Raw genomic sequence first — 84,130 nt, 5'->3', positions numbered from 1 at the left:
GCCCCCACCGCGCGGGGCGCTGAACCCGCCGCTGCGCCCGGCACCGCCACCCGGCCGGGCACTGCCGCCGCCGGAACGGAACCCGCCGGACATTCCGCCAAAGCCGCCGCCGGGACGCGGACCGGAACTGCCAGGTCTAGCACCGGGGCCAGGCCCGCCAAAGCCGCCGCCGGGACGTGGGCCGGGATTACCAAATCCACCGCCCGGAGGGGGCGGCGGGGGAGGACGCCGGGGACGGCGCGGCCGGTAAACCGGTCCGCCGAAAAAGAATACGTTCGGCCCGCGGTAGCCGCCTGTGTAGGTGGGACCCTGCGGCCCGCGGGGTCCGCGCGGCGTTTTCAGGATCGCAATCACGATCACTGCAATAATAATCGTCAGCAAAATCAAGGTAAGCACCGCCCCTCCATTGCTGCGGCTCTGGGTGTTTTCCACAATCCTGCCGGAAGAATCTGCCAGGCCGGAGCCGATCGCGTCCATATCCAGGCTGACGCCATATACATCGCAGATGCGCTCGGCCATGGCCAGCACGGTTTTGCGTGCGCCGGTATCGTAATCCTGCTTTGCCCAGGAAGCTTCCAGGTTATCATACAGCAGATCGCTCAGCACATTGCCGGAAAACGCGCTTTCCAGCCCTTCGCCGGGGGTGGCCCAATAGTTGTCGTCCCCGGTGGCCATCAGCAACACCATGCCGTTGTCCTGGTCAGCGCTGCCAAGGCCCCATGCCTGGAACACCTCGTAGGCATAGCCTTCCATGGTGTTGTTGCCGACGTAATCGGTGGTGTAAACGCCGATCTGTGCACCGCTGCAGTTTTCCTGCAGGGCAACAGAAATGTTGGTGATATATGTTTCGGTATCGCGGCTTAGAATATTGGCATTATCGGCAATGCAGCTGGTACTGCTGATGCCCTGAACGGAAGCAGCTGCCGCTGCCGGTACCGCCCAGACTGCCGCCGCGGTCACAGCCGCCAGAACGGCGGCTGCGGTGCGGGTCAAAATTTTCATCCGGCCCCCTCCTTTCCGGGGTCACTGCGCTGCATACAGCTCCACCTGCCCCGCGCCCCACAATGTACCGATCACATTGGCGGGGAAACCGGAAGCCATGGTGTTGTAGCTTTGGGCAGCGGTGGTATAATTCTGCGCAATTTCGCGCTGCAAAATGCTTTGGGTGCTCACATAGCTGGCATCCAGGCTGTTGATCTGATCCAGCGCATCGTCGGTGGCTTTTGCCTTGGCGGCGGTGTACATGGCGTCCACAGCGTTATCCAGCTGGTGGATGACCGCATATTGCGCGGCTGGGGCAATGGCGGTATCCTGCCACTGGGCCAGCAGGTCTGCTACGGTGGTGCAGTTGCTGTCAGCTTCGCCCAGTACCTTCTGGCAGGCACGCATCAGGTTGGCAGCGGTATCCGTCAGGGTGGTAAAATCCCCCTGGATGCTGTTGCCGTGCTCGTCAACCTCGCTGGTGTAAATTTCAGCCACATTGCGGTAACGGCTTTTCAGCTGCACGCCGCCAATGCCAAACACCGAAACCAGCACCATCACGGCCAGGAACCCGGCCGCAAAAGGCCGCTTTTTGGCGGGGGCGGGCAGTTTGCTTTCCACCTGGCCAAACACTTCCAGCTGCGGGCTTTTGATCTCAAATGTTTCCTGCTGCTCCAACTGCATGGGTCGTCCTCACTTAACGGGGATGCAATAATGCACCCTAAAAATAATTACTTGTTAATTTCCAACAGCTTCTGCTTCAGCTCGCCCTCAATGCGGCCCAGCTCCTGCTCGGCGGCGGCGCGCTTGGCCTTGCCGTCTGCGCGGATCTTGTTCAATTCATCCAGTGTGCTGATCAAATCGCGGTTGGTCTGCTGCAGGGTCTCAATATCCACCACACCGCGCTCAGACTCTTTGGCGATGTCGATGGTGCCCTGCTTGAGGGTTGCGGCGTTCTTGCGCAACAGCTCGTTGGTGGCATCGGTCACGGCGCGCTCGGCCTGCATGGCCTGCTGGCTGTGTGCCATGCCCAAGGCCAGAACCATCTGGTTCTTCCACAGGGGGATGGTGTTCACAATGGTGGTCTGGATCTTTTCGGCCATCATCGTATCGTTGGACTGGATCAGGCGGATCTGTGGGCCCATCTGGATGGAGATATTGCGGGTCAGCTCCAGGTCATACAGCTTCTTTTCAAAGCGGTCGCACTGGTCGGCCAGGTCGCGGGCGGCCTGGGCATCTTCCGGCAGGCCGGATGCTTTTGCTTTGGCTTCAGCGGCGGCCAGGTCGTTCTCCCGCACCTGCTGCAGCTTTTTGCGGCCGGCCAAGATATACATGCTCAGCTCCTTGAAATAGACAAGGTTCAGCTGGTACATCTTGTCCAGCATGGCAATGTCTTTCATCAGGGTTACCTGGTGGTCCTCCAGTTGGGCCTTGATGCGTTCCACGTTCACATCAGCTTTGTCGTATTTCACTTTCAGGGCTTCCAGCTCGTTGGACTTTTTCTTGAAAAAGCCCAGGAAGCCTTTCTGATTTTCTGCGGTGGCGTCAAAGCCTTTCAGCTCGCCGATCAGCTGGGTGATGAGTTCGCCGGTCTCACCCATATCCTTGGTGCGCACGCGGGAAAGCGCACTGTCAGAAAAATCGCTCAGCTTTTTCTGGCTGGCGGCGCCGTACTGCAAAATCATCTGGGAGTTGGTCAAGTCGATCTTTTCAGCAAAATCCTGCACCATCTTCTGCTCTTCGGGGCTCAGCGGGGTATCCTCCACGGTAACGGGGGTAGCCTTTTTGGCTTCCTCCACCACCTTGGCATCCACTTCGGGGTCCAGGGTCAGGGTGGGGGCGGCAGGGGCCGCATCCAAGGTCAGGGAAGGTGCTGCGGGAGCGTTCAGGTCAAAATCCAGATCAGACATAGTGGCAAGTCCTTTCTCTTCTTCTTTTTATATTTTGGGTTGGGAGCATCAGGTCAAATTCTGACCGCGCATGATGTTTTCAAGCACTTCGATGTCGGTCGAAATATCCATTGCCTCTGCGGAATACAGGGCGTCCAGCTGGTTTTCAAATGCGGTGGCCATGGTGCCAGCGTTGCGGCGTACTTCGCTCAAGATCTGGGCGGCGTTTTCGCCGGTAATGCCGCCTTTTTCCATCTGGGCGTATGCGCTCATGATCTTGACCACTTCCGGCAGGTAATACCGTGCAAAGCGATCCACGGTGCGGGCTTTATCCGGCTTTTGCTCCACCGCCTGCACAATGCCGCGCCCGGCCTTTTCCATACGGTCCAGCTGGCGGGAAAGTTCGGCATCCGGGATGGCGTCATTCAGCTTGTGCAGCGCGTCCAGGTTGGCGGCAATGCCGTTCAGCATGGCATCGGTGTTCTCGCTGCCGGTGGCGTAGGGCTGTTCCACCCGCTGCACCCGCGTGGGGCAGAAGCGGGAAGAAACCAGATACACCACAGTGCTGAGTGCCGCAATGATAACCAGGTTTACCAGCCGGTAGGGCGGCAGAATCAGGGAAGCAACCGGCCAGGTCAGTGCAGCCAGGTACAGCGGCAGAACCGGGCGGGTGCGCTTTTCGATCCACTTGCTCATGGGTTCAAAGCTCCTTGTAGTAAGGTGCGCCCCGGCAAAGGCAAGCGCCGGAGCAAAGGGAATACCCTTTCATTATAGTGCAACGGTGGGGACAATGCAAACAATTTTGCCCTTTTCGGGCGGCAAAACGGCGCTTTTTTGCGCTTTTTACGGTTTGTTCACATATCCTTCCAGCGCAGTGCCCCAGGCATCCAGCAACCGCGGCATGGTAAACGCCGCATTGGCCGGGCTGGTGGAGGGCAACACCACAGCTTCCAACCCGGTCAGGGGCTGGGCGTATTTGCGGTACAGCCTGCCGCTGGTGGCACCGTTGCAAAAAATGGCCTGTACGCCCAGGCGGTTCACCAGGGCTGCCAGATCATTCGGTTCCACATCTTTGATGGAAGCATCCGATGCCCCGCGGATGGAGCAGGCGTGGATGACATCCCACACCGCCAGCCCGCTGCCAATGATGATGGCGCGTTTGGCATCCAGATCCTCCCATGCGGGGGTGGGGCTGTGGGTCAGGGTAGCCATCAGCGGCCAGAATCGATTCTGCGGGTGGCCGTAATAAAACCCCTGTGCCCGGCTCTTTGGGCTGGGAAAGCTGCCTAAGATCAGCGCTTTGGCCTGTGCGCCGTACAGTGGGGGCAGCCCCGGCCCCACATGGGTGTACGGTTGTTTGGTGTTCAACGGAATATCTCCGGCCACAGACTGCGGCACAGCTGGGCAATGCCATCGGGTGCAGCGGCAGGGGCCAGCGCCTTGGCAGCAGCTTTGGCGGTTTTCATGCCGTCCGCCATGCAGTAGGAACGCCCGGCCAGCGCCAGCATTCCGGCATCGTTGGGACCGTCGCCCACGGCAACGCAGTCCGCAGCGGCCAGGCCCAGATGGTCCAGCAGTGCCTGCAGGCCGGTTGCCTTGTCCTGTCCGGCGCGCAGGATATCGCACCCCGTCACGTGGTAGGGCAGGAACTTCAGCCCCAGGTAGCCGTATTTGGCCTGGAACTTGGCGATATCTTCCGCCGCCAGCATGCCGAACGCGGAAAACGGCATATCCAGCAGGTGGCGGTCCTGGTCCTCGCCGTCTTTCAGGCAACCTTCCAGTGCAGCGGCTTTCTCCTGCACATGGAAGGCCTCATAATCCAGGTAAACATACCCGCCGTCCGAAAAGCTGAATCCCAGCGGGTGCTCATAGTCCTCGCAAAAATCCACCAGAGCGTACATTTCCTCGGCGGTCATGTGGCTGGTGTACAGGGCGGTCCCGGCGGCATCCTCCACCTGGGCACCGGCGGCGCAGATCCAGTAATCCGGCCGGATGCCGCGCAGCATTTTGGCGGGGATCTCTGCCCGGCAGCGCCCCGTGGCAATCACGAGCTTGACCCCGGCTTTCTGCACGGTGCGCAGGGCATCGACGTTTTCTTTGGGCACGCGCGGCTCCCCATGGGGGCGCAGGGTGCCGTCAATATCTAAAACAAGCAAAGTGGCAGGCATGGCAGGTACTCCTTAACATTTGGTTTGGTTTCTTCTATTATATCAAATCCGCCCCCAAAGTCTAGCAGGGGGCGGGCAAACATATAGTTGTGGAGAAAAACAATGAGCGAAAGGCGGGCGGCGCACCATGCGGCATACCAGACGAAAAGAACGGGACGGGCTGGACCTTGCGCGCCCGGCACCGCGCAGACGGCACAAAACGCTCCGGCAGCTCTGTGCGCTGCTGCTGGGGCTGGCGGGCCTTGCCCTGCTTGGCATGGCCGTGTGGGGGGCGGCTTTGCCCCGGCGGCTGGATGATGCCTTAGCCCAACACTATGCCGCCCAAATGAGCGTGATGCAGCGGGAGCTGTTTGCCCTGCGCCGCCGGCTGGCAGAATACGAACCGGATGCCGAAGAAAACGCCGCCCTGCGCAATTTTTTGCAAAGCAGGCAGACGGACGGCGAACGCTGGGACCCCGTGTGGACCGCCGCCCGCTGGCCCGGCGGATTTTTGCTGGCGCAGCCGGTGCAGGCGGGGGCCGCCGTGCTGGACCGCAGCGGCCGTTTTGCGGGCATTGCAGGGGAGCATGGCACGGTGTCCCCGGCGGGCAGCGGAGCGGGGGCAGTCCCGGCTCTGGTGGGGCAGGCCCTTGGCACGCTGACCCGCCAGAACGGAGTCCTGTGGGTGACCGGCCTGCCCTGCAGCTGTAAGGCGGCAGCGGGGGAGTTGGCCGTTACCGCGCAGGGACAGTATTGGGCCGGGCAGCTGGCAGCAGCGCCCCAGCCCGACCCCGGCGGCCTGACCCTGCGCGCCCCGCTGGAAGATACTGCCGATGAAACCGACTGCCTGTATTTCATCGGGGGCTGACAGCTGCGGCAAAACCTTGTATAATACCCATATGGCAAAAGGACAGACCAAAGAACGATCAGACCAGAGCAGGCAGTGGCCTGCCGGGAGGTGCGCATGAAAAAAGACGGCAAAAAGAGGGTGTGGTTCCTGCTGATTTTCTGCACTGCCGTGTTTGCGGCATTTTTGGTGCGGCTGTACTGGATGCAGTTTACCATGGCGGATCACTATGCTAAAAAGCTGGAACAGGCATCTCAGACCAGCTATACCGTGCGCATCCCGGCGGCGCGGGGAAGCATTGTGGACCGCAGCGGCACGGCGCTGGTGCAGGATGACACCGTGTATGACCTGGCGCTCTGCGTTCCGGCCCCACCGGGCACCGAGATGGCGCAGACCCTGCAAACGTTAAAAGAACTGGATCTAGGCGGCAAGGATGTGGAAACACAGCTTGCCGCCTTTTGTTCTGCCGTTTCGGCGGGGGAACTGCCGCTGGCTGAAAATCTGACCCAGGCACAGTGCCAGAGCCTGCTGGCTGCTGGTCTGCCCCAGAGCGGGGCGGTGCGGCTGACTGCCCGCGGTACCCGCACGGCGGTGGATGGTACCCTCGCTCCGCAGCTGCTGGGCGGCGTGGGGGCCATGAGTGCCGAGCAGTGGGCACAGAAAAAGGCCCAAGGCCTTGCCATGGATGAATCCATCGGCCAATGGGGGCTGGAAGCCGCCTGGGAGGATGCTTTGCGCGGCAGAGCGGGAAGCCTGAAAGTGACAGTTGACCGCAGCAGCGGCGGCCGCACCGAAACCATACAAAGTACGCCACAGGCCGGGGATACCCTGCACCTTTACCTGGATGCTGACCTGCAGCGCACCCTGCGCAGCGCATTGCAGCAGCAAATTGAAACTTTACAGGCCACAAAGCCGGAAGGCAAGGGCAAAGAAGCCTGCGCAGGGGCGGCTGTGGTGGTGGATGTGCAGACCGGCGGCGTTCTGGCGGCGGTCAGCCTGCCGGATTATGACCTTGCCAGCTGGCGGCAGAATTATGCCGCACTGGCTACAGCCCAGGGAGCACCGCTGGTCAACCGGGTGCTGAACGGCCAGTATGCGCCGGGGTCGGCGTTCAAACCGGCAGTAGCGGCATCGGCTCTGGCGGCGGGGATCATTACCCCGCAAAGCACCGTAAACTGCGGCGGACGGTACACCTACTATGCGGGCTACCAGCCGCGCTGTTTGCAGCTGGGGCACCGCGGGGCCGTCAGCATGGTTACGGCGCTGCGCCACAGCTGCAACATTTATTTTTATGATGTCGGCCGCCTCCTTGGGGTGGATACGTTTTCCGCTACCGCGCAGCAGCTGGGCCTTGGAGCACCCTGCGGTACTGAGCTGCCGGAAACTACAGGCCGCCTGACCTGGAGCACCGATGAGAACTATCAGGCGGGCCTTGCACTGATGGCGGCCATTGGGCAGGGCAACACGTCGGTCAGCCCCTTGCAGCTGGCGGCCTATGCCGGGGCCCTTGCGCGGGATGGCCAGCGCCCGGCGCTGCATTTTGCCCAAAGCACAACCGATGCCGCCGGGAATATAACCTGGCAGGCGCAGCCGGACGTTTTAGCCCAGGCACCCGGCGGGGCGGCAGTGTTTGCCCCCATCCGGGAGGGTATGGCCCAGATGGCCCAAACGCTGCGCACTTTGCGGGAATCGCCTATCCCCCTTGCCTGCAAGACCGGCAGCCCCCAGCTGGCGGGCACGCTGCCGGATGGCACCCACTACACAAACTCGGTGCTCATCGGGTATGGGCCGGTGCAGCAGCCGCGGTTTGCGGTGGCGGTGGTGATCGAATACGGCGGCGGGGGCAGCAATGCCGCGCCCGTTCTGCGGGCTGTGGCGGACTGGTTTGCAGCAGCCGGAATGGCCTGAACAGGATGGAATTTTGTGGGGAATTTTTGCATTCAACATGCAGGATGAACTTTTCGCTTTTTGTCCACAGACGGGGTGGGGAAAACCTGTGGAAAGTGAAAAAACGGGCAAAACCCCCGTAATAATTGTAAGTTTTACCCGCAAAAACGGGGGTAAAACTGGTAGTTTGCCCAGTAAGCGGGGGTGTTTATCCGTACTGTTATGTTGAAAGGTTTTCCACAATATGTTGAAAACACCCCCTGAAACGGTGGAAAACTGGCCATACAAGCGGGTTTTCCACGCTTTCAACAGGGTTTTCAACATCCTCAAAGGAAAACCTTTCCAGTACGGTTTGTATAAACCGCGAAAACACGCACAAAAGCACCGCGCAAAAGGGTGAAAAATCTGTACTTTTGACGCCAAGGAAAAAGGTGACAAAAGCATAGGAAATGTGCTATACTATATCTGTATAATTATCGAATCATGCCAGAAAGCTGTGCGGGCTGCCATACGCGGCAAAATGGCTGCCAAACGCCGCCGCACAGGGCTTTACCCAATCGTTTTAAGGAGTAACCACATTGCAGATGGAAAATAAAAAACGCATGCCCCAGCAGGCCCCCCAGGCCAAGGCAGACAAGGCCCCTGCGGAGCAGGATACCGCCCTGGTATGGGGCAAAAACCCCGTGACCGAACTGCTGAAAAGCGAAGCCGGGGTGGACACCCTGCTGTTGGCCGACAGCATGGAGCCGCGCATGGCCGGGTATTATACCGCGCTGGGCAAAGCGGCCGGGGCGGTCATCAAGCGTGTACCCGCCGGCAAGCTGCAAAAGCTGTGCGGTACCCAGGACCACCAGGGGGTGGCGGCCTGGGCTGCCCGCATCCAGTATGTTGGCGTGGAGGAACTTTTGCAGATCGCAAAAGACCGCGGCGAACCGCCGTTCCTCGTGCTGTGTGACGGTATTGAGGACCCCCACAACCTGGGCGCAATCCTGCGCAGCGCGCTGCTGTGCGGTGCCCACGGCGTGATCATCCCGCGGCGCGGCGGCGTTGGCGTGACCGGCACGGTCATGAAATCCAGCGCCGGGGCAGCTGCCCGCATCCCGGTGGCGCGGGTCGCCAACCTGCCGCAGGCCATCCGTGACCTGAAAAAGCAGAACATTTTTGTTTACTGTGCCGACCTGGGCGGTGCTCCGCTGGAAAAGACCGATCTTTCCGGCCCGGTGGCGCTGGTGCTGGGCAGCGAGGGCGCAGGCCCCGGCGCGCTGGTGCGCAAACTGTGCGATGCCGCCGTTACGCTGGATATGGCCGGTGGCAAAACCGGTGTGGACAGTTATAACGTCAGCGTGGCCGCCGGTATTTTGATGTACAACATCATGCAGCGCCGCAAGTAACGGCTGCGCAAAAAAAGGAATCCCATACCAAAGGGGAGAACAACATGCCAAGCAAACGTACAAATGATTCCGTGGACCGCATTCTGGAAGAGCTCAGCCATGAGCAGGCCGAACGCGGCATCCGGGATAGTGTAACAGACCGCCAGGTGGATGCCATCCTGCAAAGCCTGGGCCACGGCAGCATGGAGGAATCCTCCGGCGGCGGTTCGGCATTGGGGCCCATCCAGAAAGAGGACCTGCCGGATATCACGCTGGGCAAAGGCAATAATTTTAACACCGAGGACCGGTTTTCCACCGCTGTGCTGGACGACCTGCTGGGCGATCTGCCCAGTATGCGGGCTGCCAAAAAGAATAAACCCGGCCCCGCTGCCCCGGCCCGCCGGCCTGCTTCTGTGCCGGAGCCGCGCCGCATGCCGGAAGTTGAGCCTAAAGTAGAAAAACAAAATAATATACAAACTGTACAACCGACTCAGCCGGTGCGCTCGGAACCTGTTCCGCAGCCTGCCCGCCCTGCCCCGGCACAAACTGCGCCCCAGCAGCCGGCCCCGCAGGTACAGCCAGAGACAAAACCGGCCCCGCAGCCGGAACCAAGACCGGCGGATGCAACATCAGGGGATACCACCCGCACCAGCATCATTAAAGCCTTTTTGGGCCGCATGGTGCCGGAAGCGGACAGCAAGTCCTTGGATGCAGGCAAAAAAGATTTTACCAACTTTTTTGGCACCAGCGTGGCCGTTGTTCCGGATGATATGAAGTCCGAGCAGGAGCGCCAGCAGACCCCCAAGAAAAAGGGCTTATTTGGCTTTGGATATGCTACCGATACCGGGGAGTTTGAGCCGATCAATGTTTCGGTCAGCGGCAGGGTGGAAAACCAGAGCACCCAGCAGCTGGAAGAACAACTGCCCCGGTCGCAGGATGTTTTGCCACAGGATGAACCGGACGAGATGGAGCTGCGCGAGCAAGAGCCGCCCCGCCACTACGCTGCAAAGAAAAAAGGCTTTTTTGCCAGCCTGTTCGGCGGCAAAAAGCACGATGTCTATGACGAGCTGGAATCCTATGACCCGTATGAGGGCGAGCCGGATACAGCCCCGGTAGAAAACTGGGAGGTTCCGGAACAGCCCCGGGAGGAGCCGGAAACAGAGGAAACGGGCGAGATGCCCCGCCTGACCGCTACAAACGCAGGGCTTTCCATCTCCGGGCGGCAGACTTCCCAGTTTGCCGCCACAGGCAAACCGCTGCTTCCGAAGGATGAGCCGGCCCCGCAGCCGGAACCTCAGCCCAATGTTTACCGCAAAAATAAAAAGCGGGATACCGTGGAGTTCACCCCCCGCAAGGAGCGGGAACGCACCATGCCGTTCACTCGGCCTGCCCCCCGCCGCGAAGCGGAACCCGTGGGCGAGCCGGTCATGACCCCAAACGATACGGTGCAGCCGCAGCCCGCGCCTGCCCCGCAGGCGACCACCGGTTTTACCATGCAGCTGGGGGACGAGCCCGCACCGGAAAGCACCCAGTCGTTCCTGCATGAACTGAACGCAGCCCTGCCGCCGCGCCGCAAAAAGCCTGCGCCCAAAGCTGCCCCCGTGCAGGAAGAACCCGCCAGCGGCGATACCTTTGAGGAACTGCCGCAGGAGCTGGCCCAGACCCTGACCGGGCAAATCCGCCTGAGCGAGATTGCCGAAGGGGTGGAAGAACAGCCGGAAGAACCGAAAAAGCCCGCCCCGAAAAAAGAGGAAGAAAGCTTTGAGGAGCTGATCGGCCCCCTGGTGGATGAAAAGCCCAATACCGCGGAATTTGTGCGCGGCATTGAACAGTCCATCAACCTGGAAAAGATCAAATCGGATTCAAAGGCAAAAACAGAAAAGACCGATACCGATTACCAGGCGGCTGCTCAGTACCTGAGCGACCCCAACGCCGGGGCGGAGCCGGAAGCACCGGAACAAAAAAAGCCCGGCAAAGGCTTTAACATCCTCCGGTTTGCAGGCAAGCCGAAGGATGAAACCACCCCCGATGGCGAAGCGCCTTTTGCCGCACAGGCCGCCGTCCTGCACCGCCACGAATACGAAAGCACCGATGATGCCCCCGTGGTGCGCCATGACTTGGAACTGCGGGTGATGATCACCACCGGCACAGCAATCGCTGTGGGCGCTGCAGCCCTGATTATGATCGTTCTGGGCACTATGGCGGCCACCGGAGCCAATCTTGGCCCGCTGGATACCACAGCCAGCACCAAACCGCTGCTGGTGACCATGCTGATCCTGCTTGCTGCCAGCGCGACCCTGTGCTGGCAGACGATGCTGGGCGGCCTGGCCGGGCTGATCAGCATGCGCCGGGGCAATACCGCAGATACCATGCCCGCCATGGCCGCGGTGGCCTCCATCCTGCAATGTATCATGTTTTTGGCAAAGCCGGAATGGTATAACCCCGCAACCCTCTGCCTGATGACCGGCCCCGCAGCGCTGCTGCTGTGCGGCAACGCTGCAGGCAAGGCAATCGACGCCCACACCATCCGGGATAACTTTACCCTTGTCAGCGCCGGGATGGACCACGCTGTGGCATATCGGCTGAAAGATGCCGGGGTACTGCGCACCGTGACCGCCGGGCTGGCGGAACCGCGCCCCAATGTGCTGGTCAGCCGTCCCACCCGCCTGATGAAAGGCTTTTTGGCGGGCAGCGAATCCCGCCGCACATCGGATAAAAACCAGCAGCAGTTTGCCCGCATCCTGCTGGGCTGCGGCGTGGCTGCATTCCTGTTCACCCTGCTTTACCGCAAGGATGCCGGAACGGCGTTCACTGCGCTGGCCGGTGTACTCTGCCTGGGCGCGCCGCTGGCCGGTACGCTGATCTCCGCCATGCCCATGCGTTTGATGCAGCGCAGTGCCGCGCAGATCGGCGCGGTCATCCCCGGTTGGAAGGATATCCGACTGCTGGGCCGTGTGAACGTGCTGCAGGTCACGGCGCAGGATCTTTTCCCCAAAGGGTGCATTACGCTGCGCGGCATCAAGCCGGTGCGCAAAGAGGATATTGAGCTGGCCATCATCTACTCCGCTTCCATGCTGGCCGATGTGAATACCCCGCTGAAAGATATCTTCCTTGGCATGACGGGCGATAACCGCAAGCTGCTGTGCAAGGTGGAAAACCTGGAAACGCTGGACGGCCTGGGCTATGTGGGCTGGATCAACGGCGAGCGGGTCATGATCGGCTCCCGCCGGCTGATGGATACCTATGATATCCAGCTGCCCAGCATGGAATATGAACGCCGCCATACCGTGAACCAGCGCCGGGTCATCTACCTGGCGGTTTCCGGCAAGCTGTTCAGCATGTTCCAGGTGGCTTATCAGAGCGATCCCGATACCGCCGCCGTGTTGGATTCCCTGCGCCGCGCCGGACTTTCGCTCATTGTGGACTGCGATGACTTTAACTGCGATGAAGCGCTGCTGCAGACTGCTTATAACCTGCCGGTTGGTACCGTCAAGGTGCTGAGCGGCAAGGAACACAAGGCGCTGGAGCCTGCTGTGGCCTGGCTGCCGGAAAGCGAAGGCAACATGCTGCACCTGGGCAGCTTTGCCAGCTTTGTCGGCGGCCTGGAAGCCGCTGCGGGTGCGGCAGAGGGGGAACACCGTTCTTCGATGGTGCTGTCGGCCTCGGTGCTCATCAGCTGCATTCTTGCCATGATCATGGCGCTGGCCGGCGGCCTGGCCGGGCTGCCGCTTCCGGCACTGGCCTTGTATCAGGTCGCTTGGGCGGTTCTGGCCATGATATTCCCCCTGATCCAGAGATATTAAGGGCAATACCGCATAATTCTAAGTGCCGATACGGCGAGCGAGGTGCGGCAGCTGCTAAGCCAAAAGCGCAGATAATACTGGATGCTGCAAAGGTGAGCGCCGCCAGTGGCGGAAACAGCAACCCGACATTATCGAGCATTTTGGCAACGCAGATGCCGTGCCGCAGCCGCCGAAGCGGTGCTTAAGCCGCTAGGCGGGAATTGTGCGGTGTTGCCTAAGGGATATCTGAAAACAAAGAACTGGATTGAGTTTTCGGCTTTTCAGATATATCCAAGCGTTTTTGCGGGAAAAATAAAAACGGGAACGACATAAAAAGGAATGGTGCAACCATGTACCGCACAATTCAACATCAGATGAGCATTGATGACTACCTGCCGCCCTATGAAGGCGAGCTGGTACAGGAGAACCGCTGGGTGCGCCTGGCCCAGGCCATTGACTGGGATGCCATTGAACAGGAGTACAGCGGCCATTTTGCTGCTGGCGGCAAGGTGGCAATTCCGGCCCGCATGGCGTTCGGTGTGCTGGTGATTCGTGCAGCGTGCCGCACAACGGACAGCGAAACGGTGGAGATCGTGCGCGAAAGCCCCTACCTGCAATACTTTTTGGGCTTTGATTCCTTTACCTATGATGTGCCGTTTTCTTCCCGCAGCATGGAGCGGTTCCGTACCCGCATTTCCCCCGCCCGTGTGCGGGAGGCCGTAGCGCTGCTGCGCGGCTTTGAAACCAACAAAGGCAATAAAAAATGAAAAAGGGCCGCATGACTCCGGGCAGCTGCTCCGAACCGTGCGGCCATGTTATGCCCTGCAACCCCAACCTTGCAACAGATAGGAGAATTATGGAAATTATTGTTGATGCTTTTTTGGATGCACTGATCGACGGCGTAAAAATGCTGCCGTTTTTGTATCTGGCATATCTGCTGATCGAATGGCTGGAACGCAACCATGGCGAGCGAATTGAAAAAGCGTTGGCTGGCGGCGGCCACTGGGGCTTTGTGCCCGGCGCACTGCTGGGCTGCGTACCACAGTGCGGGTTTTCGGCGGTAGCGGCCAACTTTTATGCCAGCCGGGTCATTACCCCCGGCACGCTGCTGGCCGTGTTCCTGGCAACATCGGATGAAGCCATCCCCCTGCTGGCGGCGGAGCCTACCCTGTGGAACAAGCTGGGCCTGCTGCTGGTGCTCAAAATCGTGTTTGGCATTGCAGCCGGTTTGGTGTTGGATGTTCCGCTGCGCCGCATCCTGCCCAAAGGGCTGTATGGCGGCTATGAGGGCCATGCCGATGAGGTGGACTGCCACGAAGAACACGAGGAACACAGCAGCATTTTCCTGGCGGCACTGCGTCACACGCTGGAAATTTTTGTGTTCATCTTGGTGTTCAGCTTTATCATTGGGCTGATCTTTGGCTTTGTCGGGGCAGATTCCGCCGCGGCATTCCTGGGCAGTCTGGGCATTTTCCAGCCCATGATGGCCGCGCTGATCGGTCTTGTACCCAACTGCGGTGCCAGCGTACTGCTGGCTCAGCTGTATATGGGCGGGGCTATTACCTTTGGCAGCTTTTTTGCGGGGCTGTGCTCCGGCGCAGGTATCGGCCTGGCTGTGCTGTGGCGTGTCAACCCCAGCTGGAAACAGAACCTGTTCATGACAGGGCTGCTCTGGTTCTGCGGCACCTGCTGCGGTATTTTGCTGCAATGGGTGGTGTAAGAGCTGCCGGCGGCCATAACCCGTAAAATAATAAGTAGGGGACGATGCGGAAGCATCGTCCCCTTTGATATGCTTTGTGGGATGTTGTAGCCAAGGCTTGCGATAAAATTCTATTGTGGCATCTACCGCATGGTTCCGGAACGGTCAAGACCGTTCCCTACGGAGCATTTTATAGTGGGTGATAGAACATAAAACATTCGGTAGGGCGGGGTCACCCGACCCCGCCGAAACCTGGCCCTATTGCATGTTGAAAAATTGTGATGAACCAACAAATTGCTTGTAGGGGGCGGCGCCCCCGACGGACGTATAAATAACAGTGAGCTTGTTTGTGCGCAGTAGAGCGGGGTGCCCTCACCCCGCCGCGGAGAAACCTTGGGCAATACCGCATAATTCTAAGTGCCGATACGGCGAGCGAGGTGCGGCAGATGCTAAGCCAAAAGCGCAGATAATACTGGATGTCTTATCGAGCATTTTGGCAACGCAGATGCCGTGCCGCAGCTGCCGGAGCGGTGCTTAAGCCGCAAGGCGGGAATTGTGCGGTGTTGCCCTTGCCCTATTGCCGCGAACATTGCAAATGATTTGTAGGGGACGATGCTCGCATCGTCCCGCCCGCCGGGCCTTGCCACGCTGCTACCCCCAAAACGTGGGAAGAACCCTGCCGTGCACGCAAAGGCTCTCCCTCCAAATACAAATTTACCCCCAAAACAAAAAACAAACGCCGCAGGGAGCATCACGCACTCCCTGCGGCGTTGTCATTTATATCGTCTCGCCTTCAGCCTCTGCAGCCGGTTTCTTCTTCCCAGTCGCCGAAATCTTCGGCTTTGGCGATGGTGGTAGGGTCCACCTTGCCGTCCTCCGTCAGCTTAACGGGTTCGGTCTTGTCCTGGACCGGATTCACATTCGGCACATCGTTACCACTCTGGATGGGAATGGTAACGCCGTCATCTTCCTGCGCGGGTTCTTCCACCGGGGCAGCAGGCTCCGCTACAGGGGCCTGCTCAGCGGGGGCAGGTTCCTCAATCGGTGCGGGCTGTTCCTCGTCCGGGGCAGGCTCTGCCGCCGGTTCTTCTGCGGGGGGTTCCTCGTCGGCATTTTCTTCGGTTTCGTCCGCATCTTCGGTGCTTTCGGAAGCTTCGCTGTCGTCAAATGCGGAGTCATCCACAATCTGTTCGCTCTCTTCGTCCTGAGCCAGATACTTGCTGACAACATAAACGCCAACACCGATGGCTGCGCCCAGCACAATGGGAATCAGATGAAATTTTGCCATAGTAATTTCTCCTTTCGTGCGCGGGCAACTGGCCCGGCAGCTGTTTGGGGCGGTTGTGCCTGGAACGATTGGCACAACCTTAAGGCAATACCGCATAATTCTAAGTGCCGATACGGCGAGCGAGGTGCGGCAGATGCTAAGCCAAAAGCGCAGATAATACTGGATGTCTTATCGAGCATTTTGGCAACGCAGATGCCGTGCCGCAGCCGCCGGAGCGGTGCTTAAGCCGTCAGGCGGGAATTGTGCGGTGTTGCCTTAAATTAGTGTCAGTATAACACCCTGCGGGGCAGAAATACAAGTCAAATTTGTTAAAAGTTACACAAAATCCAAAAACGCGAACTCGCTGCCTTACATCTTGTGGTCAGCAAACAGCGGGTCATCCTGCCACAGTACGGTGTGCCCGGCGGCGCGGGTGGCGTTCAAGTCAATGATGCGCTGGTTGCCGGAGCCGCGGAACCGCAGCGAAATATCGTGCTGCGCGGGGATAAATTCGCCGTCCACCAGCACATCGATCAGGCTCAGCATCTCGTCCGTCACTTCGCAGCGGGCGTGGCTGGGCTGCAAAAGTTCGGTTTCGTATACATTGCCGGTGTAGCACCAGATGGTTTTGTGGGGGTACAACACCCGTACTTCGTGCAGGAACGGCACCAGCGCACGCTGGTTTTCCGGCTCAAAGGGTTCGCCGCCCAAAAGGGAAAGCCCATCAATATAATCCGGGGCAAGGCTGCCCAAAATTTCATTGCGCACGGCTTTATCAAAGGGCAGGCCATAACCAAAATCCCAGGCAACGGCGTTAAAACATTCCGGGCAGTGGCGGCGGCAGCCGGAAACAAACAGACTGGTACGCACGCCCGTGCCGTTGGCAATATCACAGTATTTTATGGTTGCGTAGTTCACGCGGGGAGCCTCCTTATAACATGCAACACTATATCTTGTATAGTGCTGCGGCAAATCATCACAATAGGCAGGTGCCTTGCACCAGTATACCAGCCGTGCCGGGCAAAAGCAAGTGTCCAGGGAACAATAAAATCACATATCATCGCAGCTTTGAAAAAAGTGCCTATTTTACCCAAAAAGCCAGCGCTTTTTTCGGCGTTTTGTTTTGCAATCTTTTTGAACGTCCCATCGCGCTATATGGCATATATGGGTACTATTAGCAAATTATATACAATATATTGTGGTGTATTGGCTTGACTTTGCCGGGCCGATGCGGTAAGATAAATACGCTCGCCAAAATCATGGAGCGGTTTTGGTGTGGGGTATCAACCCGGCAGCTTTTATTGAGGTAAGGAGATAACAGTTCATGAAGATCATCAAGCGCAACGGCAGCGAGGCCGTTTTCGATATATCCAAAATTATTGCAGCGGTGACCAAAGCCAACAACGTTGTTGCCTCCAACCAGCGCTTGACCAAGGAACAGATCACGGCCATTGCCGACGATGTGGCGCAGGAATGCCAGAGCCGCAACCATGCCATGAACGTGGAGGAGATCCAGGATCTGGTGGAAGACGCCATCATGCAGACCAAAGCGTATGAGGTGGCCCGCAAATATATCACCTACCGCTATGTGCAGAGCCTGCGCCGTACCCATAACACCACCGACGACCGCATTCTGTCCCTCATCGAGTGCAACAATGAGGAAGTCAAGCAGGAAAACGCCAATAAAAACCCGACCGTCAACAGCGTTCAGCGCGATTATATGGCCGGCGAGGTCAGCAAGGACCTGACCATGCGTATGCTGCTGCCTGCCGAGATTGTAAAGGCACATGAGGATGGCATCATTCATTTCCATGATGCTGACTATTACGCCCAACATATGCACAATTGCGACCTGGTCAACCTGGACGACATGCTGCAGAACGGCACGGTTATTTCTGGTACCCTCATCGAAAAACCGCATTCTTTCTCCACGGCCTGCAACATTGCCACCCAGATCATTGCGCAGGTGGCATCCAACCAGTACGGCGGCCAGAGCATCAGCCTGACCCACCTGGCACCGTTTGTGGATATCAGCCGCAAAAAGATCCGCCGCGATACCGAAGCGGAGATGAAGGAACTGGGCATTGATCCCGGTGAAGAAAAGCTCTCCCAGATCGTTGAAGCCCGTCTGCGCGAGGAAATCAAGCGCGGTGTGCAGACCATCCAGTACCAGGTCGTTACCCTGATGACCACCAACGGCCAGGCACCGTTCATCACGGTATTCATGTACCTGAACGAAGCGGGCGAAAACCAGCGCCTGAAATCTGACCTTGCCATTATCGTGGAAGAAATGCTCCGCCAGCGCTACCAGGGTGTTAAGAATGAAAAGGGTGTCTGGATCACTCCCGCATTCCCCAAGCTGATCTATGTGCTGGAGGACGATAATATCCGCGAAGGCACCCCCTATTTCTACCTGACCAAGCTGGCCGCCAAATGCACCGCAAAGCGCATGGTGCCGGACTATATCAGCGAAAAAAAGATGAAGGAATACAAGCTGTCTAAGGGTGAGACCGAGGGCAACGGCGATGTATTTACCTGCATGGGCTGCCGCAGCTTTTTGACCCCCGACCGTTCCGGCACTGGCTGGAACAACGTGGCCAACGCCAAGAACTATGTGCCGGGCAAGCCGAAGTACTATGGCCGCTTCAATCAGGGTGTTGTTACCATCAACCTGCCGGATGTGGCCCTGTCCTCCGGCGGTGAGCCGGATAAATTCTGGAAAATTTTTGATGAGCGCCTGGAACTGTGCCACCGCGCCTTGCAGTACCGCCATAACCGCCTTAAGGGTACCCTGTCCGATGCGGCACCCATTCTGTGGCAGTACGGCGCTCTGGCCCGCCTGAAAAAGGGCGAGCCCATTGATAAGCTGCTGTACGGCGGCTACTCCACCATCAGCCTGGGCTATGCGGGCCTGTATGAATGCTGCAAATATATGACCGGCAAGAGCCATACCGATCCCGCCGCAAAGCCCTTTGCCCTGAGTGTGATGCAGCACATGAACGATAAGTGCAACGAGTGGAAGAACGCTGAAAATATTGATTACTCGCTGTACGGCACCCCGCTGGAATCCACCACCTACAAGTTTGCCAAGTGCCTGCAAAAGCGGTTTGGCATTGTGCCGGGCATTACGGACCGCAACTATATCACCAACAGCTACCATGTGCATGTGACCGAGCAGATCGATGCGTTCACCAAGCTGAAGTTTGAAAGTGAGTTCCAGCGCCTGTCTCCGGGCGGTGCCATCAGCTATGTGGAAGTGCCCAATATGCAGGATAACCTGGAAGCTGTCATCAAAGTGATGCAGTTCATCTATGATAACATCATGTACGCAGAGCTGAACACCAAGAGCGACTACTGCCAGGTGTGCGGCTATGACGGCGAGATCAAGATCGTGGAGGACGACGGCAAGCTGGTGTGGGAGTGCCCGCACTGCCATAACCGCGACCAGAGCAAGCTGAACGTTGCCCGCCGCACCTGCGGCTACATCGGTACCCAGTTCTGGAACCAGGGACGCACCGCCGAAATCAAGGACCGCGTGCTGCATCTGTAAAACGTATAAAGATAATAGAATAAACAAAATGAGGCGTATCCACGATATATGGATACGCCTCATTTTGTTGCTAAGATAAATGAAACGGTTGAATTATAGAGGGGGGTATTCTGATGTATTTGAGGGGAACTTATTTTGGTTGTAATTTATTTATTGTTTTTGGAAATAACTTTGTAATAATATGAATAAACGGAATAGCTCTAAGCGATTGAAAAAACTCAATTCTTGCGATATAATAAATTACACTTACAGTGAAATATATTTCAAACAGATGAGGTGGAAGTATGCTGAAAAATAATATAGAGGTCGATGTAAAGGTAAAATGTATAGAAGCTGCGACCACGCAGGCAAAGCTGGCTGAAGAAGTTGGAACCACGCCGTCCTATGTAAATCGCCTGATAAAGAAGAAAGACGGAATTGTAAATAACACATTTTTGCAGATGTTAGAAAAGCTTGGTTATGATGTAGAACTGACCTATGTGAAAAGGGAAATATAAGGCGAGGAGGATACAGTGATGCGAGGCAAAAGTATAAATCTGTTTCTGATGGATGGTGAGGCCGGTGGCAGAATAAAATGTACACTGGCGAATTGGACAGGTATTGCATATAAAATTCCTCGGACAGAGCTTGACCGCTGCAAGGAACGAGAGGATTTAAAACAGAGTGGTGTTTATTTCCTCTTTGGTACTTCAGACACCACTGGAAAAGGTGTTGTTTATATTGGACAGGCTGGAGCAAGGAAAAACGGTGAAGGTATTCTGAATCGCCTGCAGGAACATAAGAGAAATCCAGAAAAAGATTACTGGACAGAAGCCATCGTATTTACCACATCCAATAATTCATTTGGACCCACTGAGATAAGCTATCTTGAAAACCGTTTCTGTAATTTGGCACTGCAAGCGAATCGCTATGAGGTCAAAAATGGAAATGATCCTACGCCGGGTAATATTACAGAAGAAAAAGAATGCGAACTGGAGGAGTTCATTGATTATGCAAAAGTAATCATGGGAACCTTGGGACATAAGCTGTTTGAACCTATTACCAAGCCAGTTGAAGTAAAAACGGAAGTTGAAGAAAAACAGGCGGATGATATCGGGAAGTTGTATCTGAAAAGAACCATTAAAACAATCGGTACGGTCGAAGCCGTTGGAATGCAGACTGCAGAAGGCTTTGTGGTTTTGGCGGGAAGCCACATCTCTCCATCGGACGATGATACGATTTCGGAAGTTATCAAAGAAAAAAGAAAGAAGACTACTCTTGATGCTGACGGGAAACTGATAGAGAATTTGCTGTTTACCAGTCCTTCCTATGCTGCAATGTTTGTGATTGGCAAGAGTGCGAATGGACTGACAAGCTGGAAGGATGCTGATGGACATACACTTAAGAGCTTGGAATCTAAAATTGATGAATAAATGTTGCGGATGAAGCAACGTTGAAGTTTATAATCCTAAGACTTGTATAAAGCGAATATAGAAAAGAAAAATCTATACCGTAAAGCAACCGCCCGGTACAAATCCTGTACCGGGCGGCTGCTTTATGATGAAATAGCAGAGAATGGCAGAAAGTTACAGCTGGTCGATGGTGGGGTAGCTGTCAATGGCACCGTAGCGCTGCACACTGTAACCGCAGAACCGGTTGGAAAAATCCAGCCACTGGTTCAGCTGGTCCGCCTGCAGAGCAGGCAGGGCGGCGCGGTCCACCCCGTTTTTGTGCAGCTGCCACAAGAACGAGCCGATGAACCCGTCCCCGGCGCCGGTGGTATCCACGGCCTTTACCGGCTTGCTGGCGGAAAAGCCGTGGGCGGTGCGGGTGTAAGCGTGGGCACCGGCGCTGCCGCAGGTGTAGAGCACCAGCTGTACATGGCCCACAAACAGGCTGGGCAGGGCGGCTTCAATATCACTGGTGCCGGTCAGAAATTCCAGCTCTTCGTCCGAGATTTTGACCACATCGGCCAGCGGCAGGAACTCCAGCACCGTGCGGCGCAAAGCATCACGGTCCGGCCACAGCGGAAAGCGCAGATTGGGGTCAAAGTCAATGATAGTCCCGGCGCTGCGGGCTGCGGCAATGGCAGTTTTGTGGGCTTCCCGCATGGGGCTTTCCACCAGGGCAACGCTGCAAAAATGCAGGGCATAGGCGTTGGCAAACAGGCTGATATCCACCTGCTCCGGGGCGTACAGCAAATCGGCTGAGGGCTTGCGGTAAAAACTGAACGTCCGGTTGCCGTCTGCTTCCAGTGAAACAAAGGCCAGGGCGGTGTTGGCTTTGTCCGTCAAACAGATGTGGCTGGTATCAATGCCGCAGGCAGCCAGTTCATCAATGATCTTGTGGCCGAACGGGTCATCTCCCAGCTGGGTCAGCAGGGCAGAATCCCCACCCAGGCGGGCATAAGCACCGCACACGTTGGCGGGCGCGCCGCCCACACGGGGGCTGAAAGAGGGAACCTCGGCAAAGGAACAGCCGGTTTTGGACGGAATCATATCGATCAGCGCTTCGCCGATCGCATACAAGGTATCATGTGCCATGGAATGTCCTCCGTTAAATCGAAAGGGAATACAGGGTGCTGCCTGCGCCGCAAAGCTGCACGGCAACCTTGCCCGCTGCCGGGTAATACCGGGTGGAAAGCACCGCGGCACCGTCGTTCAGGAATATTTCCAGCGAGGAAGCATCCCCCACAACACGCAGGCTGCGGCAGGGGGCATCCAGCACAGCCTTGCGCTCGGTGCGCCCGGCGGCAATCGCTGCATCGGTAAAGCGCAAGGTACAGGTGCGGTCCGCTTCGGTGTAAGTCAGGGTCAGGCCGTTGGCAATGGTCAGGACAAAATCCCCGGCGGGGGAGGCGGTCAGGTCAAAGCAGGGGTCCGTTTCAACCGTTTCGCCGTCTGCCGGCTGGCGGACTTCGCCGCGCAGGGCGTTCAGCTCGGCGGCGGGGGCTTGCAACAGGCGGCCAGTGCCGTCCTGGGTCAACACGCGGGGCAGGGTCAGGCAGTGTTGCCAGCCATACTCCACGGTGGGGTTGGTATAATCGGCATCCGGCATGCCCATCCAGCCAAACTGGATGCGGCGGCCATCCGCGGCGGCAAAGCTTTGGGGCGCGTAATAGTCAAAGCCATCGTCCAGGGCGTGGAATTCGCTCAATGTGCAATCGGTGCGCCAGTCACCCTGCAGGGCAAAGTAACCGCAGCCGTACACGTTCTGGCAGGCAATGCCCTGGGGCGACACCGCCAAAAACCACTGGCCGTCCAGCTCAAACAGGTCGGGGCATTCCCACATGTAGCCAAAGGCTTTGGGGGTAGTGATGGTGTTGATGTGGTTCCAGTGCAGCTTGTCGGCGCTTTCAAACACCAGCACTTCGCCATGGTCGTCCAGTGTTCGGGCACCCAGCACCATATAGTAGCACCCATCCAGTGCAAACACTTTGGGATCGCGCACATGGCAGGTCAGCCCGGCGGGATAATCCTGGTTGTACATCAGGCAGCGCTTGTTGTCCAGATGGATGGCATCGCGGCTAGTGGCAAGGCAGACATTGTGCCCGCGCCCCTGCTTGATGTAGTCATATTCGCCGGGGTGCTTGACATTGCCGGTATAGTACAGGTACAGCATGCCGTCCTCCACCAGAGCGGAGCCTGAATAAACGCCGTGGCAGTCAAACGGTTCGTCCGGGTACAGCATTACGGGCAGGCGTTCCCAGTGGAACAAATCGCGGCTGCGCACGTGCCCCCAGTGCTTGACCCCTCCCGTGGGGTCAAACGGGCCGTACTGATAAAATACATGGTATTCATCGCCAATCTGGCACAGCCCGTTGGGGTCGTTCAGCCAGCCAACCGGGGGCTGAACATGCAGCTTTTGCCGGTGGGGATCCGCCGCCGCGCGGGCGGCCCCAGCGGCTTCCACCATGGGGACAAGACGCTTCAAATCACGCTGCAAGGCATTCATAACAGGTAGCTCCTTATTGATTGAGAGGGGAAAACATCAGGCTTTGGCTTCCTCGGCTTCGGGGGTCCAGATCACCCAGGTCACAGCGAAGGAAACGCCGAAGGAAATTGCCATCATGATGAGGTACTGCAGCGGCATGTGCAGATGCAGCAGGATGCCGAAGATGCCGGTCACGCCAGTGCCGGTGGCACCCAGGCCGGTCACGCTGGCATACAAAGCACCACAGGCACCGCCGACCAGACCGCCGATAAAGGGCTTAAAGTAGCGCAGGTTGACGCCGAAGATGGCGGGCTCGGTAATGCCCATGCAGGCAGAAAGGGCGGAGGGCAGGGCCATAGACTTAACTTTGGCGTTCTTGCTCTTGAGGGCAACGGCAAAAGCGGCACCGCCCTGGGCAACGTTGGCGGCACTGGCCAGGGGCAGCCAGTAGGTGAAGCCAAACTTGGCCAGCTGGCCAAGGTCGATCAGGGTGTACATATGGTGGATACCGGCCACAACGGTGACGGCGTACAAACCGCCCATGATGAAGGAACCGATGCCGAACGGCAGCTGGATCAGGGTCTGAACGCCGTTGATGATGCCGTCCTCCAGCGTGGTGAAGATTGGGCCGATGACAGCGAGGGTGAGATAACCGGTAACGAAAACGGAGACCAGCGGGGTAACAAACAGGTCGATCATGGCAGGCACAACTTTGTGCAGCCGCTTTTCAATCTGGCACATCAGCCACACGGCAATAATAACGGGGATAACGTGGCCCTGGTAGCCGACCAGCGGAATTTTGTACAGCCCGCCAAACACCGATTGGTAGGTCTGCACGCCCTCAGAAGCAACGGTCCAGGCGTTCTGCAGGTTGGGGTGAATCATGATCATGCCGATGACAGCACCCAGGAACTGGTTGCCACCAAACACCTTTGCGGCGGAGAAGGCGATCAGGATAGGCAGGAAGGTGTACGCCGTGTTGGAGAACAGCTGGGCAAACACATAGATGGAACCGCTGGTATCAATGTTCAGGAAGCCGTTGTTGACCATAAAGTTCAGCGCTTCCATAATGCCCATCAAAAAGCCGGAAGCCACGATGGCCGGAATGATGGGAACAAAGATATCGCCCAGCGTCTTGATGGCCCGCTGGTACCACGGCGCTTTGGAAGCGGCAGCCTGTTTGACTTCCTCCTTGCTGGCACCGGTGATTCCGGCCAGGGCGGTGAACTCGTCATACACCTTGTTCACAATGCCGGTGCCGAAGATGATCTGCAGCTGGCCCTGGGCTTCAAATACGCCCTTGGCGCCCTCAGCATTTTCAAGCTCTTTTTTGTTCACCTTGGAATTATCCGCAATCACCAGGCGCAGGCGGGTTGCGCAGTGTGCGGCCGATACAATGTTGGAAGCACCGCCGATGTTGTCCAGTACCTGCTGGGCTGCTTTCTTGTAATCCATGTTGCACGCTCCTTCTTTTATCTGTTGGCCCGGTAGGAGGTTCCGGGGCCTGTTTCATTTGACAGCTTTATTATATACGAAGGTGAGTGCTTTTTCTATTGACCAAACGACCCAACTTGCAAAGAATCTGTTATCGATTTCACACAGTTTCACACCGTTCTTTGGTAAAATGCACAAAAAACAGGGGGCTGCATGGAAAGGGTGCACAAAACAAAAACTTCCCCGCAGTGATGCAGGGAAGTGTGGCGCAAAGGATGCCTGTTATAGCGACCAGACATTTTCATCTGAGTTGTCATCCCCGGTGGAGGCCCGGCATTTTAACTCATAATCCAGCTTAATCATCTGCGGCTCGGCATGGGGGTCCGCCAGCATGTCCAGCAGCAGGCGGGCGGCTTTGTCCCCGGCGGTGCGGTAATGCAGATGGGCGCTGGTCAGCGGCACATAGGCAACGCGGCCAATGCGGTTGTCGCCCACAGCGGCAATCATGATGTCCTCCGGCACCCGCAGACTGTGGCTGCGGCAGTATTGCAGCGCACCCAGGGCGATGGAGTCGGTCGCGCAGAACAGGCAGTCCAGCCCCGGCGCACGGCCAAACAGCTGGTCCGCCTGGTGGTAGCCGGATTCCATGTTGAACTTGGCAATGCTCATCCGCTGCGGCTGGGGCACGAGACCTGCATCCCGCAGCGCACTGTCAAAGCCTTCGCGCCGGGCAAGGCCGACGGCTTTGTCCAGCAGGGTCACGCCCAGGTAGCCCGGCTTGCGCCGTCTCTTTTGCAGCATGTGGGCGGTGGCGGCCTGCGCCGCGCCGAAATCATCGTGGAACACACAGCTGAACCCGGGATACTGCTGCCCCACGATTACCACCGGCACATGCAGGCTTTGCAGCACCGCGTGGTGTTCCGGGGTAAACATGGTGGCAATCAGGATAATGCCGTCCACCGTATCATGCCGCAGGGTATCCAGCGCGCGCACTTCGCGGGTGTTGTCGTTGGCGGTGTTGATCAGCAGTAGCTGGTAGTTCTGATCGTCCAGTACCCGGCTGATGCCCTCCACCATGCGGGCGCAGCTTTCGCTGCTCAGCCGCGGCATGATCACCCCAATCTGCCGCGTGCGGCGGGTGCGCAGCATCTGGGCCTGCATACTGGGGCGGTAGCCGGTGGCTTCCACCGCAGCGGCAATCTGGGCGCGCTTTTCGGCGCTTAAGTACCCACCATTAAAGTAGCGGCTGACCGCTGCCTTGGATACCCCGGCATATTGGGCAAACGCGGTAATGTTCATAGGCCGCACTCCTGTCCGGCTGCCGGCGGGGGAAACCTGCCGGTGCACTTTTTTATCAGTATAATGCAGAAACTGGCAGGGTGCAACGGGAAAGAGCGGAGAAAAGAAAAATAAGAATGAATGGCATGAGGCAAAGAGTAAAATAGACAAAAAACGGGGATTGAATTTGTGCTTTTGACGGAGAAAAAAGAATGAAAGCTGAATACAAAAAAGCACACAGCTAAAAAGATTTACCAGAATGAATTTGGTGTAAAAGTTATCTTCCGCGCTGGCACAGAATGAAAAGGTATGCTATAATATAATATTAGTTACACGATGAAAAAGTAAGATGCCCCTGATGCCAGTGCGGATGTGCGCGGGGCAATGATATGTGTTTAGTGAGGAAAAAGAATGGGACTGCTGCAAAAAATTCAGGCAAAAACCGAGGAAGCCCGCGCGAAGGAAAAGATCCGCCCGCTGCTGGAAAGCCGCATGATGCGGGACATCCTGCTGGAGATCGGCCAGCGCGGCAACGAAGCGCTGGACCCGCAGTCCGTTCCATTGGCTATGCGCCGCCGCGCCACCCAACTTGCCAGCGAAAGCGGCCTGAGCGGCCTGAAGCAGTGCGCTGTGGATGAACTGCATCTGGACGAAGCGGGAATCACGCTGGTCTGCAAGGGGGAGCACACGGCATTTTTGTACGCAGACTATAACTATGAAAACATTGAGGATACCGACTGCCTGCCCGCTGTGGCCGAATACCTGGTGCAGCACATGCGCGGCTATTATAACATTACCCGCAGCTTTTACAGTGTGCCCAAAGCCAACGGCCATGTGGAGGAAAAGACCCGCGAGGTGACCGTGGTGCGCCACCACGAGGATACCCCCTTTGCCCCCGGCCCAGTGCAGAAACAGCATTTGTTCTGATGCACATGAGATATCCCCCAGCATACAGGAATTATGCCGCCCCGCATCTTGACGCGGGACGGCATTTTTGCTATACTAATTTAGTATCCGGCAGGAACCCAGAACATGGAGCATTCCCCAAGAGGTCGTAAGAGGGAGCACTCGAAATCACACCCTGCGGGAAGTTCCGCGCAACAAAATTAAATATGCAGATGTACTCAAGAGGTCGTAAGAGGGAGCACTCGAAAGTTTGCATCCAACAGGTCACCTTGTCCGCAGGAAATCCCATAACGGCGGGCTTTATCGGGTGTCGCGTACCCAACTTTTCATCGTTATCTTGCATCGAAATCTCGCATTTTTCCAAACGCTGTGCGGGGCGGTGCGATAAAAACTAAATAAGCAGACGTATCGAAGCGGTCGTAACGAGATTGACTCGAAAGTTTGCATCCAACAGGTCACCTTGTCCGCAGGAAATCCCATAACGGCGGGCTTTATCGGGTGTCGCGTACCCAACTTTTCATCGTTATCTTGCATCGAAATCTCGCATTTTTCCAAACGCTGTGCGGGGCGGTGCGATAAAAACTAAATAAGCAGACGTATCGAAGCGGTCGTAACGAGATTGACTCGAAATCAATTTGGCAGCAATGCCACGTGGGTTCGAATCCCACCGTCTGCGCCAAGAGCAGCACCCTGCGGGGTGTTGCTTTTTATTTTTGCGGCAAACTATGCAAGGGTTGCAAGGTGGGATTCGAACAGCCCGTGCCCGGCGCTTTGCGTCCCGCCGGGCTGCAACAGTCCTGCGGACTGTTGCAAGGGCGCGGAAGAATCCCACCGTCTGCGCCAAGTATCACTACTCAATTCTACATTGGGTAGTGATTTTTTGTTGTCGCTTTGTAAAAATCCCGTACTTTTCTTATAAACATCTCCCCTTTATTTTCAAGTAGTGATTTTCGGGTTCGGTACAAATCATACCAGCAAACTGCCCTAAAAGCTATTCACGGAATTGCACAAGAATTAGCGGTTTGGTTTGGAATAAATTCTACAAGAGCCATTGTAATCTACCCATGAAAAAAGCACCCCGGCATCCGTCCTCGCTCGGTGGATGTTTATTTTATCAAGTGGGAAATACACGTTTCACTTTATGGATCCTTCATGTCTCCTTTCAGCTCTGCTTATGCACCATATATGCCTGCTTCTACAACTATAAATACATCCAGCTATAACTACGACTGACCCCGCTTTAGGTTTGTCAGTCCTGTTGAAATTTACACTACATTTTTGCGCATATCTACTAATTTTGAGAAAGTTCATTCGGTAGCGGCCTAAGAGAAAGCGCGGTTTTATATATCTTGGTGAAACCTACGTCTAAATTCTGTAGGAGATATCCCGATGATCTGTGAAAAAATGCGAGAAAAGTAATTTGGATCATTGAATCCAACAGCGGCCGCAATATCTGCCATACTCTCATGCGAAAGAAGCAGATGATTTTTGGCGGCTTCAATGCGCATCTTATTTATGTAGAGGTTAATGTTAACACCTGTTCTTTTTTTGAAAATGCGACTTATATACGATTCACTACAATGACAGAAATCGGCTAGTTCTGTAATTGTAATGGAATTTGTTATATTGCTGCGTATGTATTCCAAGGCATGGGATAAAATCGTATCTTCACTTGAATTATGATATCGTCCAGATAGGGGAGCGTTGTGAGTCTGTTGGAACAGTTTATAAGTTTGTCCCAAGTACTCAGCCAGCATTTCCAAACCCGGCAGGAGAAGACGAATATCAATAGTAGGAGACGCTATATTATCATGGTACAAACAAATTGCTCTTTCAACAGATAATGGCGGCTTTGTGGCACAGGTTCTGGCAATTCGTTTGACGGTTCTATTTTCATCGTTCTGGAAAAAGCCAACGTTTAGTGCTCCAAGTAATATCTCGTCCGAAAAAATAGGAATAATATATTCGCCTAATCCCGCGTGGCACATTCCAAAATAGACTTGCTGGGTCTTATCACATTTTAATCGCATAGGACGAATCATGCTAAGGCAAACGCGATAATGAAACTGATCTGTTTTCATGTACATACAAAATGGATTCGTATGGGCAAGAAAAGGCTGCAAGGCACGATCGAGTTCTTTATTAATTGGGATAAACCCGCAAAAATCTTTGATGCAGATTTGGACATTGTACTCATCTCTCAAGTAATTTAAGTACGAAGCAACTTTTGAAAACGCCTCTCCCATGTAGAATTTCACCTCCTGGGATGATTTTGAAAACCGTGGCACATCAATTGTTGATGGTATGGTTACCGACTGGCGGATCCGTAGGCAAAAATATAAATCGCAGTAAACCTATAATATAGCTGTCTTTACAAAATGTCAATTAGTTGTGCAGATATATCCAGATAGTGTGCAGATAAATTATGGAAATGTGCTGTTCTTGTTGGTATTATATAGACAAATCAAACAAAAGCGGCTGCGTTATTGAAAATAAACAGGTGATAATGCCGCCTATATAATAGTGATGCACAAGAAGATTGTCTATACTCCGTAAATATCCGAACGGGACGGTGCAGATTTGTGAAGAATGCTAAGCATATAGTTTGCTGCAATGTTGATGTCGCAGTAATTGGCGGTGGACCTGCTGGTGTGTGTGCTGCTCTGGCAGTAGCACAGAATGGGTGCAAAGTAGTCCTTGTTACAGATCGTCCGGTTTTGGGAGGAAACTCCAGCAGCGAAATTCGTGTTTGGACCAGAGGCGCTGTGGGCAGTGGTAACCTGATGGCAGAAGAAATGGGCATCTGGGGTAGATTAAAGTTAGAAAACTTGTATCGCAACTTCGATGCCAATCCAGTATTTTGGGATGATGTTCTTCTGGATGCAGTGCTTCAGCAACCAAATTTGCAGCTTGAGCTGAATACGGAAATTGATGAAGTCAAACTTTCTGGTCAATGCATTGAAAAAGTGGCAGGAACCCAGCAAGGAAGCGAAAAGCGCTTCGAAATAACGGCGAAATATTTTATCGATGCAACTGGAGATGCTGTCATTGGACAGCTGGCGGGAGTTTCACAGGTCGATGATTCGGTAAGCAATTCAACCATGGGCAATTCAATCCTATTCAATACATGTAAAGAGGATCATCCGATAAAATATGTAGCACCTCACTACGCATACAATCTCCAGCAAATCGAGTCCATTCTTGGCCACGGAGGTCGTGTAATTAGTGAAAATATGGGCGGAAGCGATTGCTGGTGGTTCGAGTATGGCGGACTTCAAGACACAATAGGAGATTCCCAAGATATTGCTTTGGAACTCAGAAGAATGGCTTTGGGTGTCTGGAATTACATCAAAAACAGCGGCCATTATAATGCGGATAATTATACTCTTGAGTGGATCGGAAGCATCCCGGGAAAACGCGAAAGCCGCCGGATGAAAACCGAATATGTTTTGACAGAGCAGGATATCATTCAGAATAAACGTTTTCCTGATGGAGCATTTTATGGTGGATGGTATATCGACTCGCATCCCAGTGGAGGGTTTGCAGATACAGAAGAAGATAACTGCAAGCAACGGCCCGTGCAAGTTTATCAAATTCCGCTCCGCTGTCTATATCAACGAACTGTTCCCAATCTCCTTTTTGCAGGCCGCAATATAGGAATTGAACGCGGAGCATTTTTCTCTAGTCGAGTTATGAACACTTGCGCACTAGCGGGGCAGGCGGCTGGAACTTTAGCAGCTACATGTGCTAGACAAAATAAGGTACCTTGTGACTTAATGCAAACGGAAGTTACAGATGTAATTCATCAGCTTCAGCAGGATGACATGTTTATTCCTGATGTACCTTTTTATGTGCCCGGTGATTCAGCGAGAAATGCTAATATCACAGCGAGCAGTTGCTTGAGTACGAACAAAAATAAACAAAATGGAAAATTGATGCCGCTTGATCATGGTGGCTATGTAGTATTCCCTGGTGTCTGTGGCAAAGTGGAAGTCAAGGTCTTTTCCGAAAGCACACAGCAATTGTATGGAACAATGTCATCGGCTATGCTTCCAAACCATTATGACGAAGACACGATGGGAACCCCAATAGTCTGGCAGCTGGAAGCAGGAGAACAAACAATTAGTGTTGATGTCCCCAAACAGTCTGTTGGCAAGTTCGTTATGCTACAAATTCAGCCGGCTCAGGGCGTGAAAATTTTCCTTGCTAATGTAGAGCATACAGGGATTATTTGCGGGGAGCAGGGAAGTCCTGAAATAAACGAACCTATAATTTGCTATAAAAATTCTAGTGAGCGCATTTATGATACTTCTAACCTGTCAAATGGTTGGAATAGACCTTGGGGACAGCCCAACCAATGGTGCGCTGATCCGGATGATGAAAATCCCTGGCTTCTGTTTACTTGGGAAAAAGCTATAGAGATCAATCATATAAAATTTTTTCTTGATCCGGATCTTTCTATGGAATTGCCAAGCAGCAGGGCAAGTCATTGGCAGGCAAGCCACTTGTATTATCCTCGGACATCGATGCCGCCTCATCTTATTAAAGAGTTTATAATCGAGGCTGAGAAAGCTGACAGTAATTGGAAAGTGATTGCACACATAAGCGAAAATTATCAACGATTGGTCGATATTATGGCCGATGAAAAAATCACAACACAAAAACTGCGTATCAGATTTATAAAAACATGGGGCGGTTCGCCAGCAATATACTCAATTCACATTGTGTAAGGCAAGAACGTATTTGATAGTACATAAAGGTGTGTGCACCACCTTTACAATAAAGAAACAAAAGCAATATTAAGAAAGAAGGAAACACTATGAAAGCGAAAAAAATGTTTTCGGCGATGATGGCTGGCGCTATGGCTTTGTCTTTAGTGGCTTGTGGTGGATCTTCTGCATCCAGCAGTACGGCAGCATCCTCTGCTACACAAGACACCGCAGCAACTTCTACCGCGGATTCTGCCCCTGTTAACATTGTGTGGGCAGGGTGGTCCGGTGAGGAAGAAGCAAGCAAAGATATTTTCCAGCGCATGATGAAAACGTACGAGGATCAAACCGGCAATACCGTAAGCTGGGTCGGCTGGACTTGGGCTGATACTGCTCAGCAGTTGCTGATTCGCACCCAGGGAAATGAACAGCTAGATCTGGCGCAGACGGACATCGGCATCTTCAACACTGTTGCACAGGCTGATGTTCTGGCTGATTGGAATGATATCCTCGGAAAGGATTATTTGGAAGCAAATTTCGAACAATCCGCACTGGACGTTGGTAATATTGATGGCAAACAGCTCGGACTTCCTTGGAGTATGGCATCAATCACAATGGTCTACAATCCGGAAATTCTGAAAGCCGCTGGCTGGGATGCTCCTCCTACCACAATTGAAGAATTCGAAAAGTGCCTTGGCGATATCAAGGCAGCTAACCCTGATGTTGTCCCCTATGCCGTTTCTACCAAAGACGCAACTTGTGCTGGCGACTTTATGCCTTGGCTGTGGACGTTTGGCGGAGCAATTTTCAATGATGATGGTAGTGTTGCAATCAATAGCGATGCTGCAGTTGAATGCGTGAAGTGGTATCAGAGCCTGCTCGATAAGGGCTATATCGCAATGGATACCGGCCGCAGTGAAGCTCGTCAGATGTTCGCACAGGGTAAAGTGGCGTTTTATGATGATGCAGTTCTCGCAAAAGGACAGGCCGTCAGCAATGGTGTTGCACCTGAAGACGTTGTAAATGTTTGCTCTGCAATGGAACGTCCGGTTCTGAAAGCCGGAGACCAGCCGCAGTCTACCATGTGGGGTCATATGCTTGTGGCCTTTAAGAATTCGCAGTACCAGCAACAGGCAGCTGAACTTGCAAAAACGTTGGTAAGCGATGATGTTGCCCTCGACTATTTTGAAAACAATGGTATGCCTCCTGTAACCAAGAGTGCAGCGAACACAGACGAAGTTAAGAATAATGCTTATCTGCAGGGCTTCATGAAGGCTACTTCTACAGCTCGCATGGAAGAAACAGCCCGCATGACCAATGCTAGTGAAATCAAATCCGTTATCACTGAGGAACTTCAGTTTGCACTTCTTGGTCAAAAAACCGCAGAACAGGCTGTTGCAGATATGGCTTCCCGTCTTGAAGCGCTGTAAAAACAATTACTTCTGATTCTCTTCAAATAAGTTTCAGACTGGTAATCTTATAGTAGTCGATTATTAACTCCCGACATTGTGTTATATGTGAATCCGATGTCGGGAAGTTTATTTACCATTAAAAGAGGAAATGAGAATGAGCAAAATAAAAAATGGCGGGCGATTAACCGATGCACAGGTCGGGTTTCTGCTAATAGTTCCAGGGCTTGCATTCTTCATTGCGATTATTCTATATCCTTTTTTGGATGCAATTATGACGAGCTTTACGGATAAATCCCTGCTTTTTCCGACCTATAAGATAATTGGCCTGGAAAATTACGAGAAAGTCCTATCGAATCCGTATTTTGGAAAAACTGTGCTGACTACGGTTATTTTTGTGCTGGGAAGTACGATTTTTCCTTATGTACTTGGTATGATTTGGGCCATTGTTCTAAATCAGGGATTTAAGGGAGCGGAATTCCTTCGCGGCGTAACACTTGTCAACTGGATCGTTCCGGGTATTGCAATTGGATTCCTTTGGACATGGATATTCAATGGGCAGTATGGCATACTCAACAGTTTTTTGGAAGCAATCGGATTGATTGATGATGGCATCCCATGGCTCGGCCAAACAAGTACAGCTCTGATTTGCGTCATTATTGCTCGAACCTGGCAGATGCTTCCCTGGTACATGGCATTTTTGCTTGGCGGACTTCAAAGCGTTCCGCTGGATCAAATTGAGGCTGCACGCATTGACGGAGCGAACAACTGGGTTTGCTTTTGGCGTATCATCCTTCCCAGTATGAAGCAAACTGCCATTCTGGTATTTATGCTTGGCCTGATTGGCAACTTACAGCATTTTGATCTTCCTTGGACTATGGTGCAAGGCGGCCCGGCACGTGCCACGACTACTTTGTCTATCGAAGTGTATACTACAGCATTCAAAGACTGGAATATGGGCAAAGCCGCTACTGTTGGCACTATCTGGGCAATTATTCTTGCATGCTTTAGCATCATTTATATTCGTCAGGCTAATGAAAAGGATTAAGGGGGAAAAATCAGAATGTTTGAAAAGACTAAGCCGTTTAGGGTATTCTTCTGGTTATCCTTGCTGTTGATAGGCTTCTTTGTATTTTTCCCCTTGCTGTGGATGATCAATACGGCCCTTAAGCCTACATCTGAAACATTTAGCAACTACTTTTTTGTGGGCCCTCTCACGCTTGATAACGTTATCCATATCTTGACTGATTCAACGATTATGACCTACCTGAGAAACAGCTTGTTGGTATCGTTTGGATCTAGTATTCTGGCTACGATTGTTTGCTCCTTTGCTGGCTATAGTTTTGCCAAGTTCCGCTATCGCGGGCGTGGGTTTGTGATGGGACTCTTTATGATGAGTCAGGCATTCCCCCAAGCGATTCTTCTTCTTTCAATTTACGAACTAATGCGCAAGACGGGTCTGCTCGGCAGTTATTGGGCACTGCTCATTAGCTATGTTGTATTCACCTTGCCTGTTGGCACATGGACGTTGAAAAGCTATTTCGATCAGATCCCGGATTCTCTTATTGAGTCCGCAAAGATTGATGGCGCCGGTCATTTCCGAATTATGCGAAGCATTGTGTTCCCAATGGCTGTCCCTGGCATGATTTCTATCGCCATTTATGGCTTTGTTTGGAGCTGGAATGACCTGCTGTATTCAATGACGTTGGTCACAGATCCGGCTAGACGTACCTTGGTTCCCGGTCTTGTTATGACTTTCTTGGGTGAAGCATCTACTAACTGGGGATACATGATGGCGGCTTCTATTGTGGCTGCAATTCCTGTTACAATTATTTTTGTATTCCTGCAGAGATATTTTATTCAGGGACTTACAGCGGGCGCAGTAAAAGGGTAAACAATCTATAAGCGCAGTTTAAGAAAAGCGATTTGATGTGGATTTTTTCTCTATTGTCAAGTTGCTTTTCTTTTTTGGGATTCCTTATAGTAGATGCGTCAAAGTATTGGATTTTTCTGCCGAAAGGGATTGTAATTTCTATAGATAAATCGGGAGTCCCCACCATTTGTGTGGGAACTCCCGATTGTCGTTCTATATTCACTTAGTGGTTTTCCGCTTTTTATTCTTCTTCGTGCCCGGCTTTGTACCGCTCTTTTTGAGTGGGGTGCTTGCCTGCTTGATGGCTCTGACTATGCCGTAGTGTTTTCCACATTTTCGGCCGATCTCGTTGAAAAATCCGTGGCTACAAAGTCCAGAATCCACACCTTGGGAATCATGTACTTCGGGGTCTGCATAATGGTTTTCAGCCTGCCCTCGCAACACCACTTGGAGATCGTGTGGCGGCTGTAACCTAACACTTCGCCGACCTGCTCGGCGGTCAGTACATCGGGGCTGCGGTCCAGAAGTTTTTCATACCACTGGCGAACCAGCAGGCGGTCCACGATTTCATAATTGAGCTGGCGATCCAATGAGGTCGCTGGCTTTTTGTGTTTTGGGCAGTTGTAATACCATCCGCTGGGAGGAGTATAGTGCATCGGATCGGACTCTCGGCGGTAGAGATACTCGGCAACGTCTTTCTTGGCAATTTTGTAGCACCGGGTTCGTCTGCCGTTATTCTTGCAGTGAACGAGACCTGTCTGCAATAGATAGATGGTGGTTCGCGTTCCGATGTGGCAGGCTTTGCGGAATTCGTTGCGGCACATCGGGTCAGAGTAGGGGGTTAGGATCTCCTCAATTTTCTCGGCTAAGGGGTCTTGCTGGACGGCTTTTTTCTTCATTTTCGATTCTCCTTTTGTGTTGATTTGAACCCAGAGAATCGACTATCTGGTTACCAGCTATCTGCTTTACTTGGCTGATTTGGGGTTATTTTCTTGCATTTTTGCATCAAAAAAGTTTCGCCTGTACCCGCAAATCCGCGCTGTGACAGGGCGTGTTGCCCTTGGGGTTATCTTGCATCCTATCTTGCATTTTTTCCAAAAAGGTGTCATTTTGGGGCAAAAACGGCGATTTTTTTACTTTCTGTCGTACTTACATGGTTTATTCCATGCTTGTGCCGCTTTTGCTTACAAACATCGCTCAAAATCTGCGAACGAACCAGCCAGTATTGGCCCGAAATGCCATCTTGCATTCAATGCGGCAAATTACTCGCAATCAATTTGGCAGCAATGCCACGTGGGTTCGAATCCCACCGCCTACGCCAAGTATCACTACTCAATTCTACATTGGGTAGTGATTTTTTGTTGCCGCTTTGTAAAATTCCCGTACTTTTCTTATAAGCATCTCCCCTTTATTTTCAAGTAGTGATTTTCGGGTTCGGTACAAATCATACCAGCAATCGCGGCAAATAGCTATTCACAGAACTACACAAGATTCTTCCCGCAGCTTGGGTACAAATTGACAGCAAAAAGGCGGCACCTGATTTCTCAGATGCCGCTGCTGTTCAAATTACCACTTCTTTATGGGCTGCGCCTCTGGCAATGTCAGCGTGTTTGCCATCGTCCGGGCGCTCAGGTTCTTGGATTGCGAATCCAGATGCGCGTAAATGTTGGCCGTGGTGGAAATATCGCTGTGTCCCAGCCACTCTTGAATCTGCTTCATCGGCACGCCCTCTTTCAGCAACAGGCTGGCACAGGAGTGGCGCAAATCGTGAAAGCGAATCCTGCGCAGACCGTTCTCTTTCAGCAACTGTGGAAAGCCTGTCGTCACGGAATCCGGCTGGATCAGATTTCCCATCGCATCCACAAATACATATCCAAGGTACTCTTGATTATAGCAGTTGCCGCAGATTTTCTGGTTGTACTCCTGCTGCTCTTTGACGGCTTTTAAGCGCTCCGCAATCGGGTCTACCAGCGGCAAGGTGCGCAGACTGGATTTTGTTTTGGCGCGGTCAGCTTCTACCAAAATCTTCTTGCCATCAATACGGGTGCTGGTCACGATGTGGCGAATGGTCAGCGTCTTAGCTTCAAAGTCGATGGCCTCCCACCGCAGCCCCATCACCTCGGCACGGCGCAAGCCGTAAAAAGCTGCAAGCTGGATGATAAGTTCCAGCTTATGGCCTTGGGCTGCTTCAAAGAGCTTTTCCATCTCCTCGGCGCTGTAATAGCTTGCCATGAATGCCTGCGGCTTGGGGCGGTCCACCTTGTCCACCGGATTGCTGGCTATCAGGTCGATGCGCACGGCGTATTTCAGCGCTTTGTGCAGATTGGCATGGAATCGCAGGATAGAGGTGTTTTTCAGCGTTTCCGCTTCGTGCAGATAAAAGCTCTGAATCTGGCGCAGCTGTAACCCTGCCAGCGTTACGCCCAGCGGTTCAAAGTAGGGAATAATATGTTTCTCTACATTGAAGCAATAGGACGAGTAGGTCGTTTCTGTTACAGCGGTGCGCATCATTTTCAGCCAGTACCGCATATAGTCGCTGAATGCCATATCGGGGCTGAGTTCGGACACCTGCCCCTTGGGAATCGTGAAGTCCTTTCGCGTTTCTGCCAGCATTTTTTCGGCGCGTTTCTTGTTGCCCTTGACGGGCAGCCCCGTGCCGATCCACGGCTGACGGCGTTTGCCCGCCGAGTCCGTGTAACTCAGCACGATGTAATAAAATCCGTTTTTCTCCTGTAAGCGTCCTGCTACCATAGGCCTCTCTCCTTTTTTTCAAGTTGCTGCATTTTGGGTTCGGTACAACGATACCAGCAATCCCACCGGAAAGCTATTCACAGAATTGCACAAGAACCGTCCTGCACATTGGGTGCAAACTGACATCATTCGCGCTCCCGTTCACGTCTGCGGCGGCGTGGTCTGGGATGCAGCGGCATCCTGTTTTCCCGGTCAATATGGTTGGATTCGCGTGTGCGTTGAATACGCTTGATTGCTCCTTCCGCAATTTTATCCTCTTTGCGCAGTTTGGCGATTTGGCAAGTCAGTATCATGCGTTGGTCAGCCAACTCCGGCGGTGCATCCTTTCGGCGTATCTGTTTGACGATTTCCGCCCGCTGCGCGGCAAGGGTTTCCATTTGCCGGGACAAGCCCTTGCGGTAATCCACGATTGCTTGCAAAGAGGGAAACTTGTGGTCGCGGACAAAGGCGTGTTCTGCAAGGATTTTCTCGGTGTCTTTCCAGATGCGCTCCAGTTCCGGGCGGTTGATGTTCGGTTGCTGTTTCTTGGGCAGGATGCCCAGCTGATAACAGTAGTACAGATATAAGCGGTGCATCTGGGATTCCCCGAAGAATACCTCGAAGAAAATTTGGAGGATGCTTCTATTCTCCGTGGGGCGATACCGTTTCGGCGTATATTGCCGGGGCTGGTGCTTCAACTCATACAGCCTTGGTCCATACAACAAGTAGTTTCCCCGCAGTCTGTCATCTATGGCTGCAAGATCGTATTCTTCTCCCAGCCGATAAAGCCGCACTGCACGTCCGCCATCCCGCGCCCGGATCGTTGCATACTTGCGGTTGGGATCAGCACCGAAGATGTACCCTTGACGATACAGCGCCCTGTGAAAATCTTCTGGAGTACTGGCATCCTCACAGGCTTGGTCGATGGCTTCCCGCATCCGGGCGTACCGCGCCGGTTCCTTGGCCTTGGGCTGCTCCACTACCGACAAGCCGTACTCCCGGCACAGCTTGTCTGAAGTTTCTCTAAATTCCGCATATTGGCTGCGGCGTTGCTCGTATTTCTTGCCGTCCACATACGATACAGAATTGATAACGAAGTGGTTGTGCAGATTGTCCGTGTTCATGTGTGTGGCGACCAGCACCTGAAATCGCTTGCCCCAGACCTTGCGTGCCAGCGCCACGCCGATCTCATGGCATTGCTCTGGGGTGACTTCCCCCTCGCGGAAGCTTTGGTAGGCGTGGAGCGCCACCACGCCGTCTGTTTTACCAAAGCGTTCCTGTACGGCTCGCATATCCTCCCACGCATGGTCTGCCCTGCAATGGATGCCGGTGACAAGCTGGGCGCTCTCGTTCAGCTTGGTCTTGGCATCGTTCTCTGCGTAGTGCAGTGTCTGGGCAAGGGCATCGTATTCGGTTTTGTCCGGGTTGGCTGCGTAATCAAGGACACGCTGTAGGCTGTCCTTGATCGTCCAAATCTTAGTTACCGCCAATGAGCAGGTCCCTCATACGGTCGGTCTGGGCATTGATGGCTGCCCCTTCCCGTGCAGAACAGTTCTCTGCAATTTCATCCAATTTGTCCAACACATCAAATACCTCCTTGGGCGGGTGTCCACCCGGTTCATATCCCAGCGCCCGTTGGCGTAAGTATTCCGAGAGAGACAGCCCGCACCGTTTAGCCATCAGCGTCATTTTTCGTTTCTCTGTGACGCTGACGCGGACATTGATCCCGACACTGCGCTTTCTCATGCGCCAGCAGCCTCACAGGGGTTCGGGGCTGTCCCCGTAGGCTTTTCGGCGGGTTGCCCTGTGGCAACACTTCGCCCATGCTTGCTCTCCTTACGCGACCTTTGTGACGCTAATGACGCTGATGACGCTGTTTGTGAGATATCCCATTTGAAAAGCTGGGTTATGTCAATATCAGCGTCATTAGCGTCATCTGCGTCATTTCCGTCATGGGAGAACTTCATCTGCCGCGCCTGCGAGGTGCGGTGGGTTTCATAGCGGATACCTCTTGGCGTAAACACCGTATCGAAGTGTTCCACGATTTTCCGGGTCAGCTGGTGGGGCAAAACGCCCTCAATATCGGCTGCGGAGAGCAATTCGGTAGCCGTACCTTGCCATGTTCCGAGACTATCGATGTAGTCAGCCACCTTCCAAATATATCCGGGAACTGCTTTTGCGACAATCTGTTCGGTGCTTTCTTCCTCGTCCAGCATCCAAACGCAATTTTCTTCGTGCAGGCGCAGTGTTTTGTTGTCCATATCGCGCCCGGTCACCAAAATGCTGGCGGTCTGGCTCATACGCTTGCGCTGCATGACCCAGCTGGTATCGGACGCACCCATCAGACCATTGGAACCTGCAATCTGCTGGAACGGATCGTCTGCGGCTTGTTTGCGCAGATGGTGGATCAGCAAAATGCAGATGTTATACTTGTCCGCCAATGCCTTCAACGCACTGATCTCCTTGTAATCGCTGGCATACATACTGTTGTTCTGGTCGCTGGAACGCACCTTTTGCAAGGTATCGATGACGATCAGCCCGGTGTCCGGGTGCTGATAGAGGAAACTTGTGAGCTGTTCTTCCAGCCCCTGCCCGATGCTGCTGCATTCCGTCTGCATGACCAGCCGTTCGGGGGCTTCTTCGCTGCCCACCAGCTGGAGAAGGCGCTTTTGCAGGCGGTTGAAGGTGTCCTCCAGCGATAGGTAAAGCACGGTGTGCGGCTCTATTTCGCGTCCCCACATAGGTTTGCCCTGCGCGACCTGCAAGCACAGCCACAAGGTCAGCCAGCTTTTGCCCGCCTTGCTGGGACCGGCAAACAGTGCCAGCCCTGCCGGGAGCAAATCGGGAATGATCCACTTGACCGGCGGCAGCGGCGTGGAGAGGAGTTCTTCGGCGGAGATCGTTTTTGGAAGTTTTTCATAATTCATTCGCATCGTCCTTTCTGTTTTGGTATATATCTATTATCTCATACTATCGTCGTTTTGTGTGTAGTAAGTTTTATTCTCCAGTGTTAAGTTGTACGGCTCGCGCCGCCCCACAGCCCCACAAGCGCGCCAAACGGCGGGTTTAGGGTGTTCCTCGCGTCCGTGTGCGACGCGGGGCATCCGCCCCACACCGGGCGGATTTGGGCGGTTACTGCGAGTGAATCAGAACTGATTCACTTTTATGCCCTTGTCCTCTGAATAGTGAATCAAATCTGATTCACTCCCAATAAATTTTCCGAAAGTATACGGTTCTGATTCACTACTTTTACTGGGCTGGAAAAAGTGAATCCGTTCGGTACACTTTCGGGATAACATTTCGATTCACAGCTGCATTTGCCCACCTTGCCCCAGCTGTGGGGACGATTCGCAAGGCTGCCGTTCGGCTGCAACGGCATTATGGGTATTTTTACCCCAGCCAGGTTCTCTGCCTGCCGCCCTCATTGTGTGAACTGTGACTGGACGGAAGTATCTTTACGACCACATCTGTCATTGCGCTCCACTCCGCCACGGGGTGTTTACCAGAGACTGAATCGCTCGTGCCCGGTGGCAGTCATGGCGCATACTCTGTCTGCGCTGCCGTACTCGTAAGTTGACGGCAATGCGGTGAATGTACCTTGCTTGTCGGATATGCAGTTTTCAAGGTGCCGAATCTATTTAAGACGGGGAGGTGCTCTTGCCAAAATCAAGGCAGCTCCTACGCGCTCACGCGGGTCTGACCGCACGGACGCTTCAGAACATAATTGATCACATTGATTTTGGGGATTTTGTAGGCGTTTCCCAGCCGGATGCAGCTGATCTCGCCCTCTCCCAGCAGGTCATAGGCAGCGTGACGGCTGATGCCCAGCATGGCTTGCAGATCCTTGACCGTTACTATGTCCGGGTATTCTGCAAACATGAGCTTGTACATTTCTCTGATTTCTTTACAATCCATTCGATCACCATCCTTGAATTTAAACTTTCGCATATTTGCGATGTAAATATAGGATACTGCGCTTTTATGCGAATGTCAATAGTTTTCGCAAAATTGTTACTTTTTTCTTGCGCTTTTATGTTATGGTGTGGTACAATAAGGAAAATCCTTCAAAGTGAGTGAACGAAATGAACATCGGAGAGAAAATCAAGCGCATCCGCCAGCACCGCCGCATGACTCAGAAAGAGTTGGGCGAGTTGGTCGACCTCAGCGCAAACCGCATTGCGCAATACGAAATGGGTTACCGCGTACCAAAAAAGCCCCTGCTAAATCAAATAGCAGAGGCTTTGCGTGTTTCTCCGTTGGCACTTTCCGATGGCGGAAACGGCCCGGCGAATGATATTCTGGAGCAGCTTTTCTGGCTGGACGAGGAGCAGCCTGGCGTTATCAAGCTGGTTCCCACCGAGCGCGGCACAGCACGGTATAATGCCAACCCAGACCTTGCGCTGCACTATGATGACAACGATAACTGGCCGCCGCGCTCCCCCGTGGCGATGTGGTTTGATGATACGATTCTGGATGATTTTCTAAAGGATTGGGCTGCGGTTCAGAAGAAGTTGTATGCTGGGGAGATTACACAGGCTGAGTATTTTGAGTGGAAGGTTATGTGGCCTGATTGTGATAATCTACACATATGAAAACAGTTTTTCTATCTACACCATTTTTCCTATGTCACAAAGAACATAGTTACTCATAGGATTGCGCATACAAAAAGGAGTCTTTTAAATGAGTTTGGGTTTATATGTTTCCAGCTTCTACTTTTTCCAATCAGGCAAGAATAGCTGTTATTTAGGGCTGAACTCCCCTGTTCAATACAATGATACGCAATACTCCCAGGCAATAGATTTTTTTGAAGCCTTTTTTGCTGTTCGCCGCACAATGGAAACGCTTGAATCCGAAAAGAAGTTGTATTACATTGAAACAAATCCCAATTGGCGCGGAGAAACCGAAAAATTTTCTTACATTGCTGCTTGCATACATTCGGGGAATTATGGGATAGAAAGTGACATATACGATGCAACATCTCACGAACAAGTTGGTTCAATTGAAAAGAATCAAGCAGGAATGGTTCCTTTCTTTGTATTTGTTGCTATTCCCAAAAAAGAGACGTCAACGGAACCCATTAACAAGGGCTTAATCCTTTTCCAATCTATGGGGATATACGGTGCCAAATCTATTACCTGTAAAATGATAAATGAGTTTGCGAAAGATAAAATGAACGCAACTTTTCACACGTGCAATGTATCTCCCAGTGAATTTCTAAGGGCTTTTTTTGATTTAGGTACACTCAAACGGTTGAAATTGACCCGTAATCGCACCTCAGAAGACAACAGTGACCAACTGAGTGGGATTTCTTATGCCAAAGAAGAACGGGTTTTGTCATCCTTCCTTGGAAGAACGGCCAGTACTTTTATTGAGCGTTTAATCCATTTCGGTTTAGACAAGTCTGCAATTTTTGAATTAGAAAACGGCATATCTTACGACAATGTTACTGCAACAATAGACATCGGAGATGGTAAAGAAAGAACTGTTAATCTGCATAAATACGATAATCTGAGCATTCTTGAATACATACCCAGCCAATACGAAAAAGAGAACGGTCATGCTGACGAGAATACCATCATTTCGTACTTATGTGCACGCGCGACAGAATACATTGAAAAAATGGATATGACTATTCATGTGATATCAAGACGCTAACGGAGGAGCTATCATGAGCGAAACACATTTTTGTGGTGCCTTGATTCTTGCAATCACATTCTTACTGATTATACGCTATTCTTTGCGAAAGAAAAATTCTTTTCTAAACATCCGTGAAATTGTCTGTGATTACTGGAAAATGCTTTCTTCTCTACGCCATCGCGTAATTTTTATGGCAACACCAATTAGCTTTGGAATTGGTCTGACGTTAATTTCCCCAATTAGCACGAGTGTTCTGGAAACGGTATGTACGGCAATTTCAATTTTGCTGGGGTTATTATTTGCCACATTAGGTGCAATCGCCAGTGGAAATGAGAAAAAGAAAAAGGGTTATCCTGCTTACGGTACAGTATTCAATGAGACAATCAACACCATACTATATTTATCTTGCTTGTCCATTACGGATTTAGTAGTTCTTTTTATGGGACTAGCACTTGTGCCTTTATATGGAGCTTTGCAGCAAAACTGTATTGCTATACTACATTTTATCGGCAGCGTTACAGTATACTCTTTAACATTTTCGATTTTTTTGAATTGCTTGATTGTAATCAAGCGAATAGCGCGATTACTTACAATATAGTGTAACCTATAACTCGTTCGAAATTAGAGAATATTACCGTGTACCCAAAAGCCTCTGCCAAATCAAATAGCAGAGGCTTTGCGCGTTTCCACAGTTCCACTTTCCGATAGCTATAATGGTCTGAAACGATATTGGGGAACCGCTTCTTTGATTGGACGGGTAGCGGTCCCCGCTACCAAGCTGATACCCGCCGAATATGACACAGCACAGTATGAAACCAATCAAAATCGTACTATATAAACAAAAGACCAGCTAGGTCTCTTAGTTTACATAGTGGTAAGAGGCTTATCACATCATATTGAATTCATTATGTTCAGTAGGCTCTGGTAGCTGTCAACATCATGGTATACGACATGGCTGGTAGACATCTCGTTGAACAGTTTCTTGGCGCAGGAAATTTTTGCCTGCTCGATGGGTCGCAGTTCCAGTGTTTCCATCGTGCCTTTGGTTTCTGCCACAAAGAAAATGTGCTTGACGGTGCCTTCGTAGAATGCGATTGCCCAGTCCGGCGAATAGTTGCCTACCGGCGTGGGAATCTGGAAGGTTCGGGGCAGCTTGGCGTAGACACAAACTTCCTCCGCAGCATCCAAATCTTCGGCAAACTTACGCTCAATGCTCTTGTCGGCAGAGCCATCGGTAAACACATAGTCCTGAATTGCCTTCTTGGCAAGAAACGCCTTATCAAAGCTTTGGGTGGCCTTTTCTGCCGTAAAGATAGAGCTGTCGTATTCTCCCTCAATGGTATTGTAGGAGATATGCTCCACAATCATAGTGGCCTTCTGCTCATTGATCAGCCGGATCACTTTGGAAATAAACTCCTCCGGGTTGTTCTTGAACATATAGAGCTTGTCGGCACGGATACCTTGCAGGATGGCAGATGCCGATTTGCGTGTGAGCTTTGCGCCATCGGCAATTTTGCCAATCAGGTCATATTTGATCTGGCTTGTTTCTGCGTGCTTGAGGGTTTGTGTCCGGGTCTTTTCGCCCGTAAAAGAATCGCCGCGGTCAATTTCATACTCATTCATGTTCGCCTTTTGGCGTCCAATGGTAGTCGTGTACTGTAGTTCCGAAACAAACAGCTTTTCATCAATGTGGGCAATGGCCTTGCGAATCAGCTCGGCGCTGTCGAACTCCACCGTATAGGCATACTTGTGGTTAATTTCACGCCACAAAGCCTGAAACTCTTTCTTGGCAAAATTCTCATTCAGCGGATTTTCCTTCACCTTCGATTCGTGACCATCGGTGAACATCTCCTTAAGAACGCTGTCATCATAAACCGCCTGAACAAGTGTATGAATCCCTTCGGACATAGGTTTCAGCTCATCGGGAAGCTCCGCAACCTGATTCATTGCGACATCCCGGCGATACTTGTCCGTGACTCTGCGCTTCATATCCACATAGCCGTTCTGAATCAGATAGAACTCGATAGTATCGGCCTTCTCACGGTCAATCAGGGTGGGCACATCGTTTACCTTGACATACTTGCCCTTGAAGTACTCACTCGTAGCAACCGTGGGTCGGTCATAAAGCACCGTTTTAATATCCAATTGCAGGTCTTCAACGAAGGTCTTGTAGCTCTCGCTGGCAATAACGGTCAGGGTGTTGATTTCATGCACACTGTCCCCGCAGCTCTGCACATCCATACGGTTGCCGTTTTGGTTGACGCAAAGGCGCAAACCACGACCGACTTCCTGCCGTTTTGCGGTATTACTGTCAGAATGTTTCAACGTGCAGATTTGGAACACATTCGGGTTATCCCAGCCCTCACGCAGGGCAGAGTGGGAGAAAATGAACCGCGTGGGCTCCTCAAAAGACAGCAGCCGTTCCTTGTTTTTCAAAATCAGGTCATACGCCGAAATATCATCGGAGAACTCGCTGCCACGCTTGAGCTGGCTGTCAATGCTGCGCCCAGTTTTCTTATCAATGCTGAAATATCCCTTGTGTACACGGCTGACATCACTGCAGGTAGACTTCAAATATTTCTGATACGGCGTATCGAGCAGGGTTGTATACTCGTTCAGAACATTGATGTACTCCTGCTCAAACATCTGGCCATACTCGCCCAAGACCTCATTGCCGTCAGCGTCATACTGGCGATACTTGGCGACCTCGTCAATAAAGAACAGGGACAGGCACTTGATGCCCATGTTGTACAGCTTTTCTTCTTTTTCAAAATGCGACAAAATCGTTTCACGAATCTGAATGCGGCGCTTATCCTTTTCGGAAACATCGCCCACCACATCGCCGGCCTTGATAACCTCACCGTTGGTAAAGGTCACGGTGCTGCGCAGCGGGTCAATTTCAGAAATCGTATAGCCCTTGTACTGCTCCATTTCCTGTGAAACATAGTAGAGATCATCGCCGACACCAAGAATACGGGTTTCACGGTTGATGGACTTATTGTAGGCAATTTCCAGCTCGATTTTTGCCATCGGCGGTTTTTTGCTGGAAAGTACGATTTGCTCCAAATATAAATAGCTGTCCGTGCCGCGGAAGTTCTTGACATCAATGCCCTTGACCTCAATTTTCTTGACCAGCCGTTTGTTGAAGGCATCCAACGCATCCAGCACATACACCAGATTGTGATGCTTTGCGTGGGTGGCGGAATAGTTGAGCGAGAACAACGGGTTAAAGTTCTTCAGCGCCTTTTGCGTTACATCGCCGCCCATTTTCTGCGGCTCGTCCAAGATGATGATAGGGCGGTTTGCCTTAATAACATCAATCGGGCGGCGGGAGCCGAACTCATCACGTTCGGAATAGATAATACGGGCTTCCTTGCTCTTGCCATCCTCTTTCAGAGAGGATGCAAACGCCTGTGTGTTGATGATCATCACATTGATGCCGGAGTTGGAAGAAAAGTTGTCGAGTTGGTTCAGGTTGGAGCTGTTATAAACGAAGAAACGTGCTTTCTTTCCGTAATACTCCATAAAATGGTCGGTGGTGATCTCAAAGGATTTTTTCACGCCCTCACGGATTGCAATCGAGGGAACGACCACAATAAACTTACTCCAGCCGTACTTCTTGTTCAGCTCGAACATGGTTTTGATATAGACATAGGTTTTACCGGTTCCGGTTTCCATCTCAATGTCCAAGCTGCAGCGCCCCATGTCGTTTACCAACTCCGGGGAGAGCTTGATGTTGTTCTGGCTTTGCAGCGTGTGGATGTTTTGCAAAAGCTGATCATCGGAAAGCGCCACAGCCTCGTTTTTATAACCGGAATCGCGCAGCAAATCCTCTAATTCCATTTGTTCAGGATTATCGGCGAATGGTAAAAAGCTCAGCTGCTGCGGTTTTTGGTTCAAGGTGCCAGTGTCGCGGATATAAGACACGCCGCTGCTGTACGGCTGCCCCGCAAAGACGTTGACCACGGCGTCCACTGCATCGGTCTGATATTGTTGTATTTTGAAATTGAACTTCATGGTTTCACCTTATCAATATATTAGATTTTAAGACAATATCGGGCGAAATACCGTTGGCTTTAAGCAATTCTTGAACACCCATATGTGTAAGTTCAGATTTAACAAAAGGACTTATGATAACCTCTTCCAGAATTTCAGAAATAGGAAAATTTTTAAATTCAATTTGAGGTTTAATTAGTGTTTCACTAATTATAAATTCCCTCGAGCATGAATCGTCGAGATATTCAGATTCAAATGGCAATGCAATTCTATATTCCTGTTCATATGCAAACGCTTTATCTTTCTGAAGAAGGCAGTATTGTAATATATTGTAATATATCATCAATTTATTAAAGTCACTAGACATGAAATTAACCATATGCGGCATCTGTTGGTCATCTCCGTAATGCACCTGACCTCTGATAATATTCGTGAGTCCTTGTGGAAGATGTTCATCTCGAAATGAATAAAAAAATTCAAACAATTTTTGACTGTTGAATTTCATGCAGCAACCTTCAGGCGCATACATTTTCCACATTGCAATGTTATCTCGAGCATTAGATAATGATAGAACATAATAATTTGTGTCAGATAATAAAGGAGATACTAAAATCTTGTCGCCTGAATAACCCACAGACTTAAATTTACTGATTTTCCCACTTTCAATATTTTGAACAGCAGTTAATAATTCTTCTCTTTCATTAATAGTCGGATTTCCTTGAATGTATTTTTTCAATTTTTCTGTTGCAAAAAATAACTCCTGCATATCATTTAAAAAACGATAATCCGTTAATCGAATTGTTTTATTTTGCAGAATTGCATGTAAAGTATTTAACGATGTATAGTGATAAAGCTGCTCAACTTCGTATTTAATGCTTGTCGTCATCACAGCACCTTCCTTACGGTGTCGGGGCTATAGGTGGCGAAAATCTGGTCGAAATTGGTGGCTACGCTGTCGCTTGCCATAGAGCTGTCGCGCATGACGAAGTAGTACGGCTTCTGTTTGGCGATGGCTTTGATGGTTTCCTCCGAAACATCGCTGTCGAAACAGGCAATCAGGTAGTTGTCCTCCACATTGAACACCTTCTTGCCGGCAATGGTGGTTTCCTCAATTTTGCTGGAGAGCAGCACACCCAAATCGAGCATTACTTGGAACAGCAGATCCTCCGGCGTTCTGTCCTCTTTGATGTTATCCTCAAGGCGGGAGAACATATTGACCTCATACTCCGCAGGGTTATAGTAGACATCTTTCATATTGGAGGTGTCGCATTTCAACACGCGGAAACCGGTGTCAAGATTCTGCGCAGCCAGCCCTGCTTCTTCCTTGATTTTTGCACCCGCACGGCGAATACGCTCCTTGCCGATTTCGCAGATGTTTTTATAACCGGCTTTATAGGCTTCACTCTTTTCGTCGCATTTTTCAGGAAGCTGCACCATGATAAACTTGCGGTGTCCGCCGTCCTCGGCGTTCAGTTGCATAACAGCGTGGGCGGTTGAAGCTGAACCCGAAAAAAAGTCAAGCACAATTGAATTATCTAACAAATTAGCAACTTTTAAGATTCGATGCATTAGACGTTGTGGTTTCGGGCTGTCGAAATAGCCTTTGTCATCAAAAAGTTTCTTTAACTCTTGCCTTCCCTCCTGATTATGCCCAACATCATCACATTTCCAGATTGTCGTGGGTGTCATGCCTTGTTGCACATCTGCCAAATACCGTTTCAATCGCGGAGTATTTCCTCCATCAGCTCCAAAATAGACTCTCCCATCTTCGATGAGCTTTTGCATTCTTTCCTTGCTCGTGAACCAGCATCTTCCGTTGGTTGGATTAACTACTGTTCCATTTGGCGTAGTAATTGGATAATCATATGCAGCACTATATGTTTTGACCGTCATATTGTCTGCTGCCCATGGTCCCCTTGGATCGTTGTCCGGATTTTTATAACGGGCATTAGCTTCTTGCGTTCTTGGTAGTTTTCCAATTTCAAAATCCTCAATATTCTTTGCGTACACTAGGACAAAATCGTGACTTGTCGAAAAGTACTTTGCATCATTCTTGGGTGCAAAAGCTCGCTCCCATATAACTGTTCCAACGTAGTTCTGACTTCCCAATACTTCATCACTTATTTTCTTAAGATTGTCAATTTCTCCATCATCAAGACTGATGAAAATCACTCCATCCTCACTCAGCAAATCCTTTGCCAGTTTCAGTCGTGGATACATCATATTCAACCAGTCGGTATGGAAACGGCCGTTGCTTTCGGTGTTCTGCACCATGCGGTTGCCCTCTTCATCGAACTGACCGCTGTTGGCAAGATACTCATCCGTACTCTGAGCAAAGTCATCCTCATACACAAAGTCGTTGCCGGTGTTGTACGGAGGATCAATGTAGATCATCTTGATTTTTCCGAGATAGGTTTCCTGCAACAGCTTCAACACTTCGAGGTTGTCGCCCTCAATATAGAGGTTCTCTGTGGTGTCAAAGTCCACGCTTTCCTCCCGGCAGGGACGCAGCGTCTTATTGATCGGTGCGTTGGCAAGCAGAACAGACTTTTTCTTATCAGGCCAAGTAAACTGATAGCGCTCCTCATTACCGTCCACTACCTTGCAGGAAATCTCCTGCATCAGCACATCCTTATCAATCGCCCGCACAACCTCGCCGTTTTCGTTAATCGTTTCCGTCACCGCATTAGGAAACATCGCCGCCAATTTCTTGAAATTCTCATCAGCCTTGTTCGCTGTCTGCATTCTCAGTTTGTCCATAATTTTCCTTCCTCATTCATATTTAGCATATCCAGATAAGCAAGACGCTGCTCGAAGCAACATATTCTTTGTATATGCTGTAAACTGATATTCGCCGATGTGAATTGCGTTATTCTGGTAATTATAGTGATTTCCAAAAATTGCCTCATAAACATCCATTATTTTTTGCTTGAAAGCTACACATTTCGTTCTCGAACCCGACAGCTGATTTGTGTCGTAATATTCATCTCGTGAAAGGAATTCACTATAAGACCAGTCATCACGCATTTGGATATTTTCTAACAAGTTTACCAATGGGGTTGCGTTTTTTCCTTCGACAAATTGATTGTAACTTTCATTGTTGGTCATTTTTAATACAACCAGCAGGGGTACCACATACATCAGCCCGAATAATTTGGCTTTCCCATCCGGAAAGGAAAAATCGTATTTATGACTTTCATGCGTTGGCTCATGCACCGCAAGATTAACAAACTGTATGAATCGAGAACTTTCTCTCAGGGAAAGAGCATACTGTTCAATCAATTCATAGCAAACTCTGTCAACAACATATTGCTTGTCAAAGTTGATACTGCGAAGATAACTATCCATATCTACCGGAGGAAGGGCTATTCTTAGGTCAAAAAAACGATCAAAATATCTTACGGCATCAAACCCTTCTCCATAAAATCTAGCGATGGTATGTTGCAGTTCTTTTATATTTGTTGAAAATACAAAGGATATCCTGTCATCGGCAAAATAGTGCTTTACCCGTTCCAAAAGCCGCACTGCATATTCCGGTTTGCAGCGGTCTAATTCGTCGACAATAATAACAAGGCGGTTAGCACGTTCCGTTAGCAATTCGTCAAAGAAATTCTTTACTTCCGTCTGAATTTGCTTTTTCTTTCTCAAATCCGACAACGTATCCTTACTTTTTAACGAGTCCACGACAGCCGTTATGCTGCGTCCAGACAAACACTCTGCAATTGCAGCACCTTTATCAAATATTCCGGATTCCGTTTCAAAGGGAGATTCGGCATCTACATCTTGCAAAATCGAATACACAAGGGAAAGTACGGGGTCCTCATCGTTATCGTTCTCCCATGCATCATAATAAACGCATAATTGTGACTGAAATTCCGGTTCTTTGCCATTATGCATAGTAGTCCATTTGCGCCGCACACTCTGCTTATCCGCATTTTCGCTATCGCGGCAACAGGCATCCAAAACCATTTTCACCTGCTGGACAAAGAATGTTTTTCCGCTTCCCCACACTCCATCAAGGGCAATCGCACAGGAATTTTCCAAAGTATTCAGAATGTCAACAAATGCATTGACATCGCTATTTCTTCCTATCGTATCATTTAGATATGTATTTCGTATATTTTCCTCTGTTGGTCGTAATTCGTTTATTCTCATAGCTTTGTCTGCACTTCCTTTTCAAGTTGTCTTATCTGTTGCACCAACTCAAACTTCTTCTTCGGCTGTTTCTCGGCCCGTGCCTGTTTTTCCAGCTTGGCAATTTCTTTTTCCATCTTCTGTCGGCGCTCATCGGCGGCAATCTGCTCATCCAGAGTGTTGCCGTCTGCAATGCTCACCTCACCGATGTCCACTACGATGTTTTCCCAAACTTTATCAAGGGTCAACCCCCGCAGCTCTAGGGTGCAGCTTTCGGTAGGCTTCCAGTCCGTCTGCATCAGCTTGGTGTGATAGATTGCCAGCTTACTTTGCCCTTCAAATTCCAGCACAAATAGAATATTCTGCGGAATCAGCTTCGATAAAGCGGCAATCGTTTTCTCATCAAAGTTCTTTTTCTTGAGCGCAACAAGCAGGACAAAGAAGCTGCCGACTTCCTCTCCGGCAGGAATTTTGATTCGGCTTGGAGAAATTTCGTCGACTATGGTAATTCTCGATATATCGGCATCGATTTTGTCTTTGACCGCTGTATTCATCTGAAATTTGGCATAGATTGCCTTTTTAGGCAGTTGCTTGCTCATTTCAGTTGACTTTGGAAGTCCGAGCATTTTGATTTTCACTCCGTTCAAATCAGTTAGGAATTAGGAGTTAGCAGTTAGGAGTTAGGAGTTTTCTTTTAGGCTTTTGGTGATACTTGATAAGAGTTTTTGAAGTTCGCCGCAATCGGCGTTTATGGAATCGTATTGCGTCTGAGTCAGATACTGCGCTTTGTATAAAAGCTCTAACCAGTATGCCGTTTCGGCGGATTCCTTAAAAGCAATGTGCATTTTAGCAAGAAAATCCTTTCGGCTGCAAGCACAATTTGCCTCCGCTATGTTTGCCCCTATACTCGTTCCGCTGCGCAATAGTTGTTTGGATAAAATGAATTCTCTCTTTTCGTCACAGAAGTATTTGTATAGGGCGATTATTCGCAAGGCAAAATTTTTGCTTTTTTCAAAAACAACACGTTCCATTCCTAACTCCTCATTCCTCATTCCTAACTACCAAAAAGCAAATCAGTTCAAAGTCGTCAAGTCCTTTGATTTCATTTGTCAGGAAGCTGATCTGCCCGCCGTTCAAGAAGCTGTCAATATCGCTCTCGTCCTTTACCTCGATGATCGAGGCGATGGCGTCGCCAAGCAGTTTGGAAAGGCGGGACATATTTTTGCCGTCGCGGGTTTCTTTGTTAAACGGCTTATAGGCTGCGGGGATTGGCTCTGTCTGCCCTTTGCAGAGAAAACGCATTCTATCCAGCATCTGCTTCGGGGAAAGATGGTTACAGACAACCTCGCCGTCATCCCCGATATAAACCATATAGAAGGGATGCAGCCGGTTCTGGTTGTCGATGTTTACGCTGTTGGAGCGATTCTTCAAAACGAAAATCACACCGGCAGGCGCGTCCTCGCTTGCAGGAACAACCGAGTGCAGACCGAAGGGTGTTTTTTCGATGTCCGGGTGGTTCTTGACATATTCCAGCAAGTCCAGACGGAACTCGTTGAGCCCCAAATCCATAATGGAAATGCCGGTGGTCATATCCTCAATGTCTACGACCTCATCCTGCAAGCGCTTGAGCTGCGCCTTTCGGTACTCAAGGTCTGTCTTTTCCTCGTCACTGAGCAGATTATCATCGCCCGTGGCGGTCATATCCACGATTTTCATACGGGTTTCAACTCTGGCTTTCAGGTTGATATAATCGTCAAGGGTCACATCAGGCCAGAAATTCACAAGCTGAATGACCTTGTTGCGGCTTCCGATACGGTCAATACGCCCGAAACGCTGAATGATACGAACTGGATTCCAGTGAATGTCATAGTTGACGAGATAGTCGCAGTCCTGCAAGTTCTGACCTTCAGAAATGCAGTCGGTGGCAATCAGAATGTCGATTTTCGTATTGTCGCCGGGCATCAGCAGCTCTTTGTCCTTGGATATCGGAGAGAAGCAGGTCAGAACCGTGTTTAAGTCCGACCGCAATCTCGGGCAGGTGGTGCGCCCCTCCACATTGCCGGTGATCATGGCGGTATTCAAACCGAACTTTTCTTTTACAAAGGGACCGACATTGTTGTACAGATATTCCGCCGTGTCAGAAAACGCCGTGAAAATGATAATTTTCTCGTTTCCGGGATTGATAGGCGCAGTGATTTTATTGTTGATCACACGGAAAAGCTCGCGCAGCTTCAAGTCATGCTCCGGCGTGATGTCGCGCACCATGTAGGTAAGGAGATCCAGAACTTCGGCGTCTTTTTGCAGTTCCTTGCGCCACGACTCATAGTCCATATCCGTAAGGTCGATCTTGACCTTTTTGCCAAACGCGAACAAATCATCGGTATCCTGATCGTCGTCGTCAAACTCGTTCACATTGGAAATGTCCGTCAAATTCAATGTGGTGCCCGTGTGGTGGTTAAAACGGTTGATGGTGTCGATTGTGCTGTCGATAAGCTCTTTGATTCGTTCCAGCGTTAAATTGAACGAATAGACAGAGCTTTCCATACGTTTCATCAGGTTGATGGCCATCAATCGCCGGATGCCCTGCTCGCGGCTGGCCTGCGTAAAGCCCACATTGACAGTGTTGTCGCCATAAAGCTCCGCGTATTTTTCCATTCTGCTCGCCAGAATAAAGTGAGAGGGCGTGTAAATCGTCAGATTCAGAAGCATCAGCTGCTCGAAAATCTCGTTGTAGTTGATTGCCCCCTTCAAATCCGTCAGATGCGGACGCAGCGAGATAGGCTTTAGGCGCGTGGGGAATGTGCCGATGGCGCTTGTGTCATAGTATTTCTGAATGTGCTTGCGGGAACGGGCAATCGTGACACTGTCCAGCAGCTCAAAAAAGTCGAAGTCCAACATTTTGAGCAGGTTTTCGGTTGTGCGGTCGCAAGGCTCCCACTTGCTCCATGTATTAAATGCCCGCTGCGCATTTCTGAAAATTTCGTCAATCGAACGGCTGGTATTGAGTTTTTCGTCAATATAATCGGTGTGTCCTTCGTAAGCCAATGCAAGCTGATTTTTCAGGTCATTGAAACGGTTGTTGACCGGCGTGGCGGAAAGCATCAGCACCTTTGTTTTCACGCCTGCTCGGATGACCTTTTTCATCAGGGTTACATAGCGATTGTCCTTGGTTTCTTCATCCGGGTTTTCAATCAGCTTGCCGCCGTTGCGGAAGTTGTGGGATTCATCAATCACGACAAGATCGTAGTTGCCCCAATTCAATCTGCTAAGATCCAGACCGTTTGAGTTGCCGTGGGTGCGGTTCAAGTCAGTGTGGTAAAGCACATCGTAGCGGAGTCTATCGGCAGCAATCGGGTTGTTGACATAGTTGTCCTTATAGGTGTTCCAGTTATTCGTCAGCTTCTTGGGGCAAAGCACCAGGACGGATTTGTTGCGGTTTTCGTAATATTTTATAACGGCAAGCGCTGTAAAGGTTTTACCGAGACCAACGCTGTCTGCAAGAATACAGCCGTTGTATTTTTCGAGTTTGTTTATGATGGCGAGAGCGGCATCCTTTTGGAAGTTGTAGAGCATCCCCCAAATCTTGCTTTCCTTGAAGCCGGTTGCCTCGTTTGGCAAAACATCCTCGGACACATCTTCCAAAAACTCGCTGAAAATATTGTAGAGAGTCACAAAGTAGATAAAGTCGGGCGAGTTCTCATTATAGGCAACCGTGATGCTGTCGATCACCTCATCTGTGACGACCTGAAGCACCTTGCTGTCGTTCCAGATTTCATTGAAGTCAGCAAGCAAAGTGCGGGCAAGGGACTCGTCCTTTACAATTGTGGTGCTGATTACATTGCCTTTTTCGCAACCGAGTTCAACCGTAGTAAAGTTGTTGATGGGGGTATAGCCTACGCCGTCAACTACAATTTGTCCCTGAATAGATTTGTCACTGACATTTGATTTGAAAGTGACTTTCTGCCTGATCCACTCTGCACATTCTCGTGCAATAGCCTTTTGGGTCAATTCATTGCGGAGCTTAATTTCAAACTCAGTACCGTAAAGATTTCGTTCACGGGTTAAGCGCGGAATGTAAAATTCACGGCGTTCTTTTTTTGCCTTTTCTGTCACGAAAGTCGGAGATGTAAAAATAAAGCGGAGTTCCTCAATCTGTGATAGCTGCTCCTTCAACTCTTGAAAGGCATAGATAGAGAAACAAGCCGCTGCAATGGATAGCTTGCTGCCTTGCTTGATTTCTACGGACAAATCGTCTTTTAGAGTCTTTGTAGTATTGTTTATAAGCTCCATTTTTCTACACCCATCCTAATTATGGCAAAGTTTGTGTCACATAAAGCATACTCTACTCAGCTTATGCGTCATAAAACTCCATGATTTCATCGGGCGTACAGTTAAGTGCCTTGCAAATGTTACCGATAATTTCGGTAGTTATATTTTCATCTCTTGCAAGTTTCATCATCTGATAATGCGTAATGTGTGCCGCTTCTTGCAAGTCTTTTTTCCTCATCTTCTTGTCGATTAAGATTTTCCAAAGTTTATTGTATCTGACAGCCATAGCGATTCTCCTTCGGCAATATACTATCATTCAAAGATAAAGGACAACCAATTTAACATATTATAGCATACTTTCCCTGAAAAATCATAAAAAAAGACGGAAATTCAAACTTATTTGCGGAAAATCAAACCGCAGCGTTGAGCATTTATAGTTAAAAAACAATTGAAACACATAAAAAAGATCAAGATGTATTTTTATTGGTTGTTATGGGGCAAGATATGAATAATTCAAAAGTCAGACGGTTTGATATCATTGCAAGGAAGATGAAAAGCCCACAGGCTAGATCTTATATCCAGCCTGTGGGCCTTGTGTATGATTTGTCCTTTATCTTGTCCTGCGGCTTGCCCCCAAGCTTATGCCCAAGTCTATTTAACAAGATACCCATAATGGCGCATCTGGCGGCGGATAAGGGCTTCACAGCGGTCGCAAATTTCTTGGCTATAGGCGGTTCGATAGCTATCGATGAGCGCCTTTACATCGTTTGTGCTAAAGTTGAAGTGAAGCTGTATGCCGTATAATTCCTCAGCAGCATCTAACTGTTCGTCAAAATATCTCGAAAAAGGCTTGGCTTCAACGGTTTTTAGACAATCCTCTAAGCTTCTTTCCAAGGGAAAATCCATATTGGTATCTGCCAAAAGAGACAAGCCGTTATCAAATAGGGGGCATAGCGCATAGGTATTGTCCGCAGCGTTGTATTGAACGGCAATATTATTGGTATGGCGATCTTCGTTTAGGAAGAATGCATCAATCTCCAGCATCGAGGTCAGATATTGTCCAAAGTTTTGCAGTCTGGTTGTCTGTTCAACGAAGTTTACCAGAAATTTTATCTGATTCTTGATTTCCCCTTGATGCGCTGTATCTACTGCAAGGCTCCCACCGGTAAATTTTCGATACAGCTTTTCCAATGGAATAAGGTCATAGCCGCCCGCGAGAAAATCAGCGCTTTTACAGCCACTGTAAACTCGGTCTTTGTACTTGATTTGCGAATACTCATAAACGACAAAGGGGTACTTAATGGTTGACTTTGCCAGCATGGCAGAAACAATCGTTTCCGCCAGCCCCTCATAACCCATATGGTCAGCCTTGTACCAGTATCCATCGCATTTCCATTTCAGCTGATTTCCCTTGGAAGTATGGTTCAGCGTTTCTTGTGGCTCAAGCCTGCTTAAATCAATCATTTCCATAGAGCCCTCCTTACGCAGCGATGTTACGGATCATCTGCACCCACTGGTTGTCCCCAGCCATGCGCCCATTGGTCTTTTCAATAATCAGCAGCGGATCAAAGAAAGGAACCTCCATCTCTCGGAGGATGCCTTTCAAACCGGCTCGGCTGGCGGGCAGACATCTTTCTTTCAAAAACTCCTCGAAATCCGCCCAGGACGGATTTTCTACAACACCAAACGCCCGCAAAGGGATTCGGTCAGTGTAGTTCTTCATGCGGACAACTTCGTGCTTGAAATCAACGTCAATGACCGTACATAACTGCTGACCATTCATGAAGTTCATCCGCATGGTGAAATCCGGGTTCTTGCTGAAATGCTCGGCGTTATAGATATACTTATATATGGTCTGGCGCGACACGCCGAACTGCTTCGCAATCTCGGTGTTGCCGATGCCTTTTCTATGCAGTTCCAAAACCTCTACGATCTGGTCGGGGGTAAGCTGCGCCTTGCGACCCGCATTGCGCGGATTTGGATTATTGATTTTCAGCATCTTTGCAAGTTCTCGCAATTCATCCAAATCAGATGTGCCAAAAATTTCTTTTATTTGCTTTTGGTAATCGCTCGGCATCCAGTATCCCTCCCAAGTCGTTTTCTACTATTACTATATCGTGATTTTGGGAAAATGTCAACAAATTAAAATATTGACAGCTTCAAGAATATCAGTCTTGTACGAATTACATTCTATTTCAATTATTTCTGTCCCTTATTCTTTGCGTCCAACTTTGGGCCTTTCTCTTTTGAATGTGGATACCCCTGTTTGACAGCTTTGACCATAATATGCTGATTTATAAAATATAAGCCTGTTGTATTTGGCTAGCTAATTTACCAGACAGTGTCTGGCAAATTGAGTTCTGCGTAAAAGCTGAATATGCCTTGGGAGATTTGTCTAACTAGATTTTAGGGCTTGCATATCTCAGATATCCAATTTTCCAGTCAGTGACTGGAAAATTGAAATGGGAACCATATCAGACCGATGGAAGCAGTCTTAAAGTGTTGGCGTTCACATGAGGTCGAATAGTCATCTTATCGGGCTTTGCGTGAACCACCGATTTCCTTGATGGCGGCATAGTGTTTTCCACATTTTCGGCTGATCTCGTTGAAAAAATCGGATGTCACAAATTCCAGTAGCCATACTTTGGGAATCATGTACTTGGGTGTCTGCAAGATGGTTTTCAGCAAGCCCTTGCTGCACCATTTCAAGATTGTGTGGCGTTGGTAGCCTGTCACCTCGCAGACTTGCGCAACGGTCAGTACATCCGGGTAATTTGCTAACTGTTGCTCGTACCATTCCTTGGCCAGCAGCCGTTCCTCGCCTTTGTAGTTCAGCTTGCGCTCCAACGATGCGGCAGGTTTCTTGTGTTTGGGGTAGTTGTAATACCACCCGCTGGGCGGAGTGTAGTGCATCGGGTCGGACTCGCGGCGGTAGAGATACTCGGCAACATCTTTCTTGGCGATTTTATAGCAACGTGTTTTCTTTCCGTTGTTTTTGCAGGGAACAAGTCCGCTTTGCAGAAGATAAAGCGAGGTTCGTGTTCCGATATGGCATACGATGCGGAAATCGTTGCGGCTCATCGGGTCCGGATAGGGCGTTAGGATTTCTTCAATTTTTTCTGCCAGCGGGTCTTTGCTTACAAGTTTTTTCTTCATTTCGGGTTCTCCTTGTTTGTAAAGTGGAACCCTAAAAATCACTTACTCATTTCTTTTGTAGCTTGCATTTTTCTCATTCGTGTCCGCAAACCTGCACCATTATCCGGCTTTTGTGGCAGGGCTTATCTTGCATCTTATCTTGCATTTTTCCCAAAAAGTCGCCATTTTTGCCTCAAAACAGGCGTTTTTACTTATTTTCGTACCTACATTGTTTTTCACTGGCTTATCAGTGTTTTCACCACAAACATCGCCCAAAATCAGCGGACAAACCAGCCTGCACTGACCCCTATTGCAGCTATAACGCCTTTTCAAAGATTAACTCGAAATGCTTTAGGACAGGAGACTGTCGCGTGGGTTCGACTCCCACCATCTGCGCCAAAAGCAGCACCTTGCGGGGTGCTGCTTTTTATTTTTGCGGCAAACTATGCAAGGGATGCAAGGTGGGATTCGAACAGCCCGTGCCCGGCGCTTTGTGTCCCGCCGGGCTGCAACAGTCCTGCGGACTGTTGCAAGGGCGCGGGAGAATCCCACCGTCTGCGCCAAGTATCACTACTCGATTTTACATTGGGTAGTGATTTTTTATTGCCACTTTGCAAAATTTCGATGCTTTTCTTATAGGCATCTCCCCTTTATTTTCAAGTAGTGATTTTCGGGTTCGGTACAAATCATACCAGCAATCGCGGCAAATAGCTATTCACAGAACTACACAAGATTCTTCCCGCAGCTTGGGTACAAATTGACAGCAAAAAAGGCGGCACTCGATTTCTCAGGTGCCGCCGCTGTTCAAATTACCACTTCTTTATGGGCTGCGCTTCGAGCAATGTCAGCGTGTTATCCATCGTCCGGGCGCTCAGGTTCTTGGATTGCGAATCCAGATGCGCGTAGATATTCGCCGTGGTGGAAATATCCCTGTGACCTAACCACTCTTGAATCTGCTTCATCGGTACGCCCTCTTTCAGCAACAGGCTGGCGCAGGAGTGCCCTTACGGTATAATTACGACAAACCGGAAAAGCCCCGTATATCAAGGGTTTTCGGTTATCTGACAAGGTTTTTCATCCTTTTCCAAAACGAAAAATCGAGCCGCGAAGTAGTTATATCGTAGGGGGTGTTATAGTAACGGCAAAAATAAAATACCGTTTGGGCAGGCTATCAGCCCGTCCAAGAAATCAGGACATTTCCTCTGAAAAGAAGAAATGTCCTTTTTTGCACCCAAAATCAGATGCCGACAGGAGGAACACAATGCCTGAAAAAGCAGCGCAGAAAGAACCGGGCAAAAAGCCCGCGCCATCCAAAAAGCCGAAGCCGCAGCAGGAAGTAGTCATTCAGATTCCGCTCTCCGAGCTGCATCCGTTCCCGGATCATCCCTTTCAGGTGCGGGAGGATGCGTCCATGCAGGAAACCGCCGAAAGCGTCAAGGAATGCGGCGTCCTCGTCCCCGCGCTGGCACGGCCACGGGAGGACGGCGGTTATGAGCTGATCGCAGGCCACCGCCGCAAACACGCCTGCGAGCTGGCAGGACTGACCACCATGCCCGTCATTGTCCGCGACATTGACCGGGACGCTGCCACCATCATCATGGTGGACAGCAACCCCCAGCGGGAGAACATTCTCCCCTCCGAATATCTATTATCTCATACTATCGTCTTTTTGTGTGTAGTAAGTTTTATTCTCTAGTGTTAAGTTGTACGGCTCACGCTGCCCCACAGCCCCACAAACGCGCCAAACGGCGGGTGTTCTGGCTGTTTCGTATCCGTATGCTGCGTGTGGCATCTGCCCCACACAGGGCAGATTTGGGCGGTTGCTGCGAGTGAATCAGAACTGATTCACTTTTATGCCCTGTTCTCTGAAAAGTGAATCAAATCTGATTCACTTTCCGGGCGGGCCTCTTGCCAAAAGCAAGGTTTTCACCTACGCGCTCACGCGGGTCTGACCGCACGGACGCTTCAGAACATAGTCAATGACATTGATTTTGGGGATTTTGTAGGCGTTTGCCAGCCGGATGCAGCTGATTTCGCCCTCCCCCAGCAGGTCATAGGCCGCGTGGCGGCTGATGCCCAGCATGGCTTGCAGATCCTTGACCGTTACAATGTCCGGGTACTCCGCAAACATGAGCTTGTACATTTCTCTGATTTCTTTACAATCCATGCGATCACCATCCTTGAATTTTGGCTTTCGCATATTTGCGATGTAAATATAGGATACTGCGCTTTTATGTTATGGTGTGGTACAATAAGGAAAATCCTTCAAAGTGAGTGAACGAAATGAACATCGGAGAGAAAATCAAGCGCATCCGCCAGCACCGCCGCATGACTCAGAAAGAGTTGGGCGAGTTGGTCGACCTCAGCGCAAACCGCATTGCGCAGTACGAAATGGGTTATCGCGTACCAAAAAAGCCCCTGCTAAATCAGATAGCAGAGGCTTTGCGTGTTTCCCCATTGGCACTTTCCGATGGCGGAAACGGCCCGGCAAACGATATTCTGGAGCAGCTTTTCTGGCTGGACGAGGCGCAGCCCGGCGTTATCAAGCTGGTCCCCACCGAGCGCGGCACAGCGCGGTACAATGCCAACCCAAGCTTTGCGCTACACTATGATGACAACGATAACTGGCCGCCGCGTTCCCCGGTGGCCATGTGGTTCGATGATACGATTTTGGATGATTTCCTAAAGGATTGGGCTGCGGTTCAGAAGAAGTTGTATGCAGGGGAGATTACGCAGGCAGAGTATTTTGAGTGGAAGATTATGTGGCCGGAGATATAAGGCGATGCCTAGATGTAGGACAAGCTTTGACTTAAGGCAACACCGCACAATTCCCGCCTTACGGCTTAAGCACCGCTCCGGCAGCTGCGGCACGGCATCTGCGTTGCCAAAATGCTCGATAATGTCGGGTTGCGGTACCCGCATCGTGCTTCGGGGGCAAAAGCCCCTCGCACTCTGCGACCGCTGCCCCTGCTTCGGTTCGCTGTTTCCGCCACTGGCGGCGCTCACCTTTGCAGCATCCAGTATTATCTGCGCTTTTGGCTTAGCATCTGCCGCACCTCGCTCGCCGTATCGGCACTTAGAATTATGCGGTATTGCCTTAAGTAATGGGAAGGTTACTTAATCATTGTTTAGTAAACGCGGACCAACTCGGTAGGCATTTTGCTCAGCAGTTCATAGCCGGTTTCCGTTACGATAAAGTTCTGCTCCAAGCACATGGTGCCAGCGGTGGGAGTAGTCAGGGACGGCTCCATGGACATAACCATGCCAGCCTGCAACGGCGTATCCTCACCGGCCTCCAGGCAAGGATACTCGTGGACATTCAGGCCAATGCTGTGGCCAATCCACCCCTTAGTCTGGTTAATGTCAGATACACCAGCCTTTTCATAGTATGCATCTACGGCAGCAACAACATCGCTGATCAGAACACCAGCGCGAAGCTTGCTCATACCAATGGAGTGGCCTTCCAAGGCAATCTTGTACAGACGCTCCTGCTCAGCAGTGGGCTTGCCGATGATGCCAACACGGATAATATCAGAGAAATAACCCTTGTAGCTGGGGCCGCCATCGATCATGATGGAAGTGCCGTCTTCGGTACCAAAGGGCAAATCGCTCGGCGGGCAGTTAGGCAGACCATAACGAGTTTTGTGGCCGCGAACGTCCATTTCCAGCATGCTGTCGCATCCCAGCTCATAGGCTTCAGCTACCATGCTGTTGTACAGGCCTCGTTCAGTAGTGACTCCGGGGACAATGCGAGCATAGGCATGCTCGTACAGCTTGGTGTTGATGTTGTTGACCTTGCGTAGCAGATCCTGCTCATAGGGACTCTTTACACCACGGACCGCCCAGATGGTGTTGCTGGCATCCACAAAGTTGGCATGCGGCATGTGGGCAATGATGTTCTCATAATCAGCATGGATCATACGCACACGGCAGCCGCGGCCCCACTCCATACCGATCTTGCCGTTTTCCAGCCCCAGTTCCTTGAAAGCCTGTAGAATGGCTTCGGGGTAGCTACTGGGCTGACCAGGCTGGCGCGTACCGCCGTTAAAATAAGCAATATAGCAGTCCTCGTCAACACATGCAGTCATACGGGCAGTGGGATTGTTACTCTGGGAGCCAGCTAGGCGCATGTTGCCGTCAGCGGAAAGCACCAACGTACCAGGCATGGAAACATTGGAATCCCACACAATACTGCGATGACCGCAGAAGTAACGCATATTATCGGGGGCAGAAAGCAAAATGCCGTCCATGCCGACTTTCTTCATCTCTGCGGTCAGACGGGCAATACGCTGCTCGTACTCAGACAGAGGACCTTCCAGAAGCATACTTTGTCTCATAACAAAATTCCCCTTTCTTATTTGGCACGCGCAGCCTTATCTACGCGTGCAGCAAGATAACCAAAGCTGCACCACTGATTGGCATCAGCAAATTCCAGGCATTTGTCTACAAGTTCGTTGGATTTATCCATATCACCCATGACATAGTAGTAGTTAGATAGGGCATACAGGCTTGTAATAGCATCCAGGTGTCCATCCACCAAGCGATCCTTCATCAGATCCTCCGGGCTGATCTTACCCTGATACATAGCGCAATTCAAGGTATAGCCGCAGACATCCGCAGCTTTCTCGTAACCATCGGGCAGATTCTTCAACAGAGCTGTAGCATCCTCTTTGCGCCCAAGACGCATGTAGGTGCGCCAGCGCCAGTCAGTAACAGCACAGAAATCATCTGCTTTAGCAGGATTGGAAAGTGCATAGCAGCGTTTATAAGCAACAGCTGCATCCTCGTAGCGGCCCAGCAGAAAATAAGAAAGACCCAGGTGATACCATACATCCCAGTTGTCAGGGATCAGTCGGCTTGCCATAACAAAGTCGGCAACGGCCTCTTCAAATTCCCAACAGCTGATATGACGATGGCCGCGGTGGCGGTACAGAATCCCCTTGAAAGGATCAAGCTCGATGGCACGGGAATAGGCTTCCACGGCTTCACGCATATAAAAACCGCCAGCCAAGGCCAAGCCACGCTGCATCCACAAATCAGCGTTCTTGGGGTCTGCCTTCAGCTTTTCATCAATTTCGGCCACGGCATCAGGGTAGGGACCAGGGGTACGAATGGGATCTGCAACCTGATGCTCTTTGGGCGCTAATTTTAATTCAGTTGCCATAACAATACCCTCTTTTCAAAATTATTAGGGCAATACCGCATAATTCTAAGTGCCGATACGGCGAGCGAGGTGCGGCAGATGCCAAGCCAAAAGCGCAGATAATACTGGATGTCTTATCGAGCATTTTGGCAACGCAGATGCCGTGCCGCAGCTGCCGGAGCGGTGCTTAAGCCGCAAGGCGGGAATTGTGCGGTGTTGCCTTAGGCTTTCGCACGGTTGGTCTTGTCTACTTTTGCGGCCAAATAGCCAAAAGCAACATAGCAATCACTGCTGTCGCCAACTTCCAGAATACGGTCAATCAGCGCGTTTGACTTTTCTTTTTCTCCATTGTACCAGTAGTAGTTGGAAAGACCAAAGCCCAGGGTGACGACATCCAACGGCTTCATACCGGCAATATCCTTGGGCAGAACATCCTCCGGCTTGACCACGCCCTTGTACATCAGCAAGCGGCGGAAGTAGTCGGCATTATCACCTGGATCAAAATCCTCGTGGATGTTGTCCAGAAGCTTTTTTGCCGCCCCCTTATCGCCCAAACGCAGCTCAGTCATGTAATACCAGTCACAAACGGCGATCAGTTCATCCTCTTTGGTAGAAAGCTCCAGGCAACGCTGGTAGGCAGCAGCGGCCTTTTTGTAGTCACCCAGCAGGAAGTTGGACAAGCCCAAATGGTACCATACATCCCAGTTTTCGGGAATCAGGCGGCTGGCGATCACAAAGTCGGCACGGGCATCCTCAAAACGCCACTGGGAAAGAAAACGGTGGGCGCGGTGCCGGTACAAGATGCCATCAAAGGGTGCCAGAGAAATGGCATGGGCGTAGCACTCTTCCGCCTCGCGGTACAATGAATTCTTGGCAAGAACCAACCCTTTGTCCATCCAAAGACGTGCGTTTTCAGGATCTGCTGCCAGTTTTGTCTCTACTTCTTTTAATTCGTCGTCAGGCTCATAGGCAATATGCTGCCAGGGCGTGACTTCCAGAGCTTGTTCCAGTTTACGCTCAATCATGATGTAGTTCCTCCTATAGTGTTTTACTTGTTTTGGGTATCAAACTTGTGGCAGGCCACCGTGTGGCCGGGTTCGATTTCATGCAGCTTTGGCACTTCGGTGCGGCAACGCTCATCTGCATAGGGGCAGCGAGTATGGAAACAGCAACCCTTGGGCGGATCTAGCGGGCTGGGCACATCGCCGCTCAACGTACCAACCATGCTGGGAACATCCGGGTCTGGCACAGGAATAGCCGCCAACAGGGCTTTGGTGTAAGGATGGGCAGGGTTATCAAACAACGATTTTTTGTCCGCCAGCTCCACAATGTGCCCCAAATACATAACAGCAATGCGGTCACATAAGTGTTTGACCACGCTGAGGTTATGAGAAATAAAAATGTAGGTCAGATTGTACTTTTTTTTGAAGATCCCGCATCAGGTTCAGGATTTGTGCCTGAATCGATACGTCCAGAGCCGATACAGGTTCATCGCAGATGACCAGATCCGGCTGCAGGGCAATAGCGCGGGCAACACCGATACGTTGCCGTTGACCACCGGAAAATTCGTGAGGAAACCGGGAAGCCTGATCTTCACGTAGGCCGACTTCCTGCATCAGTTCCAACACTTTGGACCAGCGCTCCGATTTGATGCCTACTTTGTGCACGTCCAGCGGCTCTTCAATACAACGGCCAACCGTCATGCGGGGGTCAAGGGAAGAATAGGGATCCTGGAAAATAATTTGAATATGGCGCGCCATTTCGCGGCGGGAGCAGCCTTTGATATCTTTTCCCTCGAACAGAATGGTACCTGCAGTAGGCTCCAAAAGCCCTACGATGCCACGGCCGGTGGTGGATTTGCCGCAGCCGGACTCACCAACGATACCAAAGGTTTCACCCTTATACACATCAAAGGAAACATCGTCCACAGCGTGCAGATAAGAAACGGAACCACCCAAAGCATTTTTTGCTCTTACGGGGTAATAAATTTTTAGGTCTTTCACCTGAAGCAGCGGTTCACTCAAAGTTCTTGCCCTCCTGTTCGTCATATTTCCAGCAGCGCACCTTGCGGCCATCAGGCAGCACCGTCAGGGGCGGCTGCTTGTCTTGGCAAAGTTTGGCGGCGTAAGGGCAGCGCGGGCAGAAACGGCAGCCCTTGGGGTATTCTTTGGGACTGGGAACCATGCCCTTGATGTTGTACAAAGTTTCTACATCCTCGTTCAACTTGGGAATGCTCTTCAGCAGGCCCCTTGTATAGGGATGCAGCGGATCCTTGTAGATGCTGCGGGCAGGCGCATATTCAACTACCTGACCGGCATACATAACCATAGCAGTCTGTGCGATTTGTGCTACAACACCCAAATCATGTGTGATAATGATGATTGATGTGCCGGTTTTTTCTTTCAAATCTTTCAGTAACTGCATGATCTGCGCTTGAATTGTAACATCCAAAGCCGTGGTCGGCTCGTCGGCAATGAGGATGCGCGGTTTGCAAGCCAAAGCCATGGCAATCATAATACGTTGGCGCATACCGCCGGAAAGTTCATGCGGGTATTTGTCCACAACTTTTTCCGGGTCGGGGATACCTACCATTCGGATCATTTCAATGGCTTTGGTACGGGCTTCTTTTTTATTCAGTTTTTGATGAATGATAAAAGACTCCATGATTTGGCGCCCTACGGTGAAAACAGGGTTCAAGCTGGTCATGGGCTCCTGGAAAATCATTGAAATCTCATTGCCGCGGATGGATCGCATCTCTTTTTTGCTGATCTTCAGCAAATCCTTGCCATGATACAAAATTTCGCCGGCTTCAATTTTGCCGGGAGGGCACTGCACCAGTCCCATAATGGACAGGCTGGTCACAGATTTACCACAGCCGGATTCACCCACAATGGCCAGGGTCTCGCCCTCGTGCAGATCAAAATCTACGCCATCAACGGAAGGCATAACGCCATCCTCTGTATAAAAGTAGGTTTTCAGGTTATGTACCTGCAGTAATGGTTGTTCACTCATACAGGTTGCCTCCTTACACATTCTTCAAGCGCGGGTCAAGTGCATCACGTAAACCGTCGCCAATCAGGCTGAAACTCATAACCACCAGTGTAATGGCAGCACCGGGAATCAACGCCTGCATGGGGTAGGAGCGCAGCACCTCACGGGCCTGGCTTAACATCGAACCCCATTCCGGGTCCGGCGGGGTGACGCCCAATCCCAGGAAGGACAGGGAAGAAGCAATCAGAATTGCGGTACCCAGCTGCAGAGTGACATTGACGATGATCTGCGAAACCGCGTTGGGAATGATGTGGGTAAAGATAATGCGGGCAGAACTTTCACCCATGACTTTGCAGGCCGAAATATATTCATTGCCGCGCAGAGAAAGCACCTCGCCGCGTACCATACGGGCTACTGTAGGAATCGAGAAGATCGAAATTGCGATAACAGTGTTCTGCATGCCGTTGCCCAATACAGCAACAACGGCGATTGCCAGCAGCAGACCAGGGAAAGCAAGCAGAATATCCAAAAAGCGGGAGATAAGGGTGTCAACCAAACCACCAAAATAACCGGCGCAGACACCCAGCATAACGCCAATAAAGGTGCCCAGAATAACGCCCTCAAAGCTGATAGAAAGCGAGTTGCGCCCGCCGTACAGCATACGAATAAAAATGTCACGTCCCATATTGTCGGTGCCAAACCAATGAGCCGAACTGGGAGCCTGATAGGCATTCAGAATATCCTGCTCCAGGGGATCGGTGGTGATAAACATCGGGCCGAATATGCAGGCCAGAATGATAGTAAGCAAGATAATGGCTGCTACAACCGAAACTTTGCGCCGCAGGAAACGGCGGAAAACTTTATTCTTCATTTTGACGCCCTCCTGTTAATCAAATTTGATACGCGGGTCTGCTACGGTGTATAGTACGTCTACAAGCGTGTTTACAACCACAAAGGTAAAGGCAAGAACCAGGATGCACCCCTGAATCAGCGGATAATCACGCTGGGAAACCGCGTCGACTGTCAGACGACCGATACCGGCAATAGAAAATACTGTTTCCGTCAGGGTAGCACCAGCCAGCAGAGAGCCAAAACGCAAGCCAACAGAGGTCAAAACCGGAATGATGGCATTGCGGAAAGCGTGCACGCAGACGACCACGCGCTCCGACACGCCACGGGCACGGGAAGTACGGATGTAATCTTCCCCCAGAACGTCCAGCATGGACGAACGTGTAATGCGGGTGATATAGCCGACTTCCTGTGTACCCAGGGTCAGAATCGGCAAGAGCATCTTCTGCCAGGTGTCAAAACCACTGACCGGCAACAAATGCAGCCAGATGCAAAAAATCAGCATCAGGATCATGGCCAGAAAGAATGACGGGGTAGAAATAGAAATTAGAGAGACGACCATAAGGAGGTTGTCCGTAAATTTGCTGTGTTTTACTGCGGCCAGGATACCAAAGGAAACGCCCAAAACAGTAGATACGATCGTGGCGCCGATTGCCAGCTTAATTGTGTTAGGATAGCGGCGGCCGATTTCATACAGAACTGCTTTATGGGTCGAGATGGAAGTACCAAAATCACCGTGGAACAAGTTTTTTACCCAGATAAAATATTGCTGCCACAGCGGCTTGTCCAAACCAAGGCGGGCTGTCTCAGCGGCAATGGCTTCTTTGCCAGCGCCCATGCCCAAGCTCATGGTAACGGGGTCGCCGGGGATCAGACGAACCATGCAAAAAACAACGATGGAAAGAATGATCATGGGAATCATTTGCAGAATTCGTTTAACGATATATTTCAGCATACGGATCTACCCCTATATATGTGGAGAATGGGTCTACACCTTCTGCATCGGTGCAGACCCATATCTCCATGGTTTACTTTTCAGTGTGCTTTAGGCACGAACCTTGATCTTCTCAAATTCGACACGCTGGGTGGCGTTCATAGAGAAGCCTTCAACCTTATCGGTCATAACAAAGATGCTGCTGCGCAGGTTGAAGTAGACGGCAACGGGGTCGTCGAGGTACAGGATTTGCTGAGCCTCTTTGTACATTTCCTTACGCTTTTCCTGGTCCATCTCAACGATAGCGCCATTCAGCAACTCATCCACGCGGGCGTTGGAATACCAACCATAATTGTTGGTGTTCAGGCCATCAGAACTGGTGACGAACACACGGCGCAGACAACCATCGCAGTCCAGGCCGCCCAGACCACCGTAGCCCATGATGAACATATCCCAGGACATTTGATCGGGGGTGATACCGTTCAGAGAAGCATTGAAGGTTGCACCATCCACGCTGTCAATAATAACATTGATGCCGACCTTGCCAAGGTTATCTTTAATGGCCTCGGCGAGTTCAACGCCCTTATTATAGCCATTGTAAGTCATAACAGACAGATCAAAACCGTTCGGGTAACCGGCCTCGGCCAGCAGTTCCTTGGCTTTTTCAGGATCATAGGGCTGAACACCCAGGTCAACATAGCCAAAGTACTGAGGCGCCACAGGACCATGGGTAGCAGTCTCACCAATACTGCCGTACAGAGCCTGGCAGATGGTCTCTTTATCGATGGCGTACATGATAGCCTGGCGAACTTTGGTATCGCTGGTCACATGGCCCTCGGAGCAGTTATACTGGAAGCCATGTATACCGTAGCCGGGCTTCTTGAAAACAACCAGGCCATCAGTGTTTTCCAGACGGCTTACATCGTCAACACCCGGACGGTCGATGATATCGACCTCACCGGTCTCGATTGCCATGGCACGAGAGGAAGCTTCAGGAATGATCTTGACAATCAGGTTCTTGGTGCCGGCTTCACCGCGCCACCAGTTCTCGCTGGCTTCCATAACGACCTGTTCGTCAACATCCCAGCTGACCAGCTTGTAAGGGCCGGTGCCATCGATGGTGGCGGGGTCAAAGCCCATGTCATCACCATACTGATCGATGTAGTCTTTGTTCAGGATAAAAGTGCATGCCTGGGTCAAAGTATCTTCAACAGCACCAAAAGCATGAGCCAAAGTCATGACGACGGTGTAATCATCGGGAGCGGTAACCGTATCGATGAACTCCACATTCTGGTAGTAACGACCGGGATGCTCTTTGTCCAGCAGGCGGTCAAAGGTGGCAACAACATCGGCGGAGGTCATCTCTTTGCCAGAGGATGCAAATTTGACACCCTTGCGCAGGTGGAAGGTCCAGGTCATATAGTCATCGCTGTGCTCCCAGCTCTCAGCCAGGCAGCCCTTGAACTCGCCGGTATCGGGATCGATCTCCAGCAGGCCCTCGTATAACTCACGCTCAATCTTATCATGGGAAACGTTCTTCTGCGGATCCAAAGAATCCGAGTCGCCGTATTCGCCAACGACCAAGGTATCCTTATACTCCACGTTGTCTGCCGCAGTAGTTGCTGTTTCTGCGCTGGCATTACTGCTGCTGGTAGATGCTGCACTGCCGCCGCAACCGGTCAGCATGCTGGCAACCATTACCATACTTACAGCACCCTGCAAGAAACGGCTGAAAGTCTTCTTTCTCATACATTCCACTCCTTTTATAAAATGAACTTTCCTCCAACCCGGACTCCCGTACGTTCGGCTGAGTTGATATTTGCCATTATACGGTTTTTTAGAACAATGTCAAACGAAAAAATATAAGCCTTTTTGTGCAAAACATCTAAGGATTCAACGCTTTACACCAATAAAGTGTCTTTAAAACTGTCTCTGATAGAAAAACAGATGCACTTTGAGCTTGGACGGATTTTGCACCAAGAAAAACTTGAAAAAAAGAAAACCGCAAGGCGGCAATTCGCGCATGAAAACAATTCACTGTTTACGCGAAGGATTTTTTTGTATATTTTTGCAATTTTCCATTTATAACTGGTCTTTAAGGGCTTTTTTCATTAGCGCCGCAGGACAGAGTGGAATTAAAGATAAATAAAGTAGACAAATCTTGCGCAAACGCCAGAAAGTGTGATAAAATACTAAACAACGCCAAATGCGGACAATTTGTGAAATGTGACAAATCTATTAACATACAACTATTTTTTTACAGAGAGGAGCCGTGCAAGGGCATGCCGTTGGATGACTATACCATTAAGTCTTATGCCGAGAAATTTGGATCTGAAATTTGCTGCAGTATCGTGAAAAACTTGACCTATCTGGAGCATGTGCATCGCTCTTACGAGATTTTGTACTTGCTAAAGGGGCAGATTGAAACTGAAGTACAAGGCCATCGCTTTACTTTAAATAAAGGAGACCTTTTATTTATTGCTAATGGTGCTGTGCACAGCTATGCTTCGCCTTTCGAGTCGCTTTCACTGTTGGCGGCTTTTTCTCCGCAGGATGCCCAGCAATTTACTACGATATTGCAGCAAAGTGGAAGGCAGTTTTGCTACTTACCAGCGGCTGAGATAAACGGCAGCCTGGATATGGCAGTGCAGGGCGTAGCGGACGGCATCCGCAACAATGCCAGCCGGGTCTCACTGGTAGCCTACATTAACTTGATCCTGGCACAGGTGGTAGCCGGATTGGATAAACAACCTGTTAGCCAATCAAGAAAAAATACGGCACTGGATGATGCCTTGATGTACATTAGTGACATGCTGCCAAATTCTATTGCAGCCGATGATGTGGCAAGCCATACCGGCGTATCGCGTTTTCAGATTTCGCGGCTCTTTAGTCAGTATATTGGCACCAATCTGAGCACTTACTGCGCGTTGATGCATATCAATGCAGCCCGCCGCATGTTGGTTCAGACAAATTTGCCAATCAGTGAGATCTATCAGCGCTGCGGTTATGCAAATTCTCGCAGTTTTGACCGCGATTTTGTGCGTTTTTCCGGACAGACTCCGCGTGAATATCGTGTTCAGGAAACGCCTGACGGCTTTACAAATTATGGTACACCTTTTGTGCGCGACCTGCTGCTGCGCAAATGGGGGCTGCTGGAATCCGAATAAAGAAATGTTATTGCTGCAACGCAGGAAAAACAATATGGACTAGGGTGAAATAAGAAGCAAATTGCGGAGTACATCAAGCATCAGCTTGACGAAGATCAGATAGCGGATCAAATGAGCCTGAAAGAGTTTATTGACCCGTTTACGGGTAGCAAGAATACCAAGGCATAAGTAAAACGCCCCTTAAGGGGCCTGCCACGAGTCGGCAATGTAGCTGGCCGAACCGTTCGAGGCCCCTTGAGGGGCGTTGTCTGTAATATGCCCTTCTAGGGCTTCCTCAAGCCCCCGGCTTAGCCGGGGGTTCTGACTATAGGCACAACGGCAGCAGCGTCCGGGGAGCGCAGGGAGAAAAGCACAGCTTTCAAGGGCGCTGACAAAAGAATGGCAAACGGGCTTTTCGCGCTCGAACCAGCAAATATGCGTCTTTTGTATACACCCTGGACAGTTTGCTCCGCACAAGCCTGCGTCCAAAGCTTTTTTGTTTTTCATAGATAAGACATCGCGTTATAAAAATTATAGCTGCCCTGTTGAGGACAGCTAAGAGGAGAGATAACAGGTTAAGCGCAGAATTTCAAAATGCCGAAAGCAGCGCCGATCAGCCCCAGCGGGACCAGCAGCAATAGGCCGCCCGCCACAAACAGGCAGACCAGCAGCACCGGCAGCGCTACCGCAAACAGCAGTGCGGCAATCACTTTGGCTGCGCACCAGGTCAGGTGCAGTGCCAGCCCGATGGAATGGAAAAACAGCCAGCCAAACAAAAACAATACAAACATGGTAAACAGCACGGTGCTACCTCCTTTTTATCACACACATCGGCAGGCGTTTTGCCTGTTCATTGAATATAACGAGCGGAAAATGCAGATTTGAGCAGACAAATAAAATGTTTTTGAAAAATTTAAGAGGCGGAACGATGAATTTTGATACCCCGCCCCAAGCCTTGACTATTTGCGGCGCGTGGAATAAAATTTTTGAAGATACCCGGCACAAGCGGCAGGCCGCGCTGGACTGCCTGTTTGCCCGCGCGTACCCTGCGCGGCCTGGGGGAGCAGCCCGCCGTGCAGGAAATGTACCCGCAGAAGGTTAAGGCAATACCGCACAATTCCCGCCTAACGGCTCAAGCACCGCTCCGGCGGCTGCGGCACGGCATCTGCGTTGCCAAAATGCTCGATCATGTCGGGTTGCGGTACCCGCATCGTGCTTCGGGGGCAAAAGCCCCTCGCACTCTGCGACCGCAGCCCCTGCTTCGGTTCGCTGTTTCCGCCACTGGCGGCGCTCACCTTTGCAGCATCCAGTATTATCTGCGCTTTTGGCTTAGCAGCTGCCGCACCTCGCTCGCCGTATCGGCACTTAGAATTATGCGGTATTGCCTTAAAAGAAATTATGCAGACGGAAAGGATAAAGAAGTAAAGCCGGAGATTGTGGGCACGGTAGAATCATGAAGCATGAAAGGGTTTTCAAATGGATTATATCCAAATTACAAAGGATAATATTGAGAAAGAACATATCTGCTGTGCAATGTCCGGCAAGCAGAGCGTGATGAAAAAGGAATGGCTTAAGCAGCGCTTTGCAGAAGGTTTGGTTTTCTACCGGAGCACGGAGCGCGGCAAATGCTTTATTGAGTATATCCCGGCAGAAAACGCATGGGTCCCGATTCAGGCAGACGGATATGTTTATATCGATTGTTTGTGGGTATCCGGTTCCCTAAAAGGACACGGATACGCCAATGAACTGTTGCAGCAGTGTGTGCAGGATGCAAAAGGGCAGGGGCGAAAAGGGCTGTGCATTCTATCCGCAGAAGGACGAAAACGCGAATTTCTCTCCGACCCTAAATTTATGGCATATAAAGGGTTTGCTGTTGCAGACACATCAGAATGTGGAATCAACCTGATGTATCTGCCGTTTGAACAAGATGCCGAGCCGCCAAAATTCAAGGCGTGCGCCAAGCACCCTGCGGTAGAGCAGAACGGGTTCGTTCTTTATTATACCGATCAGTGCCCGTTTACTTACTACTGGGTGCCGCGGGTGGAAGAAGCCGCAAGAGAGCACGGGATACCGTTGAAAGCTGTTCATATCACCAGTAAGGTGCAGGCACAAAATGTGCCCGCGCCGGTTACAACCTATGCACTGTTCAAAGATGGCAAATTCCTGACCCAGAGCATTCAGTCTGACAAAAAGTTTCTGCATCTCGCAGGGGTACAGAGTTAACCAATGTTTACGTGTGAAACAAGCGGCCGAATGTTTTTGCGTTAGGGCAATACCGCATAATTCTAAGTGCCGATACGGCGAGCGAGGTGCGGCAGCTGCTAGGCCAAAAGCGCAGATAATACTGGATGTCTTATCGAGCATTTTGGCAACGCAGATGCCGTGCCGCAGCCGTCGGAGCGGTGCTTAAGCCGTAAGGCGGGAATTGTGCGGTGTTGCCTTAGCAAAATGGCGGAGCCTAAAACGGTTGAAAAATACTCCGCAGGGACCGCACCATGTACGCCCGTATTCTAAAGCATATAGAGGGAAAACACAAAATGAAGTACAAAAAAGGAATAACCGCCCTGGCACTGGCGGCCCTGCTGCTGGCCGGGTGTGCCGCACCGCAGGCCGTGCAGGCACCCGCCCCGCAGCAGACGGCCAAAGCAGCCGAAACCCAGTCCGGCGTTACCTTTACCGATGCCATGGGCTACCCCGTTACCGTGCAGAGCTGGAACCGTGTGGTCAGCCTGTACGGCAGCTTTGCCGAAGCATGGACCCTGGCAGGCGGCACGCTGACTGCCACAACGGAGGATGCCATCAAGGAGCGTGGGCTGGACCTGGGAACAGACATTGCCGTGATCGGCACCAATCAGGACCCCAACACCGAGGAAATTCTGGCCCAGAACCCGGACTTTGTGATTTTGAATGCCGAGGTCAGTGAGCAGACGGCCCTGCATGAATTTTTGCAGGAGGCAGGGGTGCCGCACGCCTATTTCAAAACCAATACATTTGATGAATACCTTGCTATGCTGCGCACTTTTTGTGATATGACAGGCCGCGAGGATTTGTATGAGCAGAACGGCCTTGCCGTGCAGCAGCAGATCAGCGATGTGCTGGAACTGGTGCAGAACGCCAAGCTGCCCGCCCCCAATGTGCTGTTGCTGCGGGCGTATTCCTCCGGCTGCAAGGCAAAAGGCAGCGATAACATGACCGGCGCAATGCTGAAGGACTTGGGTGCGATAAACATTGCCGATGCGGACGACAGCCTGCTGGAAAACCTGAGCATGGAAAACATCATTGCGGATGACCCGGAAGACATTTTTGTGGTTACCATGGGGGCCAGCCAGCAGAAAGCGCTGGACTGGCTGGCCGAAAACCTGCAGGCCAATCCTGCGTGGTCCGGCCTGAGCGCCGTGCAGAGCGGCCATTATTATCTGCTGGATAAAGCGCTGTTCCACTATAAACCCAACGCCCGCTGGGGCGAAAGCTACCGCACCCTTGCGGCGCTGCTATATCCCCAGCTGGCTGATCAGCTGGAGGCCCTGGCATGAAACAGCCCGCAACACTGCCCACCCTGCGCAGGCAGGGAGCCGCGCTGACCGTTTTAGCGCTGGCCGTGGTGCTGGCAGCTTTGGCCGGGCTTTGCTTTGGCAGCCAAGGCTATACCCCTTTGCAGCTGTGGCAGGCATGGTGCAGCGGCGATCCCCAAAACGCCGTCTACCGCGTTTTGCTGCATGTGCGCTGGCCCCGCACCCTGGCCGGACTGCTGGCAGGCAGCGCGCTGGCGGCAGCGGGCGTTTTGCTGCAGGCCGTGCTGAACAACGCCATGGCAAGCCCTAACGTGATCGGCGTGAACGCCGGCGCCGGGCTGGCGGCACTGTGTGCTGCGGCTTTGTGGCCTACCCACCCCAACGCGGTACAGCCTGCGGCGTTTGCCGGGGCGCTGGCCGCCGCCCTGCTGGTGTATGGGCTGGCGCTGGGGGCCGGGGTAAGCCGCACCACGCTGGTGCTGGCGGGCCTTGCCGTCAGCGGAATGCTGACCGCGGGCATGAATACGATCAAGCTATTGTACCCGGATGCGATTGCCGGGGCATCAGACTTTTTGGTGGGCGGCTTGTCCGGCGTAACACTGTCCGGGCTGAAAGGCGCTGTGCTCTACCTGATCACCGGGACGCTGCTGGCTCTGCTGCTGGCGGCAGACCTGAACGTGCTATGCCTGGGGGAACAAAGTGCAGCTTCCTTGGGGCTGCACATCGGAGCAGTTCGCTTTTTGGGCATTCTGGCGGCGGCGCTGCTGGCGGGGGCAGCTGTCAGCTTTGCAGGGCTGCTCAGCTTTGTGGGGCTGCTGGCCCCGCACATTGCCCGGCGGCTGGTGGGCAATAACCATCGCATTCTGCTGCCCGCGGCCATGCTGCTGGGGGCGGCTTTTGTTGTGCTGTGTGATGTGCTGGCACGCTGCCTGTTTGCTCCGTTTGAACTGCCGGTGGGCATTCTGCTGTCCCTCATCGGCGGGCCGTTCTTCCTTGGCTTGCTGCTGCACGGCAGGGGGAGGCGAATGTATGATTGAATTACAGCATGTCAGTGCGGGCTATGGCGCACAGGATGTGGTGCGGGATGTGAGCTTTGCCGCCCCAAACGGCCAGCTGACCGCGCTGATTGGCCCCAATGGCAGCGGCAAAACCACCCTGCTGCGCGCCATGACGCGCACGCTGCCCTGCCGCAGCGGCAATATTCTGCTGGATGACCGCTCCATCGCCAGCTATGGCCGCAAAGAGTTTGCCCGCACAGCAGCGTTTATGCCGCAGTCCCGCCCGGTGCCGGGAATCACGGTGCGGGCGCTGGTGGCACATGGGCGGTTCCCGTATCTGGGCTTTTCCCGCCGGATGACAGCGCAGGATACCGCTGCGGTGGAGCAGGCCATGCGCCGGACCGGCACGCTGGATTGGGCAAATCGGGATGTGCGGGTGCTTTCCGGCGGCGAACGCCAGCGGGTGTACCTTGCCATGGCGCTGGCCCAGGGCGGAACAACCATTTTATTGGATGAGCCCGGTGCCTTTCTGGATGTACGCGCCCAGTTTGAACTGCTGGACCTGCTGCGCAGCGTGGCAGCGGGCGGCAAAGCCGTGGTGCTGGTTATGCACGAGCTGCCCCAGGCCATGCAGTATGCGGATCGCATTGCCCTGTTGGGTGGCGGCCGCCTGCTTGGCTGCGATACCTCCGCTGCCCTTGCTGCTACCGGTGCGGTGGATCGGGTGTTTGGCGTCCGTTTGTGCCGTGCGCCGGATGGGGTGTGGTATGTGAAGGCGGAGGGGTAAGCAAATTCTGGGGCAATACCGCATAATTCTAAGTGCCGATACGGCGAGCGAGGTGCGGCAGATGCCAAGCCAAAAGCGCAGATAATACTGGATGCTGCAAAGGTGAGCGCCGCCAGTGGCGGAAACAGCGAACCGAAGCAGGGGCAGCGGTCGCAGAGTGCGAGGGGCTTTTGCCCCCGAAGCACGATGCGGGTACCGCAACCCGACATTATCGAGCATTTTGGCAACGCAGATGCCGTGCCGCAGCTGCCGGAGCGGTGCTTAAGCCGCAAGGCGGGAATTGTGCGGTGTTGCCCTGGTTCGGCAGAGTGCTGAAAAACGTGAATCACCCGTAGGGGGGGCACATCGTGCGCCCGCCGCCGCATCGCTCCAATCATAACACCCACAACCCAATACAAACAAAATCGACCGCAAAGGCGATAACTCATTCGCCCCTGCGGTCGGTTTGTTTATGCGGCTTTAACGGTTATTGTTTGGTGAGGGCGAACGCGGCGATCATGTTAACCACGCCGCTGAATGCCAGCATGATACCGGCAATGCGCATCATCAGCGCGGTGGAAGCGCCCGGCGCAAACAGGGCGTATACACCCAGCAGCACACAGGCAATGCCGATGATCAGCGGCACCCACCACAGGGTATCGCCCCAGCGCTTGCGGTTGACTGCGGTCTGGATACTGGTCATGCCCTGAATCATCAAAAATACGCAGATGATAAGCCCCACGATCTCCACCAGCGTGTAAGGCCGTGTAATGAAGAACAGCCCCACCATAATGCCCGCCACGCTGACCGGCAGCAAAGGCGAAGTCATAAAGGTGGCGCGCTGGAAGGTGACGGAATTGACCGCACCGGCAGCACCGGCCAGCAAAATCAGCCAGCCAATCAGCGAACAAAGCGCAACCGTGGCGGCACCCGGCTGCATGATCAGGTAAATGCCCAGCACAATGCTGACCAGCGGCATCAAAATCAGTTCCCAACGGATCTCTTTCATAAAAGCAGTCCCTCCTTGTGGATAGCCTGGGCCGATGTACGCTGCGCCATGCAGGGCGCACCTGCCTTCTATCTTTATTATATCACATGGGCATATTATATCACATGGGCATGCCTGCGTCATCCTTGCGGCGCAGGCGAGGAGCGTTATCCTGCCGGTCAATTTCACTGTTTTGTGTGGAAATTCTGCTTCCGCCCTCTGCCAGCCCCAAAAGATCGGCGGCTTCGGTGGGTTCCAGCTGCTGCACGCTTTCCAGCTTGCGGGTAATAGCGCGGCTGCGGGTGCCGATCAGCTCTTCCAGATCGTTGCCGGTCTGGTTCAGGTGGCGCTGCATGGATTGCAGTCCACTGCCGAACTTCTCGAACTCCGTCTTTACCGCGCCCAAAATCTGCCATACCTCGCCGGAGCGCTTCTGGATGGCCAGCGTGCGGAAGCCCATCTGCAGCGCATTCAGCAGGGCCGCCATAGTGGAAGGCCCCGCAATGTTGATCTTGTAATCCCGCTGCAAAATTTCCGGCAGACCACAGTTCACCACCTCGGCATACAGCCCTTCAAACGGCAGGAAGAGAATGCCGAATGCGGTGGTGTACGGGACTTCAATGTATTTATCGTGGATGTCCTTGGCTTCCTGCCGCACCACGGTTTCCAGTTGGCGACGGGCGGCGGCTACCGCGGCGGGGTCGCCGCTGGCCTGGGCATCCTGCAGGTGTGCATAGGTATCGCCGGGGAACTTGGCGTCAATGGGCAGCCACACGGTTCCGCTCTGGCCCGGTAGCTTGACGGCATATTCCACCCGGTTGCTGCTGCCGGGCACAGTAGCCACATTTTCGGCGTATTGGCCGGGGGCCAAAATTTCTTTCAGGATCGCCCCCAGCTGTACTTCGCCCAGAATACCGCGGGTCTTTACGCCGGAAAGCACCTGCTTCAGGCTGCCCACATCGGCGGCAAGGTTCTGCATCTCGCCCAGGCCCTTGTACACCTGTTCCAGCTGGGTGCTGACCGCCCGGAACGATTCGCTGACCCGGCGCTGCAGCGTGGCTTCCAGCTTTTCGTCCACCGTGCCGCGGATTTCATCCAGCTTTTTGTTATTGTCGGCCCGGATGTTTGCCATGCCCTGCAGCAGGGTTGCCCGCACGCCGTCCAGCCGGTTGGCGTTGGTGTCTTCCAGATTTTTCAGGCGGGTTTCCAGCACCTGCAGCTGAGCCAGCAGGGCATCGTTGGCAGCGCGCTGGCGGGCGGCACCGGCGCGGTCGATGGCGTCCAGCCGGGCGGTGGCGGCTTCCTGGCTCTGGCGCTGGCTTTCGGCCAGCAGGGTTCCCATGTCCCGCGCGCTGGCGGAGGTTGTGCGGGTCACTTCGCCCTGCATCACGCGCAGCTGGTCGGCCAGCACTTCGGTTTCGGCCTCTACTTCATCCCGCACAATGCGGGCAATTTCATCAGTCTGGTCCTCGGCGGTGTTCTGCTGGCCGCTGCGCAGCAAAAGCAGAATCAATAATACGTTGGTCAGTACCGACAGCAACAGAAGAATAATCAATAAAGGCTGCATCCCACAAGGTTCCTTTCTTACTTGGCTGTTTTGGTTCAGCTTTAGTATAGCATAGGAAACTGCAAGATACAACCTTTTGTTGTGCAGCGCTTGCGATTTAAAGAAGGAAAATGGGGCGGTTAAAAGCAGGAGTTTATGGAGTAGGGCGCCCCGTAGGGGCGCATATTGTGCGCCCGTCGCCTTGCGGAGAACGACGTGACGGAATATATGGCAAGGTGCGCTATGCGGGATGATGCCCCCCTACTGCGTGCTTTCAAGGCTTCCGGTAGTGTTTATCAATTCTTATATCACAATCGTAAGCAATAGCATTTGATATAACACCAAAAAAGGGAACGCACCTGATTCACAGGGCACGTTCCCTTTTTATTTCTTAACTTATCCCTTTATGCGTTTCACAGCGGTGCCAAGTCAAACCGGTACAGAGTGGTTGCGCTGTAGGGGCGGTCGGGCAGGACGGTGGTATCCGGGAAATCGGGATGGTTAGGGGCATCAGGGAAATCCTGGGTTTCCAGGCAGACGGCGGCATACTGGCCGTAAGATGCGCCATCCTTGCAGGCGGTGGCGGACTTGAGGAAGTTGGAAGTATACAGCTGCACGCCGGGCTGGGTGGTCAGGGTCTCCATGCGGATGCCCGTTTCGGGGCCGGTCAGCCATGCGGTGTGGCGCAGACCGCTGTCCGCAATAACATAGCAGTGGTCATAGCCGCTGCACTGCTTCAGGGCCGGGTAATCGGCGTTGATATCGCGGCCAATGGTCTTTTCCTCGGTAAAGTCCATCGGGGTGCCTGCCACAGCGATCTTGCGCCCGGTGGGGATGGAACCGGCATCCGTTTCCAGATAGGCCGGTGCAGCCAGAGACAGACGGTGCCCCAGCACGCTGCCGGAAGCATGGCCGTTCAGGTTAAAGTAGCTGTGGTTGGTAATGTTTGCCACAGTGGGGGCATCGGTGGTCAGGGTGTACTGAATCATCAGGCCGGCGCCTGCCAGGCTGTAGCGCACTTCCAGCTCGGCGTTGCCGGGGAAGCCGTCGGTGCCGTCGGGGCTGGCTGCGGTCAGAACCAGGGTATCGTCCCCCTCAAAGCCCATGTCAAACACGGTCTTATCAAAGCCGTGCAGGCCGCTGTGCAGGCAGTTTTTGCCCTCGTTCGGGGTAACATGGTATTCTTCCTCATACAGGGTGAATTTGGAGCCGCCAATGCGGTTGGCGTAGCGGCCCACCACAGCGCCCAGAAAACAGGTGTTCAGCTCATAATCCTGCACGGTGGGGTAGCCCAGCACAACATCCACCTTGTTGCCCTTGCGGTCCGGCACAAGCAGCTGCTGGATGGTAGCGCCATAGCTTAAAATATGAACTTCGATGGTATCGTTCGCCAGAATACCGACCTTGACCGACTGGCCTGCGGTGGTTTTGCTGAAATCTTTGATTTGAATGCTCATTCTGTGGTTCCTCCTTCAGAATTTTCGCCGTCCTGCTGTGCAGCAAGGTCATGGCGGACGCTTTTGCCCACGGCGCCGGTGCCATAGTTCAGCATCCGGTTCACCCGGCTGACCGTTGCGCTGGAAGCGCCCGTCAGCTGGCGGATTTCGCTGTACACCTTGCCTTGCAGCAGGCACCCTGCTACATCATAGCGCTGTTCCATGGTGCGGAGCTCCGTTACAGCGCAGAGATCCTCAAAAAATCGAATACAATCGTCCAGATTATCCAGCCGCAGGATGGCTTCATACAAAGCAGTGCTGCGGGGCTGCCCGTTGGGGGTGGTTCCAGCGCGCATAGGCGCCTCCTTATATATTGCATCATCGTGCATATTTGCCCTGCCAAAACAACCAAAATGTGGCAAGCTATCACTTATCAATTTTAGCAACTGCACCAACACAAGTCAAGACTTTAATGCGCTGAATTCCATATTTAATTTTTATGAGGTCTGTCAGTTCCGCCCCGCCGGGCCAAAAGTTTTTCTTGCGCTCCGGCAGGCCCCGCGGTATGATAAAGACATTGAGCACCGGCGCGTGTCCGCCGCCCAATGGTTTTAGGAATCTTTTTTAATCACCACGGCCCGCCGCCCCAGCTGGCGGTAAATTTTCATGAACTGGACACGCGGTACCACACGGTTAAAATCCAGCGGGTCTGCCACCACAAAGTTCTGGTCATCCATGCCGCACAGCACCATACAGTGCAGGGTGTGCAGCACCTCGTGCCGCCGCCCACCGGGCAGGTCGTATTCACCGCAGGGGTCGTGCTGGATATCGCCAAAATGCAGCGTTGCCCAAAAGATGACCGGGTTCCCGGCCTGCAGCTGGGATGCCAGTTCGGCTTCCTCGGCACCGGTCAGATCATAAGCGCGGCAGCTGCTGCCCTGCACAGCCAGGTAGGCGTTCGCCGCCTGCACAATCGGCCCCGCAAAGCAGTAATAGCCGGTTTCGGGGCTGCCATCGTCCAGGTGAGGATTGCCCATATAAACCTCGTCGGGGTCTGCGCCGTACCACTGGGCGCTGCGCGGCAGATAGTGGTCGACCAGTTCGCACTTATCCGGGGCAAAGCCCAGGTAGTGCAGCACTTCGCAGCAGCTGGTAATTTCGCAGCCGTTGGGCAGCTCCGGGTTTTGCAGGATCTGGGGAACTGGCAGCAGGATGGATGCCATAAAAGCGCCTCGCAATCATACGATTATTTCCGTTTTGATTGTACCAGATTTCACTGGGAAAGGAAAGCCGCAGTATCCGCTCAGTCTGTTATAATTTATAGGGCAATACCGCATAATTCTAAGTGCCGATACGGCGAGCGAGGTGCGGCAGATGCTAAGCCAAAAGCGCAGATAATACTGGATGTCTTATCGAGCATTTTGGCAACGCAGATGCCGTGCCGCAGCCGCCGAAGCGGTGCTTAAGCCGCTAGGCGGGAATTGTGCGGTGTTGCCATAGATAAATACAAAATGTATACCATGGAGGGGATTTTATGAAAGTATGGGATATGCACTGTGATACCCTGGCCGAGCTGCGCTATGCCCAGCAGGCAGGCAAGCCCAAGAGCTTTTTGCACAATGATTTAATGATGGATCTGGAACGCATGAAACAGGGCGACTATCTGCTGCAGTGTATGGCTTGCTTTGTTCACCTGGAACCGGAACGGGAAAAAAGCCCCCTGCTGGCCTGCCTGGAAGAAATCGACATTTTCTACCGCCTGCTGGAACAGTATCCCGATGACCTGATGCAGGTGCGCACTGCGGCGGACATCCAGACGCTACTCACCTCCGGCAAGCGCGGCATGATGCTGACCGTTGAAGAAGGTGGTGCCTGCCTGGACAGCCTGGGTGCGTTGCGGGATCTGTACCGCCTTGGCGTGCGGATGATGACCCTGACCTGGAACTTCAAGAACGGCTTGGCCGAACCCAACATTGTACCTGGCACCGATGACATGTGGCCCCGCCCGGCCAACACCACCGGAGGCCTGACCGAAAAAGGCTTAGAATTTGTGGAGGAGATGCAGCGCCTGCATATGCTGGTGGATGTTTCTCACCTATCGGACGCCGGTATCTGGGATATTCTGCGGGTGGCAAAGCGGCCTTTTGTTGCCAGCCATTCCAACGCGCGCGCCTGCTGCCCTCATGTGCGCAACCTGACGGACGAGATGCTGACCGCCATGGGCGAAAAGGGCTGCCTGATTGGCCTGAACTACTGCGCTTCCTTCCTGGATACAAATCCCGACCGCAGCCAGGTCAGGAGCCGCATCACCGATATGGCCCGCCACGCCCGCTATATTATGGATAAGGCCGGTGAGGACTGCCTGGCCTTGGGCAGCGATTTTGACGGCATTGACGGCGACCTGGAAATTGCCGGTGCGCAGGACATGCCCAAGCTGGCCGAGGGGCTGAAAAAAGAGGGTATCCCCGAGCGTGTGGTGGAAAAGATTTTTTACGGCAACGCCGTGCGCTTTTTCAGCGAGAACCTGTAACGCTACCAAAATAAAAGGAGAACCATTATGCCGCATCCTGAATTGACTTTGGAACGCCGCATTGATGCAGAGCTGTGCGGGCTGGACGCCAAAATGTGCGTATACGCAGATGACCTGCATGGCCATGTGGTGGAGCGTGGGGCTGATGATGAGTTTGAATCGGCATCCACGATCAAGATTTATATTCTGGGCTGTCTGTACGCCCAGGCGGAAGCCGGCAAAGCCAGCCTGGATGCCGAACTGACCTATGAAGCCCGGCATTTTGTGGACGGCTCCGGCCTGATCCGGTCCTTAGGCGAAGGTGCCAGGCTGCGCGCCCGCGATGTTGCCACCCTGATGATCGTTGTCAGCGACAACATTGCCACCAACATGCTGATCGACTATCTGGGGTTGGATACCATCAATGCGTTTATCCGCAGCATTGGCTGCACCCACACCAAGCTCCACCGC

The 84,130-nt window shown here is 52.0% G+C and carries 71 protein-coding genes, 1 tRNA gene and 4 pseudogenes (1 of these 76 only partly in view); 30 read left to right on the top strand and 46 right to left on the bottom strand.

Annotated features, from left to right (window positions below):
• From PG062_RS03920 to PG062_RS03895, 6 genes are all read right to left on the bottom strand, one after another.
• The coding region (locus PG062_RS03920) for a TPM domain-containing protein (RefSeq protein WP_270751257.1) at positions 1–1,002 on the bottom strand (1,002 nt) is incomplete at its 3' end.
• A 21-nt stretch (positions 1,003–1,023) separates the two neighbouring features.
• Positions 1,024–1,665, bottom strand: a complete 642-nt coding sequence (locus PG062_RS03915; RefSeq protein WP_270751255.1) for a hypothetical protein — start codon at positions 1,663–1,665, stop codon at positions 1,024–1,026.
• 47 nt (positions 1,666–1,712) lie between these two features.
• Positions 1,713–2,891, bottom strand: coding sequence for a toxic anion resistance protein (locus PG062_RS03910; RefSeq protein WP_270751253.1), 1,179 nt, complete (start codon positions 2,889–2,891; stop codon positions 1,713–1,715).
• Between the two features lie 48 nt (positions 2,892–2,939).
• Complete coding sequence (locus PG062_RS03905; protein ID WP_113999767.1) at positions 2,940–3,566, bottom strand: 5-bromo-4-chloroindolyl phosphate hydrolysis family protein; 627 nt, start codon at positions 3,564–3,566, stop codon at positions 2,940–2,942.
• Positions 3,567–3,713: 147 nt separating this feature from the next.
• A complete protein-coding gene (locus PG062_RS03900) occupies positions 3,714–4,238 on the bottom strand; it encodes a DNA-deoxyinosine glycosylase (RefSeq protein ID WP_270751252.1) in 525 nt (174 codons plus the stop codon).
• On the bottom strand, positions 4,235–5,038 hold the full coding sequence (locus PG062_RS03895; RefSeq protein WP_270751251.1) for an HAD hydrolase family protein: 804 nt from the start codon (positions 5,036–5,038) through the stop codon (positions 4,235–4,237). Before PG062_RS03895 ends, PG062_RS03900 begins: the two co-directional genes overlap by 4 nt.
• Before the next feature lie 127 nt (positions 5,039–5,165).
• Here PG062_RS03895 and PG062_RS03890 point away from each other — a divergent pair, with 127 nt between their 5' ends.
• The 6 genes from PG062_RS03890 (at position 5,166) to PG062_RS03865 (ending at position 14,623) form a co-directional block, all read left to right on the top strand.
• On the top strand, positions 5,166–5,885 hold the full coding sequence (locus tag PG062_RS03890; protein WP_270751250.1) for a hypothetical protein: 720 nt from the start codon (positions 5,166–5,168) through the stop codon (positions 5,883–5,885).
• Between the two features lie 96 nt (positions 5,886–5,981).
• Entirely contained in the window at positions 5,982–7,772 is a 1,791-nt protein-coding gene (locus tag PG062_RS03885) for a peptidoglycan D,D-transpeptidase FtsI family protein (RefSeq protein WP_270751248.1), read from the top strand.
• Positions 7,773–8,335: 563 nt separating this feature from the next.
• Positions 8,336–9,142, top strand: a complete 807-nt coding sequence (gene rlmB / locus PG062_RS03880) for a 23S rRNA (guanosine(2251)-2'-O)-methyltransferase RlmB (RefSeq protein ID WP_270751246.1) — start codon at positions 8,336–8,338, stop codon at positions 9,140–9,142.
• Positions 9,143–9,186: 44 nt separating this feature from the next.
• On the top strand, positions 9,187–12,924 hold the full coding sequence (locus PG062_RS03875; protein ID WP_270751244.1) for a hypothetical protein: 3,738 nt from the start codon (positions 9,187–9,189) through the stop codon (positions 12,922–12,924).
• Between the two features lie 329 nt (positions 12,925–13,253).
• Positions 13,254–13,670: a transposase gene (locus PG062_RS03870; RefSeq protein ID WP_270751243.1), complete on the top strand. Its 417-nt coding sequence runs from the start codon at positions 13,254–13,256 to the stop codon at positions 13,668–13,670.
• Between the two features lie 89 nt (positions 13,671–13,759).
• On the top strand, positions 13,760–14,623 hold the full coding sequence (locus PG062_RS03865) for a putative manganese transporter (protein ID WP_114001275.1): 864 nt from the start codon (positions 13,760–13,762) through the stop codon (positions 14,621–14,623).
• Positions 14,624–15,395: 772 nt separating this feature from the next.
• Here the strand turns inward: PG062_RS03865 and PG062_RS03860 are convergent.
• Both PG062_RS03860 and nrdG read right to left on the bottom strand, forming a co-directional pair.
• On the bottom strand, positions 15,396–15,890 hold the full coding sequence (locus PG062_RS03860) for a hypothetical protein (RefSeq protein ID WP_270751240.1): 495 nt from the start codon (positions 15,888–15,890) through the stop codon (positions 15,396–15,398).
• 348 nt (positions 15,891–16,238) lie between these two features.
• Positions 16,239–16,787, bottom strand: coding sequence for an anaerobic ribonucleoside-triphosphate reductase activating protein (nrdG, locus tag PG062_RS03855; protein WP_270751238.1), 549 nt, complete (start codon positions 16,785–16,787; stop codon positions 16,239–16,241).
• A 406-nt stretch (positions 16,788–17,193) separates the two neighbouring features.
• Between nrdG and nrdD the strand changes: the two genes are divergently transcribed.
• The 3 genes from nrdD (at position 17,194) to PG062_RS03840 (ending at position 20,831) form a co-directional block, all read left to right on the top strand.
• Positions 17,194–19,419: an anaerobic ribonucleoside-triphosphate reductase gene (gene nrdD, locus PG062_RS03850; RefSeq protein ID WP_270751237.1), complete on the top strand. Its 2,226-nt coding sequence runs from the start codon at positions 17,194–17,196 to the stop codon at positions 19,417–19,419.
• A gap of 284 nt (positions 19,420–19,703) precedes the next feature.
• The gene (locus tag PG062_RS03845; protein ID WP_114000404.1) at positions 19,704–19,916 is read left to right on the top strand and encodes a helix-turn-helix domain-containing protein; all 213 of its coding nucleotides are present in this window, start codon (positions 19,704–19,706) and stop codon (positions 19,914–19,916) included.
• Positions 19,917–19,934: 18 nt separating this feature from the next.
• Positions 19,935–20,831, top strand: coding sequence for a GIY-YIG nuclease family protein (locus PG062_RS03840; RefSeq protein ID WP_270751235.1), 897 nt, complete (start codon positions 19,935–19,937; stop codon positions 20,829–20,831).
• Positions 20,832–20,984: 153 nt separating this feature from the next.
• Here PG062_RS03840 and PG062_RS03835 read toward each other — a convergent pair whose 3' ends face one another.
• The 4 genes from PG062_RS03835 to PG062_RS03820 all read right to left on the bottom strand — a co-directional run bounded on the left by PG062_RS03835 (position 20,985) and on the right by PG062_RS03820 (position 26,064).
• Positions 20,985–21,941 carry a carbohydrate kinase family protein gene (locus tag PG062_RS03835; protein WP_270751233.1) on the bottom strand — a complete coding sequence of 319 codons (957 nt, stop codon included), beginning with the start codon at positions 21,939–21,941 and terminating at the stop codon, positions 20,985–20,987.
• Between the two features lie 13 nt (positions 21,942–21,954).
• On the bottom strand, positions 21,955–23,352 hold the full coding sequence (locus tag PG062_RS03830) for a glycoside hydrolase family 32 protein (protein ID WP_270751231.1): 1,398 nt from the start codon (positions 23,350–23,352) through the stop codon (positions 21,955–21,957).
• A 36-nt stretch (positions 23,353–23,388) separates the two neighbouring features.
• Positions 23,389–24,786: a PTS transporter subunit EIIC gene (locus PG062_RS03825; protein ID WP_408611386.1), complete on the bottom strand. Its 1,398-nt coding sequence runs from the start codon at positions 24,784–24,786 to the stop codon at positions 23,389–23,391.
• A gap of 261 nt (positions 24,787–25,047) precedes the next feature.
• On the bottom strand, positions 25,048–26,064 hold the full coding sequence (locus PG062_RS03820) for a LacI family DNA-binding transcriptional regulator (protein ID WP_270751230.1): 1,017 nt from the start codon (positions 26,062–26,064) through the stop codon (positions 25,048–25,050).
• A gap of 390 nt (positions 26,065–26,454) precedes the next feature.
• Here PG062_RS03820 and PG062_RS03815 point away from each other — a divergent pair, with 390 nt between their 5' ends.
• Together PG062_RS03815 and PG062_RS03810 are read left to right on the top strand one after the other, a co-directional pair.
• Positions 26,455–26,970, top strand: a complete 516-nt coding sequence (locus PG062_RS03815) for a hypothetical protein (RefSeq protein ID WP_270751229.1) — start codon at positions 26,455–26,457, stop codon at positions 26,968–26,970.
• Between the two features lie 569 nt (positions 26,971–27,539).
• Positions 27,540–27,628 (top strand) — tRNA-Ser (locus PG062_RS03810).
• Between the two features lie 661 nt (positions 27,629–28,289).
• Here the strand turns inward: PG062_RS03810 and PG062_RS03805 are convergent.
• The gene (locus tag PG062_RS03805; RefSeq protein WP_270751227.1) at positions 28,290–29,195 is read right to left on the bottom strand and encodes a helix-turn-helix domain-containing protein; all 906 of its coding nucleotides are present in this window, start codon (positions 29,193–29,195) and stop codon (positions 28,290–28,292) included.
• Positions 29,196–29,531: 336 nt separating this feature from the next.
• Between PG062_RS03805 and PG062_RS03800 the strand changes: the two genes are divergently transcribed.
• The 4 genes from PG062_RS03800 (at position 29,532) to PG062_RS03785 (ending at position 34,961) form a co-directional block, all read left to right on the top strand.
• Complete coding sequence (locus tag PG062_RS03800; RefSeq protein WP_270751226.1) at positions 29,532–31,679, top strand: FAD-dependent oxidoreductase; 2,148 nt, start codon at positions 29,532–29,534, stop codon at positions 31,677–31,679.
• 89 nt (positions 31,680–31,768) lie between these two features.
• Entirely contained in the window at positions 31,769–33,088 is a 1,320-nt protein-coding gene (locus PG062_RS03795) for a sugar ABC transporter substrate-binding protein (protein ID WP_270751224.1), read from the top strand.
• 136 nt (positions 33,089–33,224) lie between these two features.
• On the top strand, positions 33,225–34,115 hold the full coding sequence (locus tag PG062_RS03790) for a carbohydrate ABC transporter permease (protein WP_270751223.1): 891 nt from the start codon (positions 33,225–33,227) through the stop codon (positions 34,113–34,115).
• Positions 34,116–34,130: 15 nt separating this feature from the next.
• Positions 34,131–34,961 carry a carbohydrate ABC transporter permease gene (locus PG062_RS03785; protein WP_270751222.1) on the top strand — a complete coding sequence of 277 codons (831 nt, stop codon included), beginning with the start codon at positions 34,131–34,133 and terminating at the stop codon, positions 34,959–34,961.
• 290 nt (positions 34,962–35,251) lie between these two features.
• On the opposite strand, the gene PG062_RS03780 is transcribed toward PG062_RS03785, so the two are convergent.
• The 6 genes from PG062_RS03780 to PG062_RS03760 all read right to left on the bottom strand — a co-directional run bounded on the left by PG062_RS03780 (position 35,252) and on the right by PG062_RS03760 (position 41,585).
• A complete protein-coding gene (locus tag PG062_RS03780; RefSeq protein WP_270751221.1) occupies positions 35,252–35,839 on the bottom strand; it encodes a helix-turn-helix domain-containing protein in 588 nt (195 codons plus the stop codon).
• Between the two features lie 667 nt (positions 35,840–36,506).
• Positions 36,507–37,691, bottom strand: coding sequence for a tyrosine-type recombinase/integrase (locus tag PG062_RS03775; RefSeq protein ID WP_270751220.1), 1,185 nt, complete (start codon positions 37,689–37,691; stop codon positions 36,507–36,509).
• A gap of 125 nt (positions 37,692–37,816) precedes the next feature.
• The gene (locus PG062_RS03770) at positions 37,817–39,160 is read right to left on the bottom strand and encodes a relaxase/mobilization nuclease domain-containing protein (RefSeq protein ID WP_270751219.1); all 1,344 of its coding nucleotides are present in this window, start codon (positions 39,158–39,160) and stop codon (positions 37,817–37,819) included.
• Complete coding sequence (locus tag PG062_RS15860; protein WP_408611385.1) at positions 39,147–39,416, bottom strand: plasmid mobilization protein; 270 nt, start codon at positions 39,414–39,416, stop codon at positions 39,147–39,149. Before PG062_RS15860 ends, PG062_RS03770 begins: the two co-directional genes overlap by 14 nt.
• On the bottom strand, positions 39,413–40,597 hold the full coding sequence (locus tag PG062_RS03765) for an AAA family ATPase (RefSeq protein WP_270751218.1): 1,185 nt from the start codon (positions 40,595–40,597) through the stop codon (positions 39,413–39,415). Before PG062_RS03765 ends, PG062_RS15860 begins: the two co-directional genes overlap by 4 nt.
• 751 nt (positions 40,598–41,348) lie before the next feature.
• The gene (locus PG062_RS03760) at positions 41,349–41,585 is read right to left on the bottom strand and encodes a helix-turn-helix domain-containing protein (RefSeq protein WP_270751217.1); all 237 of its coding nucleotides are present in this window, start codon (positions 41,583–41,585) and stop codon (positions 41,349–41,351) included.
• A 167-nt stretch (positions 41,586–41,752) separates the two neighbouring features.
• Between PG062_RS03760 and PG062_RS03755 the strand changes: the two genes are divergently transcribed.
• The 3 genes from PG062_RS03755 (at position 41,753) to PG062_RS03745 (ending at position 43,905) form a co-directional block, all read left to right on the top strand.
• Complete coding sequence (locus tag PG062_RS03755; protein WP_270751282.1) at positions 41,753–42,262, top strand: helix-turn-helix domain-containing protein; 510 nt, start codon at positions 41,753–41,755, stop codon at positions 42,260–42,262.
• Positions 42,263–42,350: 88 nt separating this feature from the next.
• The gene (locus tag PG062_RS03750) at positions 42,351–43,325 is read left to right on the top strand and encodes a hypothetical protein (protein ID WP_270751215.1); all 975 of its coding nucleotides are present in this window, start codon (positions 42,351–42,353) and stop codon (positions 43,323–43,325) included.
• Positions 43,326–43,338: 13 nt separating this feature from the next.
• Positions 43,339–43,905, top strand: coding sequence for a hypothetical protein (locus tag PG062_RS03745; protein WP_270751214.1), 567 nt, complete (start codon positions 43,339–43,341; stop codon positions 43,903–43,905).
• A gap of 293 nt (positions 43,906–44,198) precedes the next feature.
• Here PG062_RS03745 and PG062_RS03740 read toward each other — a convergent pair whose 3' ends face one another.
• The 11 genes from PG062_RS03740 to PG062_RS03690 all read right to left on the bottom strand — a co-directional run bounded on the left by PG062_RS03740 (position 44,199) and on the right by PG062_RS03690 (position 58,862).
• Entirely contained in the window at positions 44,199–47,324 is a 3,126-nt protein-coding gene (locus PG062_RS03740) for a type III restriction-modification system endonuclease (protein ID WP_270751213.1), read from the bottom strand.
• Between the two features lie 4 nt (positions 47,325–47,328).
• Positions 47,329–48,189: a DUF2971 domain-containing protein gene (locus PG062_RS03735; RefSeq protein ID WP_270751212.1), complete on the bottom strand. Its 861-nt coding sequence runs from the start codon at positions 48,187–48,189 to the stop codon at positions 47,329–47,331.
• The gene (locus PG062_RS03730) at positions 48,189–50,063 is read right to left on the bottom strand and encodes a site-specific DNA-methyltransferase (protein ID WP_270751210.1); all 1,875 of its coding nucleotides are present in this window, start codon (positions 50,061–50,063) and stop codon (positions 48,189–48,191) included. The genes PG062_RS03735 and PG062_RS03730 overlap by 1 nt, the downstream gene beginning before the upstream one ends.
• Positions 50,064–50,075: 12 nt before the next feature.
• On the bottom strand, positions 50,076–51,458 hold the full coding sequence (locus tag PG062_RS03725) for a KAP family P-loop NTPase fold protein (protein WP_270751208.1): 1,383 nt from the start codon (positions 51,456–51,458) through the stop codon (positions 50,076–50,078).
• Complete coding sequence (locus PG062_RS03720) at positions 51,455–52,063, bottom strand: DUF4391 domain-containing protein (RefSeq protein WP_270751280.1); 609 nt, start codon at positions 52,061–52,063, stop codon at positions 51,455–51,457. Before PG062_RS03720 ends, PG062_RS03725 begins: the two co-directional genes overlap by 4 nt.
• A 54-nt stretch (positions 52,064–52,117) precedes the next feature.
• Entirely contained in the window at positions 52,118–52,468 is a 351-nt protein-coding gene (locus tag PG062_RS03715) for a four helix bundle protein (protein WP_270751206.1), read from the bottom strand.
• A gap of 10 nt (positions 52,469–52,478) precedes the next feature.
• Positions 52,479–55,550, bottom strand: a complete 3,072-nt coding sequence (locus tag PG062_RS03710) for a helicase-related protein (RefSeq protein WP_333559372.1) — start codon at positions 55,548–55,550, stop codon at positions 52,479–52,481.
• Between the two features lie 238 nt (positions 55,551–55,788).
• Positions 55,789–55,992 (bottom strand): helix-turn-helix domain-containing protein, encoded by a 204-nt coding sequence (locus PG062_RS03705; protein ID WP_227593754.1) that lies wholly within the window; start codon positions 55,990–55,992, stop codon positions 55,789–55,791.
• Positions 55,993–56,357: 365 nt separating this feature from the next.
• The gene (locus PG062_RS03700) at positions 56,358–57,176 is read right to left on the bottom strand and encodes a HipA domain-containing protein (protein WP_270751202.1); all 819 of its coding nucleotides are present in this window, start codon (positions 57,174–57,176) and stop codon (positions 56,358–56,360) included.
• A gap of 10 nt (positions 57,177–57,186) precedes the next feature.
• Positions 57,187–57,783 (bottom strand): helix-turn-helix domain-containing protein, encoded by a 597-nt coding sequence (locus PG062_RS03695; RefSeq protein ID WP_270751201.1) that lies wholly within the window; start codon positions 57,781–57,783, stop codon positions 57,187–57,189.
• 455 nt (positions 57,784–58,238) lie between these two features.
• Positions 58,239–58,862 (bottom strand): helix-turn-helix domain-containing protein, encoded by a 624-nt coding sequence (locus tag PG062_RS03690; protein ID WP_270751200.1) that lies wholly within the window; start codon positions 58,860–58,862, stop codon positions 58,239–58,241.
• Between the two features lie 112 nt (positions 58,863–58,974).
• Here PG062_RS03690 and PG062_RS03685 point away from each other — a divergent pair, with 112 nt between their 5' ends.
• Positions 58,975–59,145, top strand: coding sequence for a hypothetical protein (locus tag PG062_RS03685; protein WP_270751199.1), 171 nt, complete (start codon positions 58,975–58,977; stop codon positions 59,143–59,145).
• Between the two features lie 505 nt (positions 59,146–59,650).
• Here PG062_RS03685 and PG062_RS03680 read toward each other — a convergent pair.
• A pseudogene (locus PG062_RS03680) lies at positions 59,651–59,842 on the bottom strand (tyrosine-type recombinase/integrase); the annotation flags it as partial.
• Positions 59,843–60,102: 260 nt separating this feature from the next.
• Between PG062_RS03680 and PG062_RS03675 the strand changes: the two are divergent.
• Positions 60,103–60,483 (top strand): annotated as a pseudogene (locus PG062_RS03675) (ParB/RepB/Spo0J family partition protein); the annotation flags it as partial.
• Positions 60,484–60,771: 288 nt separating this feature from the next.
• Here the strand turns inward: PG062_RS03675 and PG062_RS03670 are convergent.
• The gene (locus tag PG062_RS03670) at positions 60,772–61,008 is read right to left on the bottom strand and encodes a helix-turn-helix domain-containing protein (RefSeq protein WP_207706159.1); all 237 of its coding nucleotides are present in this window, start codon (positions 61,006–61,008) and stop codon (positions 60,772–60,774) included.
• Between the two features lie 116 nt (positions 61,009–61,124).
• Here PG062_RS03670 and PG062_RS03665 point away from each other — a divergent pair, with 116 nt between their 5' ends.
• Entirely contained in the window at positions 61,125–61,619 is a 495-nt protein-coding gene (locus PG062_RS03665; protein ID WP_270751278.1) for a helix-turn-helix domain-containing protein, read from the top strand.
• A 350-nt stretch (positions 61,620–61,969) separates the two neighbouring features.
• On the opposite strand, the gene PG062_RS03660 is transcribed toward PG062_RS03665, so the two are convergent.
• The 8 genes and pseudogenes from PG062_RS03660 to PG062_RS03625 form a co-directional block, all read right to left on the bottom strand.
• Positions 61,970–63,178: a M24 family metallopeptidase gene (locus PG062_RS03660; RefSeq protein ID WP_270751197.1), complete on the bottom strand. Its 1,209-nt coding sequence runs from the start codon at positions 63,176–63,178 to the stop codon at positions 61,970–61,972.
• 17 nt (positions 63,179–63,195) lie between these two features.
• Positions 63,196–64,005, bottom strand: coding sequence for a tetratricopeptide repeat protein (locus PG062_RS03655; RefSeq protein ID WP_270751195.1), 810 nt, complete (start codon positions 64,003–64,005; stop codon positions 63,196–63,198).
• 200 nt (positions 64,006–64,205) lie between these two features.
• Positions 64,206–65,009, bottom strand: coding sequence for a tetratricopeptide repeat protein (locus tag PG062_RS03650; protein WP_270751194.1), 804 nt, complete (start codon positions 65,007–65,009; stop codon positions 64,206–64,208).
• Positions 65,010–65,032: 23 nt separating this feature from the next.
• Positions 65,033–66,008, bottom strand: a pseudogene (locus PG062_RS15805) (ABC transporter ATP-binding protein).
• The gene (locus PG062_RS03640; protein WP_270751193.1) at positions 66,001–66,996 is read right to left on the bottom strand and encodes an ABC transporter ATP-binding protein; all 996 of its coding nucleotides are present in this window, start codon (positions 66,994–66,996) and stop codon (positions 66,001–66,003) included. The pseudogene PG062_RS15805 and the gene PG062_RS03640 overlap by 8 nt, the downstream one beginning before the upstream one ends.
• A 13-nt stretch (positions 66,997–67,009) precedes the next feature.
• On the bottom strand, positions 67,010–67,846 hold the full coding sequence (locus PG062_RS03635; protein ID WP_270751192.1) for an ABC transporter permease: 837 nt from the start codon (positions 67,844–67,846) through the stop codon (positions 67,010–67,012).
• 15 nt (positions 67,847–67,861) lie between these two features.
• Entirely contained in the window at positions 67,862–68,779 is a 918-nt protein-coding gene (locus PG062_RS03630) for an ABC transporter permease (RefSeq protein ID WP_270751191.1), read from the bottom strand.
• A gap of 90 nt (positions 68,780–68,869) precedes the next feature.
• Positions 68,870–70,507, bottom strand: a complete 1,638-nt coding sequence (locus PG062_RS03625) for an ABC transporter substrate-binding protein (protein ID WP_270751190.1) — start codon at positions 70,505–70,507, stop codon at positions 68,870–68,872.
• Between the two features lie 533 nt (positions 70,508–71,040).
• On the opposite strand from PG062_RS03625, the gene PG062_RS03620 reads away from it, so the two are divergent.
• Both PG062_RS03620 and PG062_RS03615 read left to right on the top strand, forming a co-directional pair.
• On the top strand, positions 71,041–71,925 hold the full coding sequence (locus tag PG062_RS03620) for a helix-turn-helix domain-containing protein (protein WP_270751189.1): 885 nt from the start codon (positions 71,041–71,043) through the stop codon (positions 71,923–71,925).
• Between the two features lie 48 nt (positions 71,926–71,973).
• Positions 71,974–72,093: pseudogene (locus tag PG062_RS03615) on the top strand (IS200/IS605 family transposase); the annotation flags it as partial.
• A gap of 386 nt (positions 72,094–72,479) precedes the next feature.
• On the opposite strand, the gene PG062_RS03610 reads toward PG062_RS03615, so the two are convergent.
• Positions 72,480–72,707: a hypothetical protein gene (locus PG062_RS03610; RefSeq protein ID WP_114001308.1), complete on the bottom strand. Its 228-nt coding sequence runs from the start codon at positions 72,705–72,707 to the stop codon at positions 72,480–72,482.
• A gap of 95 nt (positions 72,708–72,802) precedes the next feature.
• Between PG062_RS03610 and PG062_RS03605 the strand changes: the two genes are divergently transcribed.
• The 5 genes from PG062_RS03605 (at position 72,803) to PG062_RS03585 (ending at position 77,201) form a co-directional block, all read left to right on the top strand.
• A complete protein-coding gene (locus PG062_RS03605) occupies positions 72,803–73,006 on the top strand; it encodes a hypothetical protein (RefSeq protein WP_270751188.1) in 204 nt (67 codons plus the stop codon).
• Between the two features lie 374 nt (positions 73,007–73,380).
• On the top strand, positions 73,381–74,127 hold the full coding sequence (locus PG062_RS03600; RefSeq protein WP_270751187.1) for an N-acetyltransferase: 747 nt from the start codon (positions 73,381–73,383) through the stop codon (positions 74,125–74,127).
• A gap of 314 nt (positions 74,128–74,441) precedes the next feature.
• Complete coding sequence (locus PG062_RS03595; RefSeq protein WP_270751186.1) at positions 74,442–75,437, top strand: ABC transporter substrate-binding protein; 996 nt, start codon at positions 74,442–74,444, stop codon at positions 75,435–75,437.
• A complete protein-coding gene (locus PG062_RS03590; protein WP_270751185.1) occupies positions 75,434–76,453 on the top strand; it encodes a FecCD family ABC transporter permease in 1,020 nt (339 codons plus the stop codon). Before PG062_RS03595 ends, PG062_RS03590 begins: the two co-directional genes overlap by 4 nt.
• Positions 76,446–77,201 carry an ABC transporter ATP-binding protein gene (locus PG062_RS03585; RefSeq protein WP_270751184.1) on the top strand — a complete coding sequence of 252 codons (756 nt, stop codon included), beginning with the start codon at positions 76,446–76,448 and terminating at the stop codon, positions 77,199–77,201. Before PG062_RS03590 ends, PG062_RS03585 begins: the two co-directional genes overlap by 8 nt.
• A gap of 466 nt (positions 77,202–77,667) precedes the next feature.
• Here PG062_RS03585 and PG062_RS03580 read toward each other — a convergent pair whose 3' ends face one another.
• The 5 genes from PG062_RS03580 to PG062_RS03560 form a co-directional block, all read right to left on the bottom strand.
• Positions 77,668–78,189 carry an HdeD family acid-resistance protein gene (locus PG062_RS03580; RefSeq protein ID WP_270751182.1) on the bottom strand — a complete coding sequence of 174 codons (522 nt, stop codon included), beginning with the start codon at positions 78,187–78,189 and terminating at the stop codon, positions 77,668–77,670.
• A gap of 100 nt (positions 78,190–78,289) precedes the next feature.
• Positions 78,290–79,735 carry a DNA recombination protein RmuC gene (locus PG062_RS03575; RefSeq protein WP_270751181.1) on the bottom strand — a complete coding sequence of 482 codons (1,446 nt, stop codon included), beginning with the start codon at positions 79,733–79,735 and terminating at the stop codon, positions 78,290–78,292.
• Between the two features lie 392 nt (positions 79,736–80,127).
• Positions 80,128–81,171 carry an aldose epimerase family protein gene (locus PG062_RS03570; protein ID WP_270751180.1) on the bottom strand — a complete coding sequence of 348 codons (1,044 nt, stop codon included), beginning with the start codon at positions 81,169–81,171 and terminating at the stop codon, positions 80,128–80,130.
• On the bottom strand, positions 81,168–81,506 hold the full coding sequence (locus PG062_RS03565; protein WP_270751179.1) for a YerC/YecD family TrpR-related protein: 339 nt from the start codon (positions 81,504–81,506) through the stop codon (positions 81,168–81,170). Before PG062_RS03565 ends, PG062_RS03570 begins: the two co-directional genes overlap by 4 nt.
• Before the next feature lie 255 nt (positions 81,507–81,761).
• A complete protein-coding gene (locus PG062_RS03560; RefSeq protein ID WP_270751178.1) occupies positions 81,762–82,373 on the bottom strand; it encodes a C39 family peptidase in 612 nt (203 codons plus the stop codon).
• Between the two features lie 311 nt (positions 82,374–82,684).
• On the opposite strand from PG062_RS03560, the gene PG062_RS03555 reads away from it, so the two are divergent.
• Positions 82,685–83,680, top strand: coding sequence for a dipeptidase (locus PG062_RS03555; protein WP_270751177.1), 996 nt, complete (start codon positions 82,685–82,687; stop codon positions 83,678–83,680).
• A 27-nt stretch (positions 83,681–83,707) separates the two neighbouring features.
• A protein-coding gene (locus PG062_RS03550) for a serine hydrolase (RefSeq protein ID WP_270751176.1) crosses the window boundary here: on the top strand, positions 83,708–84,130 show its 5' end (the start). 435 nt of this gene lie beyond the right edge of the window; 423 of the gene's 858 nt are visible here — the first part of the coding sequence; the start codon lies at positions 83,708–83,710; its stop codon lies beyond the right edge, outside the window.

The sequence above is a fragment of the Gemmiger qucibialis genome (genome assembly GCF_027689445.1).
In the GTDB taxonomy this organism is placed as follows: Bacteria; Bacillota; Clostridia; order Oscillospirales; family Ruminococcaceae; genus Gemmiger; species Gemmiger qucibialis.
Note: the sequence above shows the minus strand (reverse complement) of the source record. Positions and strands in the feature narration are given on the sequence as shown.

Coding starts and splice junctions, on each gene's coding strand:
- PG062_RS03885 (WP_270751248.1), top strand. CDS start 5,982: ATGAAAAAAGACGGCAAAAAGAGGGTGTGGTTCCTGCTGATTTTCTGC.
- PG062_RS03700 (WP_270751202.1), bottom strand. CDS start 57,176: ATGGAAATGATTGATTTAAGCAGGCTTGAGCCACAAGAAACGCTGAAC.
- PG062_RS03605 (WP_270751188.1), top strand. CDS start 72,803: ATGTTTTTGAAAAATTTAAGAGGCGGAACGATGAATTTTGATACCCCG.
- PG062_RS03595 (WP_270751186.1), top strand. CDS start 74,442: ATGAAGTACAAAAAAGGAATAACCGCCCTGGCACTGGCGGCCCTGCTG.
- PG062_RS03590 (WP_270751185.1), top strand. CDS start 75,434: ATGAAACAGCCCGCAACACTGCCCACCCTGCGCAGGCAGGGAGCCGCG.
- PG062_RS03815 (WP_270751229.1), top strand. CDS start 26,455: ATGGGACTGCTGCAAAAAATTCAGGCAAAAACCGAGGAAGCCCGCGCG.
- PG062_RS03575 (WP_270751181.1), bottom strand. CDS start 79,735: ATGCAGCCTTTATTGATTATTCTTCTGTTGCTGTCGGTACTGACCAAC.
- PG062_RS03670 (WP_207706159.1), bottom strand. CDS start 61,008: ATGGATTGTAAAGAAATCAGAGAAATGTACAAGCTCATGTTTGCGGAG.
- PG062_RS03585 (WP_270751184.1), top strand. CDS start 76,446: ATGATTGAATTACAGCATGTCAGTGCGGGCTATGGCGCACAGGATGTG.
- PG062_RS03715 (WP_270751206.1), bottom strand. CDS start 52,468: ATGGAACGTGTTGTTTTTGAAAAAAGCAAAAATTTTGCCTTGCGAATA.
- PG062_RS03695 (WP_270751201.1), bottom strand. CDS start 57,783: ATGCCGAGCGATTACCAAAAGCAAATAAAAGAAATTTTTGGCACATCT.
- PG062_RS03745 (WP_270751214.1), top strand. CDS start 43,339: ATGAGCGAAACACATTTTTGTGGTGCCTTGATTCTTGCAATCACATTC.
- PG062_RS03630 (WP_270751191.1), bottom strand. CDS start 68,779: ATGCTGAAATATATCGTTAAACGAATTCTGCAAATGATTCCCATGATC.
- PG062_RS03735 (WP_270751212.1), bottom strand. CDS start 48,189: ATGACGACAAGCATTAAATACGAAGTTGAGCAGCTTTATCACTATACA.
- nrdD (WP_270751237.1), top strand. CDS start 17,194: ATGAAGATCATCAAGCGCAACGGCAGCGAGGCCGTTTTCGATATATCC.
- PG062_RS03720 (WP_270751280.1), bottom strand. CDS start 52,063: ATGCTCGGACTTCCAAAGTCAACTGAAATGAGCAAGCAACTGCCTAAA.
- PG062_RS03785 (WP_270751222.1), top strand. CDS start 34,131: ATGTTTGAAAAGACTAAGCCGTTTAGGGTATTCTTCTGGTTATCCTTG.
- PG062_RS03600 (WP_270751187.1), top strand. CDS start 73,381: ATGGATTATATCCAAATTACAAAGGATAATATTGAGAAAGAACATATC.
- PG062_RS03625 (WP_270751190.1), bottom strand. CDS start 70,507: ATGAGAAAGAAGACTTTCAGCCGTTTCTTGCAGGGTGCTGTAAGTATG.
- PG062_RS03750 (WP_270751215.1), top strand. CDS start 42,351: ATGAGTTTGGGTTTATATGTTTCCAGCTTCTACTTTTTCCAATCAGGC.
- PG062_RS03755 (WP_270751282.1), top strand. CDS start 41,753: ATGAACATCGGAGAGAAAATCAAGCGCATCCGCCAGCACCGCCGCATG.
- PG062_RS03775 (WP_270751220.1), bottom strand. CDS start 37,691: ATGGTAGCAGGACGCTTACAGGAGAAAAACGGATTTTATTACATCGTG.
- PG062_RS03690 (WP_270751200.1), bottom strand. CDS start 58,862: ATGAAGAAAAAACTTGTAAGCAAAGACCCGCTGGCAGAAAAAATTGAA.
- PG062_RS03795 (WP_270751224.1), top strand. CDS start 31,769: ATGAAAGCGAAAAAAATGTTTTCGGCGATGATGGCTGGCGCTATGGCT.
- PG062_RS03705 (WP_227593754.1), bottom strand. CDS start 55,992: ATGGCTGTCAGATACAATAAACTTTGGAAAATCTTAATCGACAAGAAG.
- PG062_RS03910 (WP_270751253.1), bottom strand. CDS start 2,891: ATGTCTGATCTGGATTTTGACCTGAACGCTCCCGCAGCACCTTCCCTG.
- PG062_RS03820 (WP_270751230.1), bottom strand. CDS start 26,064: ATGAACATTACCGCGTTTGCCCAATATGCCGGGGTATCCAAGGCAGCG.
- rlmB (WP_270751246.1), top strand. CDS start 8,336: ATGGAAAATAAAAAACGCATGCCCCAGCAGGCCCCCCAGGCCAAGGCA.
- PG062_RS15860 (WP_408611385.1), bottom strand. CDS start 39,416: ATGAGAAAGCGCAGTGTCGGGATCAATGTCCGCGTCAGCGTCACAGAG.
- PG062_RS03560 (WP_270751178.1), bottom strand. CDS start 82,373: ATGGCATCCATCCTGCTGCCAGTTCCCCAGATCCTGCAAAACCCGGAG.
- PG062_RS03905 (WP_113999767.1), bottom strand. CDS start 3,566: ATGAGCAAGTGGATCGAAAAGCGCACCCGCCCGGTTCTGCCGCTGTAC.
- PG062_RS03730 (WP_270751210.1), bottom strand. CDS start 50,063: ATGGACAAACTGAGAATGCAGACAGCGAACAAGGCTGATGAGAATTTC.
- PG062_RS03655 (WP_270751195.1), bottom strand. CDS start 64,005: ATGGCAACTGAATTAAAATTAGCGCCCAAAGAGCATCAGGTTGCAGAT.
- PG062_RS03620 (WP_270751189.1), top strand. CDS start 71,041: ATGCCGTTGGATGACTATACCATTAAGTCTTATGCCGAGAAATTTGGA.
- PG062_RS03780 (WP_270751221.1), bottom strand. CDS start 35,839: ATGAAGAAAAAAGCCGTCCAGCAAGACCCCTTAGCCGAGAAAATTGAG.
- PG062_RS03845 (WP_114000404.1), top strand. CDS start 19,704: ATGCTGAAAAATAATATAGAGGTCGATGTAAAGGTAAAATGTATAGAA.
- PG062_RS03580 (WP_270751182.1), bottom strand. CDS start 78,189: ATGAAAGAGATCCGTTGGGAACTGATTTTGATGCCGCTGGTCAGCATT.
- PG062_RS03805 (WP_270751227.1), bottom strand. CDS start 29,195: ATGGGAGAGGCGTTTTCAAAAGTTGCTTCGTACTTAAATTACTTGAGA.
- PG062_RS03825 (WP_408611386.1), bottom strand. CDS start 24,786: ATGGATTACAAGAAAGCAGCCCAGCAGGTACTGGACAACATCGGCGGT.
- PG062_RS03765 (WP_270751218.1), bottom strand. CDS start 40,597: ATGAATTATGAAAAACTTCCAAAAACGATCTCCGCCGAAGAACTCCTC.
- PG062_RS03865 (WP_114001275.1), top strand. CDS start 13,760: ATGGAAATTATTGTTGATGCTTTTTTGGATGCACTGATCGACGGCGTA.
- PG062_RS03660 (WP_270751197.1), bottom strand. CDS start 63,178: ATGAGACAAAGTATGCTTCTGGAAGGTCCTCTGTCTGAGTACGAGCAG.
- PG062_RS03915 (WP_270751255.1), bottom strand. CDS start 1,665: ATGCAGTTGGAGCAGCAGGAAACATTTGAGATCAAAAGCCCGCAGCTG.
- PG062_RS03870 (WP_270751243.1), top strand. CDS start 13,254: ATGTACCGCACAATTCAACATCAGATGAGCATTGATGACTACCTGCCG.
- PG062_RS03860 (WP_270751240.1), bottom strand. CDS start 15,890: ATGGCAAAATTTCATCTGATTCCCATTGTGCTGGGCGCAGCCATCGGT.
- PG062_RS03665 (WP_270751278.1), top strand. CDS start 61,125: ATGAACATCGGAGAGAAAATCAAGCGCATCCGCCAGCACCGCCGCATG.
- PG062_RS03570 (WP_270751180.1), bottom strand. CDS start 81,171: ATGAGCATTCAAATCAAAGATTTCAGCAAAACCACCGCAGGCCAGTCG.
- PG062_RS03760 (WP_270751217.1), bottom strand. CDS start 41,585: ATGGATTGTAAAGAAATCAGAGAAATGTACAAGCTCATGTTTGCAGAA.
- PG062_RS03635 (WP_270751192.1), bottom strand. CDS start 67,846: ATGAAGAATAAAGTTTTCCGCCGTTTCCTGCGGCGCAAAGTTTCGGTT.
- PG062_RS03830 (WP_270751231.1), bottom strand. CDS start 23,352: ATGAATGCCTTGCAGCGTGATTTGAAGCGTCTTGTCCCCATGGTGGAA.
- PG062_RS03840 (WP_270751235.1), top strand. CDS start 19,935: ATGCGAGGCAAAAGTATAAATCTGTTTCTGATGGATGGTGAGGCCGGT.
- PG062_RS03895 (WP_270751251.1), bottom strand. CDS start 5,038: ATGCCTGCCACTTTGCTTGTTTTAGATATTGACGGCACCCTGCGCCCC.
- PG062_RS03790 (WP_270751223.1), top strand. CDS start 33,225: ATGAGCAAAATAAAAAATGGCGGGCGATTAACCGATGCACAGGTCGGG.
- PG062_RS03565 (WP_270751179.1), bottom strand. CDS start 81,506: ATGCGCGCTGGAACCACCCCCAACGGGCAGCCCCGCAGCACTGCTTTG.
- PG062_RS03740 (WP_270751213.1), bottom strand. CDS start 47,324: ATGAAGTTCAATTTCAAAATACAACAATATCAGACCGATGCAGTGGAC.
- PG062_RS03640 (WP_270751193.1), bottom strand. CDS start 66,996: ATGAGTGAACAACCATTACTGCAGGTACATAACCTGAAAACCTACTTT.
- PG062_RS03650 (WP_270751194.1), bottom strand. CDS start 65,009: ATGATTGAGCGTAAACTGGAACAAGCTCTGGAAGTCACGCCCTGGCAG.
- PG062_RS03890 (WP_270751250.1), top strand. CDS start 5,166: ATGCGGCATACCAGACGAAAAGAACGGGACGGGCTGGACCTTGCGCGC.
- PG062_RS03875 (WP_270751244.1), top strand. CDS start 9,187: ATGCCAAGCAAACGTACAAATGATTCCGTGGACCGCATTCTGGAAGAG.
- PG062_RS03835 (WP_270751233.1), bottom strand. CDS start 21,941: ATGGCACATGATACCTTGTATGCGATCGGCGAAGCGCTGATCGATATG.
- PG062_RS03725 (WP_270751208.1), bottom strand. CDS start 51,458: ATGAGAATAAACGAATTACGACCAACAGAGGAAAATATACGAAATACA.
- PG062_RS03555 (WP_270751177.1), top strand. CDS start 82,685: ATGAAAGTATGGGATATGCACTGTGATACCCTGGCCGAGCTGCGCTAT.